This is a genomic window from Arcobacter sp. YIC-80 (genome assembly GCF_044841725.1).
In the GTDB taxonomy this organism is placed as follows: Bacteria; Campylobacterota; Campylobacteria; order Campylobacterales; family Arcobacteraceae; genus Arcobacter_B.
Genome location: NZ_JBJBSI010000010.1, coordinates 1 through 94,622 on the forward strand (window position 1 = coordinate 1; position 94,622 = coordinate 94,622).

The following is a 94,622-nucleotide window of genomic DNA, read 5'->3' on the forward strand; positions in this document are numbered from 1 at the left end:
AAATAATACAAAAAAAGAAATAATATATTTTGATAAAGAATCTAATCTAAGCTTAGAAGAGAAAGAAATCCTAGATAGTTCTAAAGCTAAGCATTCTTCAAAAGTATTTGAGTATCTTCTTGATGTTAAAAATGGCAAAAAAAATATAAAAAAAGAAGATAGAGAAGAGTTTGTAAGAGAAGAAATCTTAGTAGATAAAGATGAAGATAGCAGTTACACAAATGGTGAAACAAATATAAGTAGGTTATATAATATTTACAATGGCAATGATATAAAAAGAAATAAAAAAGCTTTAGTTCCTACTAGATTTAAACTTTATGAAAGTGGAGCTGGAACAAGTAATCCTTTTATAAATGAAGATTATGGAAAAGATGGAATTTTTGGTTTAGGACTTGATTTTGGTTATACAGGTGTTAAAGCTCATATCATCTATAGTTGTTTAAAAATAGCAGAACAATTAAGAGCTTCTGATATAAATCATATTGATGAGTTAGTTTTAGATGTTTTTGGATTTAGTAGAGGTGCTTCTGCTGCTAGGCATTTTGTAAATAGTATATTAAAAGATTGTGAATTAGTAGAAAATGGAAATAAGAAATATAGTGTTAAAACAAAAAAAGATAAAAATATCTTTTCTTCTTTTTTCAAAGATGGTTATGTAATATATAATGGAAATAAAATATTTAATCCCTTTAATACTAAAAATAAAACTTATAACCAGGGAAGAGATATAATTGCTAATCCATACTATGGACAAAAAGAGATTAAAATAGACTCTTTATCTTTTAGGTTTATAGGTATCTATGATACTGTAACTCATCATGGTGTCATACAATCAAATGATTTTAAAGATTTAAATATTGATTTTTTTGAGAATAAAGAAAAAATAGGACAAGTAGTTCATCTTATGGCTGATGATGAGTATAGATATAACTTTGATACTTCTTCTATTTTTACAGATATAAATAAAGAGTTTTATAAAACTAAAGAAGAAAGCCCAAGTAAAGGAAAGAAGTTTGAAGAGTATTATATTCCTGGAGCTCATGCAGATGTTGGTGGTGGATATAATATAGAAGATGAATTAATTCTTTTAACACAAAGAAGAGTTAGTGGTTTTGATATTTCATTTATAAAAGCTAAACTTGAGGCTTGGAATAGAAAATATAATTGGTTAGAGAAAACAACTATTAATCAAGTAAATTCAAAAAAAGATATTTTAAATAATGAAGATGGATTTTATTATTATATAAAACAAGAATATAGAACAAACTATAGTGTTAATACTTTATTTGTTTATATGTATAAGAAACAAGTTTCAAATAAATATGAACACATAGCTTTAAGACTTATGCATGATAGAGCTTTATATAAAGATATTTCTAGATCATTAGACAATGAGAATTTAAAAGATGATTTTGAAAGGGTTCCTTTAGGAAGATTAGATAATTATTGTTTTTATAGGGATGATACATTAGATAAGGTTTATGATATTTTAAAAGAAAGAAAAGAGTTAAGAACTGAAAACCAAGATTTATATAGAAAGTTAAAACATACTTATCTACATCATTCCTCTAAATTAAGTTTTGTAAATAAGCCTTCTTATGAAGATAAGGAAACTAATGATTTTTATGGGAAAAGGGTTATTTATTCTGCTAGTGGTGTTAAGTTTACTAGGGGTTGAGTTTTATAGGCTCTAGCAATCTCCTAGTTTGATATTTAATCAAAGGGAGATTGACAATAAATATAAAAACTACAATAGATGTTTGAAATGCTGTTTTTTAGTATTTAAGTAGTTTTCATTATACTTATTTACTTTTGTTATAGCAGGTATTCTTTGTACTATTTCTACGCCTATTGAGTTTATATAATCAATTTTTTTAGGATTATTTGTTATGAGTTTAATACTCTCTACACCTAAATCTTCAAAAATATATTTTACTACACTATAATCTCTTTCATCCTCAGCAAAACCCAATTCAAGATTTGCTTCAACTGTATTTCTACCCATGTCTTGTAAAGCATACGCATTTATTTTATTTAACAGACCTATATTACGACCTTCTTGCCTATGGTAAATTACCAAACCACCCTCTTTTGAAATAAAATTTAATGCTAAATCTAATTGGTTTTGGCAATCACATTTTAAACTTCCAAGTGCATCCCCTGTTAAACATTCACTATGAACTCTAACATAAGGACTTTTAAGTTCAGTAAAATTCTCACTCATTATTGCTAAATGCTCTTGATTATCTTGTTTATATGCTTTAATTAAAAACTTACCATGTTTTGATGGAAGCTTTGCTATATTTGATTTTGTAATTTTCATAATTTATTCTTATTTTTAATATATGCAACTAAGTCGCAATAGCATTATAATAAAAAAATCTTAAATAGGAGTAAAAGAGTCTTATATATTAAAATAAAAGAGAGATGAACTCTCTTTTATTTAATCATTTCTTGAAGTTGTTTCTAATAAGTGATATCCAAATTGAGTTTTTACAGGTCCGTGAACTACATTAATTTCATCATTAAAAACTACTTTATCAAATTCTGGAACCATTTGTCCCTGGAAAAATGTACCTAAATCTCCACCTTTTGCACCTGATGGACAAGTTGAATACTCTTTTGCTATATCTTCAAACTTTTCACCATCAGCAATTCTTTGCTTTAATTCATTACATAATTCTTCTGATTCTACTAATAAGTGTCTTGCACTAGCTGATTTCATTTTAATTCCTTATATTTTTTAAAAGCAAAAGTTTAACATAAATCAATTAAAAAACTCTATTGAATTTTTTCCTTGTTTTTTAGCCACATACATAGCTGTATCAGCTTGCTTTATAATATCTTGTGCATTTACAGAAGAGTCTTTAAAAAGAGTAATTCCTATACTTGGAGTTGATATATTTTTATGTCCATCTATATGACTTATACTATTCAAAGAATCTTTAATTTTATTTGCTAAAGAACTTAAATTTTCTTTTGCTTCTTGCGTTCTTGAACCAATACAATCAACTAGAACTATAAACTCATCTCCACCAATTCTAGCAATTGTATCTTCTTGTCTAATACAAGCTTTTAATTTTTGAGCTACCATAATAAGAAGTTTATCTCCTATATCATGTCCTAAAGTATCATTTATTTGTTTAAAATTATCAAGGTCTATAAAAATTAAACCTCCAATTATTTGATGCCTGATTGTTTTAGTAATAGCATGTTCAATTCTGTCTAAAAGTAAAAGTCTATTAGGTAAACCTGTTAGATTATCATGTGTAGCTTGATATTCTAAAACTTTTTGTTTATCAATTTGCTCACTAATATCTATATATTGTCCTAAATAATGAGTAACGATTCCATTATCATCTTTTATTGCAGTAATAGTAGATCTTAAAGGAATTTTTTGTTTATCTTTTTTAGTATTATAAATCTCACCACTCCAAGAGCCTTCTTTATTTAATGTAAACCATAGTTTTGCATAAAACTCTTTATCTTGATGTTTTGATTTAAACATACTTGGACGTCTTCCTATTACATCTTTTTTACTATACCCCATAACCTTACAAAAAGCATTATTTGCATTAATAATAAAAGAATCTTTATCTGTAATAATCATAGGTTCATTTGATTCAAAAGCATAAGATGCAAGTCTTAATTCATCTTCTTGAAGTTTTCTTGTTTTTTCATAAGCTATTTTTTCCAAAGCATGACTCATATCATTTATCATTTTCCCAAATAATATTTCAATATCTTCATCAAAAAAATATTTTTCATTTGAATATAAAACCAAAACAGAATCAATATTACCAAATTTTTTAATAGGAAAAGAAGCAGCTGATTTTATATTGTAAGTAAAAGCAACATCATTAAGTAAGGATATATTTTCTTCTTCATAATTATGAATAATAATATTTGTATCTAATTTTAAAACTTTAGATACTAAGTTATCTTTATTAGTTTCTTTTCTAAATTTTTTATTTAAAATATACTTCAATTCATCATCTTGAGAAATTATCTTAAAGTCATTTTCTAAAACTTTATATATAAACGCAAATGACATATTTTTATTGTCATATATCAATTTACATATTTGAGAAAACAACTCTTTTTCATTATCAATTTTTATAAGAAATTTATTTGTTGTATTCAAAAGTTTATAAACTTCTTGTTGTTTTTTAATTTTATTAAAACTCAACTGTTCACTTGAAACGATATTTCTTAAGACAAAAAATAGACTAATTAAAGTTAAAAAGGATACAAACAAAAAAGTTAAACTAAGTATTTGTGATAAATATGCTTCTTTTTGCAGTTCTTTTGAGTACTTTAAAGTTTGTGATATAACATATTTATATACTTTATTTAAATCTTCATTCTTATGATTAGATATTTCCCACCAAGTCTGCAAACTTATATTTTGGGGTATTATACCTTTTACTAATTGACTACTAATTTCTGTTATTCTTCTAACATCTTCATTATTAAAGGCTTCTTTAAATTTTTCTTTTTCATTAGTTTGTGCCTTAGATAAAAACTGTTTTTTATTCTCTTTTTCTAATACTATATTTTTTTGAAGTTCATTTAAAGTTTTTTGATCAATTAAGTTATTTGACAAACTCATTGATATTATACCTCTTTGAATTGACATATTTTCTTTTAACCTAAGCAAGTTAACTAAATATGAAAATCTATTATTAAAAGCTGTTGCTGATTCAACTGGTTTGATTAGATTTAGGCTGTTTACTAAACTATTTATTATAGATGTATACTCATTAAAAACTATTGGTATGTCTTTTTTATTAGAAATAAGTGCTTTTTCTCGTAAAGCTTCTAACTTATAAAATTCTAACTTAATTAAATTAGTACTTTCTATAAGTTTTTCATCTAATTTTAGTGTTAAAAGTTTATTTAAATATTTTTCATAGTTTGATGTAGTAGTTATCTTTTGTTTAATGAATTTTTCTTTATACTCTTTTGAATTCATATAAATAGAACTTACGCTTCTTTCAAGTTGTAAAGAGTGAATTAGTTTTTGAGTCACAACAGTATATTCAATATTTTTTTGTACATTTTTTACTTCATTTAATGTTTTAATTTTATCATAAACTAAAACTGAACTAAAATATAGCATACCAAGTGCAGGAAGAGTAAATACTAAAATAATTTTTAAAAACAATGAATTTTTAAGTAAAAAATAGTTTAAAATCTTATTTATCATATTTATCCATTTTGTGTATTAAATTATTATATTTAAAAAAATCTAAAAGAGAAGAGTTAAATAATATATAATTCTTCTTAAAAAAACTTAGTTACTTTTTGAAATATTATTTTTCAAAAACTCTAAAATATTTACCTTTAATTCTTTTATTACTTAATCCATCATGGGCTTTTTTTATATCTTCTTTTTTAACAGCCACGTAAGAACAAAAATCATAAGAAGTGATTTTACCTACACTTGCTTTATCTAAACCTATTCCAGCCGTTAAAGCCCCTAATATATCCCCTGCTCTTAGTTTTTGTTTTTTCCCACCATTAATAAATAATGTTCTATAATCACTATCAATTTTAAAAGAAGGATTATCTTTAATATTACTTACTGAATCAAAAGTAATATCAGAAAAAAACTCTTTTATATCCTCAATTTTTTCTAATTCATCTTCATTATATAAAGAAACTGCAATACCACCTTTACCAGCTCTTGCTGTTCTACCAATTCTATGAGTATGAACTTTTTCATCTCTTGCTAAGTCATAATTTATAACTAAATCAATATCATCAATATGTAGGCCTCTTGAAGCAACATCAGTGGCAATTAATACAGGATAAGACTTATTTGAAAATAATGTAATAACTTCATCTCTTTGCTTTTGTTCTAAATCTGAATGAAGAGTTAAAACATCTAATCCAAGTTCATACAAGTCATCTGCTAACTCTTCACACTTAATTTTCATATTACAAAATATAAGCACTGATTTTGCTTCATAAAAACTAATCAAAGAAGGGATTAAAGAAGTTTTTGAAGCTTCATTTGCTTCATAAAAATATTGCTTAATATTTGCTTTTTCTTCATTTTCAACTTCTACATTTATTGGATTTTGAAGAACAAAAGAAGCAAGACTCTCTATATTTTCTTCATAAGTTGCGGAGAAAAGCATTGATTGTTTTTCTTTTGGTAACTCATCAATAATAAGCTTAATATCATCAAAAAATCCCATATCAAGCATTTTATCTGCTTCATCTAAAACAAAAGTATTTAATGCTTCAAAATTAATATTATCTTCTTTTATATGTTGTAAAACTCTTCCTGGTGTTCCAACTATTATATGTGCACCATGAAAAAGAGAAGAAACCTGAGGCTTAAAAGGAACTCCACCTGTTAGAGTTAAAACCTTTACATTATGAATATGTCTTGAAAGTTTTCTTACTTCTTGTGCTATTTGATTAGCTAGTTCTCTAGTTGGAGCTAAAACTAAAGCTTGTATTCTAAACTTTTTAACATCTAACTTATTTACAATTGGTATACCAAAAGAAACAGTTTTTCCAGAACCTGTCTTTGCCTTTGCAATAATATCTTTATTGTCTAAAGTATGAGGTAAAGATAATTCTTGTATCTTTGTCATTTTTTTATACTCTAATGAGTCTAAGTTTTGTACAAACTCTTCTTTTAAATTTAATTTATCAAATGTAGAAATTTTATAGCCTTTTATATTTTTCTAAAATAGTAAGAAACTGTAAGAAGTATTACTGCTACAATTCCTAAACCAACATACTTAAATTCATCTGCTGAACTTAAAATAACTTCTCCTGCTGTATAAGAAGCATATCCAACAACAATTGCCCAAAGTGCTGTAGCAAAAATATTCAGTATTGAAAATTTAACTCCTGAATATTTTGTAAGTCCCATAGCAAGAGGAATTAATGTTTTTATACCATATACATATTTTTGGAAAAAAACTACAAAAGAGCCATATTTTCTCATAAGTAAATGAGCCATTGCTATTTTTCTTCCATATTTTTTCATCATATCTTTTGCATAAGATTTATTCTTTCTAGCTAAAAAGAAAAGAAACTGATCTCCCAAAAAGTTAGAAACTCCTGCTACTAAAATACAAATATAAAGGTTTAAATCCCCTGCATAAGATAAAATCCCTGCAAACACTAAACCAACAAAACCCCCACCAAAAGAGTAAGCAAAAAGGGCTATATATCCCCAATCTCTAATCAAATCTTCCATATTATTCCTCTATGCCAAAAAACTCACAAGCTTCTTGAGCATCTTCATCATCTAAATCAACAACATTTGTTTCTATATTATATTTTGCTGTTTTTATTATAAATTGTTTAACTTCTTCTCTAACATTAGAAATATCAGACACAATAGCAAAACCACTAAATTGAATTTCATTATCATAGCATAATAAAATACCATCACAGTTTTCTTCTATAAAATCACTTATTTGTCTATAATTAATCTCTAAAGCACTTGCATGCCATCCATAATCTTCAAGTATAGAGTCTTCAAATATTTCTACACCATCACTTTGGTGATCAAAATAAAGCATAAATTCTCTATTAAAATCTATAATTTCTTGCCAGTTATTTAAAGGTTTAATTCTACAAGTTGTACCTGTAATTATAGGTTTATATTTTTCAAATAAAGTTGTAGCTAATTGTTTTAAATCTTTTAATTGTTTAAACTTACTTAAATCAGATATTTTTAATACAATTGGATTGTTATTACTTTGAGTTAATAACTCTCCTTTATAATCTATCATTAATATATTATTTACATTTATAAATTCACTAAGTTGTATTAAATCTATATCTATATATAAATCTTTTATATTTATTTTTTTCATTTTTATATCCTAGATAATATAGTTGATGGATTCTATCAAAAATAGGATTAAACAAAAGTTTTTACAAGGTTTCTAAATGAAAGCTGTAAAATTTATAATTTTTTAAGACTTTTTTTACAATTCTTAAAGCTAAATTATATATAATGATTAGGATTTCTTTAAAATAAGGCAAATTTTGTTTTTAAATGGTTATATATACAAACATCTTCATAGAAAAGATGTAAAAACTCAATTTTTAATTGATATTCTTTATATGAAAGATATTAATGCAATTTATGGTTTTCGAAATGGTGATTATATTATAAGCCAATTAAAAATATTACTAAAAAGAAAAATAACTAAATTAATTAGAAAAACACTAAAAAGAAATATATATATTTATCTTACAAATCTTCATGCAGATGTATTTTCCATAACATTATATGACAATTTAAACCAAGAAGAAATCTCAATTATTAGAAAACTTATATTTAAAAAAGTAATAAATCATAATTTCTTGTTAAAAAATAATACTACAGCCATTAACATAGATATTACAATTGGTTGTTCAAAATCAAATGATGCTTACCTAAGAGTCTATACGGAAAAAGCACTATATAATGCAAAAATAAATAATATACATTTTACTTATTACGATGCTAAACTATATGAAAGTGAATATAAGACTGAAAATATTATTGAACTTTTAACTTATAATATTGAAAATAAATTAGTAGAACCATATTTACAAGCAATTGTAGATTCAGATACAGAAGAAGTTATAAAATATGAAGCTCTTATGAGAATTTTTGATAAAGAAGGAAATATTTTATCTCCATTTGTATTTATTCAAAAAGCGAAAAAAGCAAGACTTTATCATAAACTTATGGAGCTACTTATAGATAAGGTAATAAACTATATAACAAAGTATAAAATACATATTAGTGTAAACCTTGATTATACTGATATTTTAAATCCTTACGTTCAAAAAGCTCTTGTTGGAAAAATAAATAAAAATCATATTGGAGAATATCTTACCATTGAAATATTAGAGAGTGAAAAAATTTCAAACTATAATATAGTAAATGAATTCATCTCAAAAGTTAAAAAATATGGTGTTAAAATAGCAATTGATGACTTTGGTACAGGCTTTTCTAATTATGAATATATTTTAAATCTAAATATTGACTATATTAAAATTGATGGCTCACTAATAAAAAAAATAAATGAAGATATTTATTTGAATCTGATCAAAAGTATTGTTCATTTTTGTAAACAACAAAATATAAAAATTGTAGCTGAATTTGTAAGTGATTTAAAAATATTAAGATACGTCAATGCTGTTGGTATTGACTATTCACAAGGTTATTATATAAGTAAACCTAAATCTATTGAAGAAATAATTGGAGAAAAACAATGAAAAAAGAGCTTAGAAAGATAACAAATCTTACTTTAAATGAGCTACTAAATAATGAAATTATAATGCCATCAGTTTATTTCGAAAAGTTTAATAAAAATGCAAAAACTTTAGAAATAGATGTTGAAGAGGAAAAATTCAATAAAGAAATAAACAAATTAATTCTTGAAGATTTTAATACTATTGAAAACTATATGGGAATAGTCGCTTCAAATGCATCAAGTTTAAAAAAAGTAGCAAAAGATACGAAAAAGGCCATTGAAGATAAAGATACAGATGCTTTAAGTGAAATCTATAAACAAATGAATGAATTAGAAAAAGAAATAGAAAAACTTAATAAAAAAATGTTTCTCGATGATTTAACTTCTGCATACAATAGAAAATGGTTATACAATCAATTTTTAGATAAAAATGCTTATTTTAAAGAAGATGGAATTATATCTTTTATTGATTTAGTTGATTATGAATATATTCAAAAAGAGTATGGAGATATACTATCTAATAACCTACTTATATTTATATGTAATTTTGTAAAAAAGCATCTTGAAGATGATAAATGTAACTTCAAAATTGTAAGATTTTTAAATAACAAATTTATTATAATATTTAAAGATAAAAAAGATAAAGATGTTAGAAGTTTAATAAATAATATAAAAAGACTTTTAGAAAACAGTACTTTAAAAAGTAAATCTGGTATTGTATTAAAAGCAAATTTTGATTATAAAATCAGTGCTTATAAAAAAGGCACTGATTCCAAAGAGCTTATTGAAACTCTTTTATAGTAAAGAACTATAAAACTTTCTTACTAATTCTTGAGCTTCATTTAAGCTAATACTCCTAAATTTTATTTTAGTTTTCGGCTTAGCTTGAGCTAATTTAAAACAATCAATACTTAAAACTGAACCGATTTTAGGATAACCACCAATTGTTTGCCTATCTTTAAGTAAAACAATTGGCTGTCCATCACTTGGAATTTGAATAGAACCAAAACCTATTCCTTCTGAGATAATACCATCAATATTACAAGAAATAGCATCTCCTTGAAGTTTACAGCCCATTCTATTAAACTCATTTGATACAGTATAAATTGAAGAAAAAAACTTATCTATTTCCTCTTTTGGGAAAAATTCATCTTGGTAGGATAAAATCACTCTTAATTCTAAAGTATCTTCATATTTTGGAATAAACTTCTCTTTTAATCTTATATTGTAAAAATCATCGTTTGATTTACATTTTAAGATTTGACCTTTTTGTAATCTATCTGCATTTATTCCACCAAGTTTTTCTTTTAGTGTTGTAGAATTACTTCCAAACTCTTTAGGAATATCAAAGCCACCTTTTACTCCAAGGTAAACTCTAGCACCCTCTTGTATTTTTCCAACTTTTATAATATCACCTACTTTAATATTATATGTTTGCCAAGTTGTATAAAGAGTGTTATTGATAAAAAACTCACATTTTGCACCAGTGATAGCTATTTTTAAATTGCTTAAAGCTTTAAACTCTACATTTGAAAAAGCTATTTCTATTATATTTTCATCTTCACTATTTTGTAAAAGTTTATTAGCTACTAAATAAGCATACTCATCCATAACTCCTGAGTTTGTAACACCAATAGAGTTAAAACCAAATCTTCCTTTATCTTGAATAGTGGCAAAAATAGGAGAATTTATAATCTCTAAACTCATAAAATTCCTCCTTGTGCTAAAAACTCTTTTTTAGTAATAGGATTAAACTTTACCTTATCTCCAACACTTAAAGGAGATAAAGTATCTAAACTTCTATCAAACAGTTCCAATGCGGTTCTACCAAGTATATTCCAACCCCCAGGACTAGCTTGAGGATAAACTGCTGTTTGAGTATCTGCAATAGAAACTGAACCTTTTGGAATTTGTTTTCTAGGACTGCTTAATCTAGGCATTGCTATAGCTTCATCAACACTCGCTAAATATGCAAAACCTGGTAAAAAACCAATTGCATATACATCATAAAGTTTATTTGAATGAATCCCTATAATATCATCGATACTAAGATTTGTTTTAAAAGCCATATCTTTTAAATCAAGCCCAACCTCAGGGTCATAATAAGTATCAATAGTTACAATTTTTTCTTCAAATTCTACTTTTGAATCAAGATTTATCTCTTGTTTTAAAAGTTCAACTAAACTCTCATAATCATATTTAAAAATATCGTAACTAATAAAGATTGAAGTATATGAAGGAATGATTTCTATTAACCCATCAAGATTTAAACCTTTTAAACCTTGATAAGCTTTTTTTACTTTTAGTGCTACATCTTGTGCTATTTCATCACCAAAATATATAATAAGTGAATCAACAGATGCTACTTTAAATTGCATTAGGTCATCGCCTTTTTAAGTAGCTTTATAAACTCTAAAGCTTTTTCATTATCACCATGAACGCAAATAGTATCAACAGCCATATACAATTTTTGTCCACTTACACTATGTAAATATCCATAATTCTTTAAAGTACCAATTCGCTCAGCCACATCTAACTCATCATGAATAACTGCATTTTCTCTTGCTCTTGAAACTAAACTTCCATCATCATTATAGTTTCTATCAGCAAATACCTCATAAATTACGTTTATTCCATATAAAAGTGCTGTATGTTTATAAGCCTCATTTTTTGGACCTGATAAAATCATAATTTTAATATTTTTATCAAAAGAAGCTATAGCACTTACAATTGCTTTATAAATATTTTCATCTCTCATCATATCATTATATAAAGCTCCATGAGGTTTTACATAAGATATTGCTGTTTTATGTGCTTTACAAAAAGCACTAAGTGCACCTAATTGATATAAAACTATTGACTTTATCTCTTCTAAAGAACACTGCATTGTTCTTCTTCCAAAACCTACTAAATCTTGATATGCTGGATGGGCTCCAATAGTCACATTGTTTTGCTTAGCAAGAGCTACTGATTTATTCATAGTTACAGCATCACTTGCATGGAATCCACAAGCTAGATTTGCCATATCTATATAAGGCATTACTTGCTCATCTAATCCCATTTTCCAAATACCAAAGCTCTCACCCATATCACAGTTTAATCTAATAGTTGCCATTTCATTACCTTGCATTGATATTCCTTATTCTACCATATATTAAACATATTATTTTTTAAATTTCCTCTCTTACTCCTTCTTTTCTTAGTCTTGTTATTGTTAATACAAGTAAAACTATTAGAGCAAAAGGTAAATTAACCTCTAAAATATAAGCCACATATAAAATCACTAAACTTGATAATATTGATATTCTTCTATAAATAAAAGAAATTAAATATATCATTACACAAATAAATACATATAGTAATTCAAGCATTTTTCCCTACCTAAAATTTTTAAAAATATTAACAATTGAAAGTAGGAAAAAAGTGAGTTTTATATAAATAAAAAAAGAAGTAGCAAAACTACTTCTTTTTGTTACTATTTAATCATTTGATTTGGTAAATAAAATACTATTTCAGGGAAAAGAGTAATTATTATAACCGTTACAATCATCAGAATAAAAAATGGGAATGTAGCTTTTAAAATTGTCTGTATTTTTTCATTACTTATACTTTGTATTACAAATAATGAGAATCCAACAGGTGGTGTAATTTGAGCCATTTCAACCATAAACACTAAAAATACACCAAACCATAGAGGATCAAATCCAGCTAATACAACAATTGGTAAAACAATTGGTAAAGTCATTACAACAATTGATATAGCTTCTAAAATCATTCCTAAAATTACGTACATAATACCAATAAGCAAGATTAACATCATTGGAGATAATCCAAGTCCTGTAATAAACTCACTCATAGCTCTAGCTATTCCTAAAAATCCAATAACTTGAGATAAGAAAACTGCTCCTGCAATAATAAAACCTATCATAACAGATGTTTTTACAGTATTTAAAATTGCATTTTTTAGAATATCTATTGAAATAGCTTTAAAATACGTAGCTAAAATAAGACTACCTAAAACTCCAAGAGCAGCAGCTTCTGTAGGTGTTGCGTAGCCTCCATAAATAGACCCTAATACTAAAACAATTAGAGAAAAAATTGGTGCTAAATCTTTTAATGAATTAAACTTATCAGACCAAGTGAATTTTTCTTCACTTTGAGGTAAAACACTTGGATCAACTTTTGCTTTATACATAATGTAAAATGAGTATAAAGAAGCCATTAAAAGACCAGGAAGTAATCCTGCTAAAAATAGTTTACCAATTGATACATCAGACATTACACCATAAATAATCATAATTAAAGATGGTGGAATTAAAAAACCTAAAGTACCAGAACCAGCAAGTGATCCCATAGCTAACTCTTTAGAATATCCTCTTTTTTTAAGTTCATCTAATGTAATTTTTCCAACAGTTGCCGTTGTAGCAGCACTAGAACCAGATACAGCTGCAAAAAGTGAACAAGCAGCAACATTTACATGTAAAAGTCCTCCTGGAATATATGAAAGCCAAGGCTTTAAACCATTTAACAATCTTGTAGAAATAGAAGATTTATATAAAATCTCTCCCATTAAAATAAACATTGGTAAAGCAGCTAGTGACCAAGAGTTCATTGCATCATATAAAGATGAAGCAAGTAAGTCTCCCACTTTGTCATAAATACTAATTACAGGTGGTAAATTATGTTCATAAATAAGCATTCCTATAATACCTGTTAGTATTAAAGATACACCAATCCATAAAGATGATAATAAAAATATAAACATTACAGCAATTAAAATTATTGCTAAAATTAGTGGATCAGCTATCATTTGAGAATCCTTTAAAAATAAATACAACAACTGCTAACATAAAAATAGTAATTCCTATTGGCATTGCTAACTGTGTTAAATAAAGTGGTGTTTCAGATACATTTTCTGATAACATTTCAAGTTCATAAGAATCATAAGTAAAAAGAATTGTTCTATATAAAGAAAAAGCTAAAACACCCAAAGTAATAATTGCTGCAACAATATCAATCTTTTTATTTACTTTTTTTGATAATCTTGAAGTAATTATGTTAATTCTAATATGTGCATCTTTTGAAAATGCATATCCTAAACTTAAAAAGATTGAAGCTAAGTATAAATATCCACTATACTCATCAGCTATCATTGTTGAAATATCAAAAAAAGATCTTAAAAAAATCTCTGTTAATATTAATAAAACCAAAGAAACTAAAATAAATCCCGCAAGATAAGCCCCAAGTTTGGTAAGCTTATCTATAAAGTTAGTAATTAAGTTCATAACTTATTACTTTCTATATTCTTTGAATATTTTTTTGATATCTGAATTGGCATCAGCTAAATACTCTTCTAATAATTTTGAAGCTATTTTGTCTAATTCTTTTTTTAATTCAGGACTTGCTTCAACAATTTTCATTCCATTTTTTTCTAAAGTCTCTAAAGCATCTTTTTCTTCAAGTTTTACAGCTTCCCACTGTGATTTTTCAATTTGTTTTGCAGCTTTTAAAACAGCATCTTTTTGAGTTTTATTTAAAGAGTTCCAATAATCTAAGTTAATTGTTACTGCTTGAAGAGGATACGCATAATTGATTTTTGTATAGTTATTTAAAACTTCCCAAAATTTACCATCTTTTCCTGACGAAGATGAAGTTACAACTGAATCAACCATACCTGTTCTAAGAGAAGAATATACCTCTCCCCAAGGTAGAGCAACAGCATTTCCACCTACTTGATTAATAAATGAAGCTGAGTTTTTATCATAAGTTCTTGTTTTTACACCTTTAAAATCTTTAACTGAAGAAACAGCCTCTTTTGAATAAAAACCAGATGCTGGCCATGTTACAGAATAAAGTAGTTTTTGATTCCATTTTTTAGCAGTCTTTTCATAAGCAGGTTTTGAAAGTTGATATAATTTATAAGCATCTTCATAAGAGTTAGCAATAAAAGGTAAGGCTGAAACTCCAAATACTTTTCCTCCACCTGATGTAAAAGGAATAAACATATCAGTCATAGCAACTGTAGCGTCTTTTACAGCTTTTAATGGATTACCTTTAATTAAAGCACTTCCTGGATGAACTGTAATATTTACACTTCCTTTTGAATAATCTTTTACAAGATTAGCAAACTTTACAGCACCTTTTGTATGAAAATTATTTGCACCGTATTTTGCATTTAAATCCATTTTAACATTTCCAGCTAAAGCTAAAGATGCTAATGAAACTATTAATAAACTTTTTTTGATCATTTTTTCTCTCCTTATTTTTATAAGGAAATCATAAAACAATCAAGTGAGTTTATAGTGAGTTTTTTATTAATTTACTAATTTGTAACCAATTTGTGGCACATTTGTGATAATATCAAGTGGTATTCTTTGACGGAATTCTTTGATAAAAGTTTTTAGTGCAGAAATACTCATTGATTTATCTCTCCAAAGATATTCTTCAATTAAGTCATAAGTAAGCACACCGTTCCTATTTTTGTGTAAAAGCAATAAAAACTCTTTATCTCTTTTCCTCAAAGATACAAGTTCATTTTTATAAAACAATTCCATCTGAGTCACATCAAAATATAAATCTTGTGAAAATTCAATCATTTCATTTAATCTATTACCAAAAGCTTTTGTAATTCCATTAAGTAAAGAATCTGAATTAACAGGTTTTAAAATATATTGATTTATATTTAGGTTTATAAGTTCTAAAAGATATTCTTCATTTGAATATGCAGTTATCATAATCACCAAAGTATCAAAATCTTTTTTTCTTATTTGTTCAATCATAGAAATACCATTTTGATTTGGCATTTCAATATCACTTATAATTAATGAGGGTTTATACTCTTGATACATATAAAAACCATCTTCACCATTATTAGCCTCATAAACTTCTTTGAAATAGTATTTTAAGGTATTGACCATTCTTTTTCTAATACCATCTTCATCTTCTACACATAAAACAGTATAATTTTGAAGTTGCTTGATTAACTCTTCCATTTAAAACCTTATTTAAAATATTTTATAAACAAGGCTAATCTTTAATATGTTACTTTTAAAAACTGTAAAAACTGTCTTAAATAATTTTGACAAATTTCGCCATTCATTTTTTCATACATAATCATAATAGCTTCATATTTATCAAACTTATCTTTGTAACTTCGCCTTGTTGTTAATGCGTCAAAAATATCACAAATTGCTATAATTTTAGCAAAATCATCAATTTCATCACTTTTTAATGCCTTTGGGTATCCTGAACCATCACATTTTTCATGATGTTGTTCAACGATATTTAATAACCTTTGATTTGTCTCTCCAAACTCTTTTAGTATTTCTACAGAAAAAGCAGGATGAGCTTTAACCATTTCAAACTCTTCTTTTGTGAGCTTTCCTTTTTTACATATTATATTCTTATCAATTTTCTTTTTCCCTAAATCATGTAATAATGCTGCCTTTCCTAAAAGTTTTAATTCATCTTTACTTAGCTTTAAATAAACACCAAAAGCTAATGCATAAGTTGAAACATCAATGCAATGTGTCGAGGTATAATAATCATACGACATTACATTTAACATAGATTTCATTGCTAACTCATCACTTAAAATAAAATCTATATTACAACTTAAAAAAGTATCTACATCTTGTAAAGACTCTATTGATAAATCTCCTTGAAAAAGATTTTCCATAGTATCTTTTGCTATATCATTGATTAAAGAAGCTTTTACATCTAATGAAATTTCTTCATTTTGAACAATACTAGAAATATATTTTTGAATATCAGATTGATATTTTATTTTATCTTTCACATTTATAAAGACTTTTTTCATTTCATTTTTTTTATAAAAAGAACAGTCTTGTTTATTATAATATGTGTTTTTATCAACTAAAAGTTTGAATCCTTTATTTTCAATTTTCGTATAAATAGGATAATCAAAACTTTCTTTCATATCTAAAATTTCTTTAGGTGCTGAAAATACAAACTCTTTTTGACTCATAAAATAATACCTCTTTATAAATTTAAATTATTGTAATATACAAAAAAATAGTATTAATTTAGTATCATTTTAAATTTTTTTAAAGTGGTAAAATAATAAAAAAACAAGCTCCTGCTTTTTTATTTTCAACTATTAATTCTCCTTGCATATTTTTTTCAACAATCATTTTTGCCATATAAAGACCTAAGCCAGTACCCTTTGAACTACTTTTAGTAGTAAAATATGGTTCAAAAATTAAATCTAAATATTCATTTTCAACTCCACCTGCATTGTCTTGCACTTTTATTATTGCATTATTAAACTTTTTATCCAAAGTGATATCTATTTTTGGATTTTGAATATTTCTTTGAATTAATATATCTTTTGCATTTGAAATAAGATTTAACATAACTTGTGCAAATTCCCTTTCATAACCATGAATTAAACAATTATGTTTTACATTTTTATTTAATTTAATATTGAAATTTTTCAAAGAAGCATAAACTAAGGTAATTGCTTCATCACAAGCATCTTCTATATGAAAGTCTACTTTTTTCTTATCTGGCTTAAAGAAGTTTCTAAAATCTTCAATTGTATTTGACATAAATTGTATTTGTTTATTTGACTCATCAATACTCTCTTTTATCATATTTGAATCAGCTTTATTAAATTTATTTGCTGTTTCAAGCTCCATTAAAATACCTGATACTTCACTTAGAGGTTGTCTCCATTGATGAGCTATCATACTAAGCATAGTTCCCATTCTTGCTAACCTTGATTGATGAAGCATAGCTCTATCTTTTTTCTTTACTTCTGTAATTGCTTTTTGAACTTTCAGTTCTAAATTTCTATTTAAGTCTTCCAATAAAAGCTCTTTTTTCTTCACACTATCTTGATAAGCTTTAAAAACCTGCGTAATTTTTTTTGACATTATAAAAGAGAGCATACCAATTACTAAAATAACTAAAAAAGAAATAGTCACAACCAATCTAATATGCTTGTTGATTTTTTGTTCTAATATTTTCTTATTTTCATAAATTGAGTTTTGAATATCATCGATATAAAGCCCTGCTCCAATTACCCAATTATATTTTTCATAAAGTCTAAAAAAACCAAGTTTCTTTGAGAAATGAACATTTTTTGGTTTTTGCCAATAATACTCTATAAAAATCCCTTTTGGGTTTTTAACTGTTTTATCTATAAACTCTTTTGTGATATAAGTTCCCATAGCATCTTTTAACTCAATATCGAAAGTATCAATACTCTTTTGCCTAAAAGGATGAGCTCTTAGATAATAGTCTGTATCATGAACCCAAATATATCCATGTTTTTCATATCTTATAGTCTCTATATATTTTAAAAGTTCTTTTTTTAATTGTTTTTGACTTAATTTAGTATTTCTTTTTACATGATGTTCAATGTAATTTATTACATAATCAACTTCTTTTTTTAGAATATTTCTTTGTTTATTGATATAAGCTTCTTCAACTTCTATACTTTGAGCTTCAAAATAATTATTTTGATTTTCTATAAAGAAATAAATAGTAAAAAAAGCAATTAAAATAACAGTAAAAATGGGTGTAAATATTATAAGTTTGGGTATATTCTTTTCACTAAACAATAAAAATCTCCTAATTTAAAATAAAAGTGTATCAAATTCTAGTGAGATAATAGTGAGTTTTTTAATATAAATTGGCATATAATTTATATAAATAATATTTTTTTTATAAGGAGGATGAGATGTTAAGTCCTGATACAGTATACAAAAAAAAGATAAATGACGATTTTACAAATGGAAAAGAAATTTTTAAAGGTTTAAAAAATAATGTAACAATCTTTGGTAGTGCAAGAACTCAAAGTGAAGATAAATATGCAAAACTTGCTGAAAAATTAGCTTATAATTTAAGTAAAAATGGTATAAATGTAGTAACAGGTGGTGGCGCTGGAATAATGCAAGCAGCAAATAAAGGTGCTTATGAAGCTAATAAAGCTCACTCTATTGGACTTAGTATATATTTACCTTTTGAAAAATCAAAAAATGATTATACTACTAAAAATATGACTTTCAACTATTTTTTCTCAAGAAAATATATGTTAGTTAAATACTCAAAAGCTTGTGTGGTTTTCCCTGGTGGCTTTGGTACTTTAGATGAAATGTTTGAAGTATTAACACTTACTCAAACAAAAAAAATGCCAAAAGGCTTTAAAATATACTTAGTTGGTTATGAGTATTGGGAATACTTATTAAAGTTTATTGAAAAATCACTTTATGCAAATAATATGATTAGTAAAGAAGATATTCAAATAATCAAAGCAACTGATGATATAGATTTAATAGAAAAGGAAATTAAAGAAATTATAAAAACTGATGAAAGATTATAATATTTTTATCAAGTACACCATTTCCACACTATTTTTACATTTTTTTTACATTTTGTTGAGATATATTTATTTTTTATAAAATAAAAGGAATAAAATGAAAAAAATTTTATTATCAGTACTTTTAGCAAGTAGTGTTTTTGCTACTTCGCAAGATGTCAGAAAACATGATTCACTTGGTGCAATAATACAATCTAATAGTATAGATACAAAATATTATTTATGTCAGGTTGATGACCCTTCTCGTGGAGATAATACTTCGATTGGTTTCATTAAATATGATAGCAGTTTAAAAAATAAGAGATGTTATACCAAAGATAAAGTTTTAGGTGGGCACTCTGATGGTGCCTTACATTATAAAGAGTTATTTTTTCCACCTGAAAAGGATATAAAGAGAATTCAAATACGAAATGATTCTGATCTGATTAGAGTAACTCTTGACTCAAAAATAAATTCTTACAATTTACCAATATCAACAAGTCGTCCTTTTCAATATATTGGTATTAACGCAAGTAGTGAAACAAAAAATAGTCGTAATGCAGGTTTGTTATGTATAGCTAATAATCAAGAGAAAAGATTAGGTTACTTAGATATTGATGATTATAATAAATATTATTGTGCCACTACAGACTATATAAGTGCAGATACACACTTTGAAGAAAAAAATTTTGATGTATTACTTTTTAATAAGCAAAATATGCCTTCCACTAAAAATTTTAGTAGAAGCAGTTCTTTAGGTAAAGAAGCATTTTTAAAAGTGATTACACATATTCAAAAAAACATATACTTAAATATGCCTGCCCAAAGTGTTGTTGCATCTTTAAATACAATTCCTTCAACATCTGGTTTATCATACAAAATTGTAGATGTGATTCATGAACATAATGAACGTTCGTCTTATAAATTTAACAAGTTCAATAGTTTAACTCCTATACAAAGCTATAATCCACTTTTATATCTTACATATGATAAGTTCGATAGTGCATTTTCTATACAAAATAATGGTGATATTACTTTAATTGATAATAGTATTATATCTGGTAATGATATCGTTAACTTAACTATTAAAGTAGAGGTTCAGTATTTAGGTAAGACATATCACCATAATGTTCATTTAAGCTTTGGTAAGGCTGCAAAAAATACTCCTCAAGGTCCTGTTCCAACACATAAAGAATTACATCTTACAAAACAATATTTTCAAAATCTTGTTGCACTTATGAATCTTCCTAACACAAATGCAAGAAATTATGGTTACAGTACCCCACCTGATAATATCATGCTTGGTCTTGCCCATACGGAAAGAAAAAGACTACATAGCTTAGGAAGATTGGCAGTAGTTAGTGGCTGGACTGATAAGGGTACTAATTTAAACTATTATCAAACAATAAATGTTGGTAAGTATGTATTAGCTAATCAGCTATTTGAGCCAGGTTTTGCTAAGGTTTTTGATTTAAATACAACACAAATAAATAATGCAAAAAATTATAAATTAGCTGAAGTTCCTGAATATATATTGACTAGTTTTTATCCATTCAATAGTCATTATCCTGTGAATGGTTCTATTCCAAATAATATTTATCAAGAATCTATTAATCGTATAAATACTGATGGTCCTATTCCTGGTCTACATGGAGATCCAATGGAAATGGAAGTTGCAATTGCCAGTGGTTTAGGAAGCTATGTTTACTATGCACTTACCCACTTCATTAGTGAATATGATGATGGCTTTAGTAGATCCGCAAAATTAGGACGTGTAATAGCTTGGGATCATTGGCCACATAAGTTTCTTACTAGTCCTAATGGAACAATTAGTGACGATCAGGCAAGAAAAGTATTCTTTTATGCAATAAAAAATGGTTTTATTCATCCATATACTTATTTACCAGTTGATAATAGTTCTCTTTCAAAATCAGATGAGACATGGAATAATATTATGCAATTTCAAATTCCAACTCTTAAAAAAAGGGTTAAACATCCTGCCTCAGATCCTACTAAAGTTTCATTATTCCAAATAATTGGTTCATTTGTACTTGGAGCAGCATTAAATGGTGCAGGGGAAACACCTGCTTTTGATGAAAGTATTTCTGCTGCTGAAATATATTCAGGTGAGGAAGAAGGTATTGGTGGAGTAGAAAAAAATAAACCCATAGTGAAAGGAAGTGATAACAAATACTATAAACTCTCTACTTACAAAGGAGGCACTGTTTTTAAAGGAAGAAATGTTTCTGTTTCAGAGGATGGTTATTCTGTTAATGCTGATAATAAATTTATCAATATAGATATAGACTTTTCTGATATACCTAAAAATAACATAAAGAAATTTAGAACACTTAAAAATTTAGATAATCCTAGTATTCCACTTACTGATAATGTTGATTCTATACGTCGATATGAGATAAATGACGTAGCTGATTCAAGTATAAGAACTAATCATACTTACTCAATTAAAAATATAGATGCAATAAAGGTTAATGATAAATACTATCGTGTTAAATGGGATTCGAATAATCAAACATATCGATTAAATGATGGAAATCCAACATCATATAAACCACCAGTTGCATTTGATGACAACGAAGGTTGGTCATTTCATAATAATGTAGGTCTCAAGGGTGGTGCTCCCATAAACTACCATGGTGTAGAGAATGGCTTGGGTAAAACATATAGTCAGCTTAACCCAGAAAATCCAAGCGATTTTCAAATACTCAACAAAGCTGGATTTATAGAAAATGGTGTAATAGATCAAGACTTCATGGAAGAAGAAGGTGGTGAGGGAATTGATATTGAAGAGTCAATACCACTAAAATTTAAACAAACTTCTGAGGATATTGTTTCTGAACTAGTTTCAAAAGCGAAAGCTGGTGATGTTGCTGCTGGAGAAAAAGAAGTTATAATTTGGAGAGGAACTACAGGCTTTAGTTCTGAATTAATTGCTAGAAATAAAACTGCTGGAGGGGGTAATTCTTTTCAAGGTGAAGTTGGTTCCCCAACAGAGAATGAAGCTAGATTACAAGTCGCGCTTGGAGGTAAACTTCCTGAATACTCAACAAACCCTTCTGTAACAGATCGATTTAGCAGGGGACACTTTGCTGTAGTTATTAAAATAAAAGCTCGTTATTTAACTAGAGGAAGTGTTAGTGAATCAGGATGGGTTGTTTATAAAAATGCTCCTGTATCAGTTGAGTATATTTTAGATAGAACATCTGGTATGCCAGAAACTATTTCTCATATTAATGGTTCTTAAATTATGACACGAAAATAATTCATATAGACTATTTTAATCTTTTGAGTTCTAATTTATGTCTATAGCTTTTTATTGGAGAGTTTCTGTTGCTAACTTAATATTGCTTCAGAATCTCTTCATTATAAAGATATTAAAACAAACCAAGACATAGTGCTAATATATATGCTCAATAACATTTTTAATGCTTTATTTCAACCAAGATTGGGATTATTTAACTATTAAATTAGCCTCACTCTTATCATATAGACAACATAAAGGATATTTCCAAAATAAAAATAAGGAAAATACCAAAAGTCTTTAAACTTTATTGAAAAATTTTAGTCTTTTTATCAAAGACACTATTTCCACACGAAATTAAAATATATTTCTTTTATATAAAAATAAAAGGAATAAAAATGAAAAAAGTTTTATTATCAACACTTTTCGCAAGCTCTATCTTTGCTAATGACAATTATATAGAGTTTGCAGGTGGATATATTGAAGAAAAAGATAATTTCTCTACAAATTCAGATGAAAAAATATCTTCACTTGGAAGTGCAAAAAGTGAAAAACGAGCCATACCACTTATTGATTTTTATTATGGCATTCATGCAAGTAATAATTTAAATATGTATATTTCAGCAAATTATGGAAATATAAACTTAGGAAGTATAATTGAGTTAGATAACTCAATTTTAGACATCGGATTAAAAGGTAACTTTATGCAAGAAGCTTGGAGAAACCCTTATCTTACTACAAGTAAAAGAAAAAAAACTGATGTCACTGAACTTGGTGCATATTTAAAATATACAATAAACTTGTCAGAAAATCTAAAAACAACTTTAATGTATGAGTATTTTCAAAAAGATTATGACAAAGAAGAATTAACAGGTGATTTAAAAAGAGATGCAAACAGTCATCTTTTATCTATAAACAACACTTTTTCTACAAATACAGCAAGCTATATGGTAAATCTTAATGTTCAAAACTATGATGCAAAAGGAGAAGCAAATACATTTAATGCCTATGGTTTAGAAACTGGTATTTCAACATTGATTGATGATTCCATTAGATTAACTCTTCTTGCTAATTTTGGTAATAAAGATTATGAAAAACATAATACAGCTGTAAATAAAAAAGTAAAAGTTAAACTTTATGGTACAAACGCAATTTTAAATTGGGATAAACCCCTAGGATATAAAGACTTTTATACCTTTGCAAAAATGGGTTATCAAAAAGAAGAAGCAAATGTAGACTTTTTTGATAAAGAAAATACATATACTTTAATAGGTCTTGGATATAAATTTTAAATAAAGTGAGAGATTCTCACTTTATTTTAGATAGTTATTGTAAATAAAGCACCATGCTTTTTGTTTTTTACATCAAGTTTACCATTTATGCTTTTATCAATAATAATCTTACTCATATAAAGCCCTAAACCTAAACCTTTTTCTTTAGTAGTAAAATACGGTTCAAAAATCTTATCAATAATTGATTTGGGAATACCTCCTGCATTATCCAAAACACTTATAAATATATTTTCATTTTCTTTCTTTAATTCTATAAAAATTTCAGCATTATCTCTTTCTTTTCTTATAAATTCGTCTTTTGAATTATTTAGAATATTAAATAAAACTTGTAAAAATTCACCTTTATAAATATAAACTTCAATATCTCTTAAGTCTTCAAAATAAACTCTTATACTATGAGCTTTGAAACTAGCTCTTTGAAGATTAATAACCTCAACAATTGCTTTATTTATTAAAAACTTCTCTTTTTGTTTTGATACTTTAAAAAAGTTTCTAAAATCATCAATCGTATTTGACATAAAAGTTAACTGTTCTTTTGCTTCTTGAGACTTATTTTCAAAATACTCACTTGTTAATTTATTTTTATTGTATGCTGTTTTTAAATTCATCATAATAAAAGAAAGATGTGTTAATGGTTGTCGCCATTGGTGTGCGATATTTCCTATCATTTCTCCCATAGAAGCAAGTTTATTTTGATGAAGTAAAAACTGCTGTTGTTGTAGTTTTTCATCTTGTAAAAGTTTCATTTTATATGATAAAGCAAAGGCTAAAACAAGAGATTCAAAAGGAGTAATTATATGTGTAATATATATTGGTTTTATAAGTAATTGTGACTCAGAAAAATAAAACTGACCTTCTATAAATAAAAAAGATATAACAATAACACTCCAAGCAATAAGATAAAAAATTGCTGGTTTATAACCTTGTTTTGAAATAATAATTCCTGCAATAAGATACATAATAAGAAAAACAGATAAAGGTATATTATCAGCTATAAAATAATAATCAAAAATCCAACCACTTAATAAATCACTTATATATAAATATATTGAATATGTCAAAACCTTGTCTATTTTAGGTGTGTTTACTTTCGTATTTAAAAAACTTTTGGTAAATAAGTTTGAAAATAAGAAGAAAAAGAAAAAAATTAAATCCATATATAATCTATCATTTTCAATCTCTCTAAAAGATAAAAATAAAAGAATTAAAAGCATTGAAATTTGTGTTAAAGAATAATATATATAAACTTTTTCCTTATTAAAAACATATAAAGCTAGATAATATAAAAAAGCAGCAAATATTATCCCATAAGCTACTCCAAAAAGTTTACTTTGAAGTATTTGAATAAAAGCATAATAATTTGATTCATAGAGTTTTGCATTAATATTTACATATTTATCTATATTGTGAACTTTTATATAGATTATTTGACTAAAATTGTCATAAGACTGATTAAGAACTTTATTTTTATATATATTCAAATATTTATTATCATCTTCTAAAGTTATTGCATTAAACTCTGTATCTAATTCTAAAGAGTAGTTTCTATCTTTTTCTAAAATTTGTTTATCAAAAGTTAATCTTAAAAAAAAGATATTATCAGAATGTCTAATAAATGGAAGTTTAGTTGTTTTGAAGTCTTTTGAAGCTTTTATATCATCTATAGTTAACTCTCTATTTGCAGTTTCTAAGACTTCAACTTTTTTTATAAATGAAGCTTCTAAAGAACACAAAAAAAATAAAATCAGTAAAAATAGTTTTTTCATAACTCCACCATTTTGTTTATTTGATAACCAATTCCTGATATATTTTTTATACTCTTTTTAGATAGTTTTTTTCTTAGTTCTTTTACTACAGATCGAATAGCATCTTCACTCATATTTCCATCCCAAACATAACTACTTAACTCATTATAAGTAACTGCTCTTTTACTGTTTTTTATTAATAGTTCTAAAAAAAGCAACTCTTTTTTTGTTAGTAATATTTGTTTTTTTTCTTTAAAAAGTGTTTTGTTTAAAGTATCAAATATAAAATCATTTCCAAGTTCAAAGATACTTTTATTATCAATCAAATCCATAACACAAACTTTTAAAACAGGAAGAAGTTTATCTTCTGTTATTGGTTTTGTAAGATATTTTACAAGCCCAAGTTCCACGGCTTGAAGTAAATATGATGTTTCTAAAAATGCAGTTGCTACTATAATTTTTGTAGTTTTATCATCTACTCTTATTTGTTCTACCATTTGTAAACCATTTAATTTTGGCATTTTTATATCTGTGATGATAATATCTGGCTTAGTTTTTTTATAAACCTCAATTCCTTCTATTCCATCTTTTGCTTCATAAACATTATCACAATAAAACTCTAAATACTCAACAGCATTTTTTCTAATAAAATCTTCATCATCTATATACAATATTTTTAAGTTTTTTAGTTTTTCCATTTTGAACTCTTTTGTTTGATAAATTTATTATAATCAAAAAAAATGTGGAAATTCTGAGATTTCCCCATTTTTCCACATTTATTTCTTTTATAGTTCTAGCATGAAAAAATAAAAGGAATTTTATGGAAAAACTAATTAGATTTTTTCTTACAAAAACAAGATTGAACTATACAGCTTTTGTATTTTTAGTTTTACTTGGGGTTATAACATATAATACTATCCCAAAAGATGTATTTCCTCCAATCAAGATTGATAAAATTGCTGTTTCAGGCTCATATAGTGGTGCAAGTATTGATAACTTAAATAAAATGGTTGTGACAAAACTAGAAAAAGATGTAAAATCTCTAAATGGAGTAAAAAAAGTAGAATCTTTTATCAAAAGTGGTGAGTTTTCTATTATTTTAACACTTGAAAAAGGTTTAGATACTTACTCTATTTTAAACAAAGTAAAAGATATTATCACTAATAACAAAAGTGATTTACCCTCTGATATGGATGAACCAAGAACTTCAATAGTTGACTGGTCTTTCCCACTTATTAACGTAACTTTAGCTTCAAAAACTAAAACACAAGATGAGCTAATTGCACTTGCAGATGATTTAAAAACAAAACTATCATCTATTCAAAATATCTCAAAAGTTGATTTATATGAGAGTACTACAAGAGTTTATGAAATAATTTTGGATAATCAAAAGATTGATTTATATTCACTTGATAAACAATCACTTCTATCTCAAATAAGGGATATTTCATATATCTTTCCATTAGGTAAAATTGAAGATAAAAATGGACATTTATTCTTAAGTTCTAAAAATGGAGCTAAAAATTCAAAAGAACTTTTAAACACTATGCTTAAAGTAAATGAAAAATCTATTTATATCTCAGATATAGCAAAAGTAAAAAGAAAATATGAACAAACAGATGTAATAGCATTTTTAAATGGTGCAAAAAATGTAGAGTTAGGGCTATATAAAAATGAAAAAGCAAATGCAATTGAACTTGTAAAACTTGTAAAGCAAGAAGTTAATAAGCAAAATGAGCTATATAAAGATATAGAAATATCAACATTTTATGATACTTCAAAGCTAATCAAAAAAAGACTTAATACGGTTATATCAGGTATTATGTTTGGTCTTCTATTAGTTTCTATTGCTATTTATATCTTAATTAATAAAAGAGTTGCATTTATAGTTGTACTTGGTATTCCAACTGCAATTTTAATGGGTGTAATTTTCTTATCATTTACTTCATATAGTATAAATATGATTACTTTGATTGGGGCACTTTTAATCATTGGTATTTTAGTAGATGATGCTGTAATTATTGCAGAAAATATCCAAAGGCACATAGCCCAAGGGGAAGATAAACTTCAAAGTACCATTGAAGGAACAAAAGAAGTAATCACTCCTGTTCTTGCTTCATCATTAACAACAGTATTTGCTTTTGTTCCTATGCTTATGATTAGTGGGGAACTTGGTGAATTTCTTAAGATGATTCCTATTGCTGTTGTTGTTTTGATTATTGCTTCATTAATTGAAAGTTTTATATTTTTACCTATTCATGGGCTTCATTCTTTAAACAAAGATGATAAAGAGCTTGATTGGACTAAGGCAAATAACTTATATAAACAATGTTTAGAGCTTATTTTAAGACATAAAAAGAAGTTTGTATTTACTTTTACTATTAGTATTACATTTGTAACTATTATATTGGTTTCAAATATGAGATACCAAATATTTCCTGATTTTGATGCAGATAGATTTTATATAAGAGGTAAATTTAGTGTAAGTCATTCAGTACAGCAAGTATATGAGAAAACAAAACAGTTAGAATCTAAACTTCTTGAACTAAAAAAAGAACTGGGCTTAAAAAACATCTCTTATACAGTAGGTCTTAGAACTGATAATCAAGAAAATGTAGAAGTTAAACCATCAGTTTTCCAATTTAATGTAGAAGTTGAAGAGAGAGTTCCTCAAAACTTTGTAGATGAGTTTATTACTCCTATTTTCTCTTTTTCAAATGGTGAAGAAAAAAGAACAAGAGAGAAAAGTTTAGATGAAATTGTAGTTCATCTAACAAAACTTTTTGAGTCTTATAAACCACAAGGTCTAACTGAGTTTGCTATAAAAAAAGAAGGAGCTGGTATTACAGCAAATGATATTGAAGTTTTATTATCAACTACAAATCAAGAGCTTTTAGAACAAAGTATTAATGAACTAAAAACTGAACTAAATAATATTGATGGAATTATCTTCGTAGATGATACAGCAAAAAAAGGTATCAAAGAGTTAAAAATAAGCATAAACGAATATGGTCAAAGTTTAGGATTTACAGAAGGTTCAGTATCTAGTATCTTATCTGCTTCATACCTAAAAGCAGCCCAAACAAAAGGTTTAGATGAAAAAGGAATTATTGAGTTTATTACTTTTGATAAACACAAAAATGAGTTTGGAAGTTTAGAAGATTTTGAGGTACAAGTTCCAAACTCTACTCAACAAGTAGTTCTTAGTGAAATTGCAGACTTTGAATATTTTACTAACTTTGATTCAATATATAAATTAAATGGAGTTAATATCAAATCAGTTGTAGCAAACGTAAATAACAAAGTTATAACAGCAACTGAAGCTCTAAAATTACTACAACCAACACTTAATAAGTTTGAAAAACAAGGTGTTCAGATTATTCTTCATGGGGAAGAGGAACAAAATAGACAAATGGCAAGAGAGTTAAGTTTTGCCTTTTTTATAGCAATTTTTATGATTTTTATAACACTTTTAACTATGTTTGATTCATTTAAGTACTCGCTATTAATTTTATCTGTTATTCCATTTTCTGTTACAGGGGCTATTTTAGGACATATCGTACTTGGTATGAACCTTACTATGACATCTGTTATTGGAATACTTGGACTTGCAGGAGTTGTTATCAATAATGCAATTGTAATGCTTGATTTTGTTAAAAAAACTACAAGTATTGAAGAGTTAATAAAAAGAGCAACACTTAGACTTAGACCTATTATTATCACATCTATTACAACATTTCTAGGTCTTTCAACACTGATTTTCTTTGCAACAGGTCAATCAAAGATTTTACAACCTTTAGCTATTTCTTTAGGTTTTGGACTTTTATGGGGAACAGTTCTAACACTGCTATTCTTACCAGCACTATTTGCAATGATTAATAAAAACATCAAAGGATAAAATATGAAGAAAATTTTAGCATTTACCCTACTTTCATTTACATCACTATTAGCAAAAGAGTATATGGCTCAAATCAAACCTTATGAGATGTATGAGATTAAATCTCAAACATCTGGGGTTGTTAAGTTTGTAAATAAAGATTTAGAATCAAAATATATAAAAAACAAAGAATTATTAATCAAAATAGATACTAAAGATGAAGAGATTGAACTAGCAAAACAAAAAAGTTCATACTCTATTCAAAAAGAGATTGTAAAAATCAAAGAGCAAAACTACAAAGCAAAAAACAGAATCAAACAGCTAAGTTTATATGATAAAAATATAGAAAAACTATCATTCTTAGAATCAAAAAAAGAGCTTACAACAACAGCTCAAACTATTAAGAAATTACAAAATGATATGGATAAAAAAACTTTTGATGTTCAAAATAGATATGTTGATACTATTTTTGTGCAAAAAGATGAGTATATTAATATTGGAGATAAACTATTTAACTCTTATGATATTTCAAAACTAAAAATCACACTGTTTTTATCAAAAAATGAGATAGATACATTAGAATCAAAAGCTTTATATATCAACAGTAAAAAAAGTGATTTCAAAGTATACAAAGTTCATAAAATCAAAGATGAAAACAAAATCTCAAGATACAAGGTAGTATTTACAAAAACAAATGAAAACAAAAACAACTACTTCTTTGACAAAGTTGTGAAAGCAGAGCTAAAATGAAAAAAATAGTATTAGCTACAGCTCTAACAGCTATATTATTAAATGCTCAAAATATCAAAGAAAATAAAGCTTTAGAGTTAGAAAATCAAAAAAACAAACAGACTTTAGAGAGTGAACTAACAAAAGATTCATGGATAAACTCACTTTCAATTAATGCTGATTCTACAAAAAGTAAAAGCGGAGATTCTAAGTCCACATCAAATAAAGTATATTTAGATTTTAACCAAGATATTTTCAGATCTGGTGGAATTTTATATACAATTCATAAAGGTAAGTTACAAAAAGATTTGGCTTTTAAAACCTATGATAAAAATCTAAATGCTTTGAATATTGATATCTTTAAAACAGTTTTAGAGTTAAACAAAATTGATTTACAAATCAAGAAACAAAACTATTTAATCAAAAATAAAACTTTAGAGATTGAAAAAAAAGAAGAACAATACTTAAATTCACTTATTGATATTGAAGAGTTAGATAGTGCAATAATTGAAAAAAATGATTTATTAAATCAAATTGAGGATTTAAAAACATCAAAAGATGATTTTTTAAAGCAGTTAAAAACTCTTAGTTCTTCTAAATACCAAGATATCAAAGTTCAGAGACTTCACGTTGTAGAGTTAGAAAAATACCTTGATTCAAACAAAGAGTTAATCATCAAAGATTTAAATATGAAGATTTCAAAAAAAGATTTAGATATCACAAACTCTAACTATCTTCCTAAGATTTCTCTATTTTCACAACTTGGATATGAAGACAATAATCAATCAGATATAAATGATGATTACTACAACTATGGAGTTAGAGTATCTATCCCATTTGATTATAATATGAATAAACAAAAACAGATTTCAAGAATCAACTACAATTTATCAAAAATTAAAAAAACCATAAAAAAAGATGAAGAGATAAATAAATATAAAAACTCTATCTCAACTTTAAAAAGAATTGATAATAAAATTAAAAATACCAAAAAAAGTATAGAAAGTTATAAAAGAATTTATAAACTTACAAAAAATTTAGTAGAAGGTTTTTTTAAGACAAAACAAGACTTAAAAACTATCAAAAATAGGCTTGAGTCTTCAAAAATTGATATTGATATTTTGAATATTGATAAACAATTAATAATCTATGATCTATATAAAAACATTTAAAGAAGTATAAGCACTCGCTAGAGCCTGTAAAATACTGTCTAAATCAACAGTAATCTCTAAATCATTTAGTATATTTTTCCATAATCTCACTGAAAAGTATGCTAAGTTAAGATAAATTTCACTCCAACCTTTAATTTTAAACGTTTTCCACTTTTCTTGAACCTCCCATGTTCCTAAGTATAATAATTTAAACACTTCATCATTTTTTAATCTTATTTGTTCATATATTACTAAGACCTCTTGAGGAAATTCATAAACTTTACCCCATACAAAAAGTGTAATTATCACACTAATAATAATTTTTTCATATTCTTCTTTTTTTTAGATTAGAGTATTTTTGTCTCTCTTTAATTTAAAATATATTAAAATACATTTATATTATTATTTAAATACAACAGGAACAAATATGCAAGTTACTAATACAAATAATTCATATTATGCTTATAATAAATCTAGTCAAAGTGTAACTCAAAATGTTTCTTTTGCTAAAAAGATGGATGAAGTTACTGTTCATAAAGAAATAGAAACGAAAGGAAGAGTTTTAACTTTTTTAGAAAAAACAAATGCTTTTGAAGGATTTACTAAAGAAGAAGAAATAAAATTTAAAACTATTTTAAAAGATGATAAGGTAACTCAAAAAGAGTTTGAGTCAATATCTTATGAGATGTTAGATAAATTTAAAACATTAGTTTTACCTACTAATGATGTTAGTTTTGAAGAGTTTCCTTATGTAGAAATGACTAATAAATCAAAATTAATGCTTTCAACAATAGATTTATCAGGTGATAATTTCTTTAATCAATCTGTATATAATACTTATGAAAAGATGTCTGAGGATGATATAATTAATATGTCTTTAGAGTTAAGCGTAAATCTTAAACAAGCTTACAATCAAGATGATTTAGAAGTTTTTTATATAAAAGGAATATCAAGTAAAATTAACAATATTTCACCTGATGTAATGAAACAAATGACTTTAGATTTTCAGAAAGTTCTACTTGATATAATAAATATGTCTAATGATTATATAGAAACTGTAAAAGATCCTCAGGTATTAAAACAACTACACAATACAAAAAACTTTTATTCTTCTGTATTAAATAATTATAATGAATTAAAAAATGAATCTAGCAATGAATAATGAATATTGTTAATTTTTATTTGTCTATTTATTATTCTAAAGTATTATTTTTCGTTACCCTATAATGAGAATTATCAAGAGTTTTCAAATGAATTAAAATTAGAGTTTACTAATCAAAAAACAAAAGTTAAAAGCATTTGTAAAGATTACTTTACACTACCATTATACACACGGCTTTAATATTGATATATATGATATTTACTATTCTCTTTTGCTTTTTTTTCTTCTAGTTTTGTATACTCTAAAATAGCTTTTTCTTTTATAGTCTCATCAACTGATTTTGATTCATATTCTCTTAAAATATTTGCTAAAACTAAAGTATAAACAATAGTATTTAATTTTAAAGAGTCTTCATTTTTCATAAGCTTATCTAAGTCTATTGCATAAATAGCCTCTTGGAAAGTATAATATAATCTTTGAGAAACATCATCAAGTCTATATGTATAACCTAAAATTACTAAAAAATTATTTTCATAATCTTCTAAAGGCTCAGACTCTATAAGTAGCTTTTCAAACTCTAAAATATCTTTACCACATTTTGCATATATTTCATCAGCTTCTAAAATTTTATTTTTAAAAGCATGAAAATAATTAGAAATTTCATTAGTCATTTTTGCAATTATCCTTTTTCACAATTAATCTATTATATAATATTAATATAAAAATAAATATTTATACTAGGAATAAAAATGAAAAAAACTACAATACTTGCATCTTTAATTTTAAGTTCAAGCCTATCTTTTGCATTTGATTTAAATGCACTAACAAAAGATGTAATAAATACAGTTACAAAACCAACTAAAACACAAGAACAAACTAGTACAAAAGAAAATAAACTTGATAGCTCAACTGTTACAAGTGGATTAAAAGTTGCTTTAAAAAAAGGTGTAGAATATGCTGTATCGACATTAGGAAAAGAGAATGGATATTTAAATAACAATAATGTAAAAATTCTACTTCCAGACAATTTAGCAAAAGTAGAAACTCTAATCAGAAAAGCAGGAGGAGAAAAAGTTGCTGATAATTTAATCAATTCTATGAATAAAGCAGCAACAAAAGCAGCTCCTAAAACAGCGGAAATTTTTATAAAAAGTATAGAAAAGATGTCAATAGAAGATGCAAAAAAAATTCTTGCAGGAAATAAAGAAGCAGCAACAAACTATTTTAAAGAAAATACTTCAAAATCTTTAAAAGAAATGATTAAGCCTATTATTCAAGAAACTATGAAAGAAAACAAAGTAGCAACTTATTATGATATAGCAAATAACTTTTATAAAACCAATGTAAAATCTATGGTAGATAATAGTTCTGTTATGGGATTAGCAAAAGATTTTGGTGTAGACTCATACCTTCCAGGAAGTAGTGATAAAAATTTAGATGAGTATGTAACAGATAAAGCAATTGATGGTTTATTTAAAATGATAGCTCAAAAAGAAGCTCAAATTAGAACTAACCCTATAGCTCAAACTACATCAATTTTGAAAAAAGTATTTGGAAACTAAAAGAAGTATTTCTTCTTTTAGTTATCTAGTTTAAAATATCCATAAATAGCATTTTGCTTTACTATGCTTAAGTCTAAACTCAAAACATCATTACTATTTTTTTCAAACCTATACTCATATTCTTTATCAAAATTTTTAAGTAAGTTTTCATATAATTCAGACTTTATATCCAAAATAAAAGTATCTTTATTTACTTCATAAATATAAATAAAATTTAAAACAAAATGATTATCTACTTCGTATGTAATGAAATCAAAACCATCAAACTCTTTTTTTTCTAATTGTTTTATATCTTTTATTTTTAATTGTTCTTTTAAAAAACTTAAATAAATCGAACTTGGTAAACCTTCCCATGATACATCATTATCTAAATGAATATGTTCTAAAAACAAATCTTTTGTATTTAAAGTATACGCATCTAAAACATAAGAATCATGCCTAGTTTTAGTGTCATAATTATCTATTTCATATCTATAAAAAATATCAGAATTTATTTTAAAAATAAGTTTATTGTCTGTAAATGTAAAACGTGGACGAGATAAGTTTATAAAACTTTTAAAAAAGTTTTTTATGATTCCCATTTGTATACCTTAATTTAATGTTAAGAATTGTACTTTATCATATTTAATTGAGAAATTCAAGAGTTTAAGAGATTCACTTAAGTGAATCTCTTAATTTTAATTAAAAACTTTCCCACTCATCATCAGATGAAGTATCATTAAATTGTTTAGACTCTTTTTTAGGAGTATTAGCAGTAGGTGTAGTAGCTTTATTTATCTTTTCTTTTCTTATACTAGAGCTAGAACTACTAGCAATTGATTGAATATCTTTTGAAATATCAATACTATCTTTTCCTGCAAACTCTTTTTCATCTGCTTTTGAAACTATATCTTTAGCTAATGATGAAGTATTTAAAGCGATATTTTTAGTCTCACCTGCAACTGTGGCATTTTTTTGTGTTTGTTGATCTAAAGAGTTAATAGCATCGTTAATTTGTACAATTCCAGCTTCTTGCTCTTTTGAAGCACTTGAAACATCTGAAATAAGTTCAATTGTTTTATCAATATTTGAATTTAAACCTTCATAACCTTTAATCATTTCTCCAGCTATGTTTTTTCCTTCATTTGCTTTAATATTTGCATTTTCAACTAACTCTTTGATTTCTTTTGCAGCCTCAGCACTTCTTGCTGCTAAGTTTCTTACTTCTTGTGCAACTACGGCAAAACCTTTACCTGCTTCACCTGCTGTTGCAGCTTCTACAGCAGCATTAAGTGATAAGATATTTGTTTGGAATGCTATTTGATCAATTACAGTAATTGCTTCATTTATTGAGCTTACTTGATCATTTATTTCATCCATTGCTAAAGTAGTTTTTGAAGCTAGTTTTTCACCTTCACTAGCAGAATTTGTTACTTCATTTGCTAGAACTGACATTTCAGAAATTTTTTGAGTTGTTGAAGATACATTTCCTGTAATCTCTTCTAATGCAGCTGCTGTTTCTTCTAATGAAGCTGCTGCTTCATTTGATGCTTGATTTAAAATATCTACATTTGATAATAAATTATCAGATGATGTGTCAATAATTAATCCATTTTTCTTATTATCAACTAACATATTTGTAATAGAATCACCTAAAGAATTTACTCCATTAGCTAACTTTTCTAAATGTTCTTTTATTCCTGAAGTATCAACTTTTTCTAAATAGTTATAATTTGAGAATTTTTCTAAAATATTAAGAATATTATCAATATTACTTTCTAAATTATCCCCCATTTTATTAAGTACATCTCTTAATTCATTTAGAGCTGGATTATTTACTGATGTAGTTATTCTTTGAGTTAAATCCCCTTTTTCAAACTCATTTAATACAGAAATTGTTTCATCTATAATAGCTCTATCTTCTTCAATACCTTGTTTAGCTTTTTTAATATTTTCATTTACAACTTGAGCCATAAGACCTATTTCATCAAAACTATCTGTTTCAAGTTCTTTTACATCAGAAGACTTTCTATTTACATAATCAAAGAAACCTACTAAGCCATTTTGAAATTTAAGTAGTCTTTTTACAACAATATTATTAATTACAATTACAGCACCTGCAATTGAGATTAAAAGTAAAACTAAAGAAATAATTAATATTAAATTTCTAATTGCATTTGGAGCTTTTAAAACTTCTGCTTCATCTATTTCAGAAAGTATTGCCCATTTTATATCTTCTCCAATTTTTAAAGAAGTGTATGCAGATAAAACTAAATTACCATTATAATCTGTGATTATTTCAGTATTTGATTTTCCATCTAAAGCATTTTTTACTGCTTGTGTATTTACTTTATTTTCTTTTGAAAATGATGCACTTAAACTATAATCTGTTGGATTTAAGTAACTATCACTTCTCATTAATAAGTCAGTTCCAACTAAATAATCTTCTTGACTCTCTCCATACCCTTCTCTAAAATGCATGATTTTATTTATAGCTCTATCACTAATTTGAAAAACTAAAATAGCTTTAATATCACCATTTTCATATATTGGATTTCCTAAGAACATAGCAGGTGCATCATTACTTGGTGCATAAGGTTCCATATCTTCAAATGTTGGTTTTTTATTTTTTAAAGTATCAAAATATACTTGTCCTAAACCACTATTTTTAAGTGAACCATGTCTTAGGTTTGCACCATAATCTGATTCTTTAGCTGCAGAATAAATTACATGACCTGTATCAGCAGAAATTAAAAAGATATCATAATAACCATACTCTTTCATGTAATATTGAAAATATTCTTCATACTTATCAGTTACATTTTTAAATTGTTGATTATTTATATCAAGTGAAGCTTTTTTGTCAAATCCTATTTCATTAAGAGTTTTAGACAAACTATCAAGAAGAAGTAAAACATCAGTACTTTTTGATAAAACTTCTATATCTCCTACTCTTTCTTTAAAAAAACTTGTAATTTGGTTTGCTTTTGAATCTCTTGCAGAGGTAAGCATAGAGTAATTTTGAGCAATAATTCCCTCTTTTACCTTACTAACAGAAAATCCAGCTAAAACCACAGCTAGTAAACTTAATGAAATTACAATAAGCCCTATAACTTTTGCTTTAATTGTCATCTTCTTAAACATTTGTTTCCCTTATGTATAAATTTTATACATTATAAAATAAAAAGCTTTTAGTTCTGATAAAAATTATTATAAAATATTTTATAATAACGTCTTTTTTATATATAAAGAGCCTATAATTAGGTTTAACTAAACAGTTAATATTTATGAATAATTTATATAATTAGTATTTATAACTAATAAACTAACGATATAGTTTATTTCTTATAAAAAAATATTAATCTAATTTTTTAAATTTTTTGATAAAATCAAAATAAAAACGGAATAAAATGAACATTGAAAAATATTTTGAAAAAAACAAAGTAATTGAAAATTTAGCAAAGTATGAGATTTATTATCAAGTTTCTTTAGGAAAACTATGTTCTCTTACACAAAATGAAAATATAGATTATAATATAGAACTTCAATATGCATTGGGTTCTATCTATGAACTTCTAAAAGATTTATCTTCTTTAGAGAATATTTATGAAATTTTTGAAGATGAACTAAAAAAACAAGCAGCTATGGATGCACTACAAAAGTTTGCAAATGATAATTTAGCTGATGTAAAAACAGAAAAAATTGAAATAGAACACTTTGTTCATGAAATAAATGATAATAAATTTTTCAATAATACAATGACAAAAATTTGCGAAGAAAACAAAAAAACACAAATAAATAAATGGCAAGAAATAATAACTGATGATTTATCAAAAGCTATTATAGAATCTTTAAATCAACTAGAAAATAAATAAAAGTAGAAACTACTTTTATTTAAAAAGAGTGATTAAATCTTTCTTTATCTTTTACCACCTCAGCAGAAGCTACTATATTCATAATCATTTCATCTTTGCTATTTGAAAACTTTCTGATTATTGTTTCACAAACTTCCAAAAGTTCATTTTCATTACTTAATTGACTTAAAATAATTGATTTATTGTATAAAGCCAAAGCTACTTGCTTTTGAATTATACCCTGCTGTTTTTCATATTTTATAACAACCTCATCATAAAGTTTTAGGGCTTTTGAAAGCTTATTTATTTCTCTATATCTTCCAGCTTTATTGACATAAGCTTTAGCAACCAACTCTCTTATATTTTCATTTTCATAAGAACTAAAGTTCTCTATTAAATAATCATAAGCTTTTATAGCCTCTTCGTTTTCATTTTCTTTTGCATGTAAAAGTGCAATATTAAATGAAGCATGAGCTAAGTTTTCAATAACTTCTGGATTTAAAGAGTCTTTAAAATTTGATAGTAACTCTTTATATGTAGCAATAGATTTTTCTCTTTGTTTCAACTGATTTGTACAAACAGCTTTATTTAAATAAGCTTTTACTAAAACAATCTCAAGTTGAGAAGAAGTATCTTCAATAAATTTTTCAAGTAAATTATTATAACACTCAAGCTCTTTATCAAAAGCTTTCATTTTTGCATATATTAATGCTTTATTATAGTAACTATATGCAAGATATCTAAAAATTGTATCATCTTTAGTATCTTTAAACTTTTCTATTATTTCATCATAAGTATCAATAACTTCTTGATCTTCATTTAAATTTGTAAGAGCTGAGGCTTTACCCATAAGTGTATAAAATATATCAATTGGCGTACCTTGGGCTAACTCTAAAAGTTCAGGTACTAGAAGTAAAGCTTCATCAAATTCTTTATCTTGCATTTTCTGATTAAACTGACCATATAAATATTCAAAATTTTCGTGATTCAATTTCATCCTTTAAAATTTAATAATTATTTTTATCAAAAATATACTTGATTTATTATTAAAGCTTAGTTCTTAAATAATTTTCTATCATAGGACGATAATCCTTTCTACAAACTAAATGTGCATCAAAATCACTTTGTATTCTTGTGAGCTTTAGTTTATCTGTATAACCAAACTTATCTATGATACTTTTTGAAAGTAACGTGACACCATATCCTGCTTTTGTAAGTCCTAGCATTAGCTCATAGTTTTGTAAAGCTAATGTTTTATACTCCAAATCACTATTTTGCTTTGCATAATCTTGTAGATGAAGACAATAAGCACAAGTATCTCTATAAACTAAAAGATTATTCTTAGCTTCTTTATCTTTAGGTTCTACAAAATATATCTCATCTTTAAAGATATTTAGAACTTCTAAATCTTTATGGTTTGGATTTCCATTTATAAAAGCTATATCTATTTGATAATCTAAAAGTTGCTCTACTAAATTTAGACTACTATCTATGTTAAACTCTATTTTCATATCTTGGAAGTCTTTATTTAACTGCTCTATTATAGGAATAAGTCTGATGGTTGCATTTGATTGGGTTGTTCCCATCTTTAGAACTTCTTGATGATTTATATTTCTCATTTGTGAAGTTGCTTCTTCTACTTTTTTTACAATATCAACAGCAAAAGGGTATAGTTTCTCACCCTCATTTGTAAGTACAACACCTCGGTTTGTTCTATGAAATAGACTATAGCTCAAGTTTTTTTCAAGCTGTTTGATTCTTGAAGTTATGTTTGACTGAGTATAGCCTAACTTTTTGGCTGCACTAGATATGCTTTTTTCATTTTTAACAGTAATAAATGCTTTTAATAAATTTGAGTCCATAAAAATCCCTATAATCTTTTGTGTTTAAATAGCTATTGTTTGAACTACTAAACCAACAGCTATGATGAATAGCAAAGCTTTTAAAATCTTAGCATAAAACTTCGCATCGATTTTTTTCTTTATTTTTATACCAAAGTACAAACCAATAGCAACTAAAAACATACTAGCAAATGATATTTCAACAGCTGTACTACTAAATGCTCCAAAATATACAAAAATTGCTATCTGCCCTACTTTTGTAAATAAAAAGCATAAGTTTGATAGCTGAATCGTATCTTTTTTAGAGTATTTAAGCTCTAAAGTGTACATGATAGTCAAAGGTGCTACAACATTTGTAAGACCTGATACAACACCACCAATCAAACCTAAACCATAAGTAGAAGACTTAGGATAAGAAGAGATAAAAGTAGCTCTAACTTTTATAGCTGATTGAATCAAATAAGCAAAGATGATAAAAGCTAATAGCAACTTAAAATACTCAGAATTAAAATAAACAAGTATATAAGTTCCCACACAAGAGCCAATCACCATAAGAAGTATAATAAACCAAAACTTCTTCAATGCCTCAAAAAATTTCCCTTCACTTAAAATACTAACCAAATTCACAATCATAGTAGGAACAATAATATAAGTAATAGTTGTTTGAATATCAGTAAAAAGTGCAATAACAGGCGTAGAAATAAGCCCAAAACCAAAACCAATACTTCCATGAATAAAAGAAGAAATCAGTATAACAAGAGTAAAAACAATAAGAAATTCAGTTTCCATATCATTACCTTTAATATTACATATAACTATGTGTAATACCAAATAGTATTACTAATCATTATATCAGAAGTTTATTAAAGGGGTTTGAATTTGTTTAAAGAGTAGAAATTAAAGATTCAATATCTTTTTTTAATGGTTTAATTCTGTTTGAAATAATTTCCCATATTTCATCAGCATCAATACCAAAATAATTATGAGCAACAATATTCCTAAAATCTTTAATTTTTTGCCATGGAATATTAGAATTTTCTTTTTTAAAATTATCATCAAGTTTAGAAATCATTTCACCAATAATAACAAACTGCATCATTGTTGCATCAAAACTTTTTTCATCATGATAAAAATCATCAGCAATTAAAAAATCTTTTGTATAATTTTCTATTTTTTCTATAGATTCTAAAATAGAAAGTAAAGATAGCTTTTCTTTAGACATACTCAACTTCTTTTAAAATCTCTTGTTTTGCTAAAGGTCTTAAGTACTTTTCTCTAGCTATATCAACTTTTGTATTGAAGTAGTTTTCTAATGTCTTTTTAAATAAAGTCTTTTTTTCATGAATATCTGAAAGATTGTTTTCAAGTTCAATAAGAATATCAATATCACTATTAACTGTAGCATTACCTTTAGCATAAGAACCAAATAAACCAAGTTTAGTAATACCAAACTTTTTTGAGAATTCACTTTTATGTTCTGATAAGTAGTTGATAATATATTGTTTCGTCACTTTTTAATCCTTTTTAGATATGTAATTATATCATATAAAGTTAAGCATACTCAACTTATCTTATTTCTTATTATGATTTTCAAAAATATCTATATATTTTAGTAGTCTTTCTTTCATTTCTTGATTTTCAAAAGAGTTTGCCCAATCTTTTAACTCACCAAAAGACCAATTTTCAATAGAAATATCTTTAAACTCTTCTTTCCACTCTTCTATTTCATTATCAAGCTCTGAATCTCTTGCTTTTTCTAAAAGAGTTAACATGTTGTATTTAATAAGCTCATTTTTATCATCTTTTACAAGCTGAAAACATAAATTTAAATCTTGATGTGAATTTGATTTATTTAGTATTAAATTTGTTTCTATTTTATTTACTAAAGCTTTAGCAACTTGATTCAAAATACTATTATCTTTTGAATCTTTGAATCTTTCTACTACTTCAGCATATACTTTTGTTGCTTCTCCACTTCTATTTAATTGTCCAAGACTTACACCCTTATTATATAAAGCTTTTGCGACTTTTTCTAAAATACTATTATCTTTTGAATCTTCAAATCTTTTTACTACTTCATCATATACTTCTAGGGCTTCTTCACTTCTATCTAATTGTCCAAGTGTTACACCCTTATTATATAAAGCTTTTGCAACTTGTTCTAAAATATTATTATCTTTTGAATCTTCAAATCTTTTTACTACTTCATTATATACTTCTATAGCTTCTTCACTTTTTTCTAATCGATCTAGAGTAATTGCTTTAAACCATAGAACTTTTGATAAACTATTATCACTTAAAGCTTCTTTTTCTAGAATATTTAGATCCTCTAAAGCTTCTTGATAATTTTCTTTAACAAATTTTGAAACAAACAATTTATATTTGTCTTCAAAAGTGTAATCATTCTTATTTTTAGATGACTTTATCTCTTGAATTTCTTCTTCTAATTCTTTCTTTTCATCTTCTGTATATTCTTTTTCATCTAGTAACTTTATTTTATCTTCTAGTTTTTGAGTTAGTCCTTCATTTCTTTCAAATAATTTTTTAGCCCTTTCATCAATCTCTTCCAAATAAACATCAACTTTTGATTTAAATTCCTCATCAGCTTTTTCATCTATCCATTTTTTTAGTTCTTTTTCTGCTGCTAATTTAGCTTCTTTTTTTGCACTATTTGCGTAACTTCTATTTACTAAGAAAACCACTAAACCTGTAAGAATAGCAATTAATGAAAATCCAATCCCCCAATAATTTAAGTTCGAATGAACATCCTCAATTCTTTTATCTTGTCTATCAATTATATTTTTATAATTATCTAAAGAGTTATTATCTTTTCTTAATTCATCTAATTTATTTTCTAACTCTTTTATCTCATTTTCTTTTAGTATTATTTGCCCCATAATAAGAGTGATTTTTTCATCATTTATTTTTGGAGCATATTCTTGTGAAGTTTTGAGTTCAAATAGTTTTTGATTTATTTCTTCATTTGAAGCGAAAAGAGAAGATAGAAATATAAAAGTTAAAATTATAGATTTAAAAAAAGAGTTGTGCATAAAATTGTCCCGTGAATTTTTGAACACATTTTATTATTTTATAGCTATATGTGAGGTTAAAATACTTTAGTGATTTATTTAATAGAGCTAGTTGTATGAAGATTCAAGGCGAAATTAGATTTTGACGATTGAGCCTACATTTAGTAGGTGATTGAGTCAAAATCTAATTTCAACGCGGAAGGTTTATGCAAATAGCTCTATTAAAGAGCTTTTGCTGTGATTCTTGATAGTCTTTGTGCAAATGCTACTGCGTCTGTGATATCCATACCTTCACTTAATTTTGCTTGGTCTAATAGTACCCATGATACATCTGAAACTAATGCTTCATCAGATAAACCATTTAATTTTGTCACGATTTCGTGGTCTGGGTTGATTTCTAAGATTGGTGCTGCTTCTGGCATTTCTTGTCCCATTGCTCTCATCATTTGAGCCATTTGTGCCATTTGAGCATCACCTGCGTCTTTTACTACACAAGATGGTGACTCACTTAGTCTGTTTGTAACTCTTACATCTGAAACTGACTCACCTAAAATATCTTTGATTTTTTTAGTGATGTCTTCAAACTTCTCTTCAACTTCTTTTTTCTCTTCTTCTGATTGCTCTACTTTTGGAGCTTCACAAGCTGTGATGTCTTTGAATTCCCACTCTTTGTATGCACCATACATTGGAGTTACGATTTCATCGATTTCTTTGTCATCTAAGATTAAAACTTCGATGTCATTTTTCTTGTATGCTTCTAAAAGTGGTGAGTTTCTAAGAACTTTTTCATTTTCACCTACGATATAGAAGATAGCTTTTTGTTCACTGTCAGCAGCTTCTTTATAAGCTTCTAATGAAGTCATTTTTCCAGCTTCTGCTTTTGTAGATTTAAATCTAATTAACTCTAAGATTTTATCTTTATTTGTGAAGTCTTGATAAGCACCCTCTTTAAGTGGTCTGTTGTATTGTTCAATAAATTCAGCATACTTTTCTTCATCTTTAGAAAGTTTTTTGATTTCAGATAAAATCTTCTTAACAGATGATTGTTTGATGTTTGCTAAGATTCTGTTTTCTTGTAAGATTTCTCTTGATACATTTAGTGGTAAATCTTCACTATCGATAATACCTCTAACAAATCTTAAGTAAGTTGGTAATAACTCTTTTTCATCATCAGTAATAAATACTCTTTTAACATAAAGCTTAACACCTGGTTGGTAATCAGCTCTGTACATATCCATAGGTGCAGTTTTAGGGATGTAGAAAAGTGTAGTATACTCATTTACACCCTCTGCTTTTGTATGAATAGTAACTAATGGATCTTGAGAATCATGAGAGATTGATTTATAGAAGTCGTTGTACTCTTCTTCTTTTACTTTTGATTTTGGTTGCATCCATAAAGCTGTTGCTTCATTGATTTTTTCATGTCTTTTTTCAGTTGTTTTTTTAGCTTCTTTTCCAGCTTTTTTATCTTCTTCGCTTAACTCTTCTTCTACTTCTTCACTGTAATTTAAGAAAATTGGGTAAGCGATGTGGTTTGAGTATTTACCAATAATATTTTCAATTCTTGCTTTACTTGCGAATTCTTCTGCTTCTTCATCTTTAAGTTTGATGTAAATTACAGTTCCTGAAGACTCTTTTGTACAAGGGGATAAATCAAACTCACCAGTACCATCAGAAGACCACTTATAAGCAGTTTCTTCACCAGCTTTTTTAGAGATAACGTCTACTTTTGAAGCTACCATAAATACAGAATAGAAACCAACACCAAACTGTCCAATTAAGTTTGAGTCTTTTTTAGCATCACCTGTTAGGGCTTCAACAAATGATTTTGTTCCTGATTTTGCGATAGTACCAATAGAAGCGATTAAATCTTCTTCATTCATACCAATACCATTATCAATAATAGTTAAAGACTTATCAGCTTCATCAAAAGAGATATTAATCTCACCTGACCAATCTGCATATTGTTCTTTTAACTTATCATCAGTTAATTTTAAATAGTTTAACTTATCAATTGCATCACTTGCATTTGAAACTAACTCTCTTATAAAAATCTCTTTATTTGAGTATAAAGAGTGTGTCATTAAATGTAATAGTTGTCCTACTTCTGTCTGAAATTGATGTTTTGCCATTCTAATTTCTCCTATAATTTTTAAATTTTATTTTGATAATTTTAACAAAACTTTATAAAAGAAAGCTAAAGTTTAGATAAATTTTAGCACTTTTATCAATCAAGTGCTAATTTTATATACTTTTTCAACTTTACATTTGTTAAACAAAATTAAAATATAATTATTTATTAATTATAAAAAGGACTCAAGATGTTAGGAAATATTATAAATAAAAAAAGTATTTATTATGCGACAACTTTGTTTATTGCTTTACTTGTTGGTTTTTATGGTGGAATAGTAGATATACTTCAAACAAATGCTGTTTTTGAAGTAAATAAAACCTTACAATATCCACTATACTTTTTCCCTATGCTTGGAGTATTCAAAATCTTAGGAGCTATTGCTTTACTTTTACCTAGAAATTTTTCTACAATAAAACAGTGGGCTTATGCAGGTTTTACTTTTGATTTTATTGCTGCTTCATATTCACATTTTGCTGTTGGGGATTCAGTTGACAAAGTTATTACACCTTTAGTGATATTAGGTATACTTGCTATATCTTACTTTTTAAAAAATAAATTTTAATTTATTATATAAAAAAAAGATATAAATAGATAGACTTACAAAATAGATAAACTAAAGGATAAAATTTTGGATAAAAACAAATTTTTAGAAGATTTAAATGAAGTATATGAGTACTTAGATGCTCAAAAATCAAATATAAATAAACTAATATCACACTTAGAAAATAAAGATTATGAAAAACTAACTATCATAGATGAGTTTGCTAAAAACTTAAACTTAGATATGAAAGATGATTTAAGATTTGCACTTGTTACTAGACTTGTAAGTTTAAGAGATGATTCACTTGTTCAAGTACTTAAAAAGTACGAAAAAAGTGAAGAAGAGATTATAGAACTTCAAGAAAAAGCATACTGCTTTGTAAGAGACTTTTGGCATGAAAAGCATAAAAATACAGTTGATTACATCAAAAATAACAACTTACTAACTCCTTTTTACCAAGAGATTTTCCAAGGTGTTTACAATGTAGGTCTAAAAATGTCTTCATGGCAAAGTGCCTGGACTGCACATATTATAAATGGTATAAATAAAGAGTTATTAGCTAAATTTGATGGTGATGAGTCAAAAGTATATGAATACTTAGAGAATAATCATCTTTATGACTTAGGTCACAACGATATGATAGCAGATAGATCATACTCAGCACTTGTAAAACAAAAAGAGGATTACAAATCACAGGCATATATCAAAGCTTTCAAAGAGCAAACAACAGCTGTAATAGATGAACTTGAAGATTTTGAAGAAAAACTAATTGAGCTTGAAGATGATGTATATGGTGAGAGATGGAACTATATTTTATATATCCAATCACTAATCAAAGCCTTTAGTGAGGACAAAGAGCATAAACTAGTAGCAAAATGGGCAGATGTAGATAGAGCTTGGATGAAAGTAAAAGCACCAATTCAAATAGGACACCCTTTAGAGTACTATGAAGATCACTTTAGAAAAGCAGTAGCTCTTGAGTGGGATATAAGACTTTCAAACCCACAGTTTGCACAAAATGACCACAGAGTAACAAAAATCAAATCAGCTTTTGCAAAAGTATTTGATAGAATTGAGCAAACGCAAGAGTACAAAAACATCTATGACTTCTCACTAAAATCACTTGATAAAGTTCAACTTTATATAGGAAGACCTGCTGTGTTTTTTGGAGCTGAGTTCAATGGACTATTTTCAGCCCAAGTTGTACCAAATGATGAGATAGTTTCAAAAGAAGAAGGTAAAAAAATCTTTGCCTTTAGTGATGAAATACTTCAAAGCAGTCGTGCAAAGCCATTTTTAAAAATCTCAAAAGAGACTTTTGGACAAGAGTTACTTACAGAAGATAGAACTTTCCTTTTCAATGAAACTTCAAAATGGCATCAAGTTTACGATATCACTACTATTGGGCATGAGTTTGGTCATATTTTATGGTGTGATGATGAAACAGAATCAGCTATGAATAAAACAGGAAACTTCAAAAATATAGAAGAGTTCAAAGCTACAACAGGTGGATTAGTTTCATTTTTCTTAGATGAACAAGATGATGAAAAAGAGCTTGAAAGACAAGTACTTATTGACACAGTAAAAAGAGCTGTTGGACTTATGGGATGGATGGAAGTAGATGAAGTTCAACCATACTATTGTGAAGGGCTTATTCATTTAGCTGGACTTTTTGATAGTGGCATTTTAGATTGGGATGAGAAAAACCTAATCGTTAATATGAGTGATGAAAAACACGAAGCACTTAAAAAGTGGTATATTCAAACTTACACTGATTTAGCAAAACACTACCTTGATAAAAAAGACGCAACACAGTTCTTAAATCAATACGCAGTAAAAGAAGAAAAATACTTCATGCCAGTAAACAAAAAAATCAACTCATTTGTAAAATACTACTTCAAAAGATACCAAGAAATTGGTCAAGAGTTAGATACAGAAGATAAAAAAGAAAACTATATAAAATAAGAGGATTAAATCCTCTTATTCATACATAACAACTCTATCAAAATACAAAAAATAATGTTAAAATAATTAAAACTGTTAAAAGGATATATAATGAAAGTATTATTAACAGGCTCAACAGGATATATAGGTAGAAGATTAAAACATAAACTACTAGCAGATGAAAACATAAATTTACGTCTTTTTGTTAGAAATAAACAATCAGTTACCTTAAAAGACCCAAAAAAAATAGAAATAGTAGAAGGTGATACTTTTGATAAAGAAGCTTTAAAAAAAGCCCTTGAGGGAGTTCATACTGCATTTTATATGATTCATTCACTAAACAGAAAAGATTATAAAAACCTTGACAAAATTTCAGCCCAAAACTTTGTTGATATTGCAGCTTCTTGTGGGGTAAAAAGAATTATTTATTTAGGTGGGCTTGGAGTTGAAAATGAAAACACAAGTGAACATCTTCTTAGCCGACTTGAAACAGGACAGGTTTTAAGTTCAAATCCAAAAGTTCAAACTATTTGGGTGAGAGCTGGTGTTATTATTGGTTCAGGAAGTACAAGCTTTGAAATCATTAGAAACTTAACAGAAAAACTTCCAGTTATGACAACTCCAAAATGGGTAGATACAAAAGCCCAACCAATTGCTATTTCTGATGTATTGAGTTACTTATATGAATCAATTTATTTAAAAGAAGAAAAAAATCTTGTTATTGATGTGGGAGCTGAACAGTTAACTTATAAAGAGATGATGTTGAAAACAGCAGAAGCTTTAAATTTAAAAAGATATATTATTCCTCTTCCTTTCTTATCTATTACCTTGTCATCTTATTGGCTAAATCTATTTACTCCTGTTAGATTTGGTGTTGCTAAAGCTTTAATTGAGGGCTTAAAATCAGAAGTTATAATACAAAATGACAATGCAAAAAAATATTTCCCACATATAAAACCAATTTCATATTTAAATGCTGTAAAAAAAGCTGTAGAAGAGATTGAAAAAAATCAAGTAATCAGTAGATGGAGTGATAGGTTTGGAAAGGCTTGGGATAAAGACCATACAAAAGATTTAGCAGATGCTATATTTGTTGATAGAAAAATAGTTCATTATAAAGAAGTTTCTAAAGAGAATATTTATAAGTCTTTTATTTCTATTGGTGGTAAAAAGGGATGGTTTGATTATGATTTTCTTTGGAAAATTAGAGGTGTTATTGATAAAATGATTGGTGGAGTTGGTTTAAAAAGAGGAAGAAGAGACCAAGATAACTTAAGAGTTGGTGATAGTTTAGACTTTTGGAAGGTTGTTGATGTACAAGAAAATAAAAGACTATTACTTTTTGCACAAATGAAATTACCAGGAACTGCTTGGTTAGAGTTCAAAATAGATGATGAAAAACTTATACAGTCAGCCTACTTCTATCCAAAAGGTGTTTTTGGAAGATTGTATTGGTATGCACTTGTACCTCTTCATTATTTTGTATTTACAAATATGATAGAGAGTATTGTTAAAAAAGCAAAAGAAGAGATGTAGCTCTTCTTTTTTTATTTTATATTAGGAGTGATTTTATCCCAACCATCTGGTAGTTCTTCTATTAGATTAAATTCATCTTTAGAACTAGCTTTTTGGGTATAATCTTCTGGTGTTACAAGAACTAATCCACCTTTTAAAATACTTGTAAAAGTATTTGATTCTACTTTTGAACCAGAAAAAATAGAAAACTTAACGTTAAAACCACTTATATCATAAAACTTAGAATTTTTTCTAACTAAACTTGTATATCTATTATCAATTTGACAATGTAATATAACTTTTGAACCATCAGATGAGAGCTCTTTTTTATGTATTTTTCCTATTTGCACAAATTTATAATAAATAGGTGCATTAAGACCAGCTTTTGAAGCATGAATAGAATTTACTTTAAAAGTAATTCCTTTATGTGTTTTATCTATAGGTGGTAGTTTATCAAAACCAGCAAATGAATTTTCAAATATATTTTTAGCTTTTGAGGTTTCTACACCTATATTTACAGCCATTAAAGCTGAACCTACATCTGATACTTGCTGTAAAGATATAACTGGTTTTTTTAGATAAAAAATAGTTCCTTTTTTAGCAAATTTTTCATAGTCTTTAAAAATCTGTGCTTTAACTACTGCTTTTTGTTGTTTATTTAAAAATATATTAGTTACTTTTCCTATCTTTACACCTTTAAAAATAAGTTTTGAAAACTCCTCATGTAAACCCTCAACATCATCAAAAATAATGCTTATACTATTTGAACTATTTTTCAACTCATCATAAGAGCTGAATATTTTTCTTTTTGTATATTTTGTATCTGTATTACTTTCTAAATGAATTGAACCTTCTAAAAAAGAAGTGAAATTATCAATATTTAGATTTACACCATTTAAACTTGCTTTAAAATCAAGCTTTGATTTTTTATAAAAAGCGCTTGTGTTGTTTATATACTTTTTAAACTTCTTATAAATAAAAAGTTTTGCTTTTGACTGATTTTCATCAAAATCTATTGACTTTACAAAACCTATTTCTCTATTTTGATAAACTACAGCCATTGACTTTTCTACTAAAAAACTATTATCAAAATAGGCTGTATATAAACTTCCCTTATTATAAACCCTTTTTAAATCCCTTACATCTTTATAATTTTCATAAAGTTTAAAGCTATCTTTTGAAAGTTTTTGAGTTCTTTTTTCACTTAATATACCAATAGCACCATTTATTAGTGGCTCAAATCCACTATAATTTATATCTAAATCTAAAGCTTTAATATCTAAAAGTTTTGAACTCATATCATAAAATAAGGTATGATCATTTACTATATTTTCATATCTTTTATCAAGTGCTACTTTTATTTTTACTTTTTTAAAATTATTTGTAAAATCATAATCTACAACTTTTCCAATAGGAATATTTTTAAAATATAGTTTTGATTTCTTTGTAATAGAATTTAAATCTTTCGCATATAAGGTTATGATTTTATTATCTAAACTCTCTTTTATTTCCTGATAATCTTTAGCTATAAAAAGGTCTTGAAAATCTCCTTTTTTATAATCTAAAGAAACATAATCTCCTTTTACTATATTTCCAAGATCTTCTATTCCATCTATACTTACTTTTGGTCTTTTTATAAAAAAGTCTGTATTTGAAGTAAGTAAGTATTTATACTCATCATAAATAAATGCTTTTGTTGAAATATCTTCACTTGTAAGTCTTAATTCAACTATTTTTCCAACTGTTATACCCTTATAAATTATAGGTGTATTTTCACCTATTCCACTTGCATTTGCGAATTTTATATGAAAGTATTTTTTCTCTTTAAAGTCATCTTTACTTGTATAAAGTAAATGAACATCATCTCTTTTTATTTTTTTAGCATCTTTTTGTGGTGTTACAATAGTAATACCACCAACTATCGCAGAATAAAGTGAGCCTAATTGTACATTTAATCCACTAGGCCCATAGTTTACTTTTAAAGCACTATTCATTACAAATTTAGAGCTTGTATTTACTAGATAATTAAACTTATCATAAATATAAGCATTTAAAAATGCCTTTTCAGCTTTAAACTCTTTTGATACAACCTCTCCTATTTGATACTGATTATAAAAAATAGGTGTTCCAACTTCCAAGTTTTCTTTATCATTGACTAACAAAGTTATATAATACCCATCAGCAGATAGTTCATCATCTGGCCTACTATCAAGTCCTTCAAAAATAAATTTCTCTTTTCCTTTTTCAAACTCTTCTTTTGTTCTAAATTTAGGCGATATTTCTATTTTAAAACCACTAATCAATGTACTTAAACCAGAAACTTTAGTAAGAGAAATAGTTGGTCTTTTTATGTAAAATCTTGAGCTTTCACTTGCTACATATTTAGCAACTTCATTTTTTACAAGAATATTTACCTTTACACTTTTTAAATCTTCATGAAGTTTAATATTGGTTACTTTACCAAGTTGAAGTCCTTTATATTCTAAGGGTGTTACATTTTCTTTAAGTCCTTCTGCACTTTTAAAAACAACTTCAATGTTTGTACCTTTTTTCATATAAGACTCATAGGCAATCCATGATAAAATACCTAAAATAATTAAAGGTAAAATCCAAATAAAAGAAACAGCTCTTTTACTTTTTTCTTCTTTTGGTTTATAAACTATATTCTTTTCATTTTGACTACTCATCCCAAATTATCCTTGTATCAAATCTATATGCAGCTATCATTGTAATTACCACTACTAAAGCAAAAGAGGTTGCAGCAATTCCTCCTTTGATATTAAAAAGTTGATCCATTTGAACTATTGATGCCATAATAGCAACAACATAAATATCAATCATTGACCATTTTCCTATAATCTCAATAAACTTAAATATGAAAAGTTTTGTTTTATTACTCATTTTTACACGTACTTTTAAAGTAGAAAAAATCAGCAATAAACCAATAAGTTTAATAACAGGAATAACTACACTAGCGATAAAAACAACTGCTGCTATAAAATAGTTTTCATATTCTAAAAAACTAATAACACCTTCTAAAATAGTGCTTTGTGTTGTTACCCCAAATTTAGTAATTTCCATCATTGGATAAACCATAGCTGGAATATATAAAAGTATAGCACTTATAACTAAGGCTAGTGATATTTGTAAAGAGTGATATATTCTTTTTCTTACAATATGACCACATCTATCACATACAAAATTATCATAATTTGGCTTTTCGAAAACTTTATGGCAGTTTTTACATGAAATTAAACACTTATTCTTCAAAAACTTCCCTTCCATCAAACTTTATATTTGACATATATAAACAAAATAAATATAAAAGCATTACATAAAAACCTAAATCAAACCTTGTACTATCTGCCATTCCTACTAATTTAATATAAGTTACAATCACACTTATAATAAAAACTTCAATAAACCCCCAATGCTTAAAAAAGTTTAAACTATCATGCAATAAAGTATTTGTAAATAATTTAATATTTGTATGAATTTGAATAAATGAAAATATTATTATAATCGAATTTAAAACCGGAGCTAAAAAAATAGTAAAAAAGACTATTAAAGCAACAAAAAAAAGATTTTGCTCAAATAAAGTCAAAATAGTATCATATAATGTTGATTTTAGATGTGAATTATTTATATCCAAACTTATAAGTGGATAGATATTTAAAAGTACAAAAAGTAAAAGTGCAGATATAGCATAAAATAGTGAATCTAAACTATGATTATTTTCAATTGAAAGTTTGCTTGAACATCTAGGACATTTGATTTTTTTATCCCAGGTTTTCTTTCTTTTTTCTACAAAAAGTCCACACCCATAACATTCAACTATATTTTTTGTATCTATTGACATTGTTGGCCTATTTTTTTATTGTTATATTTTAACATAATAATCTTTTTAGTGCTTTAATACTTTTAAGTGAGTATTTTACTTTTGCATAGTATTATTACTTCGCTATAAAGCATAAATATAAACAATTTTAATTTTTCAAAGGTTACAAAAATGGAATTTAATATAACACCAGCACAAGTAGGTACTAGACCTCCTGTAGAGAAACCAAGTCATGCTGTATTAGAGTATCTTGGTGAAGAAGGTATGAGAAAACTTGTATCAGATCATTATGATTTACTAAGACAAAGTAATATCAAAGGACTTTTCCCACCAACAGATGAAGGTTTTGCTAAAGCAAAAGAACACTCAGCAGACTTCTTTATTCAAATCTGTGGTGGGCCACAATATTTTAATCAAAAAAGAGGACAGCCCATGATGGCAGCAAGACATGCACCTTTTAAAATCAATCCAGAAGCTAGAAGAGTATGGCTTGAATCTTATGCAATGGTTTTAGCACAACATGATATGCCAGAAGAGTTAAAAAAATCTTTTTGGAATTATCTTGACATCTTCTCTATTTGGATGATGAATACTAACGAAGCTTAAAAAAAAAGCATAAGATATAAAATCTTATGCTTTTATATAAATTCCAACTCCCTTTTCAGAAGCAATATCTATTTTTTCTAATTTTGATTTTAGTCTATGAATTAACTGTCTTCTTGCTACATCAGAACCTTTTTTATCTTTCCAAATAGCAGTATTTACAGCTTCATACTCTAAGATTTCACCCATTGAATTAATAAGTAATGATAATAAAATACTTTCATTTCTAGTAAGGACAATCTCTTCATCACCTTCATATATCTTTTTATTCTCAAAATCATATTTGTATACATCATTTATGTTTTTCATTTTTCTTTTTTCTAAGATTTGATATTTTGAAATAGCGATTTTAATCATAGTATCTAATTCATCAATTCTTATTGGTTTTACTAAATATCCTACCATATTTACAACATCAGAAGCTCTTTTGATTTTTTCTTCATCATTATAAGCTGTTGTAAAAATAATTGGTAAATTATATGTATTTTGTAATATTTTTGAAACTTCAATTCCATCTGTTAAACCTCTAATTTCAATATCAGAAACAACAACATCTATATTTGTATCAAAAGCAACTTCCAAAGCCTCTTCTGCTGTATCAACAATATCAACTACTTCATATCCAAAATTTTCAATAACTGATTTAAGATTTTCAGCTATCATTTTCTCATCTTCAATTAAAAGTATTCTAATTTTATCCATTCTTTTTTTTCCTTAATTACCAATAGCTAATGAATATAAAACCATACAGTTTTCATCTATAAACTCACAAACTTCATCATCATAATAAGCACCTATCCCACTACAAGATATCTTTAAGTAATTACAAGCAAGATATAACCTATGACCAAAAATACCTGCTTTTTGATATAAAGCTTGATAGTTTTTATCTTTTGAAGTTAAGTAAAAAGTAATTGCACTACTTTTTCCTAAATCTTGTTCAAGACATAGATATCCAGCTTTTGATTTAAAATCACCTTGCTTTATAAGTTTTTTATTTTTATATAAACCAATAGGCATATTTTCTACCCTATTTATTACATAAAAAATATCAATTTTCTCATCACAATCAGAGCTGACTATTTGATTTAATATATTTATTATAGATTCATACTGAGCTTTTGAAATAGACTTATTTGAGAATTCTCGTATAGATCTTCTTTTAAAAATAGTCTCTTTAAAAAGCTCTTTATTATAAATAAAGTTTGGTTTTCCTAATTGTACTATTTTATTATTTATTTTAGATGAGAGTTTATAAGCATTTTCAATTAATTCATTTTTTTCAAAAATATCATCACTATTATTTTCATTAGTTTTATGACCATCTACCTTAGGAAGATTCAAAGACAAAGGTTTTTTTAATTCATCAAAAACCTTCCCACACAAAACAATTGAAGTAAAAAACTCTTTATTATCAAAATTAAAAAGTTTATTTATTTTATTCCTATCAAAATCATAAAGAATAGAAAAACTTTTATTATAAAGATATGATGAAGCTTCAAGAGAACCTAAAATATGTCCAGCATCTAATAAACAATACCTAAAAGCTCTATTTTTATATTTCCATGAAGATCTAAAATAAATTGAAGATATAAAAAATATAAAACCATTATAACTTTTATCCAAATTTAGGTTTGCTTCTATCCCCTCTTCTTTATTTAATTTATAAAGTAAAGTTGCACTTGAAGAGCTTACTTCAAAATGATAAATACCATCTTCAAAACCTTCTTCATTTCTAGCTTGAAAATAAATTTCATTTGGATAAAGAGCTCCAGCACTTGGGTTAATTCTTAAAAAGTATTCAACACCTGGATATACTTTTTTAGCGTTTATACCTGCTGTTAAATATAAAAAATTGTGATTATCTAAATTTGTATTTATATCAATACGTTCATATTCTTTTGGATAGTTTTTAAATGTACTTGGTTGATTATTCCAATCAAGCCTGTTAGGGAAAGCCCTAACAGAATAATAAGAATGTTTTGTTTCTTGATGATATTTAAAAAAATCATAAAACTGTGTCATATTTACCTTATTTTTTACTTGTGTTTATTCCTGGATTTTCACTTGTGCCTACATAATCATCTGGTATAGACGTGCTTTTAAAATACGCAAAAACTGCTCCAACTATTAATAAAATAATTATTACATTTCTTACTGTATTTCTTTTTTCTTCAGACTCATTGCCATTGTAGTCATCTATCTTATCCATACTTAATTCATCATCGAAATCTTTTTTTTCCATAATTAAATCCTTTCATTTACTTCATATAAGTATAACTAATTTTATTTTAACAAACAAATGTTAATTATAAGTTAATATTATATCAATGAAACCATTAATTGATTAACCGTAATAGCTATATCTTTTATATCCTTTGTTTCTTTTGCCATAAAAGTATCCAAATGAGCTCTTACTTTATAAAAAATATCTTTTTCATTTGTAACAAAATTAGCAAAAGCAGTATCAGGTTCTTCATTTACTCTTTTAAACTCTAAAACTCTTTTTGTATAATGAACAACAATAAAATCTATAAACTGTAAGACTTGATTTCTTAATGTCATATCACTTTTATTTGTTATTTTTACTCTATTTAAAGCAATTACAATTTCTAAAATATTAAACTCATGAATTAATGAATAGAATAAAATAATTACATCTTTAAATGTATGATGAGTATCTTCTTTAATCATGATAGCAGCAATAGCAAATCTTAAATAATCAATTACTGAGAAAAACTGATTAAAATCAGCATCATTTTGAATTAAAACTTCTATTTTTTGATTATGAACTTCAGATAATAGCCTAAATAGTTCTTCTTTATGATCTAAAATATGTGAAGAATCTAACTGATTTTTATTTAGGTACTTTAACATCCATCTTGTACTTGCATATAAAGTATACTCTAGTTTATTTATAAGCTTATACTGTTTTTCTACACTCATTACATAATCTTGATTATAGATTTTTTGTCTAATTACTCTAGCCCCAAATAGCTGTTTTATTATTAGATAAGATTTGATTTTTAATAAAAACTTATCAATACCTAACTTTTCAAAATCACTTACAAAAGTACACCCTTGAGAATTTATAATAATATCTGCCATCATTGTAGCTATTATTTCTCTTTTTAGTGGATGAGTAGAAATATCATGTTCATAAGCACCAACAAAAGATTTAGGGAAATATCTGTATAAATATTGTTGAGCAAATTGTTCATCAATTAAATTTGATTCTAATAATATTTTTTTAACAAAAATTTTACTGTAAGATAATAAAGAACCTAACACTGGTCTTACAATTGAACCATGTATATCTACTATTTCACTAATATTTTCATTTTTAGGAATATAGAAATCTCTTCTATTAAATGCTTCAACATTATTTTCTAATACCTCTATAGTTTTTATAAAATCATTTAAATATTTTCTTGAAAAATGTTCATCTATTGAAATTACAAAAGCTTGATCATAGTTATTTTGTAAAACCATATCTACAACTTGATCTGTTAAAGAATAAAGTGTTTCTTGAACTTGCTTTTGTGTTAAAACTCCTTGTGTTTTTATACTATTAAGTAAAATTTTTAAATTTACTTCATGATCTGATGTATTAACTCCTGCTGCATTATCAATTGCATCTTGATGAATTCTTCCACCAGTTAAAGCATACTCTATTCTTGCTCTTTGAGTAAATCCAAGATTTCCACCTTCACATACAATTTTTGCTTTAATTTCATTTGCATCAACTCTTACTGCTTCATTTTGTTTATCACCTAAATCTAAATTATTTTCATCACTTGCTTTTACATAAGTTCCAACTCCACCATTAAATAACATATCTACTTCAAGTGTTAATAATCTACGACATAATTCCTCTCCTGAAATTACTTTTTTAGTAGTTCCTAATAGTTTTTTTATTTCAGATGAAAGATTTATTTCTTTATCACTTCTTTTGAATACTCCTCCACCTTTAGAAATAAGTTTTGTATCATAGTTTTTCCAACCACCATTTTTTGACTCAAAAAGTCTTTTTCTCTCTTTAAAAGATACCTTTAAGTCAGGATTTGGATCAATAAATATATCACTGTGAGAAATAGCAGCAAGAAGTTTAAATTTTTCAGATTCAATCATTCCATTTCCAAAAACATCTCCACTCATAGAACCAATTCCTACAACTGAAACTTCATCTTTGTAAATATCAATACCTTCTTCAATAAAAAACCTCTTAGTAGACATGATAGAACCACGTGCTGTAATTCCTAAATCTTTATGTCCATATCCATTACTACCACCACTAGCAAAAGCATCACCTAACCAATAGTTTCTACTTATTGCTATATTATTTGCCACATCACTCATTGCAGCAGTTCCCTTATCAGCAGCAACTACAAAATATGGATCATCACCATCATAAGCAACTATATCATTATTTTTAACAACTTCTCCATCTACCATATTATCAACTAAATCAAGGTTTGCATTAATAAACTCAGAATAAACATAAGTAAAAAACTCTTTTGTAATATCAGCAGTATTTTTATTAATTACAAAACCACCTTTTGAACCATCAGGTATAATAATAGAGTTTTTACCTTCTTGCGTAATCATTAAAGATTTAATCTCTTGTCTATAATCATCATGTCTATCTGACCATCTAAGACCACCTCTTGATACCTTTGACATTCTTAAATGAACCCCATAAAAATCTTGATGATAGATAAAGTTTTCAAAATTTGGTTGTAAACCTCTTAAGTCTTTGCCAAAAGTTCTTGTATCAATTTTAAAAGAAACAGTCTCTTTATCTAAAAAATAATTTGTTCTTAAAAGTGATTTTAAAAATAAGAATGTAATATTTAAAACTTTGTCATCAATAATTTGAGGAATTGCTTTAATTTCATCTTTTATTTTTTCTTCAATTAAAGTTAATTCTTTTTTTCTATCTTTTAAATTTGGATCAAATTTCGTTATAAAATACTTAACAAACATACAAGCTAATCTATCATGCTTTGTAAGTGTGTTTAAAATAGTTGCAGAATTTATAGTAAGTACTGCTTGATCTATATACTCTATAAAGGCTCTTAAAAGTTTTATTTTTTTTATTGATAAATTTTGCTTATATACTAAACAAAATGCCTTAGAATGCTTAATATTTGAATCTTTTAAACTACTAGCAATAACATATTCTAAGTTATCTTTGGCTTCTTCTAATTTTGAAATATCAGGAACATTCAAGTTAAATCTTGAAATATAAATCTCTTTATTATTATGTGAAACATTATATGTAACTTCATCAATAATTTCAAAGCCAATATTATGCAATAAAGGAGTTATATGAGATAAAAATAGTTTTTTTGTAGAAAAGATTTTTATATATTTTGTATCTTTTCCATCTAAAATTTTAGAAACAATCCCTTCTTTTAAAACCTCTTCAAAAAGCTCATCGCTAACTGCTAAATCATCAGGTGTTAAAAGTTGTGAACAAATTGCTTGCATATCCGAATTAGCCATCAATTTTTCCTTTTCTTATTAAGTTATTTTATAATATCTTACTCTTTATAAGTTAAGAAATGATTAAAAGCTTGGGTTTTTTATAAAAAAATAATATATTTGTTACTAGGATGTAACCTTAAAAAAATGTGCATTTAAAAGCTTGATTAAATCTTTAGGGTTTACTTCAATATCTAAACCTCTCTTACCACCACTTACAAAGATAGTTTGATAGCTTCTTGCACTTTCATCAATAACAGTTTTTAATCTTTTTTTCTGCCCTAAAGGAGATATTCCTCCAAGTAAATATCCTGTTACTTTTTGAGCTTCTTGTTTATTTGCCATCACAGCTTTTTTAGTTTTAAAAGCATTTGCCACTTCTTTTAAATTTAGCTGCTTTGAAACAGGAAGAACTGCAACTACTAATTCTTTTGGTGATAATTCAACTAAAAGTGTCTTAAAAACTTGGTTTTCATCAAGATTTAATTTTTGGGCTGCTTCTTGCCCATAGTTTTCACAAGCAGGATCATGGTCATACTTATGTATTTTAAATTCACATTTATTTTTTTTAAGTAAATTAATTGCTGGTGTCATTTAAAATAAAACTCCTTTTTATTTTTTCTTCACCATTTAAAATAATAGAGATAAAATGCTCTCCCAAATAGTGTTTTCTTGTAGTTAAGTCTTTAAAACTTTGCTTTTTAACAAAGCTTTTAGTTTTTGTTTTTTGTTCATTTTGACTTATCATAAATACTTTTTTAGAATAATTACCATTAGCTTTTTTATAATAAATAGCATATTCTACTCTTATATTTCCTAACTTATCAGTACTTTCAAGATTAAAAGAAAAATTAAATATACCTTCTTTTTTTACACAAGAATCATAATTAAAATCTATTATGTTTATATGAGAAGCTACTTCATATCCAAAAAGTTTTAATATTTTACTATCACCTTTTTTAAGTAGTGTTCTACTTGCATGCTTACATATCCAATCAAGATTTTTATTTTTACCAAGATTTTTAGAAACAAATTCTATTACTATATTTGGATTATCTTTTGATATGTCATTTAAATTATTAGCAACACTTTTTTGAACATATTTGCTCTCATCATTTTTAAGAAGTTCAATTATTTCCAAAACTTTTGAAGGATTATTTTTAAATCGAGGAAGAGACACTCCCCAAGGAAGCCTTGGACGACATCCCTCACTTGATAATCTTCTTAAATGTTCATTTTCACTCTTTGCCCAAAGTCTCATTTGCTTTAAAGTTTCTTCTTCATATTTTAAAATAAATGCTCTTATAGCAAATTCACTACTACTATCAATTGTAAAAATTTCTAAAGCCATCAAAGAGTTTTCCAAATCCTCTAAGCCAAAAACTTCCACAAAGTCTTGAAAAAACATAGCTTCAAAACCAGTAAAACTACGTGATGTTTGTTTTAAAACCTCTAATTTTTTTTCATAAGAGAAAGGCAAATGCTTATTTAAAGAAATAGCTATATGTCTCATTCTCTCTTTTAATTCTAAGTTTTTCCAAGTTTGATTAAAAATAGAAGTTTCAAAAGCCTGTTTATCAAAATCTTTATAAAAAACTTCAATCTCTTTTGCTAAATTTTGTATGTACTCATTAGTATATACATTTTTTAAAAGTTCTGCCAAAATTTACTCTTTATTCACTAATTAAGATTAACTTTCCTGTTTTAGGGTCTTTATAAACTTGTCCTAAGGACTCATATCCCTTACTTGAGTTTTGATTGTTTTTTAAATCTTTTGGAATATTAGCTAACTCTTTGCCTTGTTTTATTTCTTGTTTTTGCTCTACATTAAAATGATCTTGTAAATTTGGATTTATAGCTACAAGGGCTGCTATTAAACCACAAGCAAAAACTAAAATAATATCAACTAAGTTTGCCAAAGGCCCTAAAGGTTCATCATCTTCTTTTGAAAAATGCTCACTTGAAAATCTACTTCTCATTTTGTTTTTCCATAAAAGTTAAAGCATTATCATACCATCTTCTTCTTAGTCTTGCTATTACAAAACCAATCATTCCAGCAAGTAAACCTAAAACAGTTGTATCAAAAGCCACAAGCATAGCTGTACTAAGTATTTTAATATCCCCATCCCCAAGTGCAGCAAGCCCAGGACCTAAGGGAATTAATGTTCCCATAAGTCCTAACATTGGAGAGATTCTTGTGATAAAATCTGCTCTTTCAATTCTTTTTTTTGCATGAGCTAAAACATAAGAAATATCACTATTATTTTTAAGTTTATTTATTTCACTTAATCGTTCCCCTAAAGTAATTCCCACTTCATAAACTGCAAAAGCCACAAAAAATAAAAGTGCCCAAGATACAGGTTCTAAAAGAATACTTGTTATTTGGTGCATTAAACCTAATGATATAGATGAAAACATTTATATTCCTTTTTTTCTATTTAAAACAAGTGAATTAAATAAACCTGCAAATAAAACTACTAAAACAGCTATTATCAAGTAGTTTATATAACTTTCATTTGTATTTTTGCTTTCTTCTTTTTGCTTTTTATTTTCTTTTAGTTCTTGCTTTTGTTCTTTTAATTCAATCTCTTTTACTGCTTTATAATCATCTTTTTGAATTTCTTGCTTTTGAAGTTTTGAAGCTTCAACTTTTTGTGCAAGTTTTAAAGCCTGCTCTTTTGAAATATTTTGTTTTACAAACTCATAAATAGGATGATTTGAATGAGTATGCCCACTTCCTGGAATTCCATTTTTTATAATATTTTGTGCAAATCTTTCAGATAGTTCTTTCTTTGTTTTTTCATTTGCTTTCCAAAAGTCTTTTTGAATTGCTACTAACATCACAGCTAAAATATTTGTTTGAACATGAACTTGATGATTTGAAGATAAAAACTCATCTAAACCTAAATCTAATTTATCATCAATATAAACAGCTTTTACTTCTTCCCAAACACCATCTTTAATAATCTCTGGATTAGTTACTTGCCATCCCCATAAATACTCTATAAACTCACTTCCCATAGTTCTAGCACCAGAATATCCCTCTTTCATAAGTGGTTTTATCCATTGAGGATTAAAAAATCTTCCTCTTAATTCACTTAAAAGTGCCGTTTGTAAACCATCAATTTTTAAATCATTAGAGTTTGAATGATTAACCACATAAGACTTTGGTTGTTTATTTGTAAGAGACTCAATAGCTAAATTTAATCCACCTAAATAATCAAAAGTATCATTATTGTCAATTAATCCATAAAGGTTACTTGCTCTTCCAAGATAAGTATTTTCAACCTCTTTTAGTTGTCTTATAAAACTTTTTGTTGCTACTTGTGGTTCATCTTGTATTCCATAAGAATAAGACATTCTTTTAATAAATACTTTTGCTAACTCTTTTCTATCTTCCCACGAACTTGATCTCTCAACTAATCTATTTATACCTGCACCATAAGATCCTGGAGCTGTAGCAAAAACTCTTTGAATAGCTTGTTTTCCTAAAGTTTCATAATTAGCATTTGGAGTTTGCTTTAAAAGTTCTCTTAATTCATTTACAAAATTTGCAGCAACAGCATTTACTTCTAAGCTCTCATTTCCACCTTTTCTTAAATCTCCTAAAGGCTTTAAAGCACTATCAAGACTTAAAGTTAAAGCAGGATATTTCTTCAAGATAGTATCATAAGAAGCATCTAAAGCCATAAGAACTGCTTTATGTAAAAGTGCCAATTGAGTTCCATATAAATCTCTAAAAAGCCCTGAACCTGTAAATAAAATATCATATCTTTTTTGTCTTTTAGTATCTAGGGGTAATCTTTGTAAACCTTTTACAATACCTCTACTATTCCAAATAGGCTCAACTCCTAAAAGCTCTAAACCAAAGGCTATCATAGCTCCTTCATCTCTTACTGTATCAGAAGCCCATAAAATTACTGCTTCTTTTTTTAGAAACTCTTTTTTCTTTTGTTTTGCTTTTAAAGCCAGTTTTACACCTACTTCATAACCTACACTTGAAGGAATTAATCCCCCATCAATTGCATAAAAATTTCTTCCTGTAGGTAAAGCTTCACTTGTTCTAATAGGATCATTTCCTTTTCCAGCTGTTACAAAACCTCCATTTAAAGCATTTAGAAAAGATTCCATTTCAGCTTTTGGTGAAGCTATTAAATTTTCTTTAGTTTCTAGTGAAATTTCATTGTCTTTACTCATTGATTCAAGCATTGTTTTTATAGCTTTATCATTCCAGTTTTTCCCAAATGTATGAAGACCTAAGGGCATAAATTCTTCTTGTAAATGAGTTAAATAATGCCCTACTTCATGAAGTAAAAACTCATCATCAACCTCATCAAAACCAATACCTCTTACTTTTAACTCTTCGTCCATACTAGCAATAATTTCATCTTTTAGATTCATTTTATCAATTGACTCTTTTAATTTTACAATTGCATTTTTTCTAATATTATCATCAACAGCAGCCTCAGCACTTTCAATCAATAATCTCAAATTTAATAAATCATCATATAATTTAGTAGTTGCCAAAGGAGGAGTTAAGTGATCAATCATAATAGCTTGACCTCTTCTTTTTGCTTGTATTCCCTCACCAACACCATCAACAATATATGGATAAATACTTGGAATATCTTCAATAATAAGTGATGGATAATCACTTGCACTTAAACCTACACTTTTTCTAGGCAAGAACTCATAAGTTGAATGTCTTCCAACATGAACAATAGCATCAGCTTTGAAATTATTTTTTAAATAGTGATAAAAAGCTAAGTATTGATGTGTTGGAGGAAAAGATAAATTTGCATGAAGTAACTCTTCATTTAATTCCCATCCTCTTGGAGGCTGTGGAGCTAATATAATATTTCCAAATTTAACAGAAGGGATTAACAGTTTATTGTTCCAAGTCATTACAACACCAGGAAGTTCACCCCAACCTTTTATACCTTCTATTTGTAGATTTATAATGGCATTTTTTAAATCATTTGCATTTTTTAAACTATAACTTTTATTTTCTTTTGCATTTTCTAAAATAGTTTTATACTCTACTTTTAACTGATTCAAAAGATTTATAGCTCTTTGTCTACTTTTACTTCTAACACCATCTAAAGCATGATGTAAATTATCCATAGTCTTAGTCATATAGTCATTTAAAGAGCTATATACTTTTTGTTTTTTTAAACTATTTAAATCTTTTGATTCTTCTTTTATAAACTGTTCAATTTTTATATGTAAAGCTTCCAAAGGGCCTTTTGTCATCTCTCCTTGAATATCTTTTGGAAGAGTTTCAAAGTATTTTTTATACTCTTTTACACTTAGTTTTTCTACATTTTTACTTTGTTGTTCTAAAGCTTGTCTATCATTTGGAAGATTTACACCTTTTTGTTGAAGTAAATCAAGTAAAGCCTCATGAGTAGCTGGTAATTCCCCTACTTCGTAACCTGCTTGTTTTAGACTTTTTAACATCTCAAAAAGTGTTGTAGGTACATTTAAATTATCTGCACCAATATTATGTCGTCCTGGAGGATGATTATAATAAACAATTGCTATTTTTTTATCTTTATTATTTTTTTTATTTAAAAGCATCCATTTTTTTGCTTTATTAACTAAATTTTTAATTTGTTTATCAAGTAATTTTAATTCAAAAGTATTTGCTCCTGTTAAAGTATCAACTTTTGCTAAATCATTTATGGCAACAACATGACTTTGTCCTATTCCTTGAAGTTCTGGCATAGAAACTCTATAGTGAACTGAATTTTTATCTAAACCTTGTGAAGATAATTCATAAGATAAAGAAGAGCTATCTAAGACTTTTATAGCTTTTAAAATAGGGACATTTAAACTTTTAAAACTTTTAAGAACTTCACTTCTTCCTTCACCAGCTCCAATTACAAAATCATGTAAAGATATAATAGAAAAACTTTTATTTTTATCTAAATTTTTTATAATTTCTTTTATACTTTCTACTGCTTTTTTACTTGCTTTTCCCCATGAACTTAAAATAGAAACTGTCTGTAAATTTGAACTATGTTTTAGTTTTTTATGTATTTGCCAAGAAGTACTAGTAGCTTTATCATTATCTAAAATAAAAAGTATATCTTTTGAAAAATCTATACTACTTTTTAACTCTTTTAGAGAATTAATAGTTTTTGAATTATCAGCATTTAAAAAATACCTTATTTGTTTTAACTCTTTAAATTCAGGCCATTTTGAGCTATCTTTTGTATTTAAAGACAAAAATTTAAATAAATTTAAACTATTTTGAACTCCTCTATTATCCCAATACGCTCTTGCTTGTAAATACCAAGCATAAGATTTAAACTCTTCTTGTTTTTGCTTTATAGCATTTTTATATGAGTCTTTAAACTCTTTTTTTGATAAAAGATTTGAAGGTAAATGCTTATAATTGGCATTTGAAATATCTTGATTTAAAGCTAATAACCTTCTATCACCTTGTAAAGCTGTAACAATTTGTTCTTTTTGATAAGTTAAAGACAAAAGCCTCTCAACCAAATCTCCAAAAATAGCTGTATACAAAACAATGTCAGCATTATTTACTAAGCTTTGTAATTGAGCCTGGCTCATATTTAAAACTTGTGATTCAGTTCTTATAGCAATCTTATCATTTGAGTTTTTCAAATAGTGTATTGCACCTTGATTTAAACTTGAAACAGATCTATCTGAAACAATAGAAAAAATAGTTTTTTCTTTTGCATTTAGAGATAAAACACTAAAAACAAAGAAGAAAAAAACAAAAAAAACTTTTAGTTTTTGCATGAAACTTCCTATTAATATTTTTATTAATACAAGAATCATTTAGGGTTATAAACAGTAAATTGTCTAAAAGAAGTAATAAAAATATGCCTACTTTCAGGTCACCCCGCCTGATATTTGCATTTTAATTAATTAGGTCGGTCTTCGGACTTAATGAACTTTTTTAAAGTAAAGTTTCCCTTCCCATCATAAATGACAGTGGTTTAAAACTTTTATATGAATTTCATATACATATTACCGCTGCGGGGGCAGTATAGGAATTACACCTATTTCCCATGAATTATCTAATTCACCTAATTTTTTAAAATTGGATTTTATCTAGTTTTTACTTAATCTCATAATTACTAAATACCTAAATTTACTTCATTTTATACTGTTTATATAAATCGATAATTTCTTTTTTAACTAGTTCTTTTTGATTCTTATCACTAAATTCTTTAACCATAAGTCCAAACTCTTTTAACTGTTTGTTATTTAAATTATCTCCAAAAAACTCACTTATTATAAAAGAAACTCCTCCTTTCCCTGATTGAGAATTAACTCTTATTACATCTTCATATCCTCTTTTTATATCTTTTGGATCAATTAAAAGATAAGGTACATTCCATTCTTTAGATTTATTTTGTCGATAAAAATCTATTCCTTTTTTTATTGCATCTTGATGTCCTCCACTAAAAGCAGTAAAAATCATATCTCCAACAAAAGGATGTCTAGGATTCACTTTTAACTGTGTTTTTTCTTCATACATTTTTTTTACTTTATCAACTATAGATAGATTAATTTTAGGATCAATTCCTTGAGAATAAATATTAAAAGCAAAATTTATCAAATCTAAATTACCTGCTCTTTCTCCATTCCCAAAAAGTGTTCCTTCAACTTTTTGAGCTCCTGCTAATACTGCTAATTCAGCTGAAGCAACAGAAGTTCCTCTATCATTATGGGGATGTACACTTAATATTAAAGCCTGTCTATTTTTTAAATTTTTACTCATCCATTCAATTCTATCTGCATAAATATTGGGCATACAATCCTCTAAAGTATTTGGAAGATTAATAATCATTTTGTTTTTTAATGTTGGATTTACAATATCAATTACCTTATTACAAATTTTTAAAGCAAACTCTAAATTTGTTTGAGAAAAGCTTTCAGGTGAATATTGATAAGTTATATTTCCTTTAAAATTTTTTGTCAATTCAATTAAGTATTCCATAGAATCTACAGCCATTTGTATTATTTCTTCATCACTTTTTTTAAAAACAACTCTTCTTTGAAACTCATTTGTAGGATTATATAAATGAAATATTCCATTATTAACACCTTCCATAGCTTCAACACTTTTTTTAATCCACTCTTTTTTTGCAGGAATTAATACTTGAATACTTACATCATCTGGTACTAAATTCTCTTCTATTAATTTTCGAGTAAAGTTAAAGTCTGTATTGCTTGCACTAGGATAACTTACTTCAATTTGTTTAAAACCCATTTTTACTAAAGTATTGAAATACTCTAATTTATCTTCTATTCCTAAGGGGTTTATTAAAGCTTGATTACCATCTCTTAAGTCAACGCTACAATAAATTGGTGCTTGATTAATCTGTTTATTTGGCCATTCTCGTTGAAGATTTTGGACAATAGGATACTGTTTATACTTTCTAAAGTTCATATATTACTCCGATTATTAGTTTGGTTTGATTTATTGATTATTTAATATTAAGAATTTAAGAGGAAATAAAAAAAAGAAATATATTGATTAAAAACATTTATATTCATAACAAACTCCTTTTTAGATTTAGAGTATTGTAACTTATTTATAAAGTTAATTCTTGTACAAAATTAACATTTTAAATTTTTTTGAAATTGTTTAGGAGTTATTTGAAAAACTCTTTTAAAACTTCTATTTAGATGGCTTTGATCAAAAAAGCCACTTTGTAAAGTAACCTCAACAATAGGTATATTTAAAAGTAATAACTCTTTTGCTTTATGAACTTTCTTATTTAAAATATAAGAGTGAATAGGAATCCCAAAAACTTCTTTAAAAACTCTGATTAAATGAATTATTGATAGATTAAAGACTATAGACAATTCTTCTAAACTTAACTCTTCCAAGTAATTATTATCTAAATATTCTTTAATTTTATAAGCTAAATTACTATTAGTATTATGTAATATCAAACTTAAATCATCAAATCTATCAAAAATTTTTAAACAAAAACATACAAAGTTCTCTTCTTTAAATAATAAAGAATTATTTTCATCAAATATAAGTTCGCATAAATCTATAAAGTTTTTATAATAATCTTCATATAAAATGTGTTCATAGTTTTTATCATAAAAAAGATTTAATTTTTCTAAATAGTTTTTATTTATATATAAAACATAACCATGTTTAGACTCTTCATTTAAAGTTGCACCATGCCCTATATAATTATTTATAATCATTAATTCTTTAGGCTTTAAAATTTCTTTTTGTTTTGTAAATAAAATATTTAAAGAACCTTTTTTTATAGCTGTAATAGTAAGTTCGTCATGTAAGTGTATTTTCTCACATTGTGTTATTTTATCAATATATCTTAACTCTAAAAAGTTTAGTTTTGAGTTTTTAAAAATTTGAGTGTTCATTAAAAAAAAGAAGAACTTAAAAGTTCTTCTTTGAATATTTATGCAAATGCAGGTTGTAAGAAAGGAATTACTTGTTTTTTTCTTGAAAGACAACCATCTAACCAAACTTTTCCATCTTCAAGTTTTGCATCAAATGCTTTTTCAAAGATTGATGAATCTTGTGAAGAAACTAATACTTCTGAACCTTCTTTCATAATATCAGTTAAAAGTAAACATGCTGTATGTAAACCATTTTCTTCTCTTAACTTATCTAAATCAGCTTGTAACTCATCTTTGATTGGGTCAAAAATAGCTAAATCAACAACTTCTAATTGTCCAATTCCAACATCATTTCCATGCATATCAAATGGTTTATAGTCTCTTAAAATTAAATCTCTTACAGGAGTTCCATCAACTGCTGATTTAACTTTAAACATTTCCATACCAAGTGCACCAAAGTCTTCAACACCTGCAATTTCTGCAAGTTCTCTTACAACCTCAATATCTTTTGGAGTACAAGTTGGTGACTTAAAGATAACTGTATCACTTAAAATTGCACATAACATAACACCAGCAATATTTGCAGGAATTTCTACACCATGATAATCATACATCTCTTTTACAATCGTATTTGTACAACCAACAGGTCTAATCCAACACTCTAAAGGTGCATCAGTTGTAATATCACCTAATTTATGATGATCAACGATACCAACAACAGTTGCTTCATCAATATCAGCAGGAGCTTGTCCTTTATCAGAATAGTCAGTAATAAATAATTCACAACCTGCAAACTCAGTTTTAAGTTCTGGTGCTTCAAAGCCAAACTTATCTAAAATAAATTGTGTTTCAGGAGAAACCTTACCTTGTCTTGCTGGAATTGCGTCTCTTCCAATTTTGTTTAAAAGGTATGCTAATGAAATCGCTGAACAGATAGAATCTGAATCAGGAGTTGTATGTCCACATGTATAAATTGCCATTATAAAATATCCTAAATTTAATTTTTGGGCATTTTACCTAAAATATGGTTATGTTACTTTTAAGTATTTATAAATAAAATTAATGTTAGATTTTGAATTAAAAATTTATAAGCGTAATAAATTTACTTAATGCTTAAGAACTACCTCTATTTTAGATAAAAATAAAAGGATATAAAATAAAAAAAATTTTCAGTTTAAAAAGAGTTGTATTACTTTTAGTCTTTATTTATTTGTTTGGTGGCGTTTATTTATATTTTTTCCAAAGAACTTTTATATATTTTCCTACTAAAAAAATAGAACATAACTCTTTTGAAGAGACTTTTAATATAGATAAAGAAAAGATAAAAGTAATAGTAATAAATAAAGGTAATAAAAAAGCAATTTTATATTTTCCAGGAAGAAGTGAAAATGTTGCTAATAATATAGAAAACTATAGAAAAAATTTTCCAAATAATACTATTTATTTAGTAAACTATAGGTCTTATGGAGGTAGTAGTGGAATTGCTACAGAAAAAAACCTATACAAAGACGCAAAATATATTTTTGAAAAAATATCAAAAAGACATCAAAGTATTGATGTCATAGGCAGAAGTTTAGGCACAGGTATAGCTACACACCTTGCTTCAAATTCCAAAATAAGAAAACTAATATTAGTTACTCCTTATGATAGTATTTTAAATATGGCAAGAGATAAATATCCTTTTTACCCTATTAAATATATTTTAAAAGATCAATATAATTCAATAAATAGAGTAAAAAAAATAGTCTATCCTACTTTGATATTTTTAGCTAGTGAAGATAAAACAGTTAAACATAAATATTCAAAAAATCTAATCAAAGAGTTTAAACCTTCACTTTTGACTGTTAAAACTATAGCAAATACAAATCATAAAAATATAGTTGATAAAATCCAATACTTTAAAAACTTAAAAGAGTTCCTAAAATAAAAATAGACATTTTTATTTAGGAATTTTTATTATAAATTTTGCACCTTTTTGTACTACACCTTTATAGTCAAACTGAGTATTACAAACATCTAAAAGTCCATTCATATTTCGCTCAATGATTTGTTTTGACATATAAAGTCCTAAACCTGTTCCTTTTATTTCACCTTTTGTTGTAAAATGAGCTTCAAACACTTTTTTTATAATATCATCTGGAATACCACCAGCATTATCACTTATTTGGATTACTGCATATTTATCTTCTTCAAAAATATCTATAATTATGATTTTTTCATTATCTTTTTCTTCTAAAGCATCTTTAGCATTATTTAAAATATTAAGTAAAACTTGAAGTAATTCTCTTTCATAATTTAAAAGCTCAATATCTTTTATATTTTTTATAACTTCTATATCTCTTTTTTCAAGATGTGAAGATAAAAGTTTGAAAGTTTTCTCTAAACTTGAAGATAAACTAAACTTAGTAACTTGTTTATTTGTTCTAAAAAAACCTCTAAAATCTTCAATAGTTTCAGATAAATGATTTGCTGAATTATTTATAGTATCTACTGATTCTTTTAAAGATTCATCTGTTAACATATCCATATCTTTTTGGAAATTTATTGAACTTGCTGCTGTTGTTATTAAAGATAATGGTTGTCTCCATTGATGGGCTATATTTTCCATCATTTCACCCATTGAAGCTAGTTTCGATTGTTGAGAAAGAAGTTCATATTGCTTTTTGTTTTCATCTACATGTTTTTCAATATCAAATTTGTATTTTTTAAACCTTTTTTCTATTAATACAGAAATATAAAAAGAAATTAAAAGAAGTGCTAAACTAAAAATAGTTGCTATCATAAAAATTTTTCTAGTGTTTTCATTAAAATTTTCAACCATTTCTTTTTCTTTTTTTTCTAAAACTTTATTGATATCATCTAAATAAAAACCAGTACTTATAATCCAATCCCATTTAGGTATTTTTTTTGCATAACTAATTTTTGAATATGAATTTTCATCATTTAGTTTTGAAAAGTTTAATTTTAAGAAACCCTCTCCTAAAGAACTTATATTTTTTGCTTTTTTAACAACTGTTGAATCATTTGCATCTTTTAGTATATCATAGGCATCTTTACCTAATAGATTTTTTCTAGGATGTTGTATATATTTGCCATTTTTATTTATTACTACAAAATAACCATTTTTAGAAAACTTAAATTTATCTATCTGTTCTAAGACTTTTTGCTGAACATCTTTTTCAAAATCTTCTACATATTCTCCTGTACCTATTAACCAATTCAATTCATATATGTTTTTTACATATCCAATTTTTTTATACTCTTTTTTACTATCTTTAAATTTTCTCCAATACCACTGATCAAAGCCACCTTCATTATTTTCTAATATTTCTAGTGTTTTTCTAGCAAAATATTTACCCTTTGAATCTTGTGTATTTAAAAGATTTTTTCCCTCAAGAAAGTGAAGAAGTGGATGAATTAAGTTATTTCCTTTTTTATCATTTACAAAAAAGTACCCTCTTCCATTATTAAACCTCATAGGATAAACAGCTGTTTTTATCATTTCTTTTATTTGTTCTTTTGAGTGAGTCTCTTTATAGGTATTATAAATATTTACTATTATTTTATGCGCTTCTTCAACTCTACTTTTTAAAGATTCTTTTAAATTATCTTCTGTATATCTTTGTTCTTCTAATATATAGTTATAGACATTTTCAACTTGACTTTTAACTAAGTGTTTTTGTTCTTCTATATATAGATCTTTTGTTTCTTTTTTAAGTTTTTTTAAATTTATTTCTGTTTCAAAGTATAAAAAAATTGAAATTACTATTGATACTACTAATGTAAAAATAGGTAATGCATATCGAATTAAAAATAGTATCTCATTTTCATTCTTAAGTTTCATTTGCTCTCTTTTTGTTTTATTATTTTATTTTGTCATAATATGACTGAAATTAATAAATTTTCTTTAAATTCCTTTTGTTATAATGTTTCAACTATATAAAAAAGGAGTAATAAATGATTAGCAAAAATTTACAAAAAGCTTTAATTGAACAATTAAATAAAGAGTATCATTCAGCTTATATTTATTTAGGGATGAGTGCTTACTGTTCTAAAGAAGGTTTCAATGGTGCTTCTAACTGGTTTTTAATCCAATATCAAGAAGAAGTTGCTCATGGAATGAAACTTTTTAAATATTTAGAAGATCAAGATGTTGAAATTAAACTTCCTAAAATTGACGAAGTTGAAGTTGAATATAAATCATTATTAGATGTATTCAAAAAATCTTTAGCTCATGAGCAAAAGATGACAAGAAATTTAAATAACTTATCAGACCTAGCAATGAAAGAAAAAGATCATGCTACTTATAACTTACTTCAATGGTATGTAACAGAACAAGTTGAAGAAGAAGCAACAGTAGGTGAGATTATCGATCATATCAAACTTGTTGGAGATAATGGCTACGGACAATATACTATTGATAAAGAACTAGCAGGAAGAACTTTCGTAGAACCTAAATAAGAATAAGAGTTAGCTCTTATTCTTTAATTTATTAAAATATAACAATAATAATTTTCTTATTTGTATTTATTTTTTCATAATTTTATGATAATATTATATTATTATAAAATGTAGGGGAAAATAATGCTAAATAATCTCAAGCTTTCAACAAAAGTAATTTTAAGCCTTGCCATAACAATATTATGTATGTTAATCATATCTATTTCAAGTTATATTGGTTTATCAAAAATTGGAAAAGAAATTATACAAATTGCTGAATATCAAATTCCTATAAATAAAGTGATTGTTGAATTAGAAAAAGAGATTTTAAAAGAAGAGATTTTAACGTATGAACTTATTTTAGAAGGTTCTGATACAAATAGTCAAATATTTAAAGATCTTAAAAAGAAAATAAAAAAAACTGAACAACAAACTGAAATGCAAATACTAAAAGCAGAAGATCTTATAAAAAATGCAATTAAACATACTTATGATGATAATGTTATTAAAAACTATGAAAGTTTTTATGAGAAATTAGTAATTTTAGAAAAAGATCAAAAAAAATTTAAAAAAGATTTAAATTTGATGATTAAATATTTAGAAAATAAAGATATTGAAGGAATAAAAAAAGAAAAAAAGATTCTTCATAAAGAGCTTGAAAGAATGGATAGTGAAATTCAAAAGTTAACTCAAAATGTAATTGCTATGCTACAAAAATCTGCTTTTACAGCAGAAGAACATGAAGTTACACTTTTAAAAATAATAGAAATTATTTCTATTTTAGGAATAATACTATCAATCATTATTGCCTACTTACTTAAAAACTATATTTCTAAAACTATTAATAATTTTGAAAAAGGAATAAATCAATTCTTTAAATTTTTAAATAAAGAAACAAATGAAGTAATAATTTTAGATGAAAGTTCAAATGATGAGATAGGTAATATGTCAAAAATTGTAAATACAAATATCAACAAAATAAAAACAAGTATTGAGGAAGATACTAAATTTTTACAAGAAGTTGAATATATGGTTGAAGAAGTTAAAAAAGGTTATGTATTTAAAAGATTTAAAACCCCTGTAAAAACAAAAAATCTAGAAACATTGAGAATAAATTTAAATGAAATGTTAGAAATTTTAAATACAAACGTTTGTGGAAGTACAAATAAATTATTTGATGTTTTATGTAGTTATTCAAGACTTGATTTTACAGATAAAATCTATTCAGATAATGGAAAAATTGCTCTTGCGTTAAATGAAGTTGCTGAATTAATTACGCAAATGCTAATTGAAAATAAAAAAAATGGGCTTACTCTTGAAAATTCTGCAAAAAGCCTTTTAGAAAATGTAAATATATTAAATGTTTCTTCAAATGAAGCTGCTGCTTCACTTGAAGAAACAGCAGCAGCACTTGAAGAGATTACAGGAAATGTATCTACAACTACAAGAAAAATTTCAGAAATGTCTTCTTTAGCAAAAGAAGTAACTAATTCATCAAATAAAGGACAAGACTTAGCAACTGAAACAAAAAAAGCTATGGATGAGATAAATGATCAAGTAAATGAAATAAATGAAGCTATTACAATAATTGATCAAATTGCATTTCAAACAAATATTTTATCCCTTAATGCAGCCGTAGAAGCAGCAACAGCTGGTGAAGCTGGAAAAGGTTTTGCAGTTGTAGCTCAAGAAGTAAGAAACTTAGCAGCAAGAAGTGCTGAAGCTGCAAATGATATTAAAGCTTTAGTAGAAAATGCAACAATAAAAGCAAATGAAGGAAAGACTATTTCAGATAGAATGATTGATGGATATGAAGGTTTAAATATGAATATCAAACAAACAATAAATCTAATTTCAGATATTGATTTAGCAGCTAAAGAACAAAAAAGTGGTATTGACCAAATTAATGATGCAGTAAATATGATAGATCAAAAAACACAACAAAATGCAGCTGTTGCAGCACAAACACACACTATATCTTTAGGAACTTCATATTTAGCTAAAAAGATTTTAACTGATGCAGATGAAAAAGAATTTAATGGAAAAGAAGATATTAAACCTGATTCTTTAGATAGTTTATTAGAACAAAGTGAAAAAGGTATAACAATAAAAGAAAAAGAAGATTGTGAATCTGATACTTGTAAAATTTCTTTTGCAAATAAAAAAATTCAACCAAGCAATAAGATTTAAAATATGGATTGTCAATGTTTAAATATTTTATATCATTAATATTTGTATCTACACTTTATGCAAATAATTCAAATATAGATGCCTATTCTGAATATAAATACAATTATTATTCAGATGGCATAGCTATAAAAACTTATACGATTTTAAAATATGAATTTAATGAAAGCAAAAATCAATTTGGATTTAGAGATATTTTATTATTTTCTTTAAGAGATGCTGCAAGAGAAGCAAAAGAAAAAGGTTTTAAAAATATACATGTTTATTTTAATAATAAATTAAAAAAAGACAATATAAGTATAGATGAATATCTTACTAATTTTAACCCCAATAATATCAATTACATTTACAATTATAAAATAGGCAAACAAGAAAGCTCTTTTGGAATTGGCTCAATAATTGGATTGGGATTAAATATTGCCTTAGCTACTGTTGCAGTTAGCACATCAAATCATGCTCTTTTAGGAAACTCTTTAAATGGTATTGCTAGTTCCAAAAAAGGTGTTAATTTAATCACTGATTTAGGTAGTGCAATAGATAATGCAAACGAAAAAACATATAAAGATAAGAAACTATTTTGTAATGTAATTGAACTTCCTTTTTGGATGATGTATGATGAAAATTTTGACTTTAAAAAAAGAGATACTATTGTAAAGTTTTCAATTAAAGAAATAGAAATATACTTTAAAAAGAAAAACCCTTTTAGAATAAAAGATTTATATACAACTAATAAACATTATATTACAAGAGGATTAATAGAAGAATGAAGAATTTAAACCTTTTATTATTAAGTTTTACAGTATTTATTTTTATTGGATGTCGCAATCCTAATCTTGCTGCACCATCAATTATACAAAAAGAAAAAAATGTTCAATTTATAGAAAAAGATTATAAAGATATCTTATTAGAGGCTAAAATTAAAGTAGATGAAAAAAAACAGTTATTAAATATCTTAAGATATAAACTCCAAAGATGTCTAATTCATTGGTTTGATATAGATCATACATATAGTTTTGTTGACTTAGGGGATGATAAATATAGTGATACAAAAATAAATACAAATGTTTGGTTTGATATAAATAATAAATTTATTAATATTCATTATTATATTAGTAATTTTATAAAAACTAAAGATAAAGGTGTTTTTAAAGATGAATTAATTTTAGGTGGAAAATATGGAAATAGTATTTACAAAATAAGCTTACCTTACACTCTTTCTATTCTAAATAATGAAACGTATAAAATAACTATAAATAATAATAAAAATATCTTAGTAAAAGAAAGTTTAAACTCATTAACAAATAAAGAATATGAGCCATATTTATATAAAATATCTTTAGAGAAATATAAACATTATATTAAAAACTCTATATCTTGTATAGAATAAAGAAAGTCTAAAATAGACTTTCTTTTTATTTAGCTTACTTTTGTAAAATAAACTGTCCTAACTTTCTATCTTTTTGAATATTTTCGTATGAAGTTACTACTCCATGCATTGAAATATAAATACCATTATTTATAGGAGCATTTAAAAATCCTATTGCTTGAGAAAAATTCATTGTAGCTTCTACTTTTTTAATACTCATTGGAACCATTGCACCAGTTATTACTATTTGTTTATCAATATTTTTCTCATTTAAATATTGTGCAGTTAAATCCATAGTATCCGTTCCATGAACTATAATTATTTTTTTATTTTTAGATTCAATTATTGCTTTAGAGATAATCTCTCTATCATCATTGTTTATTTCTAAACTATCTTTTGAAACTACATTTTTTACTTCAAAATTAATATTATAGCAAGACTCTAAAATTTCATCTAAAGCTATATTATCGCTTGGAACTTCAAGTTCACCTTTTATAGGATTATATCTTTTGTTAAAAGTTCCACCTGTATTTATAATTGTAATATTCATCTATTTATTTCCTTCATAATTACTTACCATATTTTTTGGGTGAAGAAGTTCATCTAATTCTTCTTTTGTAAATAGTTCTTGTTCTAAAATAATATCATATACTCTTTTATTTGTTGCTAGTGCTTCTTTTGCTAAAGCTGAACTTTTTTCATATCCTAAAATAGGATTTAAGCAAGTTACTAAAGTAACAGAGTTTAGAATATTTTCCATACAAACATCTTCATTTGCTGTAATTCCTTTTATACATTTTTCAGCCAATGAATAAAAAGATCTTCTCATCATATTTATAGATGTGAAAAGCTTATAAGCAACTAATGGCTCAAATACATTTAGTTGTAACTGTCCACCTTCACAAGCAATAGAAATAGTAGCATCAGCTCCAATTACTTCAAAAGCTACTTGATTTACAACTTCTGGAATTACTGGATTTACTTTTCCTGGCATGATTGAACTTCCTGGTTGCATTGGTGGAAGGTTAATCTCATTTAAACCAGCTCTAGGCCCACTACTTAAAAGTCTTAAGTCATTACAAATTTTAGAGATTTTAATAGCAACTCTTTTTAAAATACCTGAGATATGTACAAAAGCTCCTGTATCTTGTGTAGCTTCTATTAAGTCCCCTGCACTTTCATAATCTATTCCAGTAACTTCTCTTAGATTGTTTATAACCTTTCTTCTATACTCTTTTTTTGTATTTATTCCAGTACCAATAGCAGTAGCACCTAAATTTACTTCTTTTAGTAAAGCTTGGGCGTCTCTTAATCTATAAATATCTTCATCAACCATGATAGCAAAAGTCTTAAACTCTTGTCCTAAAGTCATAGGAACTGCATCTTGAAGTTGTGTTCTTCCCATTTTAAGTACATCTTTAAACTCAACTGATTTTTCTTCAAAACTATCTCTTAAATATCTAAGAGAGTCTTTTAACTTATAAATTAACTCATAAAGTGTAATTTTAATAGCAGTTGGATAAACATCATTTGTAGACTGACTCATATTTACATGATTGTTTGGGTGAATAACATCATAATTACTTCTTTTTTCACCTAAAATCTCTAAAGCTCTATTTGCTATAACTTCATTTACATTCATATTTGTTGAAGTTCCTGCTCCCCCTTGAATAGGGTCAACTATAAATTGGTCATTAAACTTTCCATCAATTATTTCATTACAAGCTTGGATTATTGCATCTCTTTGCTTATCATTTAAATCACCTAATTCATAGTTAGTCAAAGCACAAGCTTTTTTAACCTTTGCAAGAGATTTTATAAAATTTGGAAATAAAGAGATACTTGTTTTTGTAATATCAAAATTCTCTTTTGCTCTTAATGTTTGTATCCCATAGTAGCTATGAACATCAATCTTTTTTTCACCTAAAAAATCTTTTTCAATTCTGTAATTTTCTTCCATAAATCAACCTTTTAAATTGCATAATAATAGAATCATATAAAACAAAAGTATGCAAAAAGTGTGCTTTATAAAGCAAACTAAACTTTTACTAAACTATATATTTAAATTAACTATTTTTTCCTATAAACTCTTTTTCTAAAACATCTGTCACAATCTGTTTAGCTATTTTTCCTGTTTGATTTGCAACTTCATGTGTTCTACTTGCTATTTGTGCATTTTGTTGAGTTTGTTTATCTAATTTAGAAATAGAATCATTAATTTGAGCGATTCCTTTCTCTTGCTCTTTTGAAGAAATAGATATTTCATTTATTGTTTCCGTAGTTTTAGATATATCATTTAATAAATAATCATACCCTTCTATCATTTGAGAACTAATATTTTTTCCTTCAATTGCCTTATTTGTAGCAGCTTCAACTATTCTTTTTATCTCTGCAGCAGCTTCAGCACTTCTGTTGGCTAAATTTCTTACTTCTTGAGCTACAACTGCAAAACCTTTTCCAGCTTCTCCTGCTGTTGCTGCCTCAACTGCAGCATTAAGTGACAAGATATTTGTTTGGAAAGCAATATTATCAATTACTAAAATTGCTTCATTTATATCTGTTACTTGTGTATTTATCTCTTCCATTGCATTTGAAGTTGATTTTGCTAAACCTTGACCTTTATTTGCAGAATCTATTAAATTATTAGAGTATTTAGTCATTAAAGTCACATTTCGTGAATTACTAATAACACTTGAAGTGATTTGTTCTAAAGAAGCTGATGTCTCTTCTAAACTTAGTGCAGCATTATTAGTACTCTCATTTAATATATTAACATTACTGATTAACTCATCAGATGATTTTTCAACTATTCTTCCAATATCTAAAGACTGCTTTAATAAATTTGATATTTCATCGCCTAATCCATTTACAATTATAGCAACAGTTGCATAAGGGTCTTTAAATCTTTGTGTAAAATCTTTATTTTTAAAAGTCTCTAATACTTTAATTAATTGATTTAAATCTCTTGATATAGTATGTTCTAAATAATTTTGTAAATGTTCAATTAATTCTTTTAATTCTTTAAGACTATGAGTATTTGTATCTCTTTCAAACTTAACAAGCATATTTCCACTACTAAGTTCATTTATCACTCTTGTTACATCTTTTACAAACTCTTCATCTTCAAGAAGATTTTTCTTTGTTTTTTGAATATTATCATTAAGCATATTTGCCATTTGACCAAATTCATCATTTGAGTTTAAATCAATTTGAGTTGTTATTTTTGTTTCTTTATTAACAAAATCAAAGAAACTTTTTAAACCATTTTGTATTTTACTTGCAGATTGAGATAACTGATTTGAAATAAAGTATGCAATTAATATTCCAATAATTAAAGCAATTATAAGAACAGAAACAATCATCTTAGTAAAACCATTTGCAGCATCTCTTGCTAAAGGAGTTGCAACTAAATTTTTCTTCTCTTCATAATCAATAAATTCATTTATTGTTCCTAACCATTGTGTTATTAAAGAACTTGTTTCATTGATTAAAACTTCTTGTGCTTTTTGATTTTCTTCATTTTGTTTATATAAGATTATCTTTTCTATTAAAGGAAGAGTTTTTGTTTCAACTTCATTTATTCTATTAAAAATCTCAATCTCATTTTTATCAACACTATTTTTATTTGAAAATATATCTTGCATAGGTTTTTTAGATTCAATATAAAACTTTTCAAGTGTTCTAATATTTTCTAATGATTTCTTAAAAAGTTCATCATTTTTACCTTTTGATAAAACAATATCTCTAATAGCAATTGCCCTATCATGAACACTTCCTCTAAAGTTAATAGCATATCTTTGTTTTACAGAGTTTACTTCTACAATTTCTTCTAAGGTATCATCAATAAAACTAACTCTATTTATTCCAATAATTGTTACAATAATTAAAATAAAAATCATCATTCCAAAGCCAGTATATAATTTCTGTGAAATTTTCATATCTTTTAACATTTCATCTCCCATGGATAAAATTTATTATTCGAGAGCGATTATACTTAATATATACTTAGCTTAAACATAATATTAGTTTATAATATTTATTACTTTTAGTTATTATAATTTCATTAATCGTAAATTTTTGCTAAAGTATAGCCTTCTTGAGGAACATTTTTGATTACATTTATAGGAAGTTTATGTCTTAAGTCTTTTATAAACGATTTTAAAGCATGGGAAGTCATGTGCTTATCTTGCCATAATTCCAACTCAATTTCTTCATAACTTAAAATAGAATCTCTTCTTTGAAAAAGTATTTGTAAAAAGTCTTTTTCTCTTTTTCTTAAGAAAATAATCTCCTTATTCTTATATATCAATTCTCTTTTTAAAGTATCTAAAACTAAACCGTCACATAAAGTTATAGGCTTTGATTTAATATCTAAGAATTTAACTAAAGCATCATTTAGTTTTTTTAGATTTAAAGGTTTTAAAATAAAATGATTTATATTTAAATTAATCAAATCAACTAAATATTCTTCATTTGTATAAGCAGTAAGCATAATAATAAATACATTTTCATCTATACTTCTAATTTTTTTTACAAGTTGTATTCCGTCACCATTTTTCATTTGTATATCAGAAAGTATAATTTTAGGTTTATAATCTTCATAAATTTCATAAGCCTCTTCTCCACTTCTTGCCTCATACACTTCATCAAAATAATACTTTAATGTTTCAACAACAATTTGTCTAATACCATCTTCATCTTCTACACATAAAATCGGTATATTTTTTAACTCTTCTAATAATATTTTATCCATTACTCCATCCTGTTAAAACTATTTTAAAAACTGCGCCTTCTTTATCATTTTTTACACTAAGCTCTCCACCCATATTTCTTTCAATAATAAGTTTTGAAATATAAAGTCCTAAACCTGTTCCACTCTTTTCATCTTTTGTACTAAAATAAGGATCAAAAATCAAATCAAAATTCTCATCTTTAATTCCACCTGCATTATCTTTGACTTTTACAATACATAAAACTCCCATACTCTCAATAGTAAGTTCAATTTTGGGCTTATGTATATTTTTTTCAAGTAAAACATCTCTTGCATTTGTAATAAGATTTAAAATAACTTGAGAAAACTCTGTTGGATATCCATTAATTAATTTGTCTTTTTTAACATTAAGTATCAAATCAATATCAGAATCTTTTAAAGAAGCATCTATTAAACCTATTGCTTTTTGACAAGAATCTAAAACATAAAAATCCTCTTTTTTCTTATCAGGTCTATAAAAATTTCTGAAATCATCAATAGTATTAGACATAAACTCAATCATGCCATCACATCTTTGTATGGAATTTAAAATATGCTTTTCATCAACTTTTTTAAATCTTGTTGCTGTCTCAAGCTCCATTAAAACCCCTGATAACTCTGTTAGAGGTTGTCTCCATTGATGAGCTATCATACTTATCATAGACCCCATTCTTGCTAGCTTTGACTGTTGAAGAATTGCCTTATCTTTTCTTTTCCCCTCTTCTATTCCTCTTTGAACTTTTGATTCTAAACTTTTATTTAGCTTTTGAAGTTTTCCTTCTTTATTTTGAACTTGATGTTTATATTTTTTTACAACATCATTAATAATTGAACTCATTAGTAGTGAAAAAAGTGCCATAAAACCAACTATTGAAGCAGTCAAGTAAAACATAAAGTCTTTAAACTCTTCTTGTTTTGATTTATGTTTTTTAATTTTTTGTTTTATAAGATTATCGATTTCAGTTTTATTATTACTTTTTAAAATATATAATTGTTTAAACTCTTTTATATCTTCTTCAAAAGTTTGATTAGTAACTTTTAAATAATAAGAAGTTGAAAAAAAAGACACAAATAATATACTTAAAAAAGGAATTAAAACTGTAAAAAAAGGTATTCCTTCTTTTGTAAACATATTCCACCTCATTAGTTAACTCTATAAGTATAGTTTGACAAAGTTTTCTTAAAAACTAGCTGTGAAAGCTATTCACAACTAGTTTTTTAGCTAATAAAGATGTAACATCTATTAATTTTTTTTGATTATATTGAGTTTTAATTAATGGTAACTCAGTACAAGCAAGAAAGATATTATTTGATTCTATTTGATTTAAAATATAATCAAAATTATTAATAACCTTTTTACTTTCTCCCCCATACTTTTTTACATCATAAATTAATTGATGAACCATTTCAAAGTTTTGTGGAACTTCAATATCAAAAGTTTCATATAAAGATTTAAAAACTGAAAATTCTTTCATTTCAAGAACTGGTAAAGCACCAATAATACATGCTTTTGATAGATTATTTTCATTTATATAATCTTTTACAACATCTAAAGTTGATAAAAACTTATGTTTAAAACCTATTTGCTCTATTTTATTTTCATAAACATTTAAAGTATTACAAGCAATAACAAAAAAATCAACACTTTGACAAATCTGTTCTACTGCTTCTTTTAATGTTTTCCAAACTTTTTCATAGTTCTTTTCAAGCTCCATTGAATGACCTAATTCAGGAACTGATAAAATAGTCACATTTGGTGCATCTAAATCTCCATGAAAATTCTCTTTTAATAAAGCTTTATTCTCATGTAAAATCTTTTGCCATAAATCAATACCAGCCTCAGGTCCAGAACCTGTAATAATACCAATTTTTTTTCTCATATAAACTCTTTTAAGAAGTAAGAAAACTTACTTCTTATTTCTCTCTTTTATCATTGATATTATCAACAATCTCTTTCCATGTATCTTTATCAATTTTAAATTCATGATAGTCATTGTATCTTAAAACAGGTTTTCTTCCCTCTTTTAATTGTCTATCATACCCTTTAATAAGCCTAATAACAGGTTTATATAAAATAGCAATTACAACTAAGTTGATTACTGCTAATAATCCCATAGATAAATCAGCAAATGAGAAAATAGAACCTAAATCTTGGAACGATCCCCATACGATTAATGCCACACATAAAACTCTAAAAGCATTAAATAGTGTGATATTTCCCTTTGAGAAGAAATTTAAACTATTTTCTGCAAGATAGTAGTTATATAACATTGAAGATAAACCAAATAAAAATAATGCAATTGTTACAAAATAACCACCAAATGGTCCAATATGTTCAACTAAAGCATTTTGAGTTAATAATACACCTTGAACACCCTCTTGACCTGGTACATAAACACCAGATAAAAGAATAATAAATGCTGTACAAGAACATAAAATAATAGTATCAATAAATACAGAGAACGATTGAACAATACCTTGTTGAACTGGGTGTGCAACATACGCAACTGCTGCAACATTTGGAGCAGAACCAAGTCCAGCTTCATTTGAGAACATACCTCTTTTTGCACCTTGTAAAATAACAGCACCAATACCACCACCAATAGCAGATGAAGGATTAAACGCTTCTGTTACAATTACATTAATAAGTCCAGGAATTTTATCTAAATTTAAAGCTATAACAACAATAGCAATTAATAAATACCCAACAGCCATAACAGGTACGATAACTTCTGAGAATTTAGTAATTCTTTTAATACCACCAAAAATAGCAGCTGCAAAAATCATAGTAACAATAAATCCAGTAACCCAAGTAGGAATATCAAATGAAGATTCAAAAGAAGTAGAGATAATAAACGATTGAGTTGCATTAAATGCAAAACCGAAAGTAATCATTAATAATACAGAAATAATTACACCTAACCATCTTTGACCTAAAGCCTTAGTAACATAATAAGCTGGTCCACCTCTATATACGCATGAATCTTGACCATCTTTTTCTTTATATAACTGAGCTAAAGAACATTCAAAGAAACTTGTACTCATACCAATAAGACCAATTACCCACATCCAGAACACAGCACCTGGACCACCTAAAGTAATAGCAACAGCAACACCAGCGATATTTCCACCACCAACTCTACCTGCAACACTTAGCATTAAAGCTTGGAAAGAACTAATATGCCCTTCTTTATCATGCACTGTATCTCTTAAAACTCTAAACATTTTAAAGAAATATCTAAATTGTACAAACCTTGACGTAACCGTAAAAAATATACCTAAAGCAGGAAGTAAATATATTAAAATATTTCCCCAAATTAAGTTATTTAAAAAGTCATTAATTTCAGCTAACATTTTTTCTCCTTTTTAGTTAAAAGCAGTTTAGCAGTACAAAGAGTGATAAAAGTGGGGTTTTAAGTTTTGGAGATTTTTTAGAGGTAAAAACTAGTGTTTTTACCTTTTTTTAGTTAATTTTAACTATTTTTTTATATTTAATGCTTTTTTTAGCCATTTTTGTGCTGCTTTTACATCTTCAAATTTTTGAGATTTAGCAACTTGATCTTTACCTTCATAAAATCTAACTCTAATACCATCTTCTACATGATCAATTTTTGTTCTTGTGATTTTATTAAGATTAATAAAAACTCTATCATTTAATTGAAAAAACATAAGCTTCCTTTTTTATTTTTTCGTATTCTATCATTTTTTTATTTTATAGTAAAGATTAATTTACTTTTTTATTTTACTTTTTAAGAAAAAGTAAATATAATTTAACTTTACTATGAAAGGATTTAATATGGCTACGATTTCAAATTCTTATGTACAAAAAAACATAACTGAGGAAATAAGCTCTATTCTTTTAGAGTTAGTACAAGTTTCTAAGAAATTTGTATATAAATATCATAAATATTTAGGGTATTTTTAATACCCTAAACTATTTTTATTAGAAAAAAACTTTCCATAAAGTCCTAAAAAAGACTACTTTTATACACTGAACAAAAATTAAGATTATTTTAAGATTATTTTCTTTTTTTTGATTTATAATTCGCAAATAGAATAAGAAGAATGTAATTATCAAGAATACTAGAAACTTAATACACATACATATTTGGCGATATCTTTAGTAAAAGTTTCTAGTAAAAAGTTGTACTCTAATATATTGAGTACTTTTATACTAACAAATCTAACTTATAGAGAAGTTAAGTTTGTTATATAGGAGTTTAAATGTTAAAAACAATTTTATTTACTTTTTTAGTGTTAAATATTACTTTAAATGCAAATACTATCTCTGTAGAAGAAATAGATTGTGAAAATTTATTTGAGAAATGTATTGCAAAATGTGAAAATAAAAACACTGAAGAAAAAGATCTCTTATGTGTTGAGAAATGTGAATTAGAATTTGATAAATGCCTAATTTCACAAGAAGTAAAACTTCAAAATGAAAATTTAGAAGAATACCAAGAAAACGAACAATATAAAAATTAATAGATATTAATTTCCTTTTATCTTCTTATTCTATATTTTTTAATGAGGAAAAAATGAAAAATTTAACAAATAAAGATTTAGTAAAACTTTACTATGAAGAACTATGGAATAAAAAAAATAAAGAGTTTATAGATATTTTATTTCACGAAAACATCTCTTTTCATGGTTCACTAGGTCTTGAAGCAAATGGGAAAAAAGAGTTTGAAGAGTATATGACTACTATTCATACAGGTATACCATCACTGTTTCATAGTATAATAGATATGGTAGTTGATAATAATAGCATTGCTGTAAGAGCTTTATATACGGGAAAGCATACAGGAAAACTTTTTGAGTATGAAGCTTCTAATAATAGAATTTTATATAATGGTGCTACATTTTTTAAATTTGATGAAAATAAAATAAAAAGTATTTGGGTACTTGGTGATTTAAATACTTTAGTAAAACAATTAAAGGCATAATGTGAGAGTATATATTTTATCAAGAAACCCATCTTTATATTCTACTAAAAGATTAGTTGAAGCAGGAAAAGCTAAAAACTGGGATATTAAAGTAATTGACTATTTAAAGTGTAGTATTGAAATCATGAAAGGTGAATTAAAGATAAATTATCAAGGTGTTGAACTACCTGTTCCTGATGCGATTATACCAAGAATAGGTGCTAGTAGAACTTTCTATGGTACGGCAATGGTAAGACACTTTGAAATGATGGATGTATTTACAGTTACAGGAAGTTTAGCAATTAAAAGAAGTAGAGATAAATTAAGAAGTCTTCAAATACTTTCTAAAAATGATGTTGATATGCCAAAAACAGTATTTGCCTCAAACATGTCAAGTTCAAAAGATGTAATAGCTCTAAGTGGTGGAGCACCTTTGGTTCTAAAAATCTTAGAAGGGACACAAGGTGTTGGAGTTGTTTTAGTTGATAGTGAAAAAGCAGCTAAATCTGTGCTTGATGCTTTTTATGGGATGGATGTAAACTTACTTGTTCAAGAGTTTATAGAAGAAGCAGGTGGTGCTGATATTAGAGCTTTTGTTGTTGGTGGTGAAGTTGTTGGAGCTATGAAACGACAAGGTGCTGAGGGGGATTTTAGGTCAAACCTACACCAAGGTGGAACAGCAGTTGCTCATAAACTTACAAGAAAAGAAAAATCAACAGCCTTAGCAGCTGCAAAAGCTATGGGACTTGGAGTTTGTGGAGTTGATATGATTCCATCAAGTAGAGGTCCTTTAGTTATGGAAGTTAATTCATCACCTGGACTTGAAGGAATTGAAAAATCAACTCAAATTGATATTGCTGGTAAGATTATGGATTATATTGAAAAAAATGTAACACCAAATGAACCTAGTAGAAAAAGAATTAAAAAAGATAGAATAGGAGCATAAATGCAAGATTCTAAAACTTTCATTTTAGGTGGAGTTGAAGTATTAAAAGGTGAAACAAAAAGAGTTAATATAAAACTACCTAAATTATACAATACTCCTGGAAACTTGCCTATATATGTTTTTAGAGGAAAAAAAGATGGCCCTACTGTTTTTGTAAGTGCTGCTGTACATGGAGATGAATTAAATGGTATTGAAATTATAAGAAGAGTAAAAAAACTAAATATTTTAAAAAGATTAAAAGGTACTTTAATTTTAATTCCAATTGTAAATATCTATGGAATAATGACTCTTTCAAGATATACTCCTGATAGAAGAGACTTAAATAGAAGCTTTCCTGGTTCACAAAAAGGCTCACTTGCTAGTAGAGTTGCTAAAATCTTTTTTGATGAAATAGTTAGTATTTGTGATTTAGGAATTGATTTACATACAGCTTCAATTCATAAATCTAACCTACCTCAAATAAGAGCAAACTTAAATGATGAGTTATCTTATAAACTTGCTAAAGCTTTTGAAGCGCCAGTGGTTTTACATTCTCAATTAAGAGATGGCTCACTAAGAGCTTTATCTCAAGAAAAAGGTATTCCTGTTCTTCTTTATGAAGCAGGAGAAGCTCTAAGATTTGATGAAACATCAATTAGAATTGGAGTTAAAGGAATTGTTAATATTCTAAGACAAATGGATATGCTTCCAAAAACTACAACAAGAAAAACTAAAAAACTTCCTATTATTACAAAAAGTAGCAACTGGATTAGAGCCTGTGAAAGTGGAATTTTAAGAACAATAAAAGCCTTGGGAGATACAGTAAAAAAAGATGAAATAATAGCTTATATTGATGATCCAATAGAAGATATTTCTTATGCTATTAAGGCTTCTTTTGATGGAGTTATCATAGGAAAATCTGAAATTCCATTAGTTCATGAAGGTGATGCAATTTTTCATATTGGAAGATTTAAAAATCTTGAAACAGCAGAAGACAAAATAGAATATTTTAGTGAAGATGCTATAGAAATAAGTGAATTTAGTGAGCTAAATATTGAGGATTCTATTGAATAGTATAGAATCCTTAAATCCATTTCTTCTTTTTAAAAATAAGTAATTGAATTACCAAAACTATTACCAACGCTAAAATAAAAATATTAAAAGCATTTTTATCTTCAACTCCTGGCATTCCAGCTATATTTACTCCAAATAAACCCGTAAAGAAACCTAAAGGTAAAAAAATAGCTGAAATTATAGATAAAATATATACTCTTAAATTCATCTCTTCACTTAGTTTATTTGAAAACTCTTCTTGAATTAAACTAAGTTTATCTCTTAATGTTTCTATTTCTTCTATATATCTTATTAAATGATCCGTAATCTCTTTTAATTTTATTTTATCATAATCACTTAACCAAGAAATCGAATTAAAACTTAGTTTATTTAAAGCATCTTTTTGAGGATATAAGTATCTTTTTAAAGATAAAAGTTCTTTTCTAAAAGATGAAATTTCTGTTTTGATATTTTGTTTTTCTTCATTTAAAATATTCTCTTCTAAATTTAAACTACTCTCTTCTAAATCATCAATTGTTTCTTGCATTTTACTTGTTATTTTATCAGTTAAACCAATTAAGAATTCAGCTGAACTTTTTGCACCTTTATTTTGCTTTAATTCTTTTGCCATTTCATGAACAGAAAGCATATCTCTTTTTTTGGTACTTATAATTAGATTTTCATTTATAAATACTCTTATAGATACCATATCTTCTGGTTCTGAATTTGCATTAAAATTTATTCCTCTCAAAGCAATTAAGATAGAATCATCTAAAAAAACTGTTCTAGGTCTAGTCTCTTCTGTTAAAAGTGCATTTACGACAATTTCATCTAATCCACTTTTTGTTTCTATCCAATTTATACTCTCTTGTTTTGTATAATCAAAATGCAACCAAATTAAATCATTTTCTAATCTATTTTCATACTCTTCTAAATTTATTTGCTTAGCACTACCATTTTTATCTAAGCAAAAAGCATAAATTAACCCATCTATTTGTTTCATATTTTTCCTATAAATAAAGCTCTTTTAATATTAACATCATGCTATCAATAGAGTTTTTTGATGTTGTTTCTTCGACAGTATGATAACCAATAGTTGGTACTTGTAAAGTTGTACCTTGAATCATACCCTTACTAGCTTTTATAATTCTTCCAAGTTCTGTAACACCTAAAGATGTTTTTACGCCTGTTTGGTTCATTATATTTTTCATATATTCATCTTTATAATGATATTTTATTTTCTTTCTTAAAGCTATTTTCTTTATCTTACTTTTTAATGGCGATCTAAAATAAGCATTTTCATCTCTATTTCTTAAAACAATATCTAAATGACTTAAATCTTCTATATTTTTATATGGACTTGTATCTAAAACCAATAATTCTTTTGTTGAAATATCATATCTTCTAAAATATTCTAATAAAAATCTCCAGCTCTTCCCTGCTTCTTCAGAAGCAGTAAAAAATGCTGTTCCTTTATATCCTAGTGAGTAAAGATGTAAAATCATAGCAATACTTAGTACATTATCAATTTGAGCAGAAACTAAATCATTTTCTATAGTTAATTTATCTAAAAATGCTATTGGTGTTCCAGGAAGTAAATGCTCTAAATCTTTTACTTTAAAAATAATATTATTTCTTCTTTCACATAAAAAAGCATCTTCAATTAAACCTAAACCCAAATAAGATCCAGACCAAGGTTCATAAGCTTGTACTTTTTGATTTACAAATCTCATCTCAAAATTTTTAAGCATTTGTTCTGAATTTGAATTTCCTTTTAAATCAGCTTGATTTTTTGCAATATAAGCGGCATATTGAAATTCATTGTGACCTGTACAAATAAGTCCATGTCTATCTGCATGTGCAGATATATATCCACTAGTTGGGTTCTCACCTGTAGCTACTAAAATTCCATCATAGTATTCAACTTTTATATTCATTTCTTCAAGTTCTCTTTTTAAATATACAAAAAAAGAGTGTTCAGCTCCAACGACACTTGGTATTCGTATAAGTTGCTTTAAAATGTCATAAAAATTTTCCATTTTTTCCTACTTTATTAAATTGCATAATTATATCTAAATTTCTGATATAATTATGCAAAAAAAGGTATGCTTAATGAGAATTTTCTTAGTGATTTTTTCACTTTCAATTTTTTTGAATTCTGCACAAATAGATAATAGTTTATTTGATAACAAAAACAATAAAGAGTTTTATAAAACACTTGAAAAAAACATAGAAGACTCTTCTTTAAATAAAGAGTTTTCACAAGAGATTATTAACACTCAAAAAATACATTTAAAAAGACTTCAAGAATTGCTTTCTAAAACTATCAATGTTGAGAAATTTGATAACTCAAAGTTTTTGAATAAAAATATTAGTATTAATGATTATTTTGAAGAAATACAAAACTTAGTAAATACACAAATTAAAATTGATAAACAAAATAGTTTATTAACAGATATTCAAAATAAACTTATTTATTTAAAAAAAAGTATAGAAGATATCATTGAAGAAGAAAAACAAAATCTTCTATCATATCAATTACAATATGCTTATTATAAAATTCAAAAAAGCAATATTGAAGAAAGACTAAAACAGTTAAAAGTAAATGAAAGATTACAAATAAATGCTTTATTTAACTACTTAACAAAAATAAAAGAATTTGATTTATCTTTATTAAGTAAAGAATTAGAACAAATTCAAAGTAAAATTAATAAACTTATTCAAGAAAAAACATCTTTTGAACTCGAACTTGAAAAAGAAAGCATTGAAGAGAACAATAAAAATATAGAATCAATCAATAAAAAAATTGAAACATTAGATTTACAAATACAAGATCTAACACAAACAGTTTTAAACATATTATTTAAACAAAATATTTTTAATATAATAAATAAAAATGAAAAAGAACTCTTAAGAAACTATATTGCAAAAAGCGAAAAAATAGATAATTTATCAATCAAAAATAAAAACTATTTTGAAAAGATTGATGCTTTTATAAAAGACTTAGCAAGGAAACATCTTGGTAATACTAAACTTTTTTTAAGTAATTCTATATATCAAAGTCAAGATATATTAAAACAAGCTTGGACATATATAACATCACCTATTTTTGTTTATAATGAAAAAGCCATAACACTATTTAGTTTAATAAAGGCTATTTTATTTATTATTATTGGATTTATAATTGGTATTGTTTATAAAAAATGGTTAAATAACCTTTCTAAAAAATGGCCAAACATGAGCCAAATGTCTTTAAAACTTTCATCAAATGTAGGTTTTTATATCATCATAATTATTACATTTATGATTACTATGAGTGGTTTAGGAATTGATATGACATCAATTTCTTTAATAGCAGGTGCTTTATCAATTGGTATTGGATTTGGACTTCAAACAGTTGTTTCAAATCTAATAGCTGGGGTGATTTTAATGTTTGAAAGAACTATTAGAATCGGCGATATTATAGAAATAAATGATTTATTAAAAGGAACGGTAACAGATATAAGAATTAGATCAACAACTATTAAAACCTTTGATAATATAGATATTGTTGTTCCAAATTCATCTTTTATTCAAAACAATGTTATAAACTGGACACTAGAAGATCCCTCAAGAAGACTACATATACCCTTTGGAGTTGCTTATGGGACAAAAATAGAAAAAGTAAAAGAAGTAGTTTTAAAAGAACTTGAAGATAGTGATTTAAAATATGTAAGAAATAATGAAGATAAAAAACCTGAAATCAGACTTGAAAATATGAATACAAGCAGTGTAGACTTAGAGCTTTTAGTTTGGATAAAAGCAAATGATAAAATACAACCTAACTCTTTAAAATCTGATTTTTTAATCCTTATTTATAATTCTCTTTATAAAAATGATATAGAAATCCCTTTCCCTCAACTGGATTTACATATCAAAAAAGCTAAAAAATAAAACAGTTTTAACTGTTTTATTGATAAATGTACTTAAAAATCCAAAAAAGTATCAAAAACTATTATGAAATAAATATTTATTAAATTATAATTTGATAAAATAAAAAACATTTTAACAGAAGGATAAAGAAAAATGAATAATCCAATATTTATTTCGATAAAAGGTAGTACACAAGGTTTAATTACAGAAGGTACATTTACACCAGAATCAGTAGGTAACTCATACCAAAAAGGGCATGAGAATGAAGCATTAATAAAAGGTTTTGCACATAACATTAATATACCAAGAGATCCACAGTCAGGACAACCATCAGGACAAAGAGTACATGAACCATTAGTAATATCAAAACTATTTGATAAATCATCACCATTATTATATAACGCATTAACAAAAGGTGAGACATTAACAGAAGTAGAATTAAAATGGTACAGAACAAGCTATGCAGGAAAACCAGAGCATTACTTTTCAATTGTATTAGAAGATGCAGTAATCGTAGATATAGACGCATACATGGATAATGAAGAAGGACAAGCAAAAACACAAGTAGCACCTTTAGAAAAAGTATCATTTGCATATAGAAAGATTACATGGAGACATGAGACAGCAAGTACATCAGGAGAAGATGACTGGAGAATTGGTGTAGGATTAAATGCCTAAACATAAATAAAAATAAGGAGGGAACTCCTTATTTTTTATATATCAAAAAGTAATAGAAAATAAAAAAAAGATAAAAATAAGAATAAATAAAATAATAAAAGTAGCGAGAAAAAATATTATTTTTTAATATATAAGATAAAAAGAAGTATAAAAAAATAAGTAAGGCTAAAAATTGTCCGAAGAAATAAAAAAAAGAATAAATGAGATAGAAAATAACTTACAAGAAGAAATAGAAGAAGCATTTAGTTTAAAAGAGTTAAGAAAAGAAGTAAACCAAGAAATAAGCTGTAGACTAAAACTATTAAATTATAAAGAAAATGAAATAATAGGATTAGGAATATTAGATGGAAGCTATAGTGTATATAAACTAAAAGGGAAAAGTCAAGTAAATAAACCCTATAGCTTTGAACTAATATTTGTAAGTGATGAGTTTATAAATATAGAAGAACTAGTAGATACAGATGTAGAAATAAAACTACAAGATGAAATAAGCCCTATAATAAAAAAAACAATATATGGGAAAATATATAAAGCAAGTGAAGATAGTATAGTAGCAAGAAAACATCTATATAAAATAGAAGTAGTATCACCTCTATATTATTTAGGATTAAATAATAGATATGAAATATATCATGAAAAAAAAACAAGTGATATAATAAAAGAGATAATAAATAGATATAACCAATTATTAAACCTTCAAATAGATATAAAATTAGATTTATTAAAAGCTCCAATAAGAGAGTATACAACTCAATATAATCAAAGTGATTTAGAATTTATACAAATGCTTTGTGAAGAAGAAGGATATAGCTTAATAATAGACTATAGCTCAAATGATCCATATAAACTAATATTGTGTGAGTTAAATGAACATGTAATAGTAAATACATACTCTTCAACTTGTTCTTTTAATCATAGTAAAGAGTTTAAAGCAAGTAATCATATAGAAGACTATTATGATAAAAATAAACCAAGCCAAGAATATAAAACACAAAGTGGAGCAAATATAGTAAGCTCAATAAAAGATAATGAATCAACATCACAATTAAGAAATGATATAAAGAAATATACATTAAGAGATAAATTAAACTTGTTAGATGAGAGTTACTATAAAGATTTAAATAGATATACAAAAATAGATTCTCAAAGAGAATATGTACAATCAAATATAATAGAAGGAAGTTCACAAGAGTTAAATATAGAAGATAGTTTGTGTATAAGATTAGAAGATGAGAAAGCAAATAAAAAGATAGATAGTATCATCATAGAAGTAGAATATAAAGGACATTTTCCAAATGCCCTAGATGAATATAGACAAAATATAAATGAACAAGTAAAACATCAACTGCAATATGAAGTAGAATTTAAAGCCATACCAAAAGATATAGAATATAAACCCAAAAAAACGATAAAGAAGCCAAGAATAAACTCAATATTAACAGCAAAAGTATCAAATGGGAATTCAAATACAAAAGATTATGATAATAGTATAGATGTAGATGAAGAAGGAAGAATAAGAGTACTGTTTGCATTTGAAGAGAATCAAATAACATCAACATACCTAAGAGTATCAAATATACAATCAGGGAATGGATATGGGAGTCAATTTATACCAAGAGTAAATCAAGAAGTAATAGTAGGATTTATAAATGGGGATCCAGATTGTCCTATAATAATAGGAAGTTTGCATAATGGGGAGAATAAGAAGGCATATAACTTGCCAGAGAATAAAACACAAAGTTATATAAGAACAAATTCAATGCCACAATATGAGGAGACAAAAGGGTATAACGAGTTATTATTTGAAGATAAAAGAGGAGAAGAGAGAGTATCAATAAGAGCACAAAGAGATTTAAATTTCCATGCTTTAAATAATCAGAATATACAAATAGAGAATAATTCAAAGACCATAGTACAGAAAGATAAAGAGGAGACGATACAAGAGAATTCAAATTTAACAGTAGGGAAAGATTTAAATGAGAAT

General features: G+C 26.2%; 84 protein-coding genes and 1 riboswitch. Of the genes, 29 read left to right on the plus strand and 55 right to left on the minus strand.

All coding sequences use genetic code 11. From position 1 onward, the window contains the following. Positions 1–1,678, plus strand: a 1,678-nt coding sequence (locus tag ACH5BK_RS12100; protein WP_404307758.1) for a T6SS phospholipase effector Tle1-like catalytic domain-containing protein, incomplete at its 5' end; no start/stop codon positions are given. Positions 1,679–1,747: 69 nt separating this feature from the next. Here the strand turns inward: ACH5BK_RS12100 and ribA are convergent. The 6 genes from ribA to ACH5BK_RS12130 form a co-directional block, all read right to left on the minus strand. Next, a complete protein-coding gene (gene ribA, locus ACH5BK_RS12105) occupies positions 1,748–2,323 on the minus strand; it encodes a GTP cyclohydrolase II (protein ID WP_404307760.1) in 576 nt (191 codons plus the stop codon). Between the two features lie 120 nt (positions 2,324–2,443). Next, the gene (locus ACH5BK_RS12110) at positions 2,444–2,725 is read right to left on the minus strand and encodes a peptidylprolyl isomerase (RefSeq protein WP_404307762.1); all 282 of its coding nucleotides are present in this window, start codon (positions 2,723–2,725) and stop codon (positions 2,444–2,446) included. A 42-nt stretch (positions 2,726–2,767) separates the two neighbouring features. Further along, positions 2,768–5,209, minus strand: coding sequence for a diguanylate cyclase domain-containing protein (locus ACH5BK_RS12115; RefSeq protein ID WP_404307764.1), 2,442 nt, complete (start codon positions 5,207–5,209; stop codon positions 2,768–2,770). A gap of 106 nt (positions 5,210–5,315) precedes the next feature. Continuing rightward, positions 5,316–6,698: an ATP-dependent RNA helicase DbpA gene (gene dbpA / locus ACH5BK_RS12120; RefSeq protein ID WP_404307920.1), complete on the minus strand. Its 1,383-nt coding sequence runs from the start codon at positions 6,696–6,698 to the stop codon at positions 5,316–5,318. Then, positions 6,695–7,225: a DedA family protein gene (locus ACH5BK_RS12125; protein WP_404307766.1), complete on the minus strand. Its 531-nt coding sequence runs from the start codon at positions 7,223–7,225 to the stop codon at positions 6,695–6,697. The genes dbpA and ACH5BK_RS12125 overlap by 4 nt, the downstream gene beginning before the upstream one ends. 1 nt (position 7,226) lies before the next feature. Beyond that, on the minus strand, positions 7,227–7,850 hold the full coding sequence (locus ACH5BK_RS12130; protein ID WP_404307768.1) for a hypothetical protein: 624 nt from the start codon (positions 7,848–7,850) through the stop codon (positions 7,227–7,229). 175 nt (positions 7,851–8,025) lie between these two features. Between ACH5BK_RS12130 and ACH5BK_RS12135 the strand changes: the two genes are divergently transcribed. Together ACH5BK_RS12135 and ACH5BK_RS12140 are read left to right on the plus strand one after the other, a co-directional pair. Next, on the plus strand, positions 8,026–9,249 hold the full coding sequence (locus ACH5BK_RS12135; RefSeq protein ID WP_404307770.1) for an EAL domain-containing protein: 1,224 nt from the start codon (positions 8,026–8,028) through the stop codon (positions 9,247–9,249). Continuing rightward, on the plus strand, positions 9,246–10,028 hold the full coding sequence (locus ACH5BK_RS12140) for a diguanylate cyclase domain-containing protein (RefSeq protein WP_404307772.1): 783 nt from the start codon (positions 9,246–9,248) through the stop codon (positions 10,026–10,028). The genes ACH5BK_RS12135 and ACH5BK_RS12140 overlap by 4 nt, the downstream gene beginning before the upstream one ends. Here ACH5BK_RS12140 and ACH5BK_RS12145 read toward each other — a convergent pair. The 10 genes from ACH5BK_RS12145 to ACH5BK_RS12190 all read right to left on the minus strand — a co-directional run bounded on the left by ACH5BK_RS12145 (position 10,023) and on the right by ACH5BK_RS12190 (position 18,814). Then, positions 10,023–10,934, minus strand: coding sequence for a biotin-dependent carboxyltransferase family protein (locus ACH5BK_RS12145; RefSeq protein ID WP_404307774.1), 912 nt, complete (start codon positions 10,932–10,934; stop codon positions 10,023–10,025). The genes ACH5BK_RS12140 and ACH5BK_RS12145 overlap by 6 nt on opposite strands. Next, positions 10,931–11,605, minus strand: coding sequence for a 5-oxoprolinase subunit PxpB (gene pxpB / locus ACH5BK_RS12150; protein WP_404307776.1), 675 nt, complete (start codon positions 11,603–11,605; stop codon positions 10,931–10,933). The genes ACH5BK_RS12145 and pxpB overlap by 4 nt, the downstream gene beginning before the upstream one ends. Further along, positions 11,605–12,342: a 5-oxoprolinase subunit PxpA gene (locus ACH5BK_RS12155; RefSeq protein ID WP_404307922.1), complete on the minus strand. Its 738-nt coding sequence runs from the start codon at positions 12,340–12,342 to the stop codon at positions 11,605–11,607. Before ACH5BK_RS12155 ends, pxpB begins: the two co-directional genes overlap by 1 nt. Positions 12,343–12,397: 55 nt before the next feature. Then, positions 12,398–12,598, minus strand: a complete 201-nt coding sequence (locus ACH5BK_RS12160; protein WP_404307778.1) for a hypothetical protein — start codon at positions 12,596–12,598, stop codon at positions 12,398–12,400. A 104-nt stretch (positions 12,599–12,702) separates the two neighbouring features. Beyond that, a complete protein-coding gene (locus ACH5BK_RS12165; RefSeq protein WP_404307780.1) occupies positions 12,703–14,037 on the minus strand; it encodes a TRAP transporter large permease in 1,335 nt (444 codons plus the stop codon). Continuing rightward, positions 14,027–14,512, minus strand: a complete 486-nt coding sequence (locus tag ACH5BK_RS12170; RefSeq protein WP_404307782.1) for a TRAP transporter small permease subunit — start codon at positions 14,510–14,512, stop codon at positions 14,027–14,029. Before ACH5BK_RS12170 ends, ACH5BK_RS12165 begins: the two co-directional genes overlap by 11 nt. A gap of 6 nt (positions 14,513–14,518) precedes the next feature. Next, positions 14,519–15,475, minus strand: a complete 957-nt coding sequence (locus ACH5BK_RS12175) for a TRAP transporter substrate-binding protein (protein ID WP_404307784.1) — start codon at positions 15,473–15,475, stop codon at positions 14,519–14,521. Positions 15,476–15,541: 66 nt separating this feature from the next. Further along, complete coding sequence (locus ACH5BK_RS12180) at positions 15,542–16,219, minus strand: response regulator transcription factor (protein WP_404307786.1); 678 nt, start codon at positions 16,217–16,219, stop codon at positions 15,542–15,544. A 41-nt stretch (positions 16,220–16,260) separates the two neighbouring features. Then, positions 16,261–17,214 carry an HD-GYP domain-containing protein gene (locus tag ACH5BK_RS12185; protein WP_404307788.1) on the minus strand — a complete coding sequence of 318 codons (954 nt, stop codon included), beginning with the start codon at positions 17,212–17,214 and terminating at the stop codon, positions 16,261–16,263. Between the two features lie 79 nt (positions 17,215–17,293). After that, on the minus strand, positions 17,294–18,814 hold the full coding sequence (locus ACH5BK_RS12190; RefSeq protein WP_404307790.1) for a cache domain-containing protein: 1,521 nt from the start codon (positions 18,812–18,814) through the stop codon (positions 17,294–17,296). A 119-nt stretch (positions 18,815–18,933) separates the two neighbouring features. Between ACH5BK_RS12190 and ACH5BK_RS12195 the strand changes: the two genes are divergently transcribed. From ACH5BK_RS12195 to ACH5BK_RS12205, 3 genes are all read left to right on the plus strand, one after another. After that, positions 18,934–19,575, plus strand: a complete 642-nt coding sequence (locus ACH5BK_RS12195; protein ID WP_404307792.1) for a TIGR00730 family Rossman fold protein — start codon at positions 18,934–18,936, stop codon at positions 19,573–19,575. Between the two features lie 94 nt (positions 19,576–19,669). Beyond that, positions 19,670–22,816: a DUF4765 family protein gene (locus tag ACH5BK_RS12200; RefSeq protein WP_404307794.1), complete on the plus strand. Its 3,147-nt coding sequence runs from the start codon at positions 19,670–19,672 to the stop codon at positions 22,814–22,816. 395 nt (positions 22,817–23,211) lie between these two features. Next, a complete protein-coding gene (locus ACH5BK_RS12205) occupies positions 23,212–24,105 on the plus strand; it encodes a DUF2860 family protein (RefSeq protein ID WP_404307796.1) in 894 nt (297 codons plus the stop codon). A gap of 26 nt (positions 24,106–24,131) precedes the next feature. Here ACH5BK_RS12205 and ACH5BK_RS12210 read toward each other — a convergent pair whose 3' ends face one another. After that, positions 24,132–25,871, minus strand: coding sequence for a 7TM diverse intracellular signaling domain-containing protein (locus ACH5BK_RS12210; protein ID WP_404307799.1), 1,740 nt, complete (start codon positions 25,869–25,871; stop codon positions 24,132–24,134). Continuing rightward, entirely contained in the window at positions 25,868–26,548 is a 681-nt protein-coding gene (locus ACH5BK_RS12215; RefSeq protein ID WP_404307801.1) for a response regulator transcription factor, read from the minus strand. The genes ACH5BK_RS12210 and ACH5BK_RS12215 overlap by 4 nt, the downstream gene beginning before the upstream one ends. A gap of 122 nt (positions 26,549–26,670) precedes the next feature. On the opposite strand from ACH5BK_RS12215, the gene ACH5BK_RS12220 reads away from it, so the two are divergent. The 3 genes from ACH5BK_RS12220 to ACH5BK_RS12230 are packed head-to-tail and all read left to right on the plus strand — an operon-like array spanning position 26,671 to position 31,628. Beyond that, positions 26,671–29,748, plus strand: coding sequence for an efflux RND transporter permease subunit (locus tag ACH5BK_RS12220; RefSeq protein WP_404307803.1), 3,078 nt, complete (start codon positions 26,671–26,673; stop codon positions 29,746–29,748). A 3-nt stretch (positions 29,749–29,751) separates the two neighbouring features. Continuing rightward, the gene (locus tag ACH5BK_RS12225) at positions 29,752–30,477 is read left to right on the plus strand and encodes a hypothetical protein (protein WP_404307805.1); all 726 of its coding nucleotides are present in this window, start codon (positions 29,752–29,754) and stop codon (positions 30,475–30,477) included. Continuing rightward, positions 30,474–31,628, plus strand: a complete 1,155-nt coding sequence (locus ACH5BK_RS12230; RefSeq protein ID WP_404307807.1) for a TolC family protein — start codon at positions 30,474–30,476, stop codon at positions 31,626–31,628. Before ACH5BK_RS12225 ends, ACH5BK_RS12230 begins: the two co-directional genes overlap by 4 nt. On the opposite strand, the gene ACH5BK_RS12235 is transcribed toward ACH5BK_RS12230, so the two are convergent. Beyond that, positions 31,611–31,916, minus strand: a complete 306-nt coding sequence (locus ACH5BK_RS12235; RefSeq protein ID WP_404307809.1) for a hypothetical protein — start codon at positions 31,914–31,916, stop codon at positions 31,611–31,613. The two genes, ACH5BK_RS12230 and ACH5BK_RS12235, sit on opposite strands and share 18 nt — an antisense overlap. A gap of 118 nt (positions 31,917–32,034) precedes the next feature. Here ACH5BK_RS12235 and ACH5BK_RS12240 point away from each other — a divergent pair, with 118 nt between their 5' ends. Further along, positions 32,035–32,769 carry a hypothetical protein gene (locus ACH5BK_RS12240; protein ID WP_404307811.1) on the plus strand — a complete coding sequence of 245 codons (735 nt, stop codon included), beginning with the start codon at positions 32,035–32,037 and terminating at the stop codon, positions 32,767–32,769. Positions 32,770–32,945: 176 nt separating this feature from the next. Here the strand turns inward: ACH5BK_RS12240 and ACH5BK_RS12245 are convergent, their stop codons facing one another. Further along, positions 32,946–33,380: a hypothetical protein gene (locus ACH5BK_RS12245; RefSeq protein WP_404307813.1), complete on the minus strand. Its 435-nt coding sequence runs from the start codon at positions 33,378–33,380 to the stop codon at positions 32,946–32,948. Positions 33,381–33,458: 78 nt separating this feature from the next. On the opposite strand from ACH5BK_RS12245, the gene ACH5BK_RS12250 reads away from it, so the two are divergent. Then, the gene (locus ACH5BK_RS12250; RefSeq protein WP_404307815.1) at positions 33,459–34,271 is read left to right on the plus strand and encodes a DUF4197 domain-containing protein; all 813 of its coding nucleotides are present in this window, start codon (positions 33,459–33,461) and stop codon (positions 34,269–34,271) included. A 17-nt stretch (positions 34,272–34,288) separates the two neighbouring features. On the opposite strand, the gene ACH5BK_RS12255 is transcribed toward ACH5BK_RS12250, so the two are convergent. Both ACH5BK_RS12255 and ACH5BK_RS12260 read right to left on the minus strand, forming a co-directional pair. Then, the gene (locus ACH5BK_RS12255; protein ID WP_404307816.1) at positions 34,289–34,852 is read right to left on the minus strand and encodes a hypothetical protein; all 564 of its coding nucleotides are present in this window, start codon (positions 34,850–34,852) and stop codon (positions 34,289–34,291) included. Positions 34,853–34,952: 100 nt separating this feature from the next. Further along, on the minus strand, positions 34,953–37,394 hold the full coding sequence (locus tag ACH5BK_RS12260) for a methyl-accepting chemotaxis protein (RefSeq protein WP_404307818.1): 2,442 nt from the start codon (positions 37,392–37,394) through the stop codon (positions 34,953–34,955). A 266-nt stretch (positions 37,395–37,660) separates the two neighbouring features. Here ACH5BK_RS12260 and ACH5BK_RS12265 point away from each other — a divergent pair, with 266 nt between their 5' ends. Beyond that, positions 37,661–38,125 (plus strand): hypothetical protein, encoded by a 465-nt coding sequence (locus ACH5BK_RS12265; protein WP_404307820.1) that lies wholly within the window; start codon positions 37,661–37,663, stop codon positions 38,123–38,125. A gap of 19 nt (positions 38,126–38,144) precedes the next feature. Here the strand turns inward: ACH5BK_RS12265 and ACH5BK_RS12270 are convergent, their stop codons facing one another. From ACH5BK_RS12270 to htpG, 7 genes are all read right to left on the minus strand, one after another. After that, complete coding sequence (locus ACH5BK_RS12270; protein WP_404307822.1) at positions 38,145–39,095, minus strand: tetratricopeptide repeat protein; 951 nt, start codon at positions 39,093–39,095, stop codon at positions 38,145–38,147. A 55-nt stretch (positions 39,096–39,150) separates the two neighbouring features. Then, complete coding sequence (locus ACH5BK_RS12275) at positions 39,151–39,966, minus strand: LysR family transcriptional regulator (protein WP_404307824.1); 816 nt, start codon at positions 39,964–39,966, stop codon at positions 39,151–39,153. Positions 39,967–39,990: 24 nt separating this feature from the next. After that, positions 39,991–40,734, minus strand: coding sequence for a sulfite exporter TauE/SafE family protein (locus tag ACH5BK_RS12280; RefSeq protein ID WP_404307826.1), 744 nt, complete (start codon positions 40,732–40,734; stop codon positions 39,991–39,993). Between the two features lie 94 nt (positions 40,735–40,828). Beyond that, entirely contained in the window at positions 40,829–41,167 is a 339-nt protein-coding gene (locus ACH5BK_RS12285; protein ID WP_404307828.1) for a DUF86 domain-containing protein, read from the minus strand. Next, entirely contained in the window at positions 41,160–41,456 is a 297-nt protein-coding gene (locus ACH5BK_RS12290; RefSeq protein ID WP_404307830.1) for a nucleotidyltransferase family protein, read from the minus strand. The genes ACH5BK_RS12285 and ACH5BK_RS12290 overlap by 8 nt, the downstream gene beginning before the upstream one ends. A 60-nt stretch (positions 41,457–41,516) precedes the next feature. Then, complete coding sequence (locus ACH5BK_RS12295) at positions 41,517–42,995, minus strand: tetratricopeptide repeat protein (RefSeq protein WP_404307832.1); 1,479 nt, start codon at positions 42,993–42,995, stop codon at positions 41,517–41,519. A gap of 200 nt (positions 42,996–43,195) precedes the next feature. Then, entirely contained in the window at positions 43,196–45,106 is a 1,911-nt protein-coding gene (gene htpG / locus ACH5BK_RS12300; protein WP_404307834.1) for a molecular chaperone HtpG, read from the minus strand. Positions 45,107–45,295: 189 nt separating this feature from the next. On the opposite strand from htpG, the gene ACH5BK_RS12305 reads away from it, so the two are divergent. The 3 genes from ACH5BK_RS12305 to ACH5BK_RS12315 all read left to right on the plus strand — a co-directional run bounded on the left by ACH5BK_RS12305 (position 45,296) and on the right by ACH5BK_RS12315 (position 49,129). Continuing rightward, entirely contained in the window at positions 45,296–45,670 is a 375-nt protein-coding gene (locus ACH5BK_RS12305) for a DoxX family protein (RefSeq protein WP_404307836.1), read from the plus strand. Between the two features lie 66 nt (positions 45,671–45,736). Further along, complete coding sequence (gene ciaB, locus ACH5BK_RS12310) at positions 45,737–47,614, plus strand: invasion protein CiaB (RefSeq protein ID WP_404307837.1); 1,878 nt, start codon at positions 45,737–45,739, stop codon at positions 47,612–47,614. Between the two features lie 90 nt (positions 47,615–47,704). Then, positions 47,705–49,129, plus strand: a complete 1,425-nt coding sequence (locus ACH5BK_RS12315) for an SDR family oxidoreductase (protein WP_404307839.1) — start codon at positions 47,705–47,707, stop codon at positions 49,127–49,129. A gap of 11 nt (positions 49,130–49,140) precedes the next feature. Here ACH5BK_RS12315 and ACH5BK_RS12320 read toward each other — a convergent pair whose 3' ends face one another. Genes ACH5BK_RS12320 through ACH5BK_RS12330 form a run of 3 tightly spaced genes read right to left on the minus strand, consistent with a single transcriptional unit; the run spans position 49,141 to position 52,967 of the window. Then, positions 49,141–51,795 carry an MlaD family protein gene (locus tag ACH5BK_RS12320; RefSeq protein WP_404307841.1) on the minus strand — a complete coding sequence of 885 codons (2,655 nt, stop codon included), beginning with the start codon at positions 51,793–51,795 and terminating at the stop codon, positions 49,141–49,143. Next, positions 51,788–52,378, minus strand: a complete 591-nt coding sequence (locus ACH5BK_RS12325) for a paraquat-inducible protein A (protein WP_404307843.1) — start codon at positions 52,376–52,378, stop codon at positions 51,788–51,790. Before ACH5BK_RS12325 ends, ACH5BK_RS12320 begins: the two co-directional genes overlap by 8 nt. Next, positions 52,368–52,967 (minus strand): paraquat-inducible protein A, encoded by a 600-nt coding sequence (locus tag ACH5BK_RS12330; RefSeq protein ID WP_404307845.1) that lies wholly within the window; start codon positions 52,965–52,967, stop codon positions 52,368–52,370. Before ACH5BK_RS12330 ends, ACH5BK_RS12325 begins: the two co-directional genes overlap by 11 nt. Before the next feature lie 150 nt (positions 52,968–53,117). Here ACH5BK_RS12330 and ACH5BK_RS12335 point away from each other — a divergent pair, with 150 nt between their 5' ends. Then, positions 53,118–53,552, plus strand: a complete 435-nt coding sequence (locus tag ACH5BK_RS12335) for a globin (protein ID WP_404307847.1) — start codon at positions 53,118–53,120, stop codon at positions 53,550–53,552. Between the two features lie 24 nt (positions 53,553–53,576). On the opposite strand, the gene ACH5BK_RS12340 is transcribed toward ACH5BK_RS12335, so the two are convergent. From ACH5BK_RS12340 to ACH5BK_RS12395, 12 genes are all read right to left on the minus strand, one after another. Further along, the gene (locus tag ACH5BK_RS12340) at positions 53,577–54,251 is read right to left on the minus strand and encodes a response regulator (RefSeq protein ID WP_404307849.1); all 675 of its coding nucleotides are present in this window, start codon (positions 54,249–54,251) and stop codon (positions 53,577–53,579) included. A gap of 12 nt (positions 54,252–54,263) precedes the next feature. Beyond that, complete coding sequence (locus ACH5BK_RS12345; protein ID WP_404307850.1) at positions 54,264–55,574, minus strand: SagB family peptide dehydrogenase; 1,311 nt, start codon at positions 55,572–55,574, stop codon at positions 54,264–54,266. A gap of 7 nt (positions 55,575–55,581) precedes the next feature. Then, on the minus strand, positions 55,582–55,794 hold the full coding sequence (locus ACH5BK_RS12350) for a hypothetical protein (protein WP_404307852.1): 213 nt from the start codon (positions 55,792–55,794) through the stop codon (positions 55,582–55,584). Between the two features lie 77 nt (positions 55,795–55,871). Next, positions 55,872–59,057 (minus strand): NAD-glutamate dehydrogenase domain-containing protein, encoded by a 3,186-nt coding sequence (locus tag ACH5BK_RS12355; protein WP_404307854.1) that lies wholly within the window; start codon positions 59,055–59,057, stop codon positions 55,872–55,874. Positions 59,058–59,162: 105 nt separating this feature from the next. After that, positions 59,163–59,630, minus strand: a complete 468-nt coding sequence (ybaK, locus tag ACH5BK_RS12360; RefSeq protein ID WP_404307856.1) for a Cys-tRNA(Pro) deacylase — start codon at positions 59,628–59,630, stop codon at positions 59,163–59,165. Next, on the minus strand, positions 59,614–60,699 hold the full coding sequence (locus ACH5BK_RS12365; RefSeq protein ID WP_404307858.1) for a DNA alkylation repair protein: 1,086 nt from the start codon (positions 60,697–60,699) through the stop codon (positions 59,614–59,616). The genes ybaK and ACH5BK_RS12365 overlap by 17 nt, the downstream gene beginning before the upstream one ends. A 10-nt stretch (positions 60,700–60,709) precedes the next feature. Further along, positions 60,710–61,015, minus strand: coding sequence for a DUF2149 domain-containing protein (locus tag ACH5BK_RS12370; protein ID WP_404307860.1), 306 nt, complete (start codon positions 61,013–61,015; stop codon positions 60,710–60,712). After that, the gene (locus ACH5BK_RS12375) at positions 61,005–61,454 is read right to left on the minus strand and encodes a MotA/TolQ/ExbB proton channel family protein (protein WP_404307862.1); all 450 of its coding nucleotides are present in this window, start codon (positions 61,452–61,454) and stop codon (positions 61,005–61,007) included. The genes ACH5BK_RS12370 and ACH5BK_RS12375 overlap by 11 nt, the downstream gene beginning before the upstream one ends. Further along, positions 61,455–65,807: a cobaltochelatase subunit CobN gene (locus ACH5BK_RS12380; RefSeq protein WP_404307864.1), complete on the minus strand. Its 4,353-nt coding sequence runs from the start codon at positions 65,805–65,807 to the stop codon at positions 61,455–61,457. Between the two features lie 114 nt (positions 65,808–65,921). Next, positions 65,922–66,116, minus strand: a riboswitch (cobalamin riboswitch). Positions 66,117–66,162: 46 nt separating this feature from the next. Beyond that, the gene (locus tag ACH5BK_RS12385) at positions 66,163–67,467 is read right to left on the minus strand and encodes a 2-isopropylmalate synthase (protein WP_404307866.1); all 1,305 of its coding nucleotides are present in this window, start codon (positions 67,465–67,467) and stop codon (positions 66,163–66,165) included. A 170-nt stretch (positions 67,468–67,637) separates the two neighbouring features. Further along, positions 67,638–68,423 (minus strand): helix-turn-helix domain-containing protein, encoded by a 786-nt coding sequence (locus ACH5BK_RS12390; protein WP_404307868.1) that lies wholly within the window; start codon positions 68,421–68,423, stop codon positions 67,638–67,640. Between the two features lie 38 nt (positions 68,424–68,461). Then, positions 68,462–69,382 (minus strand): manganese-dependent inorganic pyrophosphatase, encoded by a 921-nt coding sequence (locus ACH5BK_RS12395; protein ID WP_404307870.1) that lies wholly within the window; start codon positions 69,380–69,382, stop codon positions 68,462–68,464. Between the two features lie 230 nt (positions 69,383–69,612). On the opposite strand from ACH5BK_RS12395, the gene ACH5BK_RS12400 reads away from it, so the two are divergent. Further along, positions 69,613–70,329, plus strand: a complete 717-nt coding sequence (locus tag ACH5BK_RS12400; protein ID WP_404307872.1) for an alpha/beta hydrolase — start codon at positions 69,613–69,615, stop codon at positions 70,327–70,329. 12 nt (positions 70,330–70,341) lie between these two features. On the opposite strand, the gene ACH5BK_RS12405 is transcribed toward ACH5BK_RS12400, so the two are convergent. Beyond that, the gene (locus ACH5BK_RS12405) at positions 70,342–72,246 is read right to left on the minus strand and encodes a cache domain-containing protein (protein WP_404307874.1); all 1,905 of its coding nucleotides are present in this window, start codon (positions 72,244–72,246) and stop codon (positions 70,342–70,344) included. 113 nt (positions 72,247–72,359) lie between these two features. Here ACH5BK_RS12405 and ACH5BK_RS12410 point away from each other — a divergent pair, with 113 nt between their 5' ends. From ACH5BK_RS12410 to ACH5BK_RS12425, 4 genes are all read left to right on the plus strand, one after another. Beyond that, complete coding sequence (locus ACH5BK_RS12410; RefSeq protein WP_404307876.1) at positions 72,360–72,863, plus strand: ferritin; 504 nt, start codon at positions 72,360–72,362, stop codon at positions 72,861–72,863. A gap of 123 nt (positions 72,864–72,986) precedes the next feature. Continuing rightward, a complete protein-coding gene (locus ACH5BK_RS12415; RefSeq protein WP_404307878.1) occupies positions 72,987–75,032 on the plus strand; it encodes a methyl-accepting chemotaxis protein in 2,046 nt (681 codons plus the stop codon). A 14-nt stretch (positions 75,033–75,046) separates the two neighbouring features. Continuing rightward, positions 75,047–75,796, plus strand: a complete 750-nt coding sequence (locus ACH5BK_RS12420; protein ID WP_404307880.1) for a hypothetical protein — start codon at positions 75,047–75,049, stop codon at positions 75,794–75,796. Continuing rightward, complete coding sequence (locus ACH5BK_RS12425) at positions 75,793–76,416, plus strand: hypothetical protein (protein ID WP_404307882.1); 624 nt, start codon at positions 75,793–75,795, stop codon at positions 76,414–76,416. Before ACH5BK_RS12420 ends, ACH5BK_RS12425 begins: the two co-directional genes overlap by 4 nt. A gap of 34 nt (positions 76,417–76,450) precedes the next feature. Here ACH5BK_RS12425 and ACH5BK_RS12430 read toward each other — a convergent pair whose 3' ends face one another. The 8 genes from ACH5BK_RS12430 to ACH5BK_RS12465 form a co-directional block, all read right to left on the minus strand. Beyond that, complete coding sequence (locus ACH5BK_RS12430; RefSeq protein ID WP_404307884.1) at positions 76,451–76,945, minus strand: asparaginase domain-containing protein; 495 nt, start codon at positions 76,943–76,945, stop codon at positions 76,451–76,453. Continuing rightward, positions 76,946–78,355, minus strand: a complete 1,410-nt coding sequence (gene aspA / locus ACH5BK_RS12435; RefSeq protein WP_404307886.1) for an aspartate ammonia-lyase — start codon at positions 78,353–78,355, stop codon at positions 76,946–76,948. Positions 78,356–78,461: 106 nt separating this feature from the next. Then, complete coding sequence (locus ACH5BK_RS12440) at positions 78,462–80,345, minus strand: methyl-accepting chemotaxis protein (RefSeq protein ID WP_404307888.1); 1,884 nt, start codon at positions 80,343–80,345, stop codon at positions 78,462–78,464. A 113-nt stretch (positions 80,346–80,458) separates the two neighbouring features. Further along, positions 80,459–81,148: a response regulator transcription factor gene (locus tag ACH5BK_RS12445; protein WP_404307890.1), complete on the minus strand. Its 690-nt coding sequence runs from the start codon at positions 81,146–81,148 to the stop codon at positions 80,459–80,461. Continuing rightward, positions 81,141–82,277: a sensor histidine kinase gene (locus ACH5BK_RS12450; protein WP_404307892.1), complete on the minus strand. Its 1,137-nt coding sequence runs from the start codon at positions 82,275–82,277 to the stop codon at positions 81,141–81,143. The genes ACH5BK_RS12445 and ACH5BK_RS12450 overlap by 8 nt, the downstream gene beginning before the upstream one ends. 55 nt (positions 82,278–82,332) lie before the next feature. Continuing rightward, positions 82,333–83,025, minus strand: a complete 693-nt coding sequence (locus ACH5BK_RS12455) for an aspartate/glutamate racemase family protein (RefSeq protein WP_404307894.1) — start codon at positions 83,023–83,025, stop codon at positions 82,333–82,335. Positions 83,026–83,059: 34 nt separating this feature from the next. Then, entirely contained in the window at positions 83,060–84,499 is a 1,440-nt protein-coding gene (locus ACH5BK_RS12460; protein ID WP_404307896.1) for an alanine/glycine:cation symporter family protein, read from the minus strand. Between the two features lie 123 nt (positions 84,500–84,622). Further along, entirely contained in the window at positions 84,623–84,814 is a 192-nt protein-coding gene (locus ACH5BK_RS12465) for a sodium-dependent tyrosine transporter (protein WP_404307898.1), read from the minus strand. A 127-nt stretch (positions 84,815–84,941) separates the two neighbouring features. On the opposite strand from ACH5BK_RS12465, the gene ACH5BK_RS12470 reads away from it, so the two are divergent. The 5 genes from ACH5BK_RS12470 to ACH5BK_RS12490 all read left to right on the plus strand — a co-directional run bounded on the left by ACH5BK_RS12470 (position 84,942) and on the right by ACH5BK_RS12490 (position 88,069). Continuing rightward, positions 84,942–85,070: a hypothetical protein gene (locus tag ACH5BK_RS12470; protein ID WP_404307900.1), complete on the plus strand. Its 129-nt coding sequence runs from the start codon at positions 84,942–84,944 to the stop codon at positions 85,068–85,070. A gap of 299 nt (positions 85,071–85,369) precedes the next feature. Further along, positions 85,370–85,630, plus strand: a complete 261-nt coding sequence (locus tag ACH5BK_RS12475; RefSeq protein WP_404307902.1) for a hypothetical protein — start codon at positions 85,370–85,372, stop codon at positions 85,628–85,630. Positions 85,631–85,683: 53 nt separating this feature from the next. After that, complete coding sequence (locus ACH5BK_RS12480; RefSeq protein WP_404307904.1) at positions 85,684–86,091, plus strand: ester cyclase; 408 nt, start codon at positions 85,684–85,686, stop codon at positions 86,089–86,091. A 1-nt stretch (position 86,092) separates the two neighbouring features. Next, a complete protein-coding gene (rimK, locus tag ACH5BK_RS12485; RefSeq protein ID WP_404307906.1) occupies positions 86,093–87,016 on the plus strand; it encodes a 30S ribosomal protein S6--L-glutamate ligase in 924 nt (307 codons plus the stop codon). Further along, complete coding sequence (locus tag ACH5BK_RS12490) at positions 87,017–88,069, plus strand: succinylglutamate desuccinylase/aspartoacylase family protein (RefSeq protein WP_404307908.1); 1,053 nt, start codon at positions 87,017–87,019, stop codon at positions 88,067–88,069. 10 nt (positions 88,070–88,079) lie between these two features. Here the strand turns inward: ACH5BK_RS12490 and ACH5BK_RS12495 are convergent, their stop codons facing one another. Further along, complete coding sequence (locus tag ACH5BK_RS12495) at positions 88,080–89,051, minus strand: zinc transporter ZntB (protein ID WP_404307910.1); 972 nt, start codon at positions 89,049–89,051, stop codon at positions 88,080–88,082. A gap of 7 nt (positions 89,052–89,058) precedes the next feature. Beyond that, positions 89,059–90,087 carry a peptidase M42 gene (locus ACH5BK_RS12500; RefSeq protein WP_404307912.1) on the minus strand — a complete coding sequence of 343 codons (1,029 nt, stop codon included), beginning with the start codon at positions 90,085–90,087 and terminating at the stop codon, positions 89,059–89,061. A 73-nt stretch (positions 90,088–90,160) separates the two neighbouring features. Between ACH5BK_RS12500 and ACH5BK_RS12505 the strand changes: the two genes are divergently transcribed. The 3 genes from ACH5BK_RS12505 to ACH5BK_RS12515 all read left to right on the plus strand — a co-directional run. Then, positions 90,161–91,981 carry a mechanosensitive ion channel domain-containing protein gene (locus ACH5BK_RS12505; protein ID WP_404307914.1) on the plus strand — a complete coding sequence of 607 codons (1,821 nt, stop codon included), beginning with the start codon at positions 90,161–90,163 and terminating at the stop codon, positions 91,979–91,981. A 132-nt stretch (positions 91,982–92,113) separates the two neighbouring features. Further along, positions 92,114–92,638: an Hcp family type VI secretion system effector gene (locus tag ACH5BK_RS12510; protein WP_404307916.1), complete on the plus strand. Its 525-nt coding sequence runs from the start codon at positions 92,114–92,116 to the stop codon at positions 92,636–92,638. A 172-nt stretch (positions 92,639–92,810) separates the two neighbouring features. Continuing rightward, the coding region (locus ACH5BK_RS12515; protein ID WP_404307918.1) for a type VI secretion system Vgr family protein at positions 92,811–94,622 on the plus strand (1,812 nt) is incomplete at its 3' end.

Bases quoted from the DNA above. Each gene is read 5' to 3' on its own strand.
- ribA (WP_404307760.1), bottom strand. From the start codon at position 2,323: ATGAAAATTACAAAATCAAATATAGCAAAGCTTCCATCAAAACATGGT.
- ACH5BK_RS12110 (WP_404307762.1), bottom strand. From the start codon at position 2,725: ATGAAATCAGCTAGTGCAAGACACTTATTAGTAGAATCAGAAGAATTA.
- ACH5BK_RS12115 (WP_404307764.1), bottom strand. From the start codon at position 5,209: ATGATAAATAAGATTTTAAACTATTTTTTACTTAAAAATTCATTGTTT.
- ACH5BK_RS12125 (WP_404307766.1), bottom strand. From the start codon at position 7,225: ATGGAAGATTTGATTAGAGATTGGGGATATATAGCCCTTTTTGCTTAC.
- ACH5BK_RS12130 (WP_404307768.1), bottom strand. From the start codon at position 7,850: ATGAAAAAAATAAATATAAAAGATTTATATATAGATATAGATTTAATA.
- ACH5BK_RS12140 (WP_404307772.1), top strand. From the start codon at position 9,246: ATGAAAAAAGAGCTTAGAAAGATAACAAATCTTACTTTAAATGAGCTA.
- ACH5BK_RS12145 (WP_404307774.1), bottom strand. From the start codon at position 10,934: ATGAGTTTAGAGATTATAAATTCTCCTATTTTTGCCACTATTCAAGAT.
- pxpB (WP_404307776.1), bottom strand. From the start codon at position 11,605: ATGCAATTTAAAGTAGCATCTGTTGATTCACTTATTATATATTTTGGT.
- ACH5BK_RS12155 (WP_404307922.1), bottom strand. From the start codon at position 12,342: ATGGCAACTATTAGATTAAACTGTGATATGGGTGAGAGCTTTGGTATT.
- ACH5BK_RS12160 (WP_404307778.1), bottom strand. From the start codon at position 12,598: ATGCTTGAATTACTATATGTATTTATTTGTGTAATGATATATTTAATT.
- ACH5BK_RS12165 (WP_404307780.1), bottom strand. From the start codon at position 14,037: ATGATAGCTGATCCACTAATTTTAGCAATAATTTTAATTGCTGTAATG.
- ACH5BK_RS12170 (WP_404307782.1), bottom strand. From the start codon at position 14,512: ATGAACTTAATTACTAACTTTATAGATAAGCTTACCAAACTTGGGGCT.
- ACH5BK_RS12175 (WP_404307784.1), bottom strand. From the start codon at position 15,475: ATGATCAAAAAAAGTTTATTAATAGTTTCATTAGCATCTTTAGCTTTA.
- ACH5BK_RS12180 (WP_404307786.1), bottom strand. From the start codon at position 16,219: ATGGAAGAGTTAATCAAGCAACTTCAAAATTATACTGTTTTATGTGTA.
- ACH5BK_RS12185 (WP_404307788.1), bottom strand. From the start codon at position 17,214: ATGAGTCAAAAAGAGTTTGTATTTTCAGCACCTAAAGAAATTTTAGAT.
- ACH5BK_RS12195 (WP_404307792.1), top strand. From the start codon at position 18,934: ATGTTAAGTCCTGATACAGTATACAAAAAAAAGATAAATGACGATTTT.
- ACH5BK_RS12200 (WP_404307794.1), top strand. From the start codon at position 19,670: ATGAAAAAAATTTTATTATCAGTACTTTTAGCAAGTAGTGTTTTTGCT.
- ACH5BK_RS12205 (WP_404307796.1), top strand. From the start codon at position 23,212: ATGAAAAAAGTTTTATTATCAACACTTTTCGCAAGCTCTATCTTTGCT.
- ACH5BK_RS12210 (WP_404307799.1), bottom strand. From the start codon at position 25,871: ATGAAAAAACTATTTTTACTGATTTTATTTTTTTTGTGTTCTTTAGAA.
- ACH5BK_RS12215 (WP_404307801.1), bottom strand. From the start codon at position 26,548: ATGGAAAAACTAAAAAACTTAAAAATATTGTATATAGATGATGAAGAT.
- ACH5BK_RS12220 (WP_404307803.1), top strand. From the start codon at position 26,671: ATGGAAAAACTAATTAGATTTTTTCTTACAAAAACAAGATTGAACTAT.
- ACH5BK_RS12225 (WP_404307805.1), top strand. From the start codon at position 29,752: ATGAAGAAAATTTTAGCATTTACCCTACTTTCATTTACATCACTATTA.
- ACH5BK_RS12230 (WP_404307807.1), top strand. From the start codon at position 30,474: ATGAAAAAAATAGTATTAGCTACAGCTCTAACAGCTATATTATTAAAT.
- ACH5BK_RS12240 (WP_404307811.1), top strand. From the start codon at position 32,035: ATGCAAGTTACTAATACAAATAATTCATATTATGCTTATAATAAATCT.
- ACH5BK_RS12245 (WP_404307813.1), bottom strand. From the start codon at position 33,380: ATGACTAATGAAATTTCTAATTATTTTCATGCTTTTAAAAATAAAATT.
- ACH5BK_RS12250 (WP_404307815.1), top strand. From the start codon at position 33,459: ATGAAAAAAACTACAATACTTGCATCTTTAATTTTAAGTTCAAGCCTA.
- ACH5BK_RS12255 (WP_404307816.1), bottom strand. From the start codon at position 34,852: ATGGGAATCATAAAAAACTTTTTTAAAAGTTTTATAAACTTATCTCGT.
- ACH5BK_RS12260 (WP_404307818.1), bottom strand. From the start codon at position 37,394: ATGTTTAAGAAGATGACAATTAAAGCAAAAGTTATAGGGCTTATTGTA.
- ACH5BK_RS12265 (WP_404307820.1), top strand. From the start codon at position 37,661: ATGAACATTGAAAAATATTTTGAAAAAAACAAAGTAATTGAAAATTTA.
- ACH5BK_RS12275 (WP_404307824.1), bottom strand. From the start codon at position 39,966: ATGGACTCAAATTTATTAAAAGCATTTATTACTGTTAAAAATGAAAAA.
- ACH5BK_RS12280 (WP_404307826.1), bottom strand. From the start codon at position 40,734: ATGGAAACTGAATTTCTTATTGTTTTTACTCTTGTTATACTGATTTCT.
- ACH5BK_RS12285 (WP_404307828.1), bottom strand. From the start codon at position 41,167: ATGTCTAAAGAAAAGCTATCTTTACTTTCTATTTTAGAATCTATAGAA.
- ACH5BK_RS12295 (WP_404307832.1), bottom strand. From the start codon at position 42,995: ATGCACAACTCTTTTTTTAAATCTATAATTTTAACTTTTATATTTCTA.
- htpG (WP_404307834.1), bottom strand. From the start codon at position 45,106: ATGGCAAAACATCAATTTCAGACAGAAGTAGGACAACTATTACATTTA.
- ACH5BK_RS12305 (WP_404307836.1), top strand. From the start codon at position 45,296: ATGTTAGGAAATATTATAAATAAAAAAAGTATTTATTATGCGACAACT.
- ACH5BK_RS12315 (WP_404307839.1), top strand. From the start codon at position 47,705: ATGAAAGTATTATTAACAGGCTCAACAGGATATATAGGTAGAAGATTA.
- ACH5BK_RS12320 (WP_404307841.1), bottom strand. From the start codon at position 51,795: ATGAGTAGTCAAAATGAAAAGAATATAGTTTATAAACCAAAAGAAGAA.
- ACH5BK_RS12330 (WP_404307845.1), bottom strand. From the start codon at position 52,967: ATGTCAATAGATACAAAAAATATAGTTGAATGTTATGGGTGTGGACTT.
- ACH5BK_RS12335 (WP_404307847.1), top strand. From the start codon at position 53,118: ATGGAATTTAATATAACACCAGCACAAGTAGGTACTAGACCTCCTGTA.
- ACH5BK_RS12340 (WP_404307849.1), bottom strand. From the start codon at position 54,251: ATGGATAAAATTAGAATACTTTTAATTGAAGATGAGAAAATGATAGCT.
- ACH5BK_RS12345 (WP_404307850.1), bottom strand. From the start codon at position 55,574: ATGACACAGTTTTATGATTTTTTTAAATATCATCAAGAAACAAAACAT.
- ACH5BK_RS12350 (WP_404307852.1), bottom strand. From the start codon at position 55,794: ATGGAAAAAAAAGATTTCGATGATGAATTAAGTATGGATAAGATAGAT.
- ACH5BK_RS12355 (WP_404307854.1), bottom strand. From the start codon at position 59,057: ATGGCTAATTCGGATATGCAAGCAATTTGTTCACAACTTTTAACACCT.
- ybaK (WP_404307856.1), bottom strand. From the start codon at position 59,630: ATGACACCAGCAATTAATTTACTTAAAAAAAATAAATGTGAATTTAAA.
- ACH5BK_RS12370 (WP_404307860.1), bottom strand. From the start codon at position 61,015: ATGAGAAGTAGATTTTCAAGTGAGCATTTTTCAAAAGAAGATGATGAA.
- ACH5BK_RS12375 (WP_404307862.1), bottom strand. From the start codon at position 61,454: ATGTTTTCATCTATATCATTAGGTTTAATGCACCAAATAACAAGTATT.
- ACH5BK_RS12380 (WP_404307864.1), bottom strand. From the start codon at position 65,807: ATGCAAAAACTAAAAGTTTTTTTTGTTTTTTTCTTCTTTGTTTTTAGT.
- ACH5BK_RS12385 (WP_404307866.1), bottom strand. From the start codon at position 67,467: ATGAACTTTAGAAAGTATAAACAGTATCCTATTGTCCAAAATCTTCAA.
- ACH5BK_RS12390 (WP_404307868.1), bottom strand. From the start codon at position 68,423: ATGAACACTCAAATTTTTAAAAACTCAAAACTAAACTTTTTAGAGTTA.
- ACH5BK_RS12395 (WP_404307870.1), bottom strand. From the start codon at position 69,382: ATGGCAATTTATACATGTGGACATACAACTCCTGATTCAGATTCTATC.
- ACH5BK_RS12405 (WP_404307874.1), bottom strand. From the start codon at position 72,246: ATGAAACTTAAGAATGAAAATGAGATACTATTTTTAATTCGATATGCA.
- ACH5BK_RS12410 (WP_404307876.1), top strand. From the start codon at position 72,360: ATGATTAGCAAAAATTTACAAAAAGCTTTAATTGAACAATTAAATAAA.
- ACH5BK_RS12415 (WP_404307878.1), top strand. From the start codon at position 72,987: ATGCTAAATAATCTCAAGCTTTCAACAAAAGTAATTTTAAGCCTTGCC.
- ACH5BK_RS12420 (WP_404307880.1), top strand. From the start codon at position 75,047: ATGTTTAAATATTTTATATCATTAATATTTGTATCTACACTTTATGCA.
- ACH5BK_RS12425 (WP_404307882.1), top strand. From the start codon at position 75,793: ATGAAGAATTTAAACCTTTTATTATTAAGTTTTACAGTATTTATTTTT.
- ACH5BK_RS12430 (WP_404307884.1), bottom strand. From the start codon at position 76,945: ATGAATATTACAATTATAAATACAGGTGGAACTTTTAACAAAAGATAT.
- aspA (WP_404307886.1), bottom strand. From the start codon at position 78,355: ATGGAAGAAAATTACAGAATTGAAAAAGATTTTTTAGGTGAAAAAAAG.
- ACH5BK_RS12440 (WP_404307888.1), bottom strand. From the start codon at position 80,345: ATGTTAAAAGATATGAAAATTTCACAGAAATTATATACTGGCTTTGGA.
- ACH5BK_RS12445 (WP_404307890.1), bottom strand. From the start codon at position 81,148: ATGGATAAAATATTATTAGAAGAGTTAAAAAATATACCGATTTTATGT.
- ACH5BK_RS12450 (WP_404307892.1), bottom strand. From the start codon at position 82,277: ATGTTTACAAAAGAAGGAATACCTTTTTTTACAGTTTTAATTCCTTTT.
- ACH5BK_RS12455 (WP_404307894.1), bottom strand. From the start codon at position 83,025: ATGAGAAAAAAAATTGGTATTATTACAGGTTCTGGACCTGAGGCTGGT.
- ACH5BK_RS12460 (WP_404307896.1), bottom strand. From the start codon at position 84,499: ATGTTAGCTGAAATTAATGACTTTTTAAATAACTTAATTTGGGGAAAT.
- ACH5BK_RS12465 (WP_404307898.1), bottom strand. From the start codon at position 84,814: ATGTTTTTTCAATTAAATGATAGAGTTTTTATTAATCTTAATAAAATC.
- ACH5BK_RS12470 (WP_404307900.1), top strand. From the start codon at position 84,942: ATGGCTACGATTTCAAATTCTTATGTACAAAAAAACATAACTGAGGAA.
- ACH5BK_RS12475 (WP_404307902.1), top strand. From the start codon at position 85,370: ATGTTAAAAACAATTTTATTTACTTTTTTAGTGTTAAATATTACTTTA.
- ACH5BK_RS12480 (WP_404307904.1), top strand. From the start codon at position 85,684: ATGAAAAATTTAACAAATAAAGATTTAGTAAAACTTTACTATGAAGAA.
- ACH5BK_RS12490 (WP_404307908.1), top strand. From the start codon at position 87,017: ATGCAAGATTCTAAAACTTTCATTTTAGGTGGAGTTGAAGTATTAAAA.
- ACH5BK_RS12495 (WP_404307910.1), bottom strand. From the start codon at position 89,051: ATGAAACAAATAGATGGGTTAATTTATGCTTTTTGCTTAGATAAAAAT.
- ACH5BK_RS12500 (WP_404307912.1), bottom strand. From the start codon at position 90,087: ATGGAAAATTTTTATGACATTTTAAAGCAACTTATACGAATACCAAGT.
- ACH5BK_RS12505 (WP_404307914.1), top strand. From the start codon at position 90,161: ATGAGAATTTTCTTAGTGATTTTTTCACTTTCAATTTTTTTGAATTCT.
- ACH5BK_RS12510 (WP_404307916.1), top strand. From the start codon at position 92,114: ATGAATAATCCAATATTTATTTCGATAAAAGGTAGTACACAAGGTTTA.